We start from the raw sequence: 115,343 nt of genomic DNA, 5'->3' as shown, positions 1-115,343 counted from the left end.
TTGCAGCTACTAATAAAGATTTAAAGAAAGAGATAGCTGAGGGGCGATTTAGAGAAGATTTATATCATCGTTTGGCTGTAATTTTAATTAAAGTTCCTGCTTTAAATGATAGGAGAGATGATATACCACTATTGGTAGATTTCTTTTCAAACAAAATAGCAACTGAACAAGGAATGGTGAAAAAAGAATTTTCAAAAGAAGCAGTAAAGCTTTTACAAGAATACGATTGGACTGGAAATATTAGAGAGTTAAGAAATGTGGTTGAACGCTTAATAATATTAGGAGAGAAAACAGTTTCAGAAAATGATGTAAAACTTTTTGCTAGTAAATAGTAATCGTTTAAAAAATTAAGAATCAAAAGTGTTGATATTGTAATCAACGCTTTTTTTATGAAATATATTTAATGGATAGTCTCAAATACACTCATAAAAAGTGTTGTCGCAGTGGTACGAGACGGTATTTATTTTTTTTAAAGTGTTTTTCGCTGTAGTACGTGACGAGATTTATTGAAAATTAAAATAATAAAATGACCCACTTTAGTGAATAGTCCCACAAAAGTTTGTAAGGAATGTTGAGTAGGACTATTTTTGGCGAAATTTTTTTAAAAATGATAAGAAAAGCAATTTTAATAGTGGTGTTAACGCTATTTAATTTGGGGGGATTTGCCCAAGAACAGGAAGAAAAGAACAAGAACAAAATTTCATTTGGTTTAAGTGGAGGTGTTAACCTCGGTTTTTTAGGAAGTCCAATAGGAGAATTGGGTAATAACAAAGCATTAGATTACAATAGTTACTTTAGACTAGGAATGAATTTGAATGCTAAGGTGTATTACAGAGTTAATGATTACTTACGTTTACAGTCTGGAATAAGTTACCAAGGAAGAGGTACAGAATACAGGCGAAAAAATAATAACGTATTAATTATTAATACAGGAGGAGGCTCAGAGGGTGCCTATCATAAAACAAGGTATCGATTGGATTATGTAGATATTCCAGTGGTATTGGGAGTTAATTTGAGAAAATTATTTAAAGACCCAGATTTTGACTATAAGCCAATTCATTTTAATGTAGGTTTTTCAGCAGGTTTTTTAACAAAGTCAGATATAAAAAGCAATTATTATGCTTCTCATGGAGGAAGTTCTGGTCCTTTTGTTGAGGTTAATGAAGACTTTAGAGAAAGGGAATTTGATCATGGGAAATCGTTTGTGCCAAATATGATTTTAGGGGTTTCTTTTGTGCATTATGAACAAGAAGATTTTCAATTAACCATAGATGTAAATTATCAGCAATCTTTTGGAGGTGTTAATAAAGGGGCTATTTTAACAGAGTCAGAATATAATTATGATACTAATACTAGTGTATTGGGGATTAGTTTTGGAATAAACTTTAATTAATATAATAAACAAAGGGAGCTGAAAAGCTCCCTTGTTATTTTTAAGTTTTAAGGCTTTTTATTTCAAATCAAACCTATCAGCATTCATAACCTTAGTCCAGGCTTTAACAAAGTCGTTTACAAACTTTTCTTTGCTGTCATCTTGGGCATATACTTCAGCATAAGCTCTCAAAATAGAATTAGAGCCAAATACTAAATCTACCCTGGTAGCAGACCATTTGTATTTATCTGTTTTTCTATCACGTACTTCATATAGGTTTTTACTAATAGGTTTCCAAATGTTGGCCATATCTGTTAAATTCACAAAAAAGTCATTCGTTAAAGCTCCAATAGTATCAGTAAATACACCGTATCTTGATTCTCCATAATTAGTATCTATCATGCGTAAACCTCCAACAAGTACCGTCATTTCTTGAGCTGTTAAATCTAAAAGTTGCGCACGATCTAAAAGTAATTCTTCTGCACTTACAATATAATCTTGTTTTAACCAGTTTCTAAAACCATCAGCCAGTGGTTCAAGAGGAGCAAAAGAATCGTTGTCAGTTGCAGCATCTGTAGCATCACCTCGCCCTGGGCTAAACGGAACGGTAATATTAAATCCAGCAGCTTTTGCAGCATTTTCTACACCAACATTACCAGCTAACACAATAGTATCAGCTAAGCTGATGTTAAACTCGTTTGCAATTGGCTCTAGTATGTTAAGAACTTTAGATAATCTTTCAGGTTCATTACCTTGCCAGTCTTTTTGCGGAGCTAAACGGATTCTTGCACCATTAGCACCTCCACGTCTATCAGAATCTCTATAAGTTCTCGCGCTATCCCATGCAGTAGCAACCATTTCAGAATTACTTAAACCAGCATTGTTAATTTTTTCTTTCACAGCTTCAACGTCATAGTCTTTTTTACCTTCAGGTATTGGGTCTTGCCATACTAAATCTTCTTCAGGGACATCTGGTCCAAAGTAACAAGATTTAGGTCCCATATCTCTGTGGGTTAATTTAAACCAAGCTCTAGCAAAAGCATCTGAAAAAGCATTAAAGTCATTTTTAAATCGTAATGAAATCTCTTTATAAGCAGGATCCATCTTCATAGACATATCTGCATCAGTCATTATTGGATTATAACGTATTGAAGCATCTTCTACATCTGCAGGCTTATCATTTTCTTTAATATTGGTAGGTTCCCATTGCCAAGCACCAGCAGGGCTTTTTTGTAGTGCCCAATCATGATTAAAAAGCATTTCAAAATAACCATTATCCCATTTGGTAGGTTCTGTTGTCCATGCACCTTCAATACCGCTAGTTACAGTATATCTTCCTTTACCAGTGTTTTGATTATTGGCCCAACCAAAACCTTGTTCTTCAATAGGTGCGGCTTCAGGATCAGGGCCTAAAATACTCGCGTCTCCATTACCATGCGCTTTACCAACTGTATGTCCACCGGCAGTAAGCGCAACAGTTTCTTCATCGTTCATTGCCATTCGAGCAAAAGTTTCTCTAATGTGGTGTGCTGTTTTCAGTGGGTCAGGTTTTCCGTTAACACCTTCAGGGTTTACATATATCAATCCCATTTGTACAGCTGCTAATGGATTTTCCATGGTTTCTACGTCTTCCAAATTTCCATAACGTCCATCACTTGGAGCTAGCCATTCTTTTTCAGCACCCCAATACACATCTTTTTCTGGATGCCAAATATCTTCTCTACCAAAAGCAAAACCAAAGGTTTTTAGTCCCATACTTTCGTAAGCAATATTTCCAGCTAAAATAATAAGGTCTGCCCAGCTTATTTTATTTCCATATTTTTTCTTAATGGGCCATAATAAACGTCTGGCTTTATCTAAACTAGCATTGTCTGGCCAAGAATTTAAAGGGGCAAAACGTTGGTTTCCTGTTCTAGCACCACCTCTTCCGTCAGAAATTCTATAGGAACCTGCAGCGTGCCAAGCCATACGTATCATTAATCCACCATAATGTCCCCAATCGGCAGGCCACCAGTCTTGGCTATCTGTCATTAAATTATGTAAATCCTTTTTTAAAGCGGGTACATCTAGCTTTTTTAATTCTTCGAGGTAATCAAAGTCTTCACCAAGAGGGTTGGTTTTAGAATCATGTTGGTGTAAAATATCAAAATTTAAAGCATTAGGCCACCAATGTTTATTAGTAGTGCCAGAAGAAGTGTTTCCTCCATGCATAAACGGGCATTTACCTTGGCTTTCTGTTGGGTGTTGCTTTGTATCTTTCATATATGTTTGTTTATTATTAGGTTAGGTTAGTTCAAAGTTACGATAAAGGTTTGAATAATTTTTATCTATATTTTTTATATTAAAATAATAAATACTTATTATGTGTGGTTTGTTTAAAGTTAAAAGGTTGTTTTTGAAAAGAATAATAATAGTGATTTAAAATTCTGATAGTGTGTTTGGTATAGTATTGATTAATTCTATTGAACTATAAGAAAATATTTTATGTTTTCATGCATTATTACCAATAAACAGAATATTTTTGACACTGTTTTTAAAAAATATATTAACAATTAAAATACAAATTAAAAGATGGCTACATTAGTTGGTAAGAAATTTCCAAATTTAAACGTTGATGCAATGAACGAAATGGGAGATACGTTCAAAGTAAACGTTTTAGAAGAAGCAGTAAATAATAAAAAGAAAGTAGTTTTGTTTTGGTACCCAAAAGATTTTACTTTTGTGTGTCCTACAGAATTACATGCTTTTCAAGAAGCTTTACCAGAGTTTGAAAAAAGAAATACTATTGTAATTGGTGCTTCATGTGATACTCCAGAGGTACACTTTGCTTGGTTAAACCAATCTAAAGATAACGGAGGTATTGAAGGAATTACCTATCCTTTATTAGCAGACAGTAACCGTAACTTATCTTCAATTTTAGGAATTTTAGATATTGCTAATGAAACGTATGATGAGGCAACAGGTACTGTTCAAGTAGAAGGAGATAATGTAACGTATAGAGCTACATATATTATTGATGAAGAAGGTACAGTTGTACATGAAGGTGTTAACCATATGCCTATTGGACGTAACGTAAATGAGTACTTACGTTTAATTGATGCGTATACACATGTTCAAGAAAAAGGAGAAGTTTGTCCTGCAAACTGGGAAGAAGGTAAGGCAGCAATGCAACCAAATGCAAAAGCTACAGCTGAGTACTTAGCAGCTTCTGTAAACTAAATAAAACTAATTCGTGTTTAGTTTTTACTAAGCACGAATTTTCTTCAACTAATGCTTGTTAAAAGCATGTCTTTTTGTGTTTTACACTAAAAAATAAATTTAATTATGGTACAAGAATTAAATCAAGACAATTTAGAACAAATTGTTTCAGATAACGGAACTGTAGTGGTTCAATATTCAGCAGGGTGGTGTGGTAATTGTAGGATTATGAAACCAAAATTTAAAAAATTGGCAACTGAAAAAGAAGGAGTAGCGTTTGTAATAGCAGATGCAGAAAAGTATCCTGAAAGTAGAAAGTTAGCTAATGTTGATAATTTGCCAACCTTTGCTACGTTTGTTGATGGAAAATTTGTGAATCAGGTACAGACTAATAAGTTTGATGTATTAAAAGAATTGGTAAACGAAGTAGTATAAATATGAAATTACCAGTAATAAAGCATTTAACTTCTTTTATAGAAGAAAATGATCAAGACTATGTTTTAGAGACTATTGAAACTTTAGAAGCTTTAACGGAAGTTCCTTCTTTAAAAGATGAAGAACTTGATGTTATAGGAGAGTTAATTTCTAACATGTACGGAGCTATTGAGGTGTCTAAAATGGTAAAAGAAGGAGTTCCTAAAAAAGAAGCGTTAAATAATTTTATGCAACGTGTTTTAGGATCTATCGATAAATAACAAAAACCCCGAGCTTCTACTCGGGATTTTTGTTTAGCTAGTTTGTAGATTGATTATTTTAATTTAATAATATTGAATATTTCAGATTTTTCAGTGGTCTTAACCTTTATAAAATAACTGCCAGAAATTTCTATTTCTTCACCAATCAGAATTGTATTAGGGTTTTTTGTATACTTTTTATGTAGTAATTCTTTACCTAAAACATCATAAACACTTATACTGAATTCAGTATTACCTATAGAAGAAACGTCAATTGTGATATTTTCTTTAAAAGGATTAGGAAATAGTTGAATAGTATTTAAAGAAACTTTCTCTGTATTAAGTGTTTTAGCAGAAGTAGAAGAAGGTCTTTTGGTAACCAAACTTTCTCCTGCCTTACTATTATAAGCATAATCTTTAAAAGTAATAGAGTTACCATTGTTAGAAACTGTAGCGTATAACCAACCATAATGTGTGTTACCTCCAATTTTAAAACTAAAACCAATATAACCAGATTTATCACGCCAATTAGTATATGTACTAGAACTAATAATAAAAGAGCCTGTTTCACTTCTAAAATTACTAGATGCCCCTACGGTTATACCGTCTGTTATAAAAGAAACATTGTTAGAATTTCCTTCAGATATTACATTTTTTTCATAATTAACAAGGCGGATTGCTCCTCCAGAGTACCACGGTCCAAAATATCTTTGATCTCCGGTTTCTAGTTGGAATGGAGACCAAGTTGAAGAAGAACTTACGGTTACATCGTTCATATTTACATATACTACAGTTCCATCATTAGGATTAGTGTTTCCAGTGGTGGTAACATTAATGGTATTACTTAAAGCAGATTGATTTCCTGCTTGATCAAGTGCGCTAACAACAAAACTATAACTGGTGTTAGCGGTTAACCCAGTAACATTGAATGATGGTGAGCTTGTGGTTCCTATTTCAGAGTTATTTCTAAAGACCCTGTAACTAGTTACTCCTACATTATCAGTAGATGCATTCCAGTTTAAATTTAGAGAAGTTTGTGAAATATTAGAAGCCGTTAAACCAGAAGGGGTAGAAGGGGCTTGTGTGTCTGTTGAACCTTGGACTGTTACAGTATAATCTTCCACCTCTCCAAGGTAAGTGTCATTTCCACATGGAGTAATTTTAGTTTCAGTTCCATAACCAGCTCTTACTCTCATACGTAATTGTTTATTGGTTACAGCTCCATTAGGAGGTGTTATGCTTACGGAATACGGACCAGCAGCAAATCTTGAATATACTTTTTCACCTGTATCTGTAAAATCTCCATTGTTGTTCCAATCTATCCAAACGCCTACAGCATTAAAAGTCCAATGATTGTTGTTTAAAGTAACTGTTAATGTTGTTGCTTGTCCATTGGGTAAGTTAGTGGAAATATTTGTGTGATTTGAATATGGAGAATGTGAAGTGCTATTATTAATACTACCAAATTCAACTTTACTAATGTATAAAGTACTCTGAGTTGTAGATGCAGTACAATAAGTAGGAGTAGTATCTCCGCCATTTGTAGTGGCATTTACAGTATTACTAGCAGCAGATGTATTTCCTGCTGCGTCCTTAGCTCTTACAGAGAATGTATAACTAGTGTTTGCGGAAAGTCCGGTTACATTATATGTGGTAGCATTGATGGTTGTTAATCTACTGCTTCCTTGGTAGACTTCATATCCAGTTACGCCCACATTGTCTGTAGAAGCATTCCAGTTTAATGTTAAAGAAGTTTCAGTAATATTTGAAGTTCTTAAATTAGAAGGAGCACTAGGAGCTTGATTGTCTGAAGAGGAAGTAGTAGTTGCATTCACAGTGCTACTTGGGGTTGAGGTATTTCCAGCTGCATCTTTAGCTCTTATGAAGAAGGTATAAGATGTATTTGCAGTTAATCCATTTACATTGTATGATGTTGTATTTGTGGTAGCAATTCTTGTACTGCCTTGATATACATCATATCCAGTAACCCCTATGTTGTCAGTTGAAGCACTCCAATTTAATGTAAGTGATGTTTGTGCTATGTTAGTGACAACTAAATTAGTGGGAGCGGAAGGAGCTTGGGTGTCATCAGGTGCCGCGCCTCCTACAGTAATAGTGTAATCCTCTACCTCTCCTATGTAGGTGTCTGTGCCACATGGTTTAGGAGGGTTTGTGTAGCCTGCTCTGACTCTCATTCTTAAATTAGTATTTACTACAGCATTGGCAGGTGGAATTACACTTGCTGTGTATGGACCTTTACCAGATTTTTGCAAAACAACATCTTCAGTGTTTAAAAAATCATTATCATTATACCAGTCAATCCAAACAATAACCTGGTTTGGATCCCAATTGTTATTAAGCGTAACCGTTAATGTAGTTGCTTGTCCTTTTTGTAGGTTTGTTTTTTGCGAAGTAAAATTATTATAAGGACTATGAGTGCTTGTATTGTTGATAGTTCCAAATTTAACATTAGTTATTTGTAGGCTACTTTGGTTGGTTTGTGCATCACATATTTCAGTGTATACCTGACAAGGTTTACATGAACCACCACAGTCAATTTTTTCTTCATCGCCATTTTTAATACCATCATCACAAGATGGAATATCTTCATTGGAAATAAAGATACCATAATCTTCTACTTCGCCAGTACCTGAAGTTCCACATGGGTTATTGTTGTTGCTTCTAGAAACTCTCAGGCGAAGTCCAGAACCACCTAATCTGGCATTGGTTGGAACATTTATGTTAATTTCTCCATCTCCATTATTGTTTAAAGTAACCTGAACTCTTTCTCCAGAATCATTAAAATCTTTATCTTGATTCCAGTCGAACCAAGCATATAGTTCATTAGTACTGTTACCAGTTGTATTTACTTTTAAGGTATAGCTTTTTCCTCTAGTTAATTTTACAACAAAATCTGTTTGATTGTCATATCCATTGGTACCTCTAGAGGAGGAGTTGTCAATGTTAGAAAAAGTAATCCTACTAATATGGTCAGGGCCAAAAGTACTACCAGCATTACAGTATTCTCTAACGTCATCTGAAGTTAACTCACCAGCTCTGATACTAGCATTAGGAGTCCCGTTAAGTCCATATTCTTCAACTGTAACCTGTGTTCCATTACTACTTACTCTCATCTTAGCCCATCCATAGTGCATTCTACCAGATCTTCTAATTCGAAGTCCATAATAGGCGGTTCTACCTCTCCAGGCTCTATAAGAATCAGAATCAATCATATGCTGTCCTCTGCCTTGGTGGTATTCTCTACCATTTTTCCATGAGCTATTAGGACCAATAATAGTTCCTTTGGAAATAGGGGTTAATTCATAATTACTATTAGCAACAGCATCTTTTCGCCAAGTAATTAGTTTAACGCCAGGATACTTATTTGATGAATTAGATTTTGGGTACTCTTGTAGTTGATAAGAATCAGAAGAAAAAGAAACGTTACTATAAGCGCTTAATAAAGTAAACTGACCGGTAGGTTGTGTGGCACCAATATTAAATGTAGGCCTAGTAATATTAGTTCCTGTAAAGGATTTTCCAACTTTTTCAATACTGAAACTAAATTCTTTCATTTCAACATTTTCTCCTCCTGAAGAAAAAGCACCGTTTAAAAATTTAAAATTAATATCTCTTACGGCAAGCCAATCACTTCTATTTGAGACACCATCCATAACGCCTTCCATTTTTAGTCTTGCTTGTGTAGCGTTAACGGCAGTTACTTTTAACAATAATCCAGCAGGAACATTTTCAATCGTAAAGTGTTTTCCACGTTCTAAAGCTCCAGTTTTAGTAAATGTAGTGCTGTTTAGATTAACAGTAATTTCATTTTCAATAGTATTGTCATTAGTTGTTTTTTCTAAAAATCGATCATAAGAATAAATAAGATGTGGTCTTTCAAATCTAGAAGTAATTGATTTACCTGGATCTGGATTTAAGGCAAGATTGGTAACACTTCCTTCTTCTCCGTTTGAAGAGACCATAGCTCTTAGCCATCCGTATACATAGGTGTTTGTAGGAGTTAACATTCTAATACCAATATAACCAGTTCTATTTCTCCATGTAGTATAGTTAGCACTAGATAAAACAGGTGGTGATGCTGTAACTATTGTAGCCTTTTTTACCCAAGTTCCACTTGAACTAGAAGATATACTACTATTTTCTCCATTGTATTTTATATTGTTCGAGTTTGAGTTACATAAAACTTCAAAGCCTTGAGAGAAGTTATCTAACGTTAAAATATTTCCATCGTATACCCTTAACTTAGTTCTAAGTTGCCCACCAATTACTAAAGAGTTGAATTTAGAGTGGATTTCTCCTACAATATTTGAAGCTGAATATCCCATATGCATAAAAGGAGAATAGACTTCATAATGAACTTTGTATGGATCAAGAAAGTTTATTTTAAATGTTCCTGAGTTGGAATATAATGAAGAAGTTCCACCTGAGATTGCAGGATTTAAAAATGTAATTCTTACAGTTGTAGAGTTACTTTCTATATGGTTTGAAGCGTTTCCAGTAAATGAAACAATAGCATTATTAGTATCAGTTACATTAATAACAGGTGTAAGTCCAGAAGGAACTCCTGTAGCAGTAAAATGTGTACCAAGTTGTAAGTTTCCTGTAGTAGCAAATCTTGCTCCACCCACTGCTTTAATTCTTTTTTTGTTTTGAATTCTCCCGTTATTAGCAAAGTCTTCTAAGAATGTTAAAGATTTGTCTATGTCACTATCTTGCCAGTCTTGATAATTAAATAAAACTCTAGGTCCTAAATCAGTTTTGGTTCCAGTAGCTGTTAGGTTGTTGTCTTGCCAAATAGGTTTTCTAGCTTCGTGATCTAAGAAAGAGGTCATACGAGCTACTTGCCCTTTGGTAAACATTGATTCGCAAGGGTTATAGTCCATATGGTTTTGATGGTTTATTAATTGATTGAAGCAATTTCGAACTCCAGTTTTACATGACCTTCCTCCAGCTTCAGAAGCTAAACCTGCTGTTGTTGGTGGTGTATCGCCTACTAAATCACCTTTGTCGTCACCTTGAACACATCCACCGTTAAATGTATGATGTAAACCAAGCCAATGTCCAAACTCATGTGTTAACGAAGAGGCTGGAGGGCTGTACAGTATATATCTACCATTATGAACAACTCTGGCAAGTCCTTCGTCTGACATTCTTTTGTCAGGAAACCAAGCAATACCAGATTGTACTTTACTTCCTGATTTTATAATCAATTGTATGTGTACATTCATATATTTATAGTTGTCCCATGCATATTTAGCAATTTCAGCATCATTAGTTCCGTTTAATCCAAAACCTTCTTTAGTTTCATGAAAAATAATTCCATTAGTAGTGTTACCGTCTGGGTCAATTTGTGCAAGCTTGAATTCAATGTCCATTCCACCTTCTAAATTGGCGAAAGAAGGATCAACTGCGTCATTAAAGCCCTTGAAATTTTCATTAATGGCTTTTAGTGCTTTGGTTACCTGCTCTTCAGTTACATCTACATTTTGTCCACCTGTAATTGGCCATTCTTTTCCATATACGTGAAATACAACGGGAATGATATACTTAGTGGCTTTTTGGTTATAACCGTTTTTAAGTAATGCTTTTTGTCTTTCTTTAGACTTCCGTTCAAATTTCCGTAGTTTATCCAGTGATTCTGGATAGATGTCATAATACTCTTTTTGAGTTTGGTCAAAAGAACAATGTTGTTCTTGTGCAGTAATAGTCAAACAACTAAATACCAGTATACACAATACTGATATATAATATCTTATTGTTTTCATTAGAAAGGGTTTAATTAGTTATTAGTACAAAATTATTTGAAGTTTTTAATTGTGATTTGTACTATCTTATTATATGTGAGTATTATAGTATCTTAAATTTAATTTTTTAACATTTTTATTGTTGTTTGTTTGTTTTGTTGGGTGTTTTTTTGCGATTTTTTGTGTTTGGGGTGTTTTGAATATTTGTTAAAAGTGGGGTAGGGGGTAAGGCCTCATTAAACTATAATGAAAATTGATTAATTAACTTTAGTCAAAAAGTTATTTCCTTTGAATTTGAGGTTTTAATTTATTCTTTATTCTTTGAAGTTTCGTTAGCCTTTTTTATAATAGCTTTTAGCCGTTCTTTGGTACGTTGTTTTTCTAAACGTAGTTTATTTTCCTTTTGTTTCATTAATCGAGAATGCTTAGCTTTATTAACAGTGTTTTTTGCCTTTCCTTTTTTAGCCATTGGTAGATTTTTTTATAATTAGAAGTCCTAAAAAGGTAATAAATCCATTAAGAACTAAAACAAAAAACTCAAAATCAAAACTCAAAAAAGTATTGGTTAAATAGTTAATTCCAAAAGCAATAAAAGGAGAAAATAAGCATACAACAGGAACTAAGTAGTCTTTTACGTTCCATTTTGTAAATAAACCAAAAGCATACATTCCTAAAAGTGGTCCGTAGGTATAACCTGCAAACTGAAATATCTTAGCAATTACGCTTGCATCTGCTATGTAATATTTAAAAATTAATATAGTAGCTATTAATAATAATGAAAAAAGAACATGGATTTTTTTTCGTGTTGTTTCTTTTTCTTCTTCATTTTCTTTTTTGTCAATTTCTAAAATGTCAATACTAAATGAAGTAGTTAAAGAGGTAAGTGCGCTATCTGCACTTGAATAAGCGGCAGCAATTAATCCTAATAAAAAGAATAAAGATGTAGCTAAGCCTAAGTTTCCGCTCATGGCTATTTTAGGAAATAGTTGATCCTTATGGGCATCAATACCATTGGCAGCAGCGTAATCAGTTAGTAAAAGTCCTAAAGCTAAAAAGAAGAAGTTTACTATAACTAAAACAATGGTAAACCAAAACATATTTTTTTGCGCATCTTTTAAGGTTCTACAGGTTAAGTTTTTCTGCATCATGTCTTGATCTAGTCCTGTCATGACAATGGCTATAAAAGCTCCTGAGAAAAATCGATTCCAAAAATAACTTCCAGATTTAGCATCTTCAAAGAAGAAAATCTTAGATAGTTTATTTTCTGAAACGTATGAAAATAAACTGTCAATTTGCATGGCATCTTTTATCATAATAATACAAACACCTACTGCTATTAACATAAATAGTGTTTGTAATGTATCTGTCCAAACAATGGTTTTAATACCTCCTTTAAATGTATACAACCAAATAAGTAAAATAGTAATGGTTACAGTAATCCAAAAAGGAATTCCATAGGCATTAAATAAAATAAGTTGTAAAACATTGGCTACTAAAAATAGTCTAAAAGCTGCACCAATAGTTCTGGAAAGTAAGAAAAATGAAGCCCCTGTTTTATAGGAATACCTTCCAAAACGATCCTCTAAATAAGTATAAATAGAGGTTAGGTTTAATTTATAATATAGAGGGAGTAAAACTAAACCAATAAAAGCGTATCCTACAATATAGCCAAAGACCATCTGCATATAACTCATTTGTTGTGTTTCCACCCATCCTGGAACAGAAATAAATGTTACGCCAGATAAAGAAGCTCCAATCATACCAAAAGCAACTAAATACCATGGAGAAGCATTATCCGCTTTAAAAAAAGTAGAGTTATTAGCAGATTTTCCAGTGATGTAAGAAATAAAAATAAGTACACCAAAATAAGAGAGAATAAGTAATAGTATATGTAAGGGTTGCATTAACTTTGGTTTATGTATGTTGCTAATATAAGAATAAAAGAAATGCATCAATAATTATAGAACACTACTAGTAAATGTTTCTTTATTGTATAGGTTAATTATTAAGAATTGGTTAAGTGCAAACTAACTATATAAAAAAATCCCTCTCTGTTTTATGTAGAGAGGGAGAATATAAAAGGATTGTATCCTATTCTATTTTAATTTTACAATTCGTATAATTTTGTTCTTTTGTTTAGATTGAATTCTAACAAAATAATGTCCATCAGATTCAATTTGTTCACCAATAATTACTTTACCAGGGTTTTGTTCATAATCTTTACGAACTAACTCTTTTCCTAGAATATTATGTATACTTAATGTGAATCTATGGTTTTCTATAGATGAAACATCAATCGTAGCTTTATCTTTAAAAGGATTTGGAAATGAAATTATGGAGTTACTACCAGCAATAGCTATTTTACTTGTTAACCTGCTACTGCTAAGATTTAATGTGTAATCTTCTGTATCGCTAAAAAAGATTTCACCACAAGGAGTAGGAGCGCTTGATGAATAGGCTACTCTTACACGAAGAACAACAGATCCTGAAATTCCATTAGGTACTGATATTGTGGTAGTATATGTTTTATTAGTAGCACTTCCAGAACGATTAAGAACCTGTTCACCAGCATCATCAAAATCACCATCTTTATTCCAGTCCACCCATGCTGAAGCTCTTGTTGAAGGCCAAGTTTCTTGAGCAGTAACGGATAAGCTAGTGCTTCCACTAATATTAGTACTTTGTGAAGTGTTGTCTGTGTATCCATTGGTTCCTGCGCCAGAATTGTTATTTATACTACCAATAGTAACATTTGTGATATGTTGTCCTGTAGGATTTCCTGCTGTTGGAGTACAATAATCTGGAGTAGGTGTTGTTGTTCCAGTAGTGGTAACATTAATTGTATTACTTAAGGCAGATTGATTGCCTGCTTGATCAAGAGCGCTAACAGCAAAACTATAACTGGTGCTAGCGGTTAATCCAGTAACATTGAATGATGGTGAACTTGTGGTTCCTATTTCAGAATTATTTCTAAATATTCGATAACTAGTTACTCCTACATTATCTGTAGAGGCATTCCAATTTAAGCTTAAAGAAGTTTGTGTAATATTAGAGGCTGTTAAACCGGATGGATTAGAAGGAGCTTGCGTGTCTGAAGTTCCACCTCCAATATTTACAGTATAATCTTCTACTTCATCACCATCAGTTGAAGCAGTTCCGCAAGGATTAGGATTATTAGCCCACCTATAACGCACTCTTAATTTAGTTGCCCCTGATTGAGCATTACTAGGCACAGTTACATTGGTAGTTTGTCCTCCCGTTCCTGGGGTTTTCATTAATACTTGTTCGTTAGAGTCTTCAAAATCACCATCTCTATTCCAATCAACCCAAGCTCCGACTACGTTAGATCCCCAATTAGAAGATGTAATTGTAGGGTTTACTGTTAATGATATTGTTTGTCCAACTGTAACATTAGTACTTTGTGAAGTATAATTTGAATATGAACCGTTAGCACTAGTATTATTTATGCTGCCAAAAATAACCTCACCAATACCATTAGTTCCTTGTCTACCTGCATTACAATATCCAGTTGGTAATGTAGGATTAGGATTTGTATTGCCAGAAGTTGTGGCGCTTGCTGTATTACTAGCTACTGATACATTACCAGCTGCATCTTTAGCCCTAATAGAGAATGTGTAGGATGTGTTAGCTGTTAAATTAGTGACATTATAGGTAGTTCCAGTAACAGTTGTTATTAAAGAACTTCCTTGGTATACATCATATCCAGTTACTCCTACATTATCTGTAGATGCGTTCCAGTTTAATGTAATTGATGTTTGAGTTACATTAGAAGTGGCTAAATTGGTAGGAGTAGTTGGTGCTTGTGTATCTGGTGTTGGGTTTGTACCTCCGTTTACTACTACTGAATAATCCTCTACTTCTCCAAAAGAAGTGTCTACACCACATGGCTCATCACTATTAGTAGCTCCACCATATCCTATTCTTACTCGCATACGCAATAAAGTATTAGAAACAGCTGTATTAGGCGCTGTAACACTACCTGAATATGGACCAGCTCCATTTCGATCATATACTTTCTCTGAGTTTTCAAAAGTTCCATTATTATTCCAGTCTATCCAAACTCCTACATCATTAAGTGTCCAATGACTATTATTTAAGTCTATAGTAAGTGTTTCTGCTTGCCCTGCTGTAAGGTTAGTAGAAGTTGTTGTAAAATCATTATAAGCAGCATTTGTAGAACTATTATTTATAGAACCAAAGCTAACATTCGTAATATGTAACGTACTATTTTGTGTTGTAGAAGCAGTACAGGGTTCTGTACCTGGACTTGGACCATCTGGAGTGGTTACATTAACTGTATTACTATTCCCTGAAGTATTATCTGCAAAATCTTTAGCCCTTACATAGAATGAATACGATGTGTTTTTAGTTAAACCAGTTACATCAAAAGAAGTTCCGGTAGCGGTACCTATATTGGTATTCCCCTGGAAAACATCATAACCAGCTATTCCTATATTATCAGTAGAAGCTGTCCAGCTTAAAGTTAAAGAAGTACTTTCAAGATTAGAAAATGCTAAATTTGTTGGTGTACTTGGAGCTTGTGTGTCTGGAGTTGAGTTCCCTTTAATAAACACAAAATAATCTTCAACTTCGTCACCATTGGTTGATGCTGTTCCACAAGGTTCAGGAGCAGTATGTAATTTATAACGTACTCTTAATCTAGTTGCACCATTTTTTGCGGTATTTGGAACTACAATAGTTGTTGTTACACCACCTTCACCATTGGTTGTTGACAGGATTTCTTCACCTGCATCTTCAAAATCTCCATCTTTATTCCAGTCAATCCAAGCCCCAAAATAATTAGGGCTCCAACTATTGATTCCTGGGTTAACTGTTAAAGTAACAGGCTGACCTTTGGTAACGTTAGTTCCCAGGTTGGTGAAATCAGAATACCCACTATTTTCACTGGTATTATTGATATCTCCAAAAATAACTTCCTTTATATAGTTATTACCTTGATAACCTGCAGCACAATAATTGGTAGGCATAGGATCAGAGTTTCCGTCGGTGATGCTAAAATTAGCATTGGTAATATCATAAAAGATATTATTGGTACCTCTTACCATAATTCTATTTACACCACCTTCATTATTGGGTATGGTAACTTGATGAGAACCATCATTAGGTACTGCAGAAGCTAATGTTATTGGGTATGTATTTCCTCCATCTGTAGATAAAAGAATATCTACGTTCGCGGCATTAATCCCATTTCCTGTAGTACCTGCTACGTTCCAAGTTACTGTTTGTGTAGAACCAACAGGAGCATCAAATCTTGTATTTAGCGAAGTAATCACAAAAGGACCTGCATTTCCAGCTACTGTAATAACAGCATCTCTAGAATCTGTATTACCTCCTCCTGCATGATTGTCTCTTACGGTGAATCTAAAATTTATAGTTCTAGAAACAGAAGGTGTTACCTCCCATTCAGAAGAAGAGTTTCCAGCTTTTACTGTACCAAGATCAGGCATATATCGGATAGGAGATGTTGAAGGTGGTTTAAAACGAAATAAAGGACCTCCTGTTGATGTAGCACGCGGTGGCATAGGAGCTATTTCTTTATCCATTTGATCCCAGGTATATGTTAGTTGATCAGATGGATTAGCATCAGTAGCAGATCCTTCTAATATAAATGGAGTAGATCTTGGAATTGTATAATTACCTCCTATACTGGCTACTGGTGCGCTATTACCCACAGATTTTGTTGTGCCACAACCAGCTGTGTTTACAATATGGTTCCACATCTCATCGATTTGTTTCGCATGAAAAAAAACATGTGAAGTCCTTAAATCATAATTAGGAGCACAACCTTGATATGCCATGATACTATTACCTCCTCCTGGTTCAACAGCACCTTCGTCCAAACGATTACCACCACATGAATTATTAAAAGAGTGGTTAGCACCAAATTGATGGCCTATTTCATGAACGAACGTACGGAAGAAATAATCATTGACAGAAGTGAAAGGGTGCGCACCTGTAGACCCTTGTGCTTTTTTGTTATCAATACATACAGAATTTAAAGCTCCACGTCCAGTTCCAGCTGAATCTAAAACATGACCAATATCATAGTTAGCATTACCAATTTGAGCATCAAGAATACCTTGAGATTCATTTATAGATATTCCAGTATTACCATGTGTAATACCATCGGTTGCTGGATCAAGAAAAATGGAATTCAGAATATTAGGTACTAATTCAAAAGTAGTTCCAAGGTCTCTTTCGTAAACAGCGTTTACTCTAGTCATGAGTGCGTTTAGCTCGGCAAGTACAGCAGCTTTCCTTTGTTGAGTTGAACCATTGGTAACGTTTGCTTTATCCGTATAAATTTTAGACAATTCTCCAGTTACAGCGATGGCCATTCGGTATACTCTAACAAGCCCGTCATTAGCATCCCTTCTGGCTGTTTTTGATAATTTTTTAGCTGGCTTTGTGTTTTTTTCTGAAAAGAAATCAATTGAACTCTCAATTGTTTGACAGCTAATTGGTTCTGATCCATTTGTTTTTGAAGTAACCTTATATGTTTTACTATTAATAGTAGAAGGTTTAATATCGGTTATTGTGGCATCAGATTTCATAATCATAGCCCTAAAGTCGTTATTACTTAAACTAAAGTGTACGACTTCGTTTTCTCCGCTAACAGATGTGCCTACATAAGATTTAATATCAGGGAACTTTTTAGCTAAATCAGGGTGTAATACACTCGCTTCTTTTATGCGGTATTTTTTGAATTTTCCACTTTCAGTTGGGAGGGTTATAATTACATTAGATTTACCAAATGAGTTGAATCTATTAGGGCAACGAGCTAAAGCCTTTTTAAAGTCGTTGACACTTAAAGAGTAAGTGGTTTCATTTGAGTTTGTTAGGTTTTTCTTTGTAGAAGAAATGTTTTTGCTTTGAATGGGTTGAAGGTTTTTTTTCCAAAAGTTATTACTTTGTGAAAAACCGCAACCAAAAACGAATACTCCTAAGAGTATAGTTAATTGATTTTTCATGTAAGAAGAGTTTTATCATTAGTATTCTTTACAAAATTATTTCAACTTTTTGTTTTTGTTAGATACTATCTTAATGGAAGGGGGTATTATTTTATCGATTATTTATTTTTTTTGTTATAAATGTGTGTTTTTTTTATTTTTTTTATTGTTTGGCTATTGTATTTTTTGTTTGTTTAATGTTTTATTGTGGATTTGTTAATTGTGGGTTTTGAGTTACTTGTAAGACATATATTTATATGTATCCTTGTAACTTACTGGTATTTATGTGTTTGTGTTTTTTTGAGAAAGGAAATGTTTTCTAGTGATGTAGAAAATGGGAAGTAGTAATGTAGTTGTTGTGTAGGAAATTACGAATTATGAATTTTTACCATTTAAAGAGTAAATTCATAATTCGTAATGTGAAGATTTATAATTCTATAACGATATCTTCTGTATTTTTTCTTACTTTTTTTAAGTCTTTCATAAAATCATCTTCAGCTCTGAATCCAACGGGAAGTACTAAAACAGATTTTAAGTTATGTTTAGCAAGTTCTAAAACTTCATCATATTTTTCAGGAACAAAGCCTTCCATTGGACAAGTGTCAATTTTTTCATTAGCAGCTACGGTCATTAAATTTCCTAAAGCTATATATGCCTGACTTTTCATCCAAATATGTAGTTCTTCTTTAGATTTACTAGCAATATTATTTGTTAGCATTTCCTTAAAAGGATTTAAAATTTCATCAGGGGTGTTTCTAATTTCTTTAACTAACTTAAAATAGTTGTCAACGTCAGCAGTAGTTAATTCACTTGAAACACAAATAATCAAAACATGTGAAGCTTGGGCTACTTGTTGTTGATTCCAAGAATGAGGGACTAATTGTTCTTGTAGTTCTTTGTTTTTAACAACTACCAATTTTATAGGTTGTAATCCGTATGAAGTAGCCGTTAAATTGAAGGCTTCTTTTAAAATGTTGATTTGTTGTTCTGAAAGATGTTTTTTATCGTCAAATTTTTTAACGGCATAACGCCACTGTAAACTTTCAATACTGTTCATAATGTTTTTTTAGTTTTACTACACAAAAGTACATTAGAAAAAAGAAGTAAAAGTAGTTCTTTAATAATTTAAAATTATAAGACTATATATTAGTCTTTATAATTGTCAATAATAGAGAGAAAAGTTTCTGGTTCTGGGCGAACTCGATAATTATCTGTTAAGTCAGCAAAAATAATATTGTTGTCTTTGTTAGTAATAATAACAGTAGGCATTACTACATCAGAATCGTAACCAAAAACTTGAAAACCAGCAGGCAATCCATTTTTATGAAATATACCTAATTGTTTAGCTACTTTACTTTTAGTGTCTACTAAAAAATGAAATGGTACTTGGTGTTTTTTAGCTAAGTTTTCACTAAACTTATGCGGTTGCGGACTCACAAGGATTACATCTGTATTTCTTGATTTTAATTCTTTGTATTGCGTAACTACTTCCTTTATTTGTGCCATGCATAACGGACACCAGTTACCTCTGTAGAATAAGAATATTTTAAAGTTACCAGAAAACTGGTTGGTTGTTATTTTTTCTTTTAAGCTGTTTTCTAAGGCAAAATCGGGAAGCTTCTTTCCTATGCTAAGTGCAGGGGTTACTCTTTTTGAGAATGTAGAATACCAAGTAAGGTATGCTAACCACCCAACTGCTAATAAAACGGCTATTAATAAATTATTTTTTTCAAAGTTTATAAAGTTTAATGCTAATCCAAAGGTTATTGGGGTAGAATAAAAAAGTAAATTTTTTGAAGTTCTAGCAACAGGTTTTATAAACAGTAATGAAAAGAAAAGCACGATGCTTAAAGAAGAGATAAGAATCCCTATTTCATGAAGTGTATATGAGAAAGAGATTAAGTTGATTATAAATACGACTAATGCGAAAACAGGAAATCCGCTGATAAAAAGTGACTTAATAAAATTTTTCATACATTTATGGTCGTAAAATAATTGCTAAATTACACTATAATGAAAGAGGAATTTCTACATTTTCTATGGAAACATAAACTTTTTTTAACTAAAAAAATATATACTTCTCAAAATGAGGAGATAGTAGTTGTAAAAACTGGAAGTCATAATAAAAATTCAGGGCCTGATTTTTTGAATGCCCATTTAAAGATTAACGGTCAAGCTTGGGTAGGTAATATAGAGATACATTTAAAATCATCTGATTGGTATTTGCATTACCATGAAGTAAATACTACTTATGATGCGGTTATTTTGCATATAGTTTGGGAACATGATGTAGAGGTTTATATGAAGAATGATAAAGCTTTACCAACATTGGAATTGAAGAATTATGTGAACAACAAGCTACTTGCTAATTACAGAAATTTATTTTCAAAAGAACTTCGTTGGATACCCTGTGAGAGAAGTATGGATAAAGTAGATATTTTTTTAATACAAAATTGGTTAGAACGACTTTATTTTGAGCGTTTAGAAAATAAAGCTGTTGTGATAAAAGGATTACTCAGAGAAACTAATAATGACTATGAAGCAGTACTTTTTCAATTATTAGCTAAAAACTTTGGATTAAAAGTAAATGGGGTAGCTTTTTTTAATTTAGCTAAATCAATAGATTATACAATAATTAGAAAACTTAGATTTGATTCATTAGCATTGTCTGCTTTACTTTTTGGTCAGGCGGGTTTTTTAGAGGAAGACTGTGAAGAACCGTATTTTTTTAAACTAAAAAAAGAGTATGCATATATTAAACATAAGTATAATTTAAAAACATTATCAGGAAATCAATTTAGTTTTTTTAGAATGCGTCCCACTAATTTTCCTACGGTTAGAATAGCTCAATTAATTATGCTATTACACCAACATCAAAACTTATTTTCACAATTAATTAAATATGAAAAATTAGAAGACTTTTATAAATGTTTAAAGGTAGAGGTTGATACTTTTTGGCAAAAACATTATACTTTTCAAACAACCAGTAAAACAAGTTTAAAAAGAATAACAGAGTCATTTATAGATTTATTGTTAATTAACACCATACTACCTTTACGTTTTGTGTATTTTCAAGAAACAAAGCAGTTAGATAATGAAGCTTTTGTAGAATTAATTCAACAAATTAATTCAGAAAAAAACAGCATACTTAAAAAGTTTAACACTATAAATATAAAAGCTAAAAACGCATTGGAGTCTCAGGCTTTATTGGAGCTTAAAAATAACTATTGTAATGAAAAACGATGTACGGAGTGTGTAATAGGTACGTATTTATTAAGAAATTAAAAAAATAAAGTAAAAGAACTATTCAGGTGTAAACATACTGAAATTAACCCTTTGCTTATCGGACTTGTGATTAAAATAACAATTTCATAATTAAGATTTTAGGGATAGAAACAATAAAATAATATATTTGCGGCAAATTTAATTAAGATGAAAAAACTATTTATTGCTATTATGTCAGTAGCTGTTTTGTTTACAAGTTGTAAAGAAGGCGGAAGTTCAAAAAAACAAACAAATACAGCAGAATCATCTACAACAGCAACAAGTGTTGAGGAGGCTGAAAAGACAGTAGAAGCTATTTGCTTACTAGATAAATTATCAGTAAGAGAAACTCCAAAAGCTAAAGGAAAATGGATAACTTCTATAAGTTTAGGAGAAACAGTAGTGTATACTGGAGATGAAGTTACCGATGATACTTCAAAAAAAGAGTACTGTAAAGTAAAGTTAACAGATGGAAAAGAGGGTTGGACTAGAAAAAGTTTTTTAGCGGTTAACGGTAAAGTAGGAGTGATGCTGGGAGATGCAAGTGTGTATAAAAGACCAGATTTATTAACTAAAACTGAAAAGAAGTATAGTGTAATGGATATTATCGCTGTAACGGCAATCCAAGGAGATTGGATGCAAGTAAAAGGGAAAAGATCAGAAGGAGAGTATATTGAAGAAGGTTGGATAAAATCTTCAAATTTTTCTGCTGATCCAGTAGATATTGCTACTGCTAAATTTGCAAGTACAGCTATGTCTAAGTCTACAATGACAGAAAGAATTAAAGCGTTACAGGAAGTAATTACAAATCCAGATTTATCATCATCAAAGTTTGTTGAGGTAATTAAAAATAAAATTGCTGACTACGAGTCTAAAAATAAGGCAGTGGATGTAGAAGATGTTAAAGTAGATGAAAATTCAGAGATGAAATAAAGTTTAAAAAACATAATAAAAAAGCGATTTTTGTTAATCAAAAATCGCTTTTTTATTTATAGTAATATCATTTTTTTAATACAAGCTTTTAAATTTACTCGGATTTACTTCGTGCATAATTTCATATACTTTTTCAAAAATATCTTCTGCAGATGGTTTAGAGAAATAATCTCCGTCTGTACCATAGGCAGGTCTGTGTGCTTTTGAAGTTAGTGTAGCAGGTTTGCTATCTAAATATTTATAAGCATTTTGTGTTTCAAGAATTTCTTGTAGTAAATAAGCAGAGGCACCACCAGGAACATCTTCATCTATAACTAATAATCTATTTGTTTTTGCAACAGATTTTACAGTATCATGGTTAATGTCAAATGGTAATAAACTCTGTGCGTCTATAATTTCCACATTAATGCCTACCTGTGTTAAATCTCTAGCTGCTTCTTGAACAATTCGTAGTGTAGAACCATAAGAAACAATAGTTATATCTGTTCCTTCTTTTACTGTTTCTACGACACCAATTGGCGTTTTAAACTCGCCTAAATTGGTTGGTAATTCTTCTTTTAAACGATATCCGTTTAAACATTCTACTACCAAAGCAGGATCATCACCTTCTAATAAAGTGTTATAAAAACCAGCTGCTTTTGTCATATTTCTAGGTACTAAAACATGAATACCTCTTACATTATTTATAATTCCACCCATTGGAGAACCCGCATGCCAAATTCCTTCCAGTCTATGCCCTCTAGTACGGATAATAACTGGTGCTTTTTGCTTACCAAAAGTTCTATAACGTAGCGTTGCTAAATCGTCACTAATAATTTGTAAAGCATATAATAAGTAGTCTAGATACTGGATTTCTGCAATAGGGCGTAAACCACGCATTGCCATACCAATACCTTGTCCTAAAATAGTCGCTTCTCTAATACCAGTATCAGCTACACGCAATTCTCCAAATTTATCTTGTAAACCTTCAAGTCCTTGGTTTACATCTCCAATGAATCCAGCATCTTCACCAAAAATAACTACTTCAGGATGTTTTTTTAATATGGCTTCAAAATTATCACGCATAATAATACGGGCATCAACAACTTTTTGATCATCGCTATAAGTAGGTGCCAATTCCGTTATAGATGCAGTAGCCTCAGCAGTTTCACTTGTTAAGTGCGTTGAATACATTGAATAAGCCTCATCTATGTATGATTTAATAAAATTCTGTAAAGCTGTTTTTTCAGGTAATATCTCATCTTTTACATACCTAAGCGCTTTTCTGGCTGTAGTTATGACGTCTTTACGAATTGGTTCGTTAATAGCTTTTAAATCATTAGAAAGTTTACTAATAAAAGAGCTATTGGCGCTTTTATTAGCTAAATTATCTAATATACTAATAACTGTTTTAGCTTCTGCTTTAATTTCTCCAGTAAATGAAGCCCAAGCATCACGTTTTGCTTTACTTACTTCTTTTTTAGCTTCTTTTTCAATGTTTATTAATGTTTCCTCAGAATCTACAAATTTTAAAATCTCACCATCTTCGTCTTGTAATTCAAACTCCAAAATCCATTTACGCATTTGAGCAATACAATCAAAATCTTGCTCCCATTGCAAGCGCTCTTTAGTTTTATACCTTTCATGAGATCCAGAGGTAGAATGTCCTTGAGGTTGTGTTAACTCTTTTACATGTATTAGTACAGGAACATGTTCTTCTCTTGCTATCTTAGAAGCCTTGTTATAAGTATCCACTAGCTTTACATAATCCCATCCATTAACTACAAAAATTTCGTATCCGTTCGCTTTATTATCTCTTTTAAAACCTTTCAATACTTCAGAAATACTTTCTTTAGTAGTTTGATGTTTTGCGTGAACAGAAATTCCATATTCATCATCCCAAACACTCATTACCATAGGAACTTGTAATACTCCAGCAGCATTAATAGTTTCAAAAAATAAACCTTCACTTGTACTTGCATTACCAATAGTTCCCCAAGCTACCTCGTTTCCGTTATTAGAAAAATTAGTATGATTTTCTAATTCTTTAACGTTTTTATAAATTTTAGAAGCTTGCGCCAGCCCCAATAATCTTGGCATTTGACCAGCAGTAGGTGAAATATCGGCTGAAGAATTATATTGTTGTGTTAAGTTTTTCCAATTTCCATTTTCATCAATTGAGTGTGTTGCGAAATGACCTCCCATTTGACGACCTGCAGACATAGGTTCTAATTCAATGTCTGTATGTGCATATAATCCAGCAAAAAATTGTTGAGCAGTTAGTTCACCAATGGCCATCATAAAAGTTTGATCTCTGTAATACCCAGATCTAAAGTCACCTTTCTTAAAAGCTTTCGCCATGGCTAATTGAGGAACTTCTTTACCGCCACCAAAAATTCCGAATTTAGCTTTACCTGTTAAAACTTCTCGTCGACCTAAAAAACTACATTCTCTACTGATGCGAGCAATTTTGTAGTCATTAAGTACTTCGTTTTTAAAATCGTTGAAAGAAAGTTTTTGGGTATTTGCTATTTCCGTGTTTTGCGTCATAATCATCATGTTTTGGACGCTCACAAAGATAGTTTTTTTAATTGAATTTTAAAAATATTTGTTTTTATTGTTAATTCATCAAAAAAACGTTAAATTTTAACTAAAAACTGAGTATTTGTTAAAAAATGATTTATCTGTTTATTTACATAGGATAAAATATATTTTAACCTAAAAAAATAGACTGCTCATTTTTCTGATTTTTATTCAATCATTTTAAGTAATGTAAGTTTGTATGCTTAAAGTAACCCTCTTCTAAAAAAATTATAAACTCTATCTAAGTTGGTGGTAATTACAAATCTAATTTTTGAAGGATAAGCAGTTTTATTAAACTCCCAGCCTTTATTGGTATATATTGGAAAATAAAATTCGAATAGATTAGGTAGAAAGTTTAGTTTTATTCCATTTTCATAAAAGAATTCAGGATAACTGTTTTTGTCCTTTAACATAGCAACATCATTATAAACTTCAATCCATCTCCATATACTTACACTGGTATTGATAGCAGTTACAAATTGATTAGCAGTTTTATTGGTATCGTATTTAGATTTAAAGCCTGCATCTGATATTACAAACTGTTGACTGAATAATCCTGAGTTTTCCGAGCGACCAAATAAGTTGTGTTCAAATAAATAATCAGAACTTCTATTTAAGCCAAAGCTAAAATAATCACCTATAGAGTTATTAGTAATAAACATACCTCCAAAAAAACGTAAGTCAAAACTTCTGTGGTTGTCAAAAAACTTTCTATAGCGAATATCCGTAGAGAACTTTGTGAAGTTATTTCCAATCTCTAAATTTACAGCATACTGAAGTCTTTTAATAATATCAGGTTTGTTATATATGTATCTAAAATTTAAAACTTTGTATCTATCTTGTTCTGTAACTGGATCTCCTTTTTTAACTTCTTTTCTAATATAAAATAAGCGAGTAGTAAAAAACTTAGAGCCTACATCTCTTAATGTTTTTCGTCTAAATTCTATACTAACAGAAGGGACTAAGGTATTGTAACTTAACTCTGGGGCATAATGAAAATTACTACCTCCAATTCCATATCTAATTCTGTAAATATTTGATTTAAGAAAGAAATGGTTGTATCCAAATGAAAACGAGCCTGTAAAATTATTGCTTTTAGTACTATAGTTTGGGGTTAATGTAAATTCAAAATTATGTGGAATTAGTGGTTGGTTGTTTATTTTAACGCCTAGAATAACTCCGTCATATAAATTATATTTAACATCAGGGTAGTAAAAAAGTTGGTTATAATATGGGTTTTCAGAATCTTTAAAAAAACGAAATTGTAAAGGTTTATTTAAAAGTCTATTGTCAGTTTTTCTAAAGTTATCTAAAGAATTATATTCAGGGTAAATATTTTCATAGTTTAAAGCCAGTCGGTTAAAACCATTTTTCTCAATCTTAACAGTTTTAGTAGAATCTACCCCAGTAACCCAAGTTTTAAAGGTTATTTGCTTTTTCTTAATACCGTATAAAGAAACAGGAGCAGAGAAACTACGTTTGTTTTTTATAGTAACATATAAAGAGTCTTTATTTTTTGTTTGTTTTATTTTAGTGATTTTATAGTCTAATTTTTTATTAGTTTTTAAATAACCATTTATAAACCAGTTGATGTCTTTTGATGTATTGTTTTGTAACGTTTTTAAAAAGTTATTAGGAGAGCTTAATTTTAAATGACTTTTATATAAGTATTCTTTTAAAGATTTTTGTAAAATACTATCTCCTATAAAATCTTGTAAATATCTAAAACCTAATCCAGCTTTATATTGACTGATTATTTTTCTATTAAAGTTAGACAAAGAATCTGCCGAGATATTTAAAGCTTGGTCATAAAATTTACGAGCACTAAACTGGTACATAAAAGCAAACTTATCTTGCTGGTTTATTTTGCTGATATTATAATATTTAATAGGCCAATACTTAGAATATTTACCTAATAGTGTTACTTTAGGATAATATTTTTTTAAGTATTCCATCATTAAAAAAGTTTGTACACCTTTAGAAAACCAATAGTCTTTTCGTTGATTTTGAATTAAAACATCGTCAATGTATTTAGAACATAATGCTTTAAAGAAATTAATTTCCCACCTAAAATTTTTAGGAAAAGGTTTTAATTGTCTAGGAATACCATAGAGTTCATGAAGTGAGTTTTTACCCACAGTGTTAGCATCAACAAAAATTTCAGGGTGTGGATATTTACCAATATGTTCTTGAATAAATTGTATTTGTTGATTAATTATTAGAGAAGTTTCTTTGGTAGAAATGTGACCACTAAATGCATCCGTTTTAATTTCTTGATGTTTGGTTTTAAACGATTTGAATCTTTTTTTTGTGCTGATGTTTATAATAACATCTTTCTTTTTATGACCAACTAAATAATAGCTGTTAATACTATCTTTAGGGGTTTTATACTGGTATAAATTACTTTCTAGTGTATACTTTTTAGGAACATCAATATGAATACGGTAATTGGCAACATCTTGATAAAGGTCATCAATATCTAAGTTACTCATAGTTTGCCATTTGTTATTTTGGTATATGGCAGGAACAATTAACCAATAACGTAAATGGTAGCCATTTTTAATTTTTCCGTATCCAGTAAACTTTAAGTTAGGAGTTTTTATAGTGTAGAATAGTGAAATTTGTACACTATCTTTTGGTAATAAGGGTTTGTTAAGTTGTACCTCTACAATATCAGGAGCCGTTGCTTCCTTAAAGTTTACCTTTTTGTAATTAACAGATAAGTTTCTAATAGTAGAATATCCTCTATCTTCTTCTTTTGAGAAATAGAAATCTTTTTTATAGTCTTCTATAAATCGTTTTCCTAATGGTGTATCATTATTTTTAAAAGCATTTGCCCAGTTATGGAGCATTACTTTTTTTAAAGGAGTGTTAGAGGAGTTGTAGAAAATAATTTTTTGCTGTATATCTAATGTACTTTTGTTGTTATGTAAAAGCACATTAGCTTCAATGGTATTAGTTTGAGAAAATAGGTTGTTCCATGTAAAAAAGCTTATAAAAAATAAAAGCCAAAATTGTTTGTATAGCATACTCCAAAAAAAACTCGTTACTTTTAGTAACGAGTTCTAAATATAAATTATTTTTTTAGAAGTTAGGTTTTAATTTGTATTTAGCATAGAATTTGTTGAAATGCTCTACAGCTTCATCAGCAGTATCTACTACTCTAAATAATTTTAAGTCTTCAGGACTAATGTTTCCTTCTTCTAAAAGTGTATTTTTAATCCAGTCAATTAAACCACTCCAGAATTTTTTACCAACCAAAACAATTGGGAAACGACCAATTTTTTTAGTTTGAATAAGCGTAATAGCTTCAAAAAGTTCGTCCATAGTTCCAAAACCACCTGGCATTACTACAAACCCTTGAGAATATTTTACAAACATAACTTTACGAACAAAAAAGTAGTCAAAATCTAGACTTTTACCAGGATCAATCCAAGGATTGTCATGTTGTTCAAAAGGTAATTCTATATTTAATCCTACAGATGTTCCTTTTCCTCTATGGGCACCTTTATTACCTGCCTCCATAATACCAGGTCCACCACCGGTAATAACACCGAATCCATTTTGAGTTAATTTAAAAGCAACTTCTTCAGCTAATTTATAATAAGGATGATCTGGTTTTGTACGTGCAGAACCAAAAATAGATACACATGGGCCAATTTTGCTCAATCGTTCATAACCATCAACAAATTCAGCCATTATTTTGAAAATAGCCCAAGAGTCATTGGTTTTTATTTCATTCCATGTTTTTTGTTGTAACTTTTCTCTAATTTTTCTATCGTCATTCGGACTCATACTCATATTTTTTTAATGTATTTAACAATTGTATGGCTAAAGCTAGTTTTTTAGCAAGCCTGCTAATTTAGTGTTTTTTGGCATTTAAAAATGAATTTAAGCTAAAATTTAACGATTCAATAGTAAAAAATAATTGTTTTTTATCTTAATGGAGGGCCAGAAACCCATAATACTATAGATCTTCTTTCTCCTTTGGTAACAGGGGTTACTCTGTGCATATAATATGAAGGAAATAATAATACAGCGCCCTTGATTTTAGGGATTTTTTGTACGTCTTTACTAACAAACATTTCTAATTCACCACCTTCATATTCTTCTGGATCGGATAGTTGGAGCACAATACTGATTTTACGTTTATGAGTAGAGCCTCCTCCAACGTCCATATGCCAGTTGTAATGTCCTCCATCACTACGGTAAATACCATATTGTATATTTTCAAGCATTCCTGTTAAATCAAACTGCCAAAGTTTGTTATTGGCCTTTATAGAAATCTCTGCAAACTTTTGGTATAACCAATAAGCTCCTTCCATTTGAGAAGTTAGCCATTTTACTTCACTTTTTCTATATTCATCATTATTGTTTGATCCAGAGGCTAATACTGCTTTTTTAAAATCTAATTTGTCAGCTAGTTGGTGTATTTTTTCAATTTCCTCTTCGGAAAAAGCTTCGGGTTCAAAATGCCATCCTCCTATGGCGTTGTGTTTTTTTTCTTGTATTAAAAAGCTCATAGTATTTGTTTTTTAGTTTTTTTGATAAAGGACTATTTTAGTATATAGAAATACTTTTATATTAAAGAGCAGGGTATGGTTCCTGCTCTATATTGTTTTGTATTAAGTATAAAAAACTTTTGTTTTTCTATATACATCCCCATTGACCTGGACCTCCAGGTATACCTTGCCATACAGGAGTACAAGGATCTGAAGTATCTTCTCCACCTGGTGGAGTATGGCAGTCTTCAGGTAAACCAGGACCAGGAACTCCAATGTTGTACCATGTTTTGTTACTTACACAATACACCATTTGACCTCCATTAATGGTTTTTAGGCTTTGTTTCTTTAATTCTTTTCCTAATTTTAAAATTTGTTTTTTCATTTTTAAATGATTTAATAAAGATGGCTAACCCCTTGAACAGTTAAAGACACTCAAGGTTTGTGTCTATTCCTCGCGAAAGAATGTTTTATTTGTTTTTAATTGAAAATGATTTTATCATCAAAATAAGTTAGGTGAGATGAAGTATTTTGGTTTTCTTCATTTAATTCTTCAATGAAAAGAAATAAATCCTCAAAATGATATTCTTTAGGGTATAACTGACCGCCTATTAAAAATTCTGGGGTAAAATTAAGTAGGTTTTCTTGACACCATAAATTTTGTTTTTTCAATTGGCTTTCTCGTTCTGTTTGATTAGTAAGATTTTCCCATTTTAATAGCCATTTTTCAAGTGGAGTAGGAATATCAAATAAATCGTGTAAAGCTTGTAAATAGACTTTTTCCCCTTGTTCTTTGAAAATATTTAAAAGACTAACACATGTTTTAAAAACTTTAGGGTTTTGATTGTTTGTGTTAAAACGAACTCTTATTTTAATATTTTCGCCATATGAATTGAGTATTTTTTTTAGCTGTTTAGAAATAGACCTACACTGTTCGGATAGCGGTGTAATAATTACTGTTATTTCAATTTTAGCATTTAGATTTCCTAAAATAATATCATTGTTACCTTTAATATAAGTTTTTATTATAGGAGTTTCGTTTAATAGCATTTTAAAAACAGTAAAGTTCTGTTTAAATTTAGAGTTTACTACTTGTTCCTTTTTTAGTTTTTTGTTTTCAATTTTTATAGGTTTAATATAAAACCACATAAATAATATAGTAAGAACTATTGCGATTAGTATTGCTATAAGTTGAAAAGAAGAAGTACTTGTATAAAGGATAAAAAATAGAAGAGCTACTAATATAGTGCTAAAAAGAAATGTACTAGTATTTTTTTGAGAAGAAAGTTCACTTTTTTCTAATTCCTCAATAGCAATAATGACACCTGTAAATTTGGTTAAGAAATCATTTTCTGAAAGCGTATTTTTTGTGTTTTCAGAGGAGTATAACACACAGTTAGTTTTTTCTTTTTCTACCAAGACAAATTCCTTTACGTCACTAGAGTTTTTAAGCTCTGCTATAAAGTAATTAGGTAGTTGCTTTAATATTTCTTTGTTGGTAGGTACTTCAGCAGCTATATTTTCTATATTAAAATGATCTAAAACACTAGTAATAGCATCAATACTAGGGTAAGATGAGTGGTTTTTAATTTGAAAAATAAATTCTTTTTCATTTAGCAGGATAGAATTCTTTTGAAGTAGTTTTAATACTAGGTTGGTTGTTGAATTTGTCACAATATTTTTTATAGTTAGCAATATCTATTAATGTTAGTCTAGTTTTAGATTCTTTATGGGAAATGTTATAATTTTAAGGAGGAAATAGAAGTAATACTCTGTTTTTTGACTTTTTTTTAATCATAAGTTTTTGTTTAAAAATAGTTGTTTTTAATTTTAAAAACGTAAAATAAATAAGGATTGGTTAATATTTAATAATATGTAGTTAATTTTTAATAGTTACGCAATGAGGTGGATAGCTGGATTATTGTCCTTATAAGGTATAATTTAGAATCATTTATTTTTTGCTTTTGTGTTGTTTCACAGCCAAACCATATGTCAATTATAATGTTCTCCATTATTTCTATAAATACCATATTGTACTGGAATTAGTTTTATTGATTCTACTCCACTTAAAAATATGTAATAAAGAAAGAAATTTAGAAGATAAAACCTTTAAAGGTATTGCTCAAAGAGGATAATATTCTTTTTATGGTTTTAAGCTTATGCTATTACCAATAAAAAGGAGGGATTATTGATTTGATGGCTACAAAAAGGTAGTGTAGGTGATAAAAATCTGCTTAGATTTAAACAGTTCATAATATATAAGGTAAACTCTTTGGGGATAAAGGATACATATTTAAAGTTGTTCTATAATGGAATCCACTTGGTAACCAAACTCAGAAAGAACGTGAAAAAATATTAATTCCTTTAGAAGATCTGTATAGTAAAAATAAACAACGGAAATAAAATAATTTATATTTCTTTAATTATAAGTTTTTCAATGTTAAATAAGTGGTGTTTAGCTAATTTTAAGTTAGCTGAGTTTGCTTTTTGATAAGTTATAAGTGTTTTGTAAAAAGAAATGACCAGAAAAATCTGGTCATTGTATTGGTTGTAGTTATTTTAACCTCTTTTAGAATATAATCTGACATTGATCAAAACATTCTCCTAACTCCATTCTATCTGCTGAGTTTCTGATGCAGTAATCATAACATTCTGCTATGTTATTAAAACCTCCGAAAACGTTATTTTGTTCTTCTTTATTTAAAACTTTACCTAAGGTAGAAATTAATTTCTTCATTTTTTTATATGTTTTAATGATTATTAAATTATTATAAACAATGTCCTCCTGGACCTTGTATAATTTGTCCATTTAAACAATAACCTACAATAGTATTGTTAATACAAGTGTAATGTGGGGTGCTACCATCTGAGCAACCAAGCGTTGAGGTGTTAACTCCATCAGTGTTTAACTTGTCATTTGGGCTCTTACCTCCATTAATAAGTTTTTGTTGATTTTTATTTAAGCTTTTGCCTAGTTTCAAAATTTTGCTTTTCATTTTTAATGAGTTTTTAGTGAAAACTCCTTGAACATTTAAAGACACTCAAGGTTTGTGTCTACCTTCGCGAAAGATTGTTTCTAATTATACTTGTCCATTAAAATAGCATCCACATGCTATTAAAATATGTCTCTTGTTATCAGGATAACATTCAATTCTACAATCATAATCTGGAGCTGCTCCTGAGCCATTAATTACCTTTTGTGACTCTTTACTTAAGGTGGTTCCTAAGGTTAAAATTGATTTCTTCATTTTTTATAGTGTATTTAGTTGTTAAGTTTACTTGAACTATTATAGACACTCAAGCTGTATGTCTTGTGTTAATTTTCGTTATTAATTGGTGGGCAAATTGGTAGTTGATGAATATTACAATGGAATGGTCCAGTAAAACAATTATTAAGCGTTTGAGGAGGGCAATTGTTATCAAGCTCTCCTTTAATGTTTTTTAATTCTTTCTTATTTAAGCTTTTTCCCACTTTTAAAATTTTAGATTTCATGATAACTTAGTTTTAAATATTTATCAATTAATATTGTTCAACTAAATAAGTTATGTATACTTATTAGGTTGTAAAGAACAATGTTTTATCTAATGTTAAATAATAAGGAAGTTGTTACCCTCTTTTTTTGAGAAAAAATAGTAAAAAGCAAGAAAGAGCTAATAAAATGTAAATAAGAATGTAATTTTTATTAGAGAACTCGATTGAGTTTGAGTCTCCAATTAATATGAAAGAAGCCCAATAATAAGGCGAAGAATCGGAAAGAGAATTATTAGTTATATAAGTTCTTTTAGCATTAGTAAGAGCTGTGTTTTTATGTTGTCCTTTTTTTAAGTTTCTATAAAACTCTTCCATTATTTGTTGTGAAGCTTTGTCATTAACTTTCCAAAGTGAGGATGTGACAGATTTTGCACCAGAAAAAAAGAAGCCTCTAGCAAGGCTAAAAACCCCTTCTCCCACAATAGTTTCTCCTAAAGTGGTTTCACAAGCACTTAAAGTAACTAAATTGGCATTGATTTTATGAGTGTAGAGTTCGTGAAGAAATAAAGTGTCATTATAGAAACCAATCCAAGGTTTGTTAGATGCATTGGCATGTGTAGCTAAGTGAATTATTTTTGATTGTGATGTTTCTGAGTAAAAAGTTTCTTTGGTAGCATTTTTTTTATTGAAAGCTTTCCCTCCAATAATTTCTTTGATTGTACGGATTTCTTTTTCGGAATTTTGCAAACTATTACCAGAATTATTAAAGTTTACAGGAGCAAAACCTATAAATGAACTAGTGTGTTTACGCCTTTTTATATTATTATACTTTAAAAAAGACATGGAGTAAGTGTAACTAGTATTATTAGTGTTAATTAGGTAGTTGTTTGTGTTTTCTTTAGTGATTAATGCTTCAAATGGCATATCGTGTAATTTTCCATCAGTGACAATTAATAGATTTTTATTGAGGACTAGCTGTCTAATTTTTTCAGAGGGAAAAAGGGTTTGGTAAAGATTAAATGATGTTTTTTGAAAGCTTTTTAAATCTCTTTTTTTAATAAAAGGAGAGGAGATAAGCTTTTTGTATTTTTCTATTTTATGACCTGTAGTTAGTGCTGAATCTATTTTAAAAGAATAAGTTTTGTTTTTTAAAATTACAATACCTAGTATTTTATTGTAAATTTCATTCCAAGTATATGAAATAATAGCTGATTTATGGTTAGGTATATTTAGCTGTGCTTCTTTTAAGGAGGTTAGCTGTATATTAACTTTATTTTTAAAATAATCATTAAATAAAGGTTTAATGGAATCAATATACTTGTCGTATTCCAGTTTGGCAGAAAAAAGAGCATTTTGAATTGTTTTCTTTTTAGAGTTGTTTTTAAGATTATCTAAGGCGTCTTCATGAGCATAAATAGTTTTCATTAAATTATTTTCTCTTTCTTTTACATGAGTTGGTAAAAATGAAAGTTGCGTATTGTATACAATACTTTCAGTTAAAGAGAGTGCTTTGCTCTTTTCCATGAAATAAAAAAGCATCGAGTCGTTATGTAACAGTTTGGCTATATAGCTTCCATTAGAAAAGGTTTCGAAAGCATGGGTTCTCCAATGTAGCTTAGTTTTAGATTCAGTACTGCTTTGTTGTAAAATACCTATAAGTTTTGTGGCGTTTTTAACTGAATTTAATGCTAATTCTAAAAAAGAAGGTTCTTTGCTATTTTGGAATAGTTTAATTAAAATTTCAGTTTTTTTGTTAAAGCAATGGAGTAGGTGATATTTGAAAGGATTTTTAAATAAACTAGTTCTATTTATTTCGTTTTGATAGTTGGGGGTTGTTTTAAGATTTTCTTTAATGGATAAATCAATATGTTCTAACGCTTTGTTAAGGTTGTTTTTTATTAAATAAAACTGACTGTAATTGTCGTGAAGTCTAGCTTTAGAAATACCTTTTTTAACAAGTAATAACCCTTGATTAATAAAAAAACGAGCACTATCATTTTGTTGCTTTATATAAAGGTCAGATAAGTTGTTGTAGGTTTCAGCTAAAAGAAGAGTATCTTTATGTTTTTTGTTTAGTTCAATATTTTTTAAATAGTATTTTTTAGCTTCATAATAATCAAAACCCTCCTTCTTATTGTAATAATTAGCATATTGATTATTAAGTGTGTGTTTTACTTTGTAAGGAGTTTGTTTGGTGATTAATAAAGAGGCTTTTTTTAAGATTTTAAAGCGTTCTATGAACGATTTTTTAGACCCTACATTAAGATGAACTATAGAGTAGTTTAAATACTTTTTAAGTAGTATCTTTTTCTTATTTAGTTTCTTTAATAAATCAATCCCTTTTTTATAATAGTTAATAGATTTAAAAAAATCACCTGTTTTGTTATATGTTCTTCCTATTTCGCAATACGCTTTTGCGGTTTGAATACTATCTATATTTAGACTAATTACTTTAGAGTAAAAATTGATAGCATTATTATAAGAAGCGTTTTTGTAGTAAAAAAAACCTAGGTTATATAAACAATTAATAAACGGTTTATTTATAATATTACTCTCTTCATAAGCTTTTTTTTCTATCAAACTGTATTTAATAGCTTGAAATAGCTGCTTATGTTTGTATTTTTTTATAGATAAATCATGAGAAATATTTATTGCTTTTTCATAGCTTTTATTTTTTATTAAGGAATTTAGTAAACTATCGGTTCTTTGTATAGTATTAGGTACTTGTGAGAAAACACTATTATAGAAAGTAGTGTAAAATAACACCAAGGTTATAATAAGTCTTATCTTGGCCTTGGTGTTTCTTTTTATATGTTTTATGGTAGACCGTTTATTGAGCATGCTGTTTTGCTAGCTTTCCATTTAACATAAATATGACGAGGTTCAGATATATCATCGTCTAACTCCGTTTCACCAACAGTTCCTGGAGGTAAAATAAAAACTTTTGTAGTTTGAACTTGGTTGTCATTGTATCTTAACCAGCCATCTATAAGCCATATTTCAGTATTACCATCCTGAGGACAAGCATACCAATCTATAGATAGGTTTGAGTTTCTCATTATTTGAGCTCTAAAACTATTTTTTTCTGAGCTGCTTAGGTTGCTTAAATAAACAATATTCACTGTCTGAAAATTGTCATTATCAATTCTAATAGGCCCTCCAAATTTTTGTAACTGTTTAGTGTTTTTTTTTGTTGATTTATTGACTGTGGATAGATTGTTTGTATTTTTTATTTCTTGGATAACTTCTATACTGTCATTGTTTTGACAGCTAGATATAAATGCTAAAAAAAATAAAAAAAGAAGTTGCTTAACTTTTTTCATGATATTAAAATTTTGTTTTCTCTACGTTTCTGTTCGAGTACAACAGAAATGTTACCCCGAGGTAAATATAAAACTTTATTTTAACAGGGGTTAATATGAGGTATTAATTATAAAAAACGGTAATTTTTGAAGGTAGCTTTAATTAATTTAAAAGTTAATTTTTACATAATAAGTTGATATAGCTTAATTTCAACTAATATAAAACTCTATTTTTGTTTAGAATGAAGTGAAAAAAAATAATGAAACTAATATGTTGGCAATAATCATTTTGTATTAGATTGATTATTTTAACACCTGAGGTTACATGTGACTTTTGAAAATAATAAATATAAGCATATGAAAGGAGCTATTTTTTTAGATGCATTGATAAAAGGAAAAGAAAAAGAAATACTAACTATTTATAACAAAAACTTTCCAGTGGTTAAAAAGTTTGTTATACAGAATAAAGGATCTAAAGAAGATGCGGAGGATATTTTTCAAAGAGCTTTGTTACAATTAGCAGTTCGTTATAAAAAAGAAAAGTTTGAAATAACAACGAGTTTTGAAGCGTATTTATTTACGGTTTGTAAGAATTTATGGAGGAGAGAATTAAATAAACATAAAAAAAGGGTAACAAATAATGAAATATTTGAACAGTATGTAGATGAATATGAAGATTCATTGGCGTTAGTTGAGCAGAAGAGACAAGAGTTGTTTGTAGAAAAATTAGGTGTTTTAACGGCCAATTGTAAGAAAATATTGACATTGTTTTTTGCTAAAACATCCTATGCAGAAATAATGAAAGAAACTGAATATAATTCAGAAAGTGTAATTAGACAGCGAGTTTTTAAGTGTAAAAAAAAGTTGACTGAGCTAATAAAAAAAGATAAAAGATATACTAGCCTTAAAGATGTATGAGCTTAGAAGATGATATTTTAATTGAGAAGTTTATAAAAAATACTCTTTCGCCAGAACAAAATGAGTTGTTTTTAAATCGCTTGAAATCTGATAAAGAATTTAAGGAAAAATACAGGCTTGAAAAACAACTTTACGAGTCATTGGATGAGAATGATTGGAGTTTTGCTGAAAATAGTTCTGATGAAGTAAAGAAATGGGTAGATAATTTTAGTAGTGAAGAAAGTAGATCTATAAAGAAAACGATTGATGAAGTAGCAAACCAATACAAAAATAAGAGTAAAGTTAGGAGGCTTTGGTATTTTTCAGGAGTTGTTGCGGCGATTTTAATTTTATTTAATGTTTTAAATTTTGGCAAGAAAAAAAACTTTTCTAATGAGGGCTTGTTTTCAGAGTATATAAACTTAGAAGAATTACCCACTTTTATAAGTAGGGGAGAAGATGAAGGAGACTTGATTGATGGAGAAAAATTTTTTAAGAATAAAGAGTATAAAAAATCTTTAAAAGTATATGTGGAGTTTTTAAAATTAAAACCTAAGGAGAGTGGTACCATATATTTATACAAAGCAATAGCTCATATTGAACTAGCACAATATAAAAAAGCGGAAGAAACATTAAATACGCTAATAAAAAGTGATTTTATTGACTCAGAAAAAGGATATTGGTATAAAGCTTTATTGTATGTAAAAATGAACGAGCTAGAAAAATCGAAATCACTTCTTAAGCTTATTATTGAAAAATCATACTATAAAAATAAAGAAGCAAAAAAGCTATTGGAGGAATTGAATTAAAAGTTTAAACTAAGAAGCTATAATTTTTTCTAGTAAAACTAGAATTTAAATTATAGCTTCATCTGTTATTGTATTCTATAGTTTATAGTAGTAAGCAAAACATTTTTTAATGTTATAACTTAGGTCTGTCAGTCCAACATTCGCAATCAGATTGTTCTAAAACATACCCAAGAAAATGCCCGACACACCAACAAGCATATTGATATGATTCATTACTACCTTTAATTGATTTTAGTTCATTAGTACTTAAAAGGTTTCCTAAGGTAGAAATTTGCTTTTTCATTACTTAAAAGAATTAATATTTATGTTAATTACAGTTACAATTAGAATAATCGTAACCAAATCTTCTTAATTGGTCATTAATTATATCTTGTCTCTGTGGTTCTGGATACACACATATAGTAATGCACCCATCCGGTATTGGACCACTTCCGTTAACAGTTTTTAATTCATTTTTAGTTAAAGATTTTCCTAAGTTTAAAATTTGTTTTTTCATTGTTGTATTTTTAAAATTTTATAGTATGCTTTTTAATTAAATTGTTATGCGTAAGTAGTTTCACAACTGTTAATACATCCTGAGTATGTTTCAGGTTCACGTAGTTGATAAGTTTCTTGCTTCCAATTACAAGTGTCTATACACCATTGATATAATTCTTCTTGTGTAGCATCTCCAGGTACGCCTGGAGCACCACCTCCGTTAATTAACTTTTGTTCTACCTTGTTTAAAGACTTTCCTAGGTTTAAAATTTGTTTTTTCATTATTAAATTTTTTAAAATAAAATATACTTTGAACTTTAAAGACACTCAAAGCTTATGTCTTTTTTTCGCGAAAAAATGAAAGATTTTGTTCTAACAAAATATATTAGTGTGTGTTAGAAGTTATTCCCAAGACAAATCTAATAATGGCAAACAAGAATTTTCCCACCCAAAATGGGTAGTTTTTTTATAAAAAGTAATTTTCCCTTTTGTAAATAGAGATTAATTAAGTTCTTTCTTTAAGAATTTAGCGGTGTAACTAGTTTTATGTTTGCAAACTTCTTCAGGAGTTCCTGTGGCTAAAATTTGGCCACCACCTTTACCGCCTTCCAAACCTACATCAATAATATGGTCGGCAAGTTTTATAACATCAAGATTATGTTCTATAATTAAAACGGTATTACCTTTATTAGTTAGTTTGTTTAAAACGTCCATTAAAACACGGATGTCTTCAAAATGTAGCCCTGTGGTGGGTTCGTCTAAAATATAAAAAGTATTACCAGTATCCCTTTTAGAAAGTTCAGAAGCTAATTTAATACGTTGTGCTTCACCACCAGATAGAGTAGTAGATTGTTGTCCTAATGTAATATAGCCTAAACCTACATCTTTAATCGTTTTTAACTTTCGGAATATTTTTGGAATATGCTCAAAAAAGTCAGTAGCTTCATTAATAGTCATATTTAAAACATCAGAAATAGATTTTCCTTTATATCTAATTTCTAACGTTTCTCTATTAAAACGTTTTCCTTGACAAGTTTCACATTCAACATGTACATCTGGTAAGAAATTCATTTCAATAACACGAACACCACCACCTTGGCAGGTTTCACAACGTCCGCCTTTTACATTGAAACTAAAACGTCCAGGTTTATAACCTCTTATAGAGGCTTCAGGAGTTTTGGAAAATAGACTTCTTATTTCACTAAAGACTCCAGTATAGGTTGCTGGGTTTGATCTAGGAGTTCTTCCAATTGGAGATTGATCAATGTCAATTACTTTGTCAATATGCTCTAATCCTTCAATAGCTGTATAAGGCATTGGCTTTTTTACACCTCTATAAATATGTGCATTTAATATAGGGTAAAGTGTTTCGTTAATTAAGGTAGATTTACCACTTCCAGAAACACCAGTTACGCAAATCATTTTTCCTAAAGGGAATTCGACAGAAACATTTTTTAAGTTGTTCCCTGTTGCTCCACTTAGTTTTATACTGTTTCCATTTCCTTCTCTTCTTTTTTTAGGAACCTCAATCGTTTTTCTCTTGGCTAAATAATCAGCGGTTAACGTACTGTGTGATTTCAAATCATTAAAAGAACCTTTACTAACAATTTCTCCACCATGCCTTCCAGCACCAGGGCCAATATCTAGTACAAAATCGGCTTGTTTAATCATATCTTCATCATGTTCCACTACCAAAACAGAGTTCCCAACATCACGTAATTTTATCAAAGAATGAATTAATTTTTCATTATCGCGTTGATGGAGTCCAATACTTGGTTCATCTAAAATATAGAGTACGCCAACTAATTGTGAGCCAATTTGAGTAGCTAAACGAATTCGTTGTGCTTCTCCTCCAGACAAAGACTTGGAGGTTCTGTCTAAAGTAAGGTAGTCAAGTCCAACATCTAATAAAAATTGAATTCTAGTTCTAATTTCTTTTAAAATTTCAGAAGCAATTTTAAGTTGTTTATCAGATAGTTTTTTTTCAACATTTTTAAACCAATTTGCTAATTCAACCACGTCCATTTGCGCAAGGTCGCTAATGTTTCTATCCAAAACTTTAAAATGAAGTGCCTCCTTTTTTAATCGCTTTCCCTTGCAAGAAGAGCAAGAAACTTCATCCATAAAACCTTTAGCCCACCTTTTTATAGAGGTGCTGTCAGATTCTTTGTATTGGTTCTCTATAAAAGCAACAATACCCTCAAAATCTATTTCATAATTTCGGGTAACTCCAGCTACTTTGGATTGAATTTCAAATTTTTCATTACCTCCATGAAGAATAATCTCCATAGCATCTTTTGGAATGGTATTTACGGGGTCGCTTAGTTTAAAGTTATAACGATTGGCTATGTTTTGCAGTTGTTTAAAAATCCAACTGTTTTTTTGTTCACCAAGTGGTGCAATTCCACCATTTTTGATAGAAATTGTGTCGTCAGGAATTACTTTTTTAAGATTAATTTCATTGGTAGTTCCTAAACCATTACAAGTATTACAAGCACCTTTAGGAGAATTAAAAGAAAAAGTATTAGGTTCAGGATTAGGGTAAGCAATCCCGGTAGAAGGGCACATTAATTCTCGACTGAAATAACGAGGCTTTTCTTCCTCTACATCAATAACCATTAAAATATTATTTCCCGTATAAAGTGCTGTTTTTATAGTTTCCTCTAATCTTTTTTCAGCATTTTCGTTTACAGCTAAACGATCAATAACCACTTCAATGTCGTGCGTTTTGTATCGGTCTAGTTTCATCCCTTTTTCAATTTCACGAATTTCTCCATCTACTCTAACACGAACAAAGCCTTGTTTAGAAATTTGTTCAAAAAGCTCACGGTAATGTCCTTTTCTAGATTTGATTAAAGGAGCTAAAACAGCAATTCGTTTGTTGTTGAAATCTTTTAGGATTAAATCTTTAATTTGTTCGTCTGAATAACTGACCATTTTTTCGCCAGTATTATAAGAATAAGCTTCAGAAGCTCTAGAAAACAACAGACGTAAAAAATCATAAATCTCTGTAATCGTTCCTACGGTAGATCTAGGACTCTTATTAGTGGTTTTTTGCTCAATTGAAATCACAGGAGAAAGTCCGTCAATTTTATCAACATCAGGCCTTTCCAATCCACCTAAAAACTGTCGAGCATACGCAGAGAAAGTCTCAATATACCTTCGTTGTCCTTCCGCATAAATTGTATCAAAAGCTAAAGAAGATTTACCACTTCCACTTAATCCAGTGATAACGACTAGCTTTTCACGAGGGATTTTTATATCAATATTCTTCAAATTATGAGCTCTAGCCCCATAAACTTCAATGTACTCCTGTTCCTTCAAGTTGTTCTTTTTTAGAGAAAGAAGCAAATTTAAGCAATACTTATTTATTTTAGTTCAGTAGGTGTGAACAAAATAGTATCTTGCATGTAGTTTATGCAACAACAAAACCAAAATATAGAAATACACGAAACTGCTTTTGTTATCTCAACATTCAGGTCATTAAATGAAAACTTGAGTGGTGATATCTATGCTAAATTATGGAGCAACTCTAAAACAAATACTTGGTTAAAAGAGTATTTAGAAGAAGTTAGCTCAGAAGAAGTGTTAACCCATTGTTTACGTAATAGGTTTTTTCTGGAAGAAATAAAAAAAGCAAATCCAGAAGTACTTATAAATTTTGGGTGTGGTTTTAGCATGTATCCTTTTTTATTAAATGAAAAAATAATTAATGTTGAAATAGATAAGTTTGAAGTAATAACTTATAAGAAACAAAAGATTAAAGAGTTTCAAGAAATAGGTGAATTGCCTAAACGAGAACTACATTTTATTGGGGTAGATTTTAGAGAAAGTTATCAAGAGAAGTTACTTCTACAACTAAAGAAGATAGTTAAAAATAGATCTTGTTTTATTTTAATAGAAGGCGTTTTGTTTTTTTTGACAAGAAAAGATACTGAGAATTTATTTTATTTTTTTTCTAAATTACAAATAAAAGGAGATTGCATAGGAAGTGCTTCTTTTCAAAATAGTTTAAAACAAACAAAAGCATTTCATAAACTTTTACAATTTTTTAATAAAAAGGTATCAAAAACTAAATCATCTGATTGGCAAACTATAGAAGATGAATTTTATTTAAAAATACCTAAATATAAATTGAGTAACCATCAGGATTATTTTAGTTTGTCAGAAAAATATAAGAACAAAGTCAATTTAGATAAAGATTTAATTTTAAACGAGAACTTTTACATTTTAAAAAGAACAATATGATGAGATTTATTCATTCAGTTAGACTTTTTTTTGAAAGAAACGGATTTTATGTGTCTTCAAGACTAGCAGATAGGTTGGGAATGCGAGCAGTAAATGTTAGGCTATTTTTCATATACATATCTTTTGTAACTGTAGGTTTATCCTTTGGTTTGTATTTAACATTAGCTTTTTTATTAAGGTTAAAAGATATGATTTATACCAAACGTAGTTCTGTTTTTGATTTATAATGATGAATAGACTGTTTAAATCTCGTTTGTATAAGGCATTAATGTTAATGTTATTAGTGTTAATAATAGGGGTAATTGGTTTTATGATGATAGCTGATTACAACTTTATCGATGCTTTGTATATGACAGTGATAACAGTTACTACTGTTGGGTTTGGAGAAGTCAAGCCCTTTGATGCTTATGATAAGATGTTCTCTATTTTTCTACTCTTATCAAGTATTTCTATCTTTGGTTATGCCATTTCTATATTTTCAGAATATTTAGTAAGTGGTGAATTTTTTAAACAAATAAAACAAAAAAGAGTGCAGAAGAAAATTGAAGATTTACAAAAGCATACTATAGTCTGTGGTTTCGGGAGAAACGGTAAACAAGCCATAGTCAAGTTGAGGAATTATAAGCAAAAGTTTGTAGTGGTTGAAAAAAACAAAGAGCTTATAAAAAAAATGGACGAAGAAGGGATACTGAATATTGAAGGAGATGCAACAAGTGATGAGACTTTAATAAGAGCTGGAATATTTAATGCAAATAGCTTAATTACTGCCTTGCCTTCTGATGCAGATAACTTATTTGTGGTGTTAACAGCAAAACAGTTGAGTAATAAATGTAAAATAATAAGTAGAGCATCCAAAGAAACTACTGTAAATAAATTAAAAATAGCAGGAGCAGATAATGTAATTATGCCAGATAAGTTAGGTGGAGCGCATATGGCTACTTTAGTGGTGACACCCGATGTTATTGAATTTGTTGATCAGTTAACAATTGAAGGAGAAACGACAGCTAATTTGGAAGAAGTATCAGTGAATAATTTACCTGATATATATGTTGGTAAAACAATTTTAGATTTAGATCTTAGAAAAAAAACAGGTTGTACGGTTATTGGTTTCAAGACATTAGAACAAGAGTATGTGATCAATCCAGAAGCTTCAACTATTTTAACTAAAGATTCTAATTTAATTGTATTAGGAAAACCTGAACAAATAAACAAATTAAGACAATTGTTTTAATTTAAAAATATAAAAATTGCTAATTATAAGAAGTGAAAAATATTCATTAAAAAATAATCATGCTTGTTTTAAAAAGGACTTTTAACGTATAAAAGTTGGGAAAACTTCAATTTTTTAAGATATTGCGGGCTACTAATTCAAAAAAGACTATTAACTTATATTTATATTATGAAGAAAAAACTTCTATCACTATTAATGTTACTAATTCCAATGCTGACTTTTGCCCAAGAAAAAGGGTTAGCTGAAAAAATTAATGAGGGCTTTAAACCAGTAGCAGATGCATGGGGAGGTATTGTGTTTTATCCAATAAATCTAGGAGGTGGGGTTGAAATGCCTTTAGTAATCATTATGCTTTTATTAGCAGGGTTAATATTTACGATAATATTCAAGTTTGTAAATGTTAGATTGTTTCCTGTTTCAATAAATATTGTAAGAGGTAAATATGACGATGTAGATCATGCTACTTCTGGAGTTATGGCAGGCGATCCAACACCAGGAGGAGATGCTATTGAAACTATTAGAGTTGAAGGAGAGGAAGGAGAGGTTTCACATTTTCAAGCTTTAACAGCTGCTTTATCAGGAACGGTAGGTTTAGGTAATATTGCAGGTGTTGCTGTAGCTCTGTCATTAGGAGGGCCTGGAGCTACTTTTTGGATGATTGTGGCTGGCTTAGTAGGGATGTCTTCAAAGTTTGTGGAATGTACATTAGGTGTAAAGTATAGAGATGTTGGTGAAGATGGAACAGTTTATGGAGGGCCAATGTATTATCTTAAAAAAGGATTAACAGATGTTGGTAAAAGCGGATTAGGTAAAGTTTTAGCGGCTGTTTTTGCAGTAATGGTTGTAGGTGGTTCTTTTGGAGGAGGGAATATGTTTCAAGCAAACCAAGCAGCTCAGCAATTTACAACTATGATTGGGTCTAGTTCTTTATCTTCAGCACTTGTTTTCGGTTTAATAATGTCAGCCTTAGTTGCAGTTGTAATAATTGGAGGTATTAAAAGAATAGGTAACATAACTGAGAAAATAGTGCCTTTTATGGTTGGGATTTATTTTATAGCAGCAATGATAATATTAATAGCTAATATATCTCAAATAGGATCAGCTTTTGGACAGATAATTGATGGGGCGTTTAATGCAAAAGGAATATCTGGTGGGCTTTTAGGTGTATTGATTATTGGTTTTCAAAGAGCTGCTTTTTCAAATGAAGCAGGAGTAGGTTCAGCAGCAATAGCACATTCTGCGGTAAAAACTAAATACCCTGCATCAGAAGGGTTAGTTGCATTGTTAGAGCCTTTTATCGATACTGTTGTAGTTTGTACAATGACTGCTTTAGTTATTATAATAACAAATGGGAATGGTGATATAATGACTTATGGAGTTAAGTCTCCTGATGGAGTTTTAGCTACTTCTAAGGCATTTGCTTCAGTTTTACCTTGGTTTCCGTATGTACTGACAATTGCAGTAGTGTTATTTGCATTTTCAACAATGTTATCGTGGTCTTATTATGGTTTACAAGGATGGATGTTTTTATTTGGAAGATCTAAAGCTTCTGATTATGCATATAAAATCTTATTTTGTTTATTTGTTATAATAGGTTCAGTAGCTAGTTTAGGGGCGGTTACTGATTTTTCAGATGCAATGATTTTTGCAATGGCTGTGCCTAATGTAATAGGATTATTTTTCTTATTCCCTAAGGTAAAAGAAGAGCTGTCAAAATATTTGAAAGCAATAGGAGTTTTGAAAGTATAAAATTTTAAAAATGAAAATATTTAAACCTCATTTCTGGTATACTAAAAGCCAAAGAAATGGGGTTTTCTTTTTGGGTACGATTATTGTTTTCTTGCAAGCAATATATATGTTTGTTGATTTTTCAAATGAACCAGAAGTTGATACAGCAGAGGAGAGTCATTATATAGCAATAGTCGATAGTTTAAAAAAAAATAAAAAAAGAAGTGGTAAATTTGTAATCAAACCTTTTAACCCAAATTATATCTCAGATTTTAAAGGGTATAAATTAGGAATGAATGTTGATCAAATCGATAGGCTTCATATACATAGAAAAAGGAATAAGTATATAAATTCTGTAGAAGACTTTCAAAGAGTAACAGGGGTTTCTGATTCTTTACTGAATATTATAAGTCCTTATTTTAAGTTTCCTGATTGGGTGGTTGAAAGAAATAGAAAAAGAAATAAAGTAAGGAAAAATAAAAAGATTAAATCTATAGAATACAAAGAAGGTAAGAGAAAGGTTTTAAAAGATATTAATTCAGTTAGTTCTTATGACTTATCACAAGAGTTAGATTTGGATATCGAGTTAGCTAATCGAATAATCAAGTATAGAGAAAAAATTAAAGGGTATACGTTTGAATCGCAATTAGGTGAGGTTTTTGGAATGACAAAAAAACAAAGTAATGAAATATTAACAGTTTTTAAGATTCTTCAAAAGCCTAAAATTAATAGATTAAATGTTAATACCGTATCTTTTAAACAGCTTTTAAAAATACCTTATGTAGATTATGAATTGTGTAAGAGTATATTGGATTATAAAGAGGAAGTTGCTGAGATTCAGGATATATCAGAAATAAAAAACATAACAGGCTTCCCAATGAGTAAATACGATAGAATAGTATTATATTTGGAAGCAAAATAAACAAAACAACAACTAATTTAATAAATACCGATGAATAGTATGTACTTTACTGAAGAGCATGAGGCTTTTCGTCAAAGTTTTAAGGACTTCTTGCAAAAAGAAGTAGTTCCACACATAGAAAAATGGGAAAAGGATGGAGCAGTTGAAAGATTCATATGGAAGAAGTTTGGAGAAATGGGATATTTTGGGCTGAATCAGCCTGAAGAATATGGAGGATTAGGTTTAGATCTTTTTTATACGGTTATATTTTTGGAGGAATTGCAAAAAATAAACTCAGGTGGATTTGCTGCTAATATGTGGGCACATGCTTATTTAGCAATGACACATCTTAATAAAGAAGGAGATGATCGTATTAAAAAAGAATATTTAGCTCCGAGTATTGATGGAGAAAAGATTGGTTGTTTGTGTATTACAGAACCATTTGGAGGGAGTGATGTAGCAGGAATGAGAACAACAGCTGTCAAAGATGGGGATCATTATGTTTTAAATGGTTCTAAAACGTTTATAACTAATGGTGTGTACTCAGATTATTTGGTCGTAGCAGCAAAAACAAATTCTGAAGAGAAACATCGTGGGATGAGTATTTTTGTTATTGATAGAGATAGTAAAGGAGTGTCTTCTACAAAGCTAGATAAATTAGGTTGGAGAGCTTCAGATACTGCAGAGATAGCTTTTGATAATGTTATTGTGCCTAAAGAAAATTTAATGGGAGAAGAAGGAATGGGGTTCTCTTATATAATGCAACATTTTGCATTAGAAAGACTTGTAATGGGAATTAATGCACATGCTAGAGCTGAATATGCTGTGAATTATGCTATTCAGTACATGGGAGAGAGAGAGGCTTTTGGTCAAAATCTTAATAAGTTTCAGGCATTAAGACATAAAGTTGCCGAAATGGCTAGTAAGGTTGATATGTGTAGAGAGTATAATTATTCAATAGCTAAACGTTTAAATGATGGGCAATATGTGGTCAAAGAGGCAAGCATGAGTAAGTTGTTGTCTACAAAAATGGCTGATGAAGTTATTTATGATGCATTACAGTTATTAGGAGGTTATGGTTATATGGAAGAGTATCCAATGGCAAGACTTTTAAGGGATAGTCGTTTAGGACCTATTGGAGGTGGAACTTCAGAGATTTTGAAAGAAATAATAGCTAAAATGGTAATTGATAAAAAAGAATATAAACCAGCTACATAGTTTTAAATCTGTAAATTGGAAAGTATAAAAAGAGTGTCTATTAAATTAAACACTCTTTTTTTGTTATAACTAAAAATGAATTCTATACATAACCATGGCTAGGAATTTTTGTTGATAGTTTTTCGAAATATTTCCAGTGTTGGGGTCAAATTCTCTGGAGTAAGTATTTTTATGATTAGTAGCGTTAATAAAATCAATTCCAAGTTCTTCTGAATAATTATCTTTATTTCTTTGTAATGAAATTCTAAAATCTAATCTGAAATAATCTTCCTCTCGAGTAGTGTAAATTTTTTCATCATCATAAATAGTTCTGTTTTTTAAAATAGATTGTTTAAGGTCTATGTGTTTTTTTCTTGAGCCTCCAGAGTAATTAATGGTAGTATTAAAATTTGCAGATATATTTTTATCTATTTTATGCTGATATCCGCCTAAACCTTTAAAGGAATAGTTAGAAGCAAAGGCGGTACTTCTTTCTATCTTATCGCTGCCTCTGTACTTTGAATCAAAAATAGAAGCATTAAGCTTAGCATACCATTTTTTATATAGAAATCTCTCTATAGAAAAGTCTATACCGTAATTTTTTCCAGTTCCTTGATTAATAAGGTTTGTACGGTATACTGGAGCAAAAGCAGCTCCTGTATTGATAAGTGAAAAATTAGAAGGAGTTCTTTCTATAGGGATATTAAAAAGATAATGGTAATAGGTTTCTATATTCAAATGTAGGTTTCTGTTAAATTTATGTTTGTAGCCAATTACAAAGTGGTGGGATTTAATAAAGCTTAGATCTAAGTTAGTAAGTGCTGGTTTATCAATAATTATTTCATCAATTTGACCATTTGATAAGGCAAAATAATTAATAATTGGCGGTATTTTACTGTGTAGTCCGTAGCCTAAAGCTATCTTTTTATTTTTGGATAAATTGTAAGAGAAATTGATACGAGGTTCAATGCTAGACTGATTGTTTAATAAAATTTTCTGAAAATTAATTCCTAAGTTCATTTTAAAAGCTTTAGAAAAACGATGGTGCCACTGAGTATAAACCTTTAAATTATCCAATTTTCCATTTGTAATATCTATCGTTTTAATAAAACCAATAGTATCCACTAATGTATTAGTAGTTAAATCTAACCTTTTATAATTTATAGCCGCACTATCAATATAAGAAGCATATTGTCTTTGAAAAGTTATTCCAGATTTAAAAATGTTTCTTCTGTTTATTTTGTTATTATAACTTAATGAGAAGTTAAGCTTATCATCTTTATTTTTAGACCTAAAAAAAGGTTTAGTTTTTTTGGGTGTTGAATTAGTAGCGGTTTTAACTGAATCAATCTTTGTAATAATTTCACTTGTAGAATAAGAAATATTGTAGTTTAAATAAGAATTATCGTTTAGTAAGTGTTTGTAATTAGCACCTATAATGCCTAAATTAGATTCGTTATATAAATCTCTTTCTTTTGATAAACTATATTGCTCAGCATCATCAGGTAATTTTTCAGCTAAAAAGTTAATATTGCTTAAGCCGCCTATTCCAAAAACAGAAAGATTATTTTTCTTTAAAGGAAAATTTAATTTAAAAGTTAAATCCTGATAGTTAGGAACAGCCTCTTTAGTTTCTTCAGGGTTTATTTTATCAAGTAAACTCAATACAGAGTATCTATAGGATAAAAGAAATGAACCATCATACTTTTCATTAAAAGGACCTTCAATCATTGCTTCAACACCATTATAACCTATTTGTCCAGTTAATTCATATTTATTCTTATTACCATTTCTTAAGTTGAGGTCAAAAACGCCAGAAAAAGCATTTCCGTATTCAGCTGGAAATGCACTAATAAAAAAATCTGAGTTTTGTAATGTATTGTTATTTATAATGCTAACACTTCCTCCAGTGGTTCCTGTAGAAGCATAGTGATTAGGGTTGTTTACTTCTACACCATCTATGCGCCATAATACTCCTATAGGAGAGTTACCTCTTATGATTATATCATTTCTGGCATCACCAGCGGTTGTTATACCCGAAAAATTAAGAGCCATTCTAGCTGGGTCTCCAAAAGTGCCGGCATATTTTTCGGTTTCTTTTACAGAGAATGACTGAGCACTTAAGGAAGTGAAGTTGTTGATTGTTTTATTTTTTGAATGGGAGGTAATAACTATTTCATTTAAAATGTCAGAAGCTTCTTCCATAAGTATGTTGATGTTTAATTGTTTTCCTGATGTTAAGGTTAGTTTTTCTACAGTTACAGGAGTATAACCTATTATTGTAAAACTTAATGTGTAGTTGCCAGGAGTGAGATTATTTAGTTCAAACTCACCTTTGTTATTAGTTACTGTCCCAATCTTAGATTTCTTATTGATAACTTCTATAGCAACATTATATAATGGGATAGAGCTATATTTATCAGTTACAATTCCTTTAATTGTTTGAGTTGTTTGTGCCTGAGTAAAATTGAAAAAAAAGAAGAAAAGAAAAAACTGTATTGAAAAATACCTAGCCATAATTTAGATGTTTTATTTATGGCCAAATCTAAAAAGTCAAATTATTAAAAAAGTTACCATTTGGTAACAAATGACTAGCGTACTTTTTTTCGTATTCTGCTTAAACTTTGTGGGGTAATTCCCAAATAAGAAGCAATATGTTTTTGATGTATTCTTTTTAAAACTTCAGGATTAGTTTCAAGTAAATTCATATATTTTTCTTCAGCAGTCATCGTCATCATTTCAATTTGCTGTTGCTGTTTTTCTATATTAGAATGTAGTTCGCCAGTATGAAACAATAGAGCCCCAATCTGCATCTTTTTTAATTCATCAATATTGGATTTACTTATACGTAATAGTTTTGAGTTTTCTAGAGCAACAATTTCTACAGGGGAAGCTTTACCCGTAAATAAAGAAGAGTTGTCTCCAAAAAAACAATTTTCTAAATAAAGGTCAGTACAAACAAAGTAATTTTTTTTGAAAACAAAAAAACCGCATGCCCCTTCTAGTAAAAAATACCCAAATTTTGAAACGGTATTTACTTCTTTAATTTTTTGATTTTTTTTAAACGTAATCTCTTCACACAAATCCGAAAAATACTCCCAAATAGTTATAGGGGCATTATAATAAGGGTCAAAAGCTTTCTTTAAAATAGAGGCATACATACGCTATGATTTTGATTATATTTAAGTTAATATTAAAAAAAAAATATAATTTAAAATTGAGTTTAATAATTAATTTGTAAATTTGCAGTCCCAAAAAAACAATTAACTTTTAAAAATATAAAAAGTAAGTGAAAGGAGGTGCAAAAATATGTTAATTATTCCAGTTAAGGAAGGAGAGAATATTGATAGAGCATTAAAGCGTTATAAACGTAAATTTGATCGTACTAAAACAATGAGGCAATTGCGTGGTAGAAAGCAGTTTACTAAACCCTCTGTAGCAAAAAGAGCTCAAAAAATTAAAGCAGCTTATGTACAAAGATTAAGAACTCAAGAAGAAGTAGGATAGAGAATTTTTAGTCTTTATTAAGATAATTAGGTCTCGCATTGTATATACAATGCGAGATTTTTTTTGTAAAATGGGGTAATTTTAAATTAGATAGAATGCTAATAGAAGCGTTTTTAGAATATTTAGAGGTTGAAAAAAAATATTCAAAACATACAGTTACAGCTTATAAAAAAGATTTAGAGTCTTTTGAAGAGTTTTGTGTGAAAACTTTTGATGAAGAAAGTTTAGTTGGAGTGCATTATAACCAAATAAGAACATGGATTGTTAATTTAGTAGAGAAAGGAGTAACAAACAGAACTATAAATAGAAAAATTAGCTCTTTGAAAACATTTTATAATTTTTTACAAAAAATTGAAGAAATAAAAATGAATCCTTTAGCAAAACATAAATCTTTAAAAGTTCAAAAAAAAGTTAGTGTGCCTTTTACAAAAGAAGAAGTAAAGGCAGTTATTGATTTATTAAATGAAGGAGTTGGTTTTGAGTTTGTTAGGGATAGGTTAATAGTGGAATTGTTGTATGCAACAGGGATAAGAAGGGCGGAGTTAATAGCTATAAGAGAAAAGGATATTGATTTGGCGAGAGGAGTTATTAAGGTTTTGGGGAAAAGAAATAAAGAACGATTAATTGTTTTATTACCTCTGGTACAAAAATCTTTAGAGCGTTATTTGATAGAGAAAAAAAACTTAAAAGAAGCAGATAGAGAATACCTGTTAGTATCTAAAAAGGGAGTTAAAATATATGAAACACTTGTTTATCGGATAATAAATTCGTATTTTAGTAGAGTGTCAACAAAGGCGAAAAAAAGTCCTCATATACTAAGACACGCGTTTGCGACGCATATGTTAAATAATGGAGCGTCGCTAAATTCGGTTAAAGAATTGCTAGGGCATTCAAGTTTAGCCTCTACCCAAGTCTATACTCATAATAGCTTGGAGGAAATCAAAAGAGTGTTTAATAAGACTCACCCTAGGGAGTCAGACTAAAAATTGGAAGATTATGAAGGTATTTACACAATCTATTAACTTCAATGCAGATCAAAAATTGATAAATTATATTGAAAAGAAGGTTGGAAACTTGGAAAAGTTTCATGACAAGATTGTTGATGTGGAAGTTTTTTTAAAAGTGCAAAAAACAAGTGAAAAAGAAAATAAAGTTACTGAAGTTAAAATTAATATACCTGGAAATGAATTAATGGTAAAAAAACAGTGCAAAACCTTTGAAGAGGGTGTGAGTATCAGTGTGGAATCACTAAAAAGGCAGTTGCGTAAATCGAAAGAAAAATCAAGAACAATATTAGCTTTGTAAAAAATAATTAGAAAAAGTTTTAAAAATCAAAAATTACTTTTTACATTTGCAGTCCGTTAGAAATAGCGGGCTGTTTTTTATAGCAGTAAAAAGCCGATATAGCTCAGCTGGCTAGAGCAGCTGATTTGTAATCAGCAGGTCGTGGGTTCGAGTCCCTCTATCGGCTCAAGTTCATTAAAATATTTAAAAGTTTTTCGGGGAGATTCCAGAGCGGCCAAATGGGACGGACTGTAACTCCGTTGTCTTTCGACTTCGCAGGTTCGAATCCTGCTCTCCCCACTAATAACTTTTTTAAATTTAAAAGCGGGAGTAGCTCAGTTGGTAGAGCGTCAGCCTTCCAAGCTGAATGTCGCCGGTTCGAACCCGGTCTCCCGCTCTAAAAATTTCCAAGCCGGTGTAGCTCAGTTGGTAGAGCGCATCCTTGGTAGGGATGAGGTCACGGGTTCAAATCCCGTCATTGGCTCTTTTTAGAGTTTTTTTAAAAAGTTTTAAAGTAACACTAAATATATTTAACTAAGAATTAAAATTAATAATCATGGCAAAAGGAACTTATGATCGTTCGAAACCACACTTAAATGTAGGTACTATCGGTCACGTAGATCACGGTAAAACTACTTTAACTGCAGCAATCACTAAAGTTTTAGCTGATGCAGGATATTCTGAGCAAAGAGCTTTTGATCAAATTGATAATGCTCCAGAAGAAAAAGAAAGAGGTATCACAATTAACTCTTCTCACGTAGAGTATGCAACAGCAAACCGTCACTATGCACACGTTGACTGTCCTGGTCACGCGGATTATGTAAAGAACATGGTAACTGGAGCTGCGCAAATGGATGGTGCTATCTTAGTAGTTGCTGCTACTGATGGTCCAATGCCTCAAACTCGTGAGCACATCTTATTAGGTCGTCAGGTAGGTATTCCTCGTATCGTTGTTTTCTTAAACAAAGTTGATATGGTTGATGATGAGGAGTTATTAGAGTTAGTAGAAATGGAAGTAAGAGATTTATTATCTTTCTATGAGTATGATGGAGATAATGGTCCTGTTGTAATGGGTTCTGCTTTAGGTGCTTTAAATGGTGAGCAAAAGTGGGTTGATACAGTTTTAGAATTAATGGAAGCTGTTGATACTTGGATTGAAGAGCCACCAAGAGATACTGAAAAGGATTTCTTAATGCCAATTGAGGATGTATTCTCTATTACAGGTCGTGGTACTGTAGCAACTGGACGTATCGAAACTGGTATTATTAACTCTGGAGATCCTGTAGATATTATTGGTATGGGAACTGAGAAGTTAACTTCTACAGTAACTGGTATCGAGATGTTCCGTCAAATTTTAGATAGAGGAGAAGCTGGAGATAATGCAGGTATCTTATTAAGAGGTATTGATAAAACTGATATCAAGAGAGGAATGGTAATCTGTAAGCCAGGTTCTGTAACTCCACACGCTAAGTTTAAAGCTGAGGTATATATCTTGAAGAAAGAAGAAGGTGGTCGTCACACTCCTTTCCACAATAACTACCGTCCACAGTTTTACGTACGTACAACTGATGTAACTGGTAACATTGGTTTACCTGATGGTGTAGAAATGGTTATGCCAGGTGATAACTTAACAATTACTGTTGATTTAATCCAGCCAATCGCATTAAACGTAGGTTTACAGTTCGCTATCCGTGAAGGAGGTAGAACAGTTGGAGCTGGTCAGGTAACTGAAATTTTAGACTAATTACAAGTTTAATATAAAGCATATGGAGTCTCTTTTATAGAGAGACTCCATTAAAATGAAAAACGGGTTTAGCTCAGTTGGTAGAGCACTGGTCTCCAAAACCAGGTGTCGGGAGTTCGAGTCTCTCAACCCGTGCAAATTTAAAGCGAGTTGTAGTTGTTTTACTGCAACTCGTTAAAAGGATAAAAACACATGAATAACTTTATACAATACATCAAGGATTCTTTTGAAGAATTAAACACAAATATGACTTGGGTGTCTCGTGAAGAAGCTCAAAAGTCAACAGTAGTAGTAGCAGCTTTTACTATTGCTTTTGCATTAGTTGTAGCAGCTATTGATAAAGTTTTTCAAACAGGATTAGATAACTTCTTTAAAATGTTTTAATGATGGCTGATTCGGTGATGAAGTGGTACGTAGTTAGGGCTATCGGTGGACAAGAAAATAAAGTAAAAACTTATATCGAGACTGAAATAGCTCGTCATGGTTTATCTGATTTTGTTAACCAAGTTATTGTTCCTACAGAAAAAGTTATTCAGGTAAGAAATGGGAAAAAAATAAACAGAGAACGCGTTTATTTTCCAGGATATGTCATGGTAGAAGCTAATTTAGCAGGGGAAGTACCACACGTAATAAAGGCTGTAACTGGGGTTATTGGTTTTTTAGGTGAGACTAAAGGAGGAGACCCGGTACCAATGAGAAAGTCTGAGGTTAATAGAATGTTAGGTAAGGTTGATGAATTATCTGTAAAAGATGAGAATGTAGTTATACCTTACAGTGTTGGAGAGACAGTTAAGGTTATTGATGGGCCATTTAATGGTTTTGACGGAACTGTTGAGAATGTAAATGAAGAAAAACGTAAATTAGAAGTAATGGTGAAGATATTCGGAAGGAAGACACCGTTAGAGTTAAATTACATGCAAGTAGAGAAAATATAATTGTTACATCTATATTTTAATGTGTTTGAGCTTCCAAATTAAACACATTTTTAAATCTTAAACAATGGCAAAAGAAGTTAGTAAATTAGTAAAACTACAAGTTAGGGGAGGTGCTGCGAATCCATCGCCACCAGTTGGACCCGCTTTAGGTGCTGCCGGTGTTAATATCATGGAGTTCTGTAAGCAGTTTAATGCTCGTACACAGGACAAGCAAGGTAAAGTATTACCTGTTGTGATAACAGTTTATAAAGACAAATCGTTTGAATTTGTTGTAAAAACACCACCAGCTGCGGTGCAATTATTAGAAGCGGCCAAAATTAAGAAAGGTTCAGGAGAACCTAATAGAAAAAAAGTAGCAAGTGTTACTTGGGATCAGGTAAGAACTATTGCAGAGGACAAAATGGCGGATTTAAACGCTTTTAAAGTGGAGTCTGCAATGAGAATGATTGCTGGTACTGCTCGCTCAATGGGATTAACAGTTACAGGTGATGCTCCTGAATAAACTTAAAAGCAATTTAGAACATGGCAAGATTGACTAAAAAACAAAAAGAAGCTCGTGCTAAAATTGATAGCTCTAAAGTTTATAATTTAAGTGAAGCATCAGCTTTAGTAAAGGAAATTACAAACGTAAAATTTGATGCATCGGTAGATTTAGCTATCCGTTTAGGAGTAGATCCTCGTAAAGCTAATCAAATGGTACGTGGAGTAGTAACTTTACCACACGGAACTGGTAAGGATGTAAAAGTATTAGCATTAGTTACTCCAGATAAAGAGGCAGAAGCTCAAGCAGCAGGTGCTGATTATGTAGGGTTAGATGAATACCTTCAAAAAATCAAAGGAGGATGGACTGATGTTGATGTTATAATTACTATGCCAAGTGTTATGGGTAAATTAGGACCTTTAGGACGTATTTTAGGACCAAGAGGATTAATGCCTAACCCAAAAACAGGTACGGTAACTATGGATGTTGCAAAAGCAGTAAAAGAAGTAAAGGCTGGTAAGATTGACTTTAAAGTTGATAAAACTGGTATTGTACACGCTGCTATAGCTAAGGCATCTTTTGACGCTGATAAAATTGCAGAAAATGCAAATGAGTTAGTACAAACAATTTTAAAATTAAAGCCAACAGCAGCTAAAGGTACTTATATTAAGAGTATATTTATGTCTTCAACTATGAGTCCTAGTGTTGCAGTAGATGTTAAAACAGTATCATAAGGCAGTTAAAACTTTTTAATTATGACTAGAGAGGAAAAATCACAAGTAATACAAGATTTAACAGCACAGTTAGCAGATACTAATACAATCTATTTAGCAGATATATCTGGGTTAGATGCTATAACTACATCTAACTTACGTAGAGCTTGTTTTAAAGCTAACGTACAATTGGCTGTTGTGAAGAATACATTGTTAGCAAAAGCAATGGAAGCTTCTGATAAAGATTTTGCTGAATTAGCAGATGTATTAAAAGGTAATACATCAATGTTAATTGCTGAAGCATCAAATGCACCAGCAAAAGTTATTAAAGAGTTCAGAAAAAAATCTGATAAACCTTTATTAAAAGGTGCTTATGTTGAAGAAGCGGTTTATGTTGGAGATGACCAATTAGACGCTCTTGTTAACATTAAGTCTAGAGAAGAACTTATTGGAGATATTATTGGATTATTACAATCACCTGCTAAGAATGTTGTTTCAGCACTTCAGTCTGGTGGAGGTAAGTTATCAGGTATCTTAAAAACATTATCAGAAAAATAATTAAGCGCACTAATAAACTAAATAATAAAATTTTCAAAAAACAATTAAAATGGCAGATTTAAAAGATTTCGCAGAACAATTAGTTAACTTAACAGTAAAAGAAGTTAATGAATTAGCTGATATTTTAAAAGATGAATATGGTATTGAGCCAGCAGCAGCTGCAGTAGCAGTAGCAGGACCAGCAGGTGGAGCTGGAGGAGATGCAGCAGAAGAGAAAACTGAATTTGACGTTATCTTAAAAGCAGCAGGAGGTTCTAAATTAGCAGTTGTTAAATTAGTTAAAGAATTAACTGGTTTAGGATTAAAAGATGCTAAAGCAATCGTAGATAGCGCTCCAGCACCAGTTAAGGAAGGAGTTGCTAAAGATGAGGCTGAAGGTCTTAAAAAGTCTTTAGAAGAGGCTGGAGCTGAAGTAGAGCTTAAGTAATAATTATTCCCGATTAATCGGGAATAAACAATAAAGGTTTAGGTACTAGGAACTAAAGTTCTTAGTCCTAAACCATTTTGTGTATATATTCGTTCTTTTTATAATATCGCGTTTTGTGATATTTACGACAATAATTAACTGATGAATAAACGTCAGTTGTTGCAATAAAATTGCATTGCTGAAACATAAAGTTTCATTTTAAAATATTTTTAATTTAAAAATAGTATCTCTTTTGGCAACGATAAACACTACTGAAAGAATTAACTTCGCATCATCTAAATTAGGAGCTGACTATCCAGATTTCTTAGATATTCAGGTGAAATCTTTCCAGGATTTCTTCCAACTTCAAACTAAGGCTGATCAGCGAGGTAATGAAGGTTTGTATAAAACTTTCATGGACAACTTTCCGATTACAGACACACGTAATCAATTTGTATTAGAATTTTTAGACTATTTTGTAGATCCACCAAGATACAGCATCCAAGAATGTATTGAAAGAGGGTTAACTTATAGTGTACCTCTAAAAGCGCGTTTAAAATTATACTGTACAGACCCAGAACATGAAGATTTTGAGACTATAGTACAGGATGTTTATTTAGGTACAATTCCTTATATGACCAACTCTGGTACCTTTATTATTAATGGAGCGGAGCGTGTTGTGGTATCACAATTACACCGTTCACCAGGGGTGTTCTTTGGTCAATCTTTCCATGCTAATGGAACTAAGTTATACTCAGCTAGAGTTATTCCTTTTAAAGGGTCGTGGATAGAATTTGCCACAGATATCAATCAGGTAATGTATGCCTATATTGATAGAAAGAAAAAATTACCAGTAACTACGTTATTCAGAGCCATAGGTTTTGAAAGAGATAAAGATATTTTAGAGATTTTTGATTTAGCTGAAGAAGTAAAAGTTTCTAAGGCTGGATTAAAAAAAGTATTAGGTAGAAAATTAGCGGCAAGAGTTTTAAAAACATGGCATGAAGATTTCGTTGATGAAGATACAGGAGAAGTTGTATCTATTGAGCGTAATGAAATTATTTTCGACCGTGATACTATTTTAGAAAAAGAGCATATTGATGAAATAATTGAAGCTGGAGCTAAGACTATCTTACTACATAAGGAAGATAATCTTCAAGCTGATTACGCAATTATTCATAATACATTACAGAAAGATCCTACAAACTCAGAAAAAGAGGCTGTAGAACATATATATAGACAATTACGTAATGCTGAACCGCCAGATGAGGAAACTGCAAGAGGAATTATTGAAAAATTATTCTTTTCAGAGCAGCGCTATAGTTTAGGTGAAGTTGGACGTTTTAGAATGAATACAAAACTTGGTTTAGATGAAGATTTAGATCAAAAAGTATTAACTAAAACAGATATTATTACGATAATTAAGTACCTTATTGAGTTAATAAACTCTAAGGCTGAAGTAGATGATATTGATCACTTATCTAACCGTCGTGTTAGAACAGTTGGTGAGCAATTAGCAGGACAATTTGGTGTAGGTTTAGCTCGTATGGCTCGTACTATTCGTGAAAGAATGAATGTGCGTGACAATGAGGTTTTTACGCCTATTGACTTAATTAACGCTAAGACTTTATCGTCTGTTATTAATTCATTTTTCGGTACAAACCAGTTGTCTCAGTTTATGGATCAAACCAATCCATTAGCAGAGATAACCCATAAACGTCGTTTATCAGCTTTAGGACCTGGAGGTTTATCTCGTGAAAGAGCTGGTTTCGAGGTTCGTGATGTTCACTATACTCACTATGGACGTTTATGTCCTATTGAAACACCTGAAGGACCAAACATTGGATTAATTTCTTCTTTAGCAGTATTTGCTAAGGTTAATAATCTAGGTTTTATAGAAACTCCATATAAAAAAGTAGATGGTGGAGTTGTTTCAATAGAAGAGCCAATTTATCTTTCTGCTGAAGAAGAAGAAGGAATGAAAATAGCTCAATCTAACTTACCAGTTAATGAAGATGGTACTTTTGGAACAGATAGAGTTATTGCTCGTGAAGAAGGTGATTTTCCAGTTGAAACACCAGAGGCTATCAATTATATGGACGTTGCTCCAAACCAGATAGCTTCAATCTCAGCATCGTTAATTCCTTTCTTAGAGCATGATGACGCAAACCGTGCCTTAATGGGATCAAACATGATGCGTCAAGCTGTACCATTATTACGTCCTGAATCTCCAATTGTAGGAACTGGATTAGAAAGAAGAGTAGCTAAAGATTCTCGTATTTTAATAAATGCAGAAGGTAATGGAGTTGTTGAATATGTAGATGCAAATAAAATAATAATTAAGTATGATAGAACTGAAGAAGAGCGAATGGTAAGCTTTGATCCAGATGAAAAATCATACGACTTAATTAAGTTTAGAAAAACTAACCAAGGTACTAACATTAACTTAAAGCCAATTGTAAGAAGAGGTGATAGAGTTGAAGAAGGACAAGTACTTTGTGAAGGATATGCTACTCAACAAGGAGAACTTGCTTTAGGAAGAAATATGAAAGTTGCTTTCATGCCTTGGAAAGGATATAACTTCGAGGATGCAATTGTAATTTCTGAAAAAGTAGTTCGGGAAGATATCTTTACTTCTATACATATAGATGAATATTCATTAGATGTTAGAGATACTAAGTTAGGAGCTGAAGAATTAACAAATGACATTCCAAATGTTTCTGAAGAGGCAACTAAAGACCTTGATGAAAATGGAATGATTCGTATTGGAGCTGAAGTAAAACCTGGAGATATTTTAATAGGTAAAATAACCCCAAAAGGAGAGTCAGATCCAACACCAGAAGAGAAATTATTACGTGCTATCTTTGGAGATAAAGCAGGAGATGTAAAAGACGCATCATTAAAAGCTTCTCCTTCATTAAGAGGTGTGGTAATAGATAAAAAGTTATTTAAACGTGCAGTTAAAGATAAAAACAAGAGAGCTCGTGACAAAGAAGCAATTGCTACTTTAGAAGCATCTTACGTTTCTAGATTTGATGGTTTAAAAGATAACTTAGTTGATAAATTATTTAATTTAGTAACAGGTAAAACTTCACAAGGAGTTTATAACGATTTAGGAGAAGAAGTATTGCCTAAAGGTAAGAAGTTTACTCAAAAAATGTTAAACTCTGTTGAAGATTTCACACACTTAAGTGGAACTTGGACAACTGATAAAGAGTTAAATGCTTTAGTAGTTGAACTTGTACATAACTATAAAATTAAGGTTAATGACCTTCAAGGTAGTTTACGTCGTGAAAAGTTTACTATTTCTGTTGGTGATGAATTACCAGCAGGAATCTTAAAATTAGCTAAAATATACGTAGCTAAGAAACGTAAATTAAAGGTAGGTGATAAAATGGCTGGACGTCATGGTAACAAAGGTATTGTTGCAAGAATCGTACGTCAAGAAGATATGCCATTCTTAGAAGATGGAACACCAGTTGATATTGTATTAAATCCATTAGGGGTACCATCACGTATGAACATTGGTCAGATTTATGAAACTGTTCTTGGATGGGCAGGTCAAAAATTACACCAAAAATATGCAACTCCTATTTTTGATGGAGCGAATATTAATGAGATAAACGCTTTAACAGATGAAGCAGGAATCCCTCGCTATGGCCATACTTATTTATATGATGGAGGAACAGGAAAACGATTTGATCAACCTGCAACAGTTGGAGTAATTTATATGATTAAGTTAGGTCACATGATTGAAGATAAGATGCATGCTCGTTCAATTGGTCCTTACTCATTAATTACACAACAACCATTAGGAGGTAAAGCTCAATTTGGAGGTCAGCGTTTCGGAGAAATGGAAGTTTGGGCACTTGAAGCATATGGTGCTTCAAGTATCTTAAGAGAAATTCTAACTGTAAAATCCGATGATGTATTAGGTAGAGCAAAAACTTACGAGTCAATCGTTAAGGGTGAAGCAATGCCAGAACCAGGTTTACCAGAATCATTTAACGTATTAATGCACGAACTTAAAGGTTTAGGATTAGACGTTAGATTAGAAGAATAATCACAGTGAAATGTCTCAGAGTTTATACTCTGAGGCAAATCATTTTTTCAATAGCGGTCTTTTAAAGGCTATTTTCAATTATAATTCGAATCCATTATTATGGCAAGAAAAAACGAAAAATACACTGTTAAGAAGTTTAACAAAATAACAATTGGTTTATCTTCTCCAGAAGCAATCTTAGAAGCTTCTAAAGGAGAGGTGTTAAAGCCAGAAACTATTAACTATCGTACACATAAACCAGAGCGTGACGGATTATTCTGTGAGCGTATCTTTGGACCTGTAAAAGATTACGAGTGTGCGTGTGGTAAATATAAAAGAATCCGATATAAAGGAATCGTTTGTGACCGATGTGGTGTTGAAGTTACTGAGAAAAAAGTACGTAGAGATAGAGTAGGTCATATTAACTTAGTAGTACCAGTTGCTCATATTTGGTACTTTAGATCATTACCTAACAAAATGGGATACCTTTTAGGGTTACCATCTAAGAAGTTAGATATGATAATTTACTATGAGCGTTATGTAGTAATTCAACCAGGTATTGCTAAAAACTCAGAAGGAGAACCATTGCAAAAAATGGACTTTTTAACTGAGGAAGAATACTTGGATATAGCAGATGAACTTCCACAAGACAATCAATACTTAGAGGATACAGACCCTAATAAGTTTATTGCTAAAATGGGAGCTGAGTGTTTAATTGATTTATTAGAAAGAATTGATTTAGACTCTTTGTCATATGAACTACGTCACAAGGCCAACACTGAAACTTCTAAACAACGTAAGAATGAAGCATTAAAGCGCTTAAATGTTGTTGAAGCATTCAGAGAATCTCAAAAAAATAGAGAGAATAAACCAGAGTGGATGATAATGAAAGTGGTACCGGTAATTCCACCAGAATTACGTCCATTAGTACCATTAGATGGAGGTCGTTTTGCTACTTCAGATTTAAATGATCTTTATCGTCGTGTAATTATCCGTAACAATCGTTTAAAGCGATTAATGGAAATAAAGGCCCCTGAAGTAATTTTACGTAATGAAAAGCGTATGTTACAAGAGTCGGTAGATTCATTATTTGATAATACACGTAAGGCATCTGCAGTAAAAACGGAATCTAATAGACCATTAAAATCATTATCTGATAGTTTAAAAGGTAAGCAAGGACGCTTCCGTCAAAACTTACTAGGTAAGCGTGTTGATTATTCTGCTCGTTCTGTAATTGTTGTAGGACCTGAGTTAAAATTATACGAATGTGGATTGCCAAAAGATATGGCAGCTGAATTATACAAGCCTTTTGTTATTCGTAAGTTAATAGAAAGAGGAATTGTTAAAACAGTAAAATCTGCAAAGAAAATTATAGATAGAAAAGAGCCTGTTGTTTGGGATATTTTAGAAAACGTAATTAAAGGACATCCAGTTTTATTAAACCGTGCTCCTACGTTACACCGTTTAGGTATCCAAGCTTTCCAGCCTAAATTAATTGAAGGAAAAGCAATTCGTTTACACCCATTAGTATGTACGGCATTTAACGCCGATTTTGATGGGGATCAAATGGCGGTTCACTTACCTTTAGGTCCAGAGGCAATTTTAGAAGCTCAATTATTAATGTTAGCTTCTCACAATATCTTAAACCCTGCAAATGGTGCGCCAATTACAGTACCATCTCAGGATATGGTATTAGGTTTATACTATATGACTAAGGAGCGTAAGTCTACGCCTGAAGTGCCTATTAAAGGAGAAGGATTAACGTTCTATTCACCAGAAGAGGTTACGATAGCTTATAATGAAGAAAGAGTAGACTTAAATGCTGGAATTAAAGTAAGAACTAAAGATTTAAACGAAAATAAAGAGTTAGTAACTAAAGTTATTGAAACTACTGTTGGTAGAGTATTATTTAATGAAGTAGTACCTGAACAAGCTGGTTACATTAATGAGGTATTAACTAAAAAATCGTTAAGAGGTATTATTGGTGGAATTCTTAAAGTAACTGACATACCTGCGGTAGGTAAGTTCTTAGATTCTATCAAGGATATGGGATATAAGTTTGCATTCCAAGGAGGTTTATCATTCTCATTAGGAGATATTATTATTCCTGCTGAAAAACATGATATGATTGCTGAAGCTAATAAAGAGGTTGATGGAATTATCATGAACTATAACATGGGTATGTTAACGCAAAAAGAACGTTATAATCAGGTAATTGATATTTGGGGTAGAACCAACAATCAATTAACTGAACTATCTATGAAACGTTTACGTGAAGACCAGCAAGGATTTAATTCAGTATTTATGATGTTAGATTCTGGAGCACGTGGATCTAAAGAACAGATTCGTCAGTTAACTGGTATGCGTGGTCTGATGGCAAAACCAAAGAAATCTACAGCTGGAGGTGGAGAAATTATTGAAAACCCAATTCTTTCTAACTTTAAGGAAGGGTTATCAATTTTAGAATACTTTATCTCAACACACGGTGCACGTAAAGGATTAGCGGATACGGCATTAAAAACGGCTGATGCTGGATACTTAACACGTCGTTTAGTTGATGTTTCTCAGGATGTAATTGTAAATGAAGATGACTGTGGAACATTAAGAGGTTTAGAAATTACTCCATTAAAGAAAAATGATGAAATAGTAGAACCTATTAGTGAAAGAATTGCTGGACGTACTGCTTTATACGATGTATATGCTCCAGGTACTGACGATATTCTTGTAGCAGCAGGTGGGTTAATAACACCTAAATTAGCGGATGTTATTGAAGAAGCTGGTTTAGATAGAGTAGAAGTTCGTTCTCCATTAACATGTGAATCTAATAGAGGTATTTGTGCTAAGTGTTACGGACAAAGTTTATCTACTGGTAAAAAAGTTCAAATTGGTGAAGCAGTAGGAGTAATTGCAGCACAATCAATTGGAGAGCCAGGTACACAGTTAACATTACGTACATTCCACGTTGGAGGGGTTGCAGGGAACATCTCTGAGGAAAATAAATTAATAACTAAGTTTGAAGGTAATGTTACTTTTGATGATTTAAGAACCGTTAAAGGTAAAGATAATTCAGGTGAAGAAGTTGATATTGTAATTTCTCGTACAGCTGAATTAAAGATTACTGATAAGAAAACTGGTATTACTTTAAGTACAAATAACATCCCTTATGGATCAATTATTTTTGATAAAGAACGTTCTGAAATTAAAAAAGGAGATGTAGTTTGTCAGTGGGATCCATTTAATGGAGTTATTGTTTCTGAATTTGGAGGAAAAGTTAAGTTTGATAACTTAGAGCAAGGAATTAACTACTCTGTAGAAATTGATGAACAAACAGGTTTCCAAGAAAAAGTAATTACAGATTCTAAGAATAAAAAGATTATTGCCTCATTAATTATTGAAGATGCTGATGGTAATGCTTTGCGTTCATATAGTTTACCAGTAGGTGCACATTTAATGGTGAGTGATGGAGATAAAGTTGAGTCTGGTCATACGCTAGTAAAGATTCCTCGTAAGTCTGGTAAAGCAGGGGATATTACAGGAGGTTTACCACGTGTAACGGAATTATTTGAAGCACGTAATCCTTCTAACCCAGCGGTTGTAGCTCAAATAGATGGAGTTGTTTCATTTGGTAAAATAAAGAGAGGTAACCGTGAAATTATTATTGAGTCTAAAACAGGTGAGATTAAGAAATACTTAATTAAGTTATCGAATCAAATCTTAGTTCAAGAAAATGACTTTATTAAAGCAGGTATGCCTTTATCTGATGGAGCAATTACTCCAGTAGATATTTTAAATATTAAAGGACCTTCAGCTGTTCAAGAATACTTAGTAAATGAAATTCAAGAAGTATATCGTTTACAAGGGGTAAAAATTAACGATAAGCATTTTGAGGTAGTAGTACGTCAAATGATGCGTAAAGTTAGAATTATAGACTCAGGTGATACATTATTCTTAGAGAATCAATTAGTTCATAAAAACGATTTCATCAAACAAAACGATGATATTTTTGGAATGAAAATAGTTGAAAATTCAGGAGATTCTGATAACTTAAAAGAAGGACAAATGATTTCTGCTCGTCAATTAAGAGATGAAAATTCTATTTTAAGAAGAGCAGATAAGGAGTTAGTAATTGCGCGTGATGCAGAACCAGCAACAGCTGAGCAAGTGTTGCAAGGAATTACTAGAGCATCTTTACAGACTAAGTCATTTATTTCTGCAGCATCGTTCCAGGAAACTACTAAGGTATTAAATGAAGCTGCCGTAAATGGTAAGATTGATACTTTAGAAGGATTAAAAGAAAATGTAATTGTTGGTAAGAGAATTCCAGCAGGAACAGGAATGAGATTCTATGAGAAACAAATTGTAGGACCTAAAGATGAAATAGAAAGTAGTTTATAAAAATTACGACTAATAATATAAAAGGCCTCTAGTTTTAGAGGTCTTTTTTTAACTAATAATTAAAATTATGGAAGATAATAATAACAATAACGAACCTCAATTAAATATAGAATTAGATCAAGAAGTAGCTGAAGGAACTTATAGTAATTTAGCTATTATTAATCATTCTGTATCTGAGTTTATAGTAGATTTTATTAATATTATGCCAGGAGTGCCAAAAGCTAAAGTAAAATCAAGAATTATTTTAACGCCTCAACATGCTAAAAGATTAACAAAAGCTTTAGCAGATAATATTAGAAAGTTTGAGCAAGCTCATGGTGAAATTAAAGATTATGAGCAACCACCAATACCAATGAATTTTGGAGGAACAACTGGAGAAGCCTAATCATAAAAAAATGGAAACGTATTAAAGTTTCCATTTTTTTTATTTGTAAATTGTATTAACAAAAAATATCATTTAAAAGTTTAGCTAAACGTAAACCACCTTTTTGTAGTTGTTTTCTAACTATAGGGAAGTAAATATAAGAGTAAGGGTAACGTAAGTTTTCACCTATTTCAGCAGAAGCATATACTTCTTTAGTTAGTTTATGAGTGTCATACATCCAATCAATCACATTTCCTTTTTGTATTATTTTTATTTGTTCTTTAGATAAACGTTTGGCATTATTAGCTAATTCAAGGTAACTCATATCCCATTTGTTAAGAATATCTTCATCCCAAACTCTATGTAAATTTGAACCTTTGCCATGCCATTGAACTTGTATCGTATTTCCTCCTTTATCTTCTTTTTGACCAATATGCATAGGTTGGTGTAGATCTCCCATAAAGTGTACTAGCATTTTTAAATAAAAACGTTTTTCCTCAATAGAACTATTTTTATCTTTCAAAATAGCAATACAATGATTAATTCCAGTAACTAAATCTCCTTTCGGGTTTTTCTTACTGGTTTCGTATTTGCCATCTAAAGGCATATTCACATAATGCCAAGAATAAAACTTTCTATAGTTTTTATCTGATTTTATCTCATCTGCATAAGTAGAAACAAAAGCTAAACTTTCACCTTGTAACAATTGGTCTATTTTTCTTTTAGCCTTTTTAGTTAAGTGTTTTTCAGCAATTTTTCCAGTGGCTCTATGTCCAGTTGGTCCCCAAACAATATCATTAGAGAATACATTTAAGCATGTTAAAAAGCCGATAGTTAACAGTAAATTTCGTAGGGTCATTTTGAATATTTTTTGACAAAGTTAAAAAATAGTATGCATAAAAATTTTGATATATTTAAAAATATTACATATCTTTATGATATCAAAATAATATCAAATAAAATTATATTAATATGAAGTCAGAAAAGATTATCAAACCAGCAAATGGATATTTATTATTCTTCATTGTACTAGTTCTTTTTATAGGAGGAATTGTTATGGCTATTAAAACTGAAAGCCCAATTTATATTTTAGCGACTGTAATTGGTTTAATATTGTCATTTGGGTTTATACTCGTAAATCCAAATTCATCAAAAGTTATATTACTATTTGGAAAATACGTAGGAACTATTAAGCAAAATGGATTGTATTGGGCAAACCCGTTGTATAAGAAAAAAACAATATCATTAAGAGCAAGTAACTTTGATAGTGAACGATTAAAAGTGAACGATAAATTAGGAAATCCAGTAATGATAAGTACTATTTTAGTTTGGAGAGTTACAGAAACTTACAAGGCAGCTTTTGATGTAGATAATTATGAGAATTTTGTTAGAGTACAAACTGATGCAGCCGTTAGAAAGTTAGCAAGCATGTACCCTTATGATAATTTTGCTGATGAAGGACATGAAGAAGATATTACTTTAAGATCTAGTGTTAATGAAGTAAGCGATGCTTTAGAAAAAGAGTTGGAAGAACGTTTAGCAATCGCAGGAATAGAAGTATTAGAAGCTAGGATAGGATACTTAGCGTATGCTCAGGAAATAGCAAGTGCTATGTTAAAACGTCAACAAGCAACAGCAATTGTAGCTGCAAGACATAAAATAGTTGAAGGTGCAGTAAGTATGGTAGAAATGGCTTTGGAAGAATTGAATAAAAAAGAAATTGTAGAATTAGATGAAGAGAGAAAAGCTGCAATGGTTAGTAATTTAATGGTGATTTTATGTGGAGATAAAGAAGCGTCACCAGTATTAAATACGGGAACTTTAAATCATTAATACTTATGAAAAAAAGTACTTTTATATTAACTAATGGAGAAGTTAGTGTTTCAAATACCGATCTTAAAATAGACGTTAAAACAGGTTTTAATGTTCAACAATTTATAATAAACATATCATTATATCTATTGTTTAGTTGGAGTATTATAATTGATTATATAGATAAAGGCTATACGGCTAGTGTGTTTGGTTATGTAAAGTTAGTTTTAGTAGTTGTTGTTTTTGCAGCTTTAGTTTTTGCTTGTTTTTATAAATTATTTAAAACTAATTTTAAAAGTAAAATAGATATTCTTGAAATAAAAAAAATAGAAGTTGAAGAAATTTTTCTAGAACCTAATATAAATCATTTGAAAATATATGATAATAAAAATAGAGTGAAGGTATTATCCTTTAGAGTTCTTGAAAACCAAGTTAAACCATTTTTAGAGTTTATAAATAATAAGAATTCTCGAATTGAAATAAAATACATATAAATTATGAAAGAATATAAGGTAGTAAATTGGAAAATGGGACTTACTGGAAATAACCAGAAATTAGAAGATACTTTAAACAGTTATGCAAAACAAGGTTGGAGGGTAATTAGCATAGCTGAACATTCAGCTAGAATTGTGTTTGAAAGAGATAAAAACAGATAAGAAATAAAATGAAAGTTTTTAAAGAGGAACAAAAGTTTACACAATCATGGTTCATAATATTTTTAATATTGGGAGCTATTGTACCAATGATTCTTGTTGTTAAAAAATATTTTAACGGAGAAATGACTGTAACTGGAGTCCTTACTTTTATTTTAACGTTAATGTTTTGTTTGGGTATCTTTTGGGCTATTAAACTTAGAACTAAAATAGATGAAAAAGGTATTCACTATCAGTTTTTTCCGTTTCATATAAAAACTAAAACCATACAATGGTCTCAAGTACAAGAAGTATACGTTAGAAAGTATGATGCAATATCTGAATATGGAGGTTGGGGATTAAGAGTAGGTACTTTATGGAAAGGGAAAAAAGGAATAGCTGTTAGTGTAAGAGGAGATTTAGGATTGCAAATACAATTAAAAAATTCAAAAAAAATATTAATAGGAACACAAAAAGAAACAGCTATTAATAGAGTTCTAAAAACTTATGAATCTAAAATAAACTGAAAAAATTATAATTTGATTATATATAATATAAATCATGTTTTGAGGTAATAGAAAAAGAATTGATTTAAAACAATAGTTACATTCATTAGAAAATAACCATGGCAAAAAAGAAAGCATTTGCATTACGCTTAAATGAAGATATGCTCAAAGAAATTGAAAAATGGGCATCCGATGAGTTCCGTTCAACAAACGGACAAATAGAATGGATGTTAATGCAAGTATTAAAGCAAGCTAAAAGAGAACCTAAAAAGAAAGAAGAATAAAAGTATACTTTTATTAGATGATATAAAACTCCTTATTGATTAAAAATAGGGAGTTTTATAGTATACAAGGGTTTGTTAGTTGTTTATTTTGAAAAACATAAACTTAACATTTTTTTGGAGTTTAATTGATACCTTTACTACTCAAACTTACTAATGAAACACAAACTCCATGAAAAAACTATTAATACTACTATTAATTTTCTCTAACTTTTTTCTAAATGCGCAAGAGTTCACTATGGACTTGGTTAAAAATATGAAACCAAGAAATATTGGGCCTGGAGGAATGAGTGGAAGAGTAACAGCTATAGATGTTGTAGAATCAAATACTGATGTTATGTATGTAGGAACAGCATCAGGAGGTGTATGGAAATCTACTTCGGCAGGCATTAAATGGAAACCAATTTTTGAAAAAGAAGTAACAGCCTCAATAGGCGCTTTAGCCATACAACAATCTAATCCAAGTGTTATTTGGGTAGGAACTGGAGAAGGAAACCCAAGAAATAGTTTAAATGGAGGATACGGAATCTATAAATCACTAGACGCGGGAAGAACATGGAAATCTATGGGATTACAAAAAACACGTCATATACATAGAATAGTTATAGATCCATCCAATCCAGATATAGTATATGCAGCTGCTATTGGATCACCATGGGGAGAACACAAAGAAAGAGGTGTTTATAAAACAACTGATGGCGGTAAAACATGGAAACAAATATTATTCACCAACATAAAATCAGGAGCAGCAGATTTAGTAATGGATCCTTCCAATCCAAATAAATTAATTGCTACCATGTGGGAACATAAAAGAGAACCATGGTTTTTTAATTCTGGAGGAACAGGAAGCGGTTTGTTTATTACGCATGACGGTGGAGAAAATTGGAAAAAAATAACTCATAAAGAAGGTTTACCAGAAGGGAAGTTAGGTAGAATTGGAATAGCCATTGCACGTTCTAATCCAGAAATTATCTATGCTTTAGTAGAAGCTAATAAAAATGCCTTGTATAAAAGCGAAGATGGTGGATTCACTTGGAAAAATATAAATAGTGGAAGCGGTATTGGAAATAGACCATTTTATTATTCCGAAATATATGTTGATCCTCAGAATGAAAATAGATTGTATACCATTTTTACCTATGTAAATGTTTCTGAAGATGGCGGAAAAAGTTTTAAAAGATTAATGCCAGCTTATAGAGTATCTAATGGAGTACATCCTGATCATCATGCTTGGTGGATTCATCCCAAAGACGGCTCTTTTATGATAGATGGAAATGATGGAGGTTTAAACATAACTTTTGATAGAGGAAAGTCTTGGCGATTTATAGGAAATTTACCTGTAGCACAATTTTATCATATAAATGTAGATAATGAATACCCATACAACGTTTATGGAGGAATGCAAGATAATGGCTCTTGGCGCGGACCAGCTTATGTATGGAAAGCACAAGGTATTAGAAATGCCTACTGGCAAGAAATTAGTTTTGGTGATGGTTTTGATGTGGTTCCTGATAAAGATGATGCTCGTTATGGTTGGACTATGAGTCAACAAGGATATGTTTCTAGGTATGATTATGTAACGGGGAATAATTATACAGTTAGACCTACACATCCTGATCCAAAAGTAAAACTTCGGTTTAACTGGAATTCAGCTATAAATATTGACCCATTTAATAATTCAACCATCTATTTTGGAAGTCAATTTGTTCATAAATCAACAGATAAAGGATTAACATGGGAAGTTATTTCACCAGATTTAACAACAAATGATAAAAACAAACAAAAACAATCAGAAAGTGGAGGATTAACCATGGATGCTACAGGAGCAGAAAACCACTGTACTATTTTAGTTGTAGAACCTTCGCCTTTGGAAAAAGGAATGCTTTGGGTAGCTACTGACGATGGTCAAGTACAAATTACTAGAGATGGTGGACAAAATTGGAAAAATATATCAGCCAATTTAAAGGGACTGCCAGCAAATAGTTGGATAACACAAATAAAAGCATCTAATAAACATAAAGGAGAAGCTTTATTGGTAGCTAATGATTACCGCAGATTTAATTACAAACCATATGCCTACCGTACCAAAGATTATGGTACAACTTGGGAACGAATTGTAGATGAAAATGATGTTGAAAGTTATACATTATGTATTGTTGAAGATCCAGAGAATAAAAACCTACTGTTTTTAGGAACCGATGACGGTTTGTATGTTTCTATAAATGCAGGTAAAAAATGGACAAAGTGGACAAATGGTTTTCCAACGGTACCTGTAAAGGATTTGGTAATTCACCCAAGAGAACACGATTTGGTTATTGGAACTTTTGGAAGAGCAGCATGGATTTTAGATGATATTAGACCACTAAGAGCTATGGCAAGGAATGCACAAATTTTAACTAATGCGGTTAATTTATTTGAGCCACCAATAGGATATCAAGCTTCATATCAGCAACCTTTAGGAAGTCGTTTTGGAGCAGATGCACTATACAATGGAGAGAACCGTAAAAAAGGAGCGATACTATCATACTCTATAAATAAACCTAAAAAGAGTACCATAAAAAAAGATACTACTTCTGTTAAGTATGACTCTATAAAATTTGAGTTTTTTGATAAAAATAGATTAATAAGAACCATTAAAAGAAAAGCACCAAAAGAAAACGGAATTCATAGGTTAGTATGGAATATGACTGAAAAAGGAATTGTTAAGCCTTCAAGAAATATTAGAAAACCTAAAGCTGAACCATCAGGAGTTAAAGTAAAACCAGGTATTTATAAAGTAAAACTAACTTATGGAAATCAATCTTCGGAACAAAATATTAAAATAGTTTTTGATCCAAGATTAAAATTATCTGATAATGCCATCAATCAAAAATATGAATCCGCTAAAAAACTAGAAAGCTACCAAGAAATTATGGTGAATGTTTTGAGACAGTTACAAGAAAGTAAAAAAATAGCCAGTAACTATAAGTCAAAATTAGCAAAGTCAGACAAGAAAAAATATAAGGAAAGTATTGAGGCATCCAAAGCAATAATTAAACAAATAGATACTTTAGTCGCTACTTTTTTAGGAAAAGTAGATAAAAGACAGGGAATAACAAGGAATCCAGAGGTAACCATAAATCAAAGACTAAATACCGCTAGGTGGTATGTTAACAGTCGTTTTGGTAATCAAACAGCTACAGAAGAAAGGCTGATACAACAATTTACAGAAGTATTTGAAAAAGCGATAAATAAAACGAACACTTTTTTTACAAACGATTGGAATAGGTATAAAGATAAAGTAGAGAAAATAACGATTTCACCTTTTAAAGAAACTAAAAGGTTTAGTATAAATTAAAAAAAGAAAGCTTGTGTAACAAAAAGTTAAGATTACGGTCTAATTCAATAATAACCAAAACTAAATCAAATAATGAAAAAACTATATTCACTTATTGTTATTATGGCAATAACAATACTATCTTGTAAAAAGGAAGGGCAAAAAACTTCTGAAGAAGTTAAGAAAGAACCTAAAAAATATACCATTAAGCAAATGATGGATAATGAAGCGGTTAGAGGCGGAAGTTTTTCATCAGATAATTCAAAGTTATTAGTAACAAGTAACCGCTCAGGAGTATATAATATTTATGAAGTAAACACCAGTAATGGAGCGTTTACACCAATTACAAAATCAGATAGTTCATCGGTATATGCTACTTCATATTTTCCAAATGATGACAGAATGTTGTTTAGAATGGATAACAATGGAGATGAAATCTATCATATTTTTAAAAGAGATTTGGATGGAACCGTTAAAGAGTTAACTCCAGAAAAAGGAGCAAGAGCATTGTTTTCTGGATGGGCAAGAGATAAAAAGAGTTTCTTCTTTTCATCTAATAAAAGAGACAAACGATTTATGGATGTATATGAAATGGAAATTGAAAATTTCACTTCTAAAATGATCTATGAAAATAAAGAAGGATACAATGTAGTAGCTAAATCAAATAATAAAAACATTTTAGCATTAAGTAAAGCGGTAAATACTAATGACAGAGATTTGTTTTTATATAATAGAACAACCAAAGAAACTACTAAAATTAATACAACTTTAAGTGGAAATAGTGCTGAAGACTTTTCTTTAGATGATAAATATTTTTACTACACAACAGATGCTAATGGAGAATTTGCAGTTTTAATGCGATATGATATTGAAGCTAAAAAGTCAGAAGAAGTCTTGAAGAAAAATTGGGATATTATGGGAAGTTATTTTACCTATAATGGAAAATACAGAGTAACCTATATTAATGAAGATGGAAAAAATGCAATAGAGATTTTTGACATAGCAAACGGGAAAAATATCGAATTACCTAATGTAAATGGACAAAGTGTTACTAGTGTTGGTTTTTCAAAAGACGAATCTAAAATGCGCTTTTACTCAGGAGGATCAAATACGCCTTCTAACTTGTATATATATGACTTAACAACAAAAGAACAAAAGAAGTTGACAGATGTTTTAAACAAAGACATTAATCCAGCAGATTTAGTAAAGGCTAAAGTAATTAGATATCCATCTTTTGATGGAGTAACCATACCAGCTATTTACTATTTACCTCACCAAGCTTCTACTAAAAGTAAAGTGCCAGCTTTAGTTTGGGTTCACGGAGGTCCTGGCGGACAATCACGTCAAGGGTTTAGTTCAAGAATTCAATATTTAGTAAATCATGGTTATGCAGTATTAGCAGTTAATAACCGAGGAAGTAGTGGTTATGGAAAAACATTCTATACCATGGATGATAAAAACCACGGAGAAAAAGATTTACAAGATTGTGTAGAAGGTAAAAACTGGTTAGCAAAACAACCAGAAATAGATGCTGATAAAATAGGAATTATAGGAGGTTCTTACGGAGGGTATATGACGATGGCAGCATTAACTTACACGCCAGAAGAATTTAAAGTAGGTGTAAATATTTTTGGAGTAACTAATTGGTTAAGAACTTTAAAAAGTATTCCATCATGGTGGGAATCATATAGAGAAGCGTTATATAAAGAATTAGGAAATCCAAATACGGCAGATTCAGTGAGGTTAAGAAGAATTTCTCCATTATTCCATGCCAATAAAGTAACCAAGCCATTAATGGTTTTACAAGGTGCAAAAGACCCAAGAGTATTGCAAGTAGAATCAGATGAAATTGTAGCAGAAGTAAAAAAGAACGGTGTACCAGTAGAATATGTGTTATTTGATGATGAAGGGCATGGGTTTAGAAAAAAAGAAAACCAAATAGAATCAAATAGTAGAATTTTAAAATTTTTAGATAAACACCTTAAAAAAGAAGGAGAAACTGAAAAAATAAAAGAATAAAGGTCAGTAATATACTGTTAGAAATTCAATAAAAATCACCCATTACGGGTGATTTTTCTACGTTTTAAGTAGGTAGTTTTGAAGCTTAATTTAAAAGATAACCTATTATGAAACACAAATTAATTTTGCTATGTTTATTGAGCTTTTTTATAAAAAGTAATGCTCAAAATATCAATTTTAAAGATATTAAGTTTAAAGAAGCCCTATTAAACAGTAAAAAACATAGAGTTGATACAAACTCTGATGGAGAAATTAGTTTTCAGGAAGCAGAAACACTGAAAGCTTTTACCTTTGAAAATGTATCATTAACTGAAATGACAGATATTAAATACTTCAAAAACTTAGAAGTATTAAAATCTAACAATGTTGTATTTCCTTCACTTGACTTGAGTAATAATACACATATTAAAGAGCTTGAGTTATGGGGATCTACTATTTCAAGCATAGACGTAAGTATGCTATCAAACCTTAAAAAATTAATTCTATCTGCAGTACATTTGAATCAATTAGATTTAGGTAATAATTCAAAACTAGAGCACTTAGAGTTAATTAATACCAAAATACCTACGTTAGATTTAAGTAATAAAACCCAATTAGAGCTAGTTAAAATTAGAAGTAATAACAGAGCACTTTCTGACATAGACTTTAGTAATGCTAACAAACTAAAAACATTAGAAATTCACTATGGAAGTTTAACAAATATAGACTTAAAAGATAGCCCTTTATTACAAATATTAAAGTTATCAAATAACGCTATCACAGCTCTTGACTTGAGTAAAAATACTGAATTACTTGTGGTAGATATTACCAATACAAATTTAACGGCTCTAGATTTAAGTAAAAATAATGAACTAAGGCAGTTAACACTTGCGTTTAACAAATTAGCAAGTATAAATGTTACCAATTGTAAAAAGTTAAGTACAATAAGTATATCAAACAATCAACTTACTACAATAGATTTAACAACTAATACAGACCTGCAACAACTGCTTATAGATAGTAATGAATTAACCAATGTAGACTTTAGTAAGAACACGAAGTTACAATTTCTTCGTATTATGAATAACAAGTTAACTGCATTAGATGTTAGAAATTGTAAATTAGATTTTCTATACTTTGCAGGAAATCCTGACTTAAAGAAAGCATACCTTACAGGACAACCTTTTGGAGGAGATTTTGAAAATGCATACTATGAGCACTGCCTTAATTTAGAATACATGTGTGTTGATTCAAAGTTTGTAAAGTCAGCAAAAGAAAGAAAAAAATCTACAAATCATTCTAATTATGTTGTTTCCAATGATTGCTCAAAAAGTAACATTCTTAAAGGAATCGTAAATTTTGATTTAGATAAGAATGGATGTGATGCTAATGATAGAGGTTTTTCATCAGGATTAAAATTTGGAATTTCAGCTTTAACTGGAGGCTACGAAGAAGTATTTCCAGACGAAGATGGAGTTTATCAAATAGCTTTAGCAGATGGAGATTACTATATGTTCCCTGTTTTTGCAAAACCAACTAACTTTGATATAAGTCCTGCTCCTTCATTTCCACCAACACCTATTAGTTTTCCTACAGAAGGACCAATAAAAATTAAAGATTTTTGTGTAACTAGCTTGGTTGATTTTAATGATCTTGAAGTAACTATAATACCAGATGGAGCACCAGCAAGACCAGGATTTAACGCATCCTATAGTATTACGTATAAGAATAGAGGGACTACTACTCAGTCAGGAAATATTACATTAGATTATACAGAAAATATATTGAGTTTGGTATCTGCAACACCAGCAGTAGAAGCTACAACTACCAATCAGTTTTCGTGGAGTTTTACCAATTTAAAACCGTATGAAGCAAGAGAAATTAAGTTAATATTAAACGTTAATAAACCAACGGATAGTCCAGCAGTAAATGATGGAGATATTTTAAAATATACAGTAAAAGTTAACGGTGCTACAGATGAAGCACCAGAAGACAATACTATGGTGTTAAACCAAACAGTTGTAAATTCTTACGATCCGAATGATAAAACATGTTTAGAAGGAACTATTTTAGAACCAAAAGAAGTAGGGAACTATTTACATTATTTAATTCGCTTTGAAAATAAAGGAACAGCAGATGCTGTTAATATAACAGTTGTAGATGAAATAGACACCACAAAGTTAGATATTGAAACATTTGAACCGTTATATGCAAGTCATAAGTATAGAACCACTGTAAAAGATAAAAAAGAAATAACCTTTACTTTTGAAGATATAAACTTACCATTTGATGATGCAAATAATGATGGCTATGTTTTATTCAGAATTAAAACAAAAGATGATTTGGTGGTTGGAGATGTAATTGATAACAAATCAGCTATTTATTTTGATTTCAATCCTCCAATAATTACTAATGTAGAAAGCGTTGAAGTAAAAGAGAAAAAGGTTGAAGAGCCAACATTTGATGATTACTTTACATTATCTCCAAATCCAACAACAGGAATTTTAAACTTAACTCAAAAGAAAACAGCTATTCAAATTCAGTATATAAGTATCCATGATTTATCAGGTAGAATAGTAGGTTTCTTTCCAGGGCAAATGAGCGTTTTTAATGTAGGCTATTTATTCCCTAATTTATATGTATTAAAAGTACATACTAGTGATAAAGGAATATTAACAACTAAATTTATGAAAGTAGTTAATTAATACTAAAAAAAGAATAACAAAAATCACCCGAAAAGGGTGATTTTTATTTTGTTTCAGAGCGGTAATTTTGGAGTTTAATTTAAAAATCTAACCTACCATGAAACACAAATTAATTTTGCTATGTATTTTGACCTGTTTATTTAAAGTTCAGGCTCAAAATATCAACTTTAAGGACAATCTATTTAAGCAATATATGGTCCAAGTCACAAGTGCTGATAGTAACAAAGACGGAGAAATAACAGTAGAAGAAGCAAAGAATCTAACAGGACGAATAGCTTTATTATCTGCTGATTTTAAAGATGTATCAGATATTAAATATTTTGAAAACATCGAATCTTTTAGAATGGTTTTAACAGGAGTATCTAGTCTAGACTTATCTCATAATAAAGCCTTAAAGCAATTAATTATATCGGAAAACCAAGATTTAACAAGTATTCATTTAGGCTCAAATACAAATTTAAATCAAGTACACATAAGATATAGTTATAATTTAACAACATTCTCTATTGGGGCTACACCAGCTTTAAAAGAATTTACATTAACTGAAAGTCAACTTACTACATTAAACCTTGAAGATAAAATAACCTTAGAAAGCGTAAATGTAAGTAGTAATAAATTAACGAATTTAAAATTACCCAATACACCAACTCTTACAAATATTGAGGCTTATAACAATCAGTTAACCACTTTAAGTGTTACCAATATTCCCAACCTAGAAAAATTAATACTAAGAAACAATCAAATTACGTCTATAGACATTGCCCAGAATACAGCTATCAATCATTTAGATATTAGCAATAACAGTTTAACAACCATAGACGTTCGCAACAATACGTTAAACAGATTAGACTTTAGTAGTAATCCTAATTTAGAAACTGCTTTTATAGCAGGGAACCATACATTTAAACCATCAAATGGAAGTTTAGGATATACTAACTGTTTAAACTTAAAAAACATTTGTGCATCACCAGATATTTTTCAAGAAATAAAAGCCAAGAAAGGCACAGATGGGTACTCAAATTATGAAATCAGTTTGAATTGTGGCGTTGGGAATAACATCAATTTTAAAGATTTCTATTTTGAAAGTGCGGTATTACTACCAGCAAATAATGTAGATACTGATGGAGATGGTGAAGTTAGCTTTGCAGAAGCAGAAGCTGTAACCAGTTTGTTAATTCCTGAAAGCACAGCAACCCCAGGAAAAAATGGATATTATTTAGATATAAAAGATATTACGGAGCTAAAATTCTTTAAAAATTTAAGAGAATTAAGTTTTCATCAACGAAAAAGAGATGAAGAACCTATTAAAACAATTAACTTAGGAAATCACCCACTTATAGAACGATTAACTATTGATTCACCTAATATTGATGTTTTAGACATAAGTGTGTTGCCTAACTTAACGTATTTAAATATTGATAAAAATACACTGTCTACTATTGATGTAACTAGTAATACAGCATTAAAAGAATTAAAAGTAAAGAGTACTATACTTACGAGTATAGATTTAAGGGAAAATACATTGTTAGAAAGTTTACATGTTAGCATGTATAAATTACAAGAATTAAACCTAGAAAAGAATACACAAATACAAAATTTGATTGTAATAGGAGGTTCATTTTCTTCTTTAGACCTAAGTAAACAAGCTGCATTAAAAAATGTAATGATAGTAGCTACTGCTGTAACAGGTTTAGACTTTAGTAACAATCCAGCATTAGAAACAGTTGAGGTACGTATTTTTACTGCTTTAAAAAATGTAAACGTAACTCAAAACACCAAATTAAGAAGTTTAAGAGTAGAAAATTTTGAAAATCAAAATGAAGCGTTCAATGTAGCCACCATAGATGTAAGTAAGAATACTAATTTAACTAGCCTTTTTATAAGAAACACCAAATTAGCCGCTATTGATTTATCTAAAAATATAGCTTTAGATACTATTGATGTTAGTGGAAATGTATTAACAGCACTAAACCTTGATACTAATACAAAGGCAAAAAATATTAACGCAGCTAATAATAAATTAGTAACTATTGATATTAGTAAAAATGACGCATTAGAAACTTTACAACTACAAAACAATGAGTTAACGGATATTACTTTTGGAGATAATAACAGTAAGCTTAGCAGCTTAAATGTTGCAGGCAATCAATTTTTAACATTTGACGCCAGAAAGTTTACGTTAGATTATTTGAATGTAGAAAACAATTCAGATCTTAAAACAGTATTCCTTACCGGACAACCTTTTAAAGGAACTTTAGATAATTTTGAGTTTAAAAATACACCTAGCTTAGCTTTTATGTGTGTAGATGAAAACTATGTAGAGTCTGCTATTTATAGAAGAAGTTATATCCAAAATACAGGAAATTATAAAGTAAGTACGGATTGCGGAAAAAGTAACTTTTTAAGAGGTCGTGTTAAATTTGATATTAACAATGATGGCTGTGATGTAAATGATAGAGGTTTTTCAGCAGGATTGAGTCTTAACATTTTCCCAGTAGCAGGAGGATTCCCAATAACTGTTTTTCCTGATAAAGACGGATTTTATGAAGCCAATGTTGAAGCAGGAAGCTATTATATGTTTTCAAACTTTGCAAAACCAACCAACTTTGCGATTTCTCCAGCACCAACGTTTCCACCTACAATTATCAACTTCCCGGCAGAAGGACCAATAAAAACACAAGATTTTTGTGTAACTAGTTTGGTTGATTTTAACGATTTAGAAATTACCATTGTACCTGAAGGAATACCAGCTAGACCAGGGTTTGATACTTCTTATAATATTACGTATAAAAACAGAGGAACTACTACACAGTCTGGAACCATTGCGTTAGAATATATGGAGGATATTTTAACCTTGGTTTCAGCAAATCCAGCAGTAGCAACAACAACTTCTAATCAGTTTTCGTGGAATTTTACAGATTTAAAACCGTATGAAGCAAGAGAAATCAAATTAACATTAAACGTTAATAAACCAACGGATAGTCCAGCAGTAAATAATGGTGATATTTTAACATACACGGTAAAAGTTAACGGAGCTACGGATGAAGCACCAGAAGACAATACCATGGTGTTGAATCAAACAGTTGTAAATTCGTATGATCCGAATGATAAAACATGTTTAGAAGGAAATATTCTAGAACCAAAAGAAGTAGGGAAGTATTTACATTATTTAATCCGATTTGAAAATAAAGGAACTGCAGATGCTATAAATATTAGTATTGTAGATGAGATAGATACTACAAAACTAGATATTAAAACCTTTGAACCTTTGTATGCAAGTCATAAATACACTACCACTATAAAGGATGAAAAAGAAGTAACCTTTACATTTGAGGAAATCAACTTACCATTTGACGATGCTACTAATGACGGCTATGTTTTATTCAGAATTAAAACAAAAGATGATTTAGTATTAGGAGATGTAATAGATAATAAAGCAGCAATCTATTTTGATTTTAATCCACCAATTATAACCAATACAGAACGTGTTGAGGTAAAAGAAAAGAAAGTAGGCCCACCAACATTTGAGGACTACTTTACGCTATCACCCAACCCAACCACAGGAATAATGAATTTAACGGAGAAGAATTCAGATATTCAAATACAATACATTACCATTCATGATCTTTCTGATAGAATGGTAGGATTTTTCTCAGGGCAATTAAGAACATTTAATGTAAGTTACTTATTTCCTAATTTATACTTTATGAAAATACATAGTGATAAAGGCATATTAGTTCATAAATTCATGAAAGTAAATAATTAATAGAGTGAAGGGGTATTAATTTTTTTACTTTTTGTTAGAGCCCGTTTCAGAATTTTTTCTGAGCGGGTTCTTTTTTTAGAGCAGTAGCTATTATTTTCAGTCGGTTCGCTGACATTTGCATTTGGTTCGCTGATACTTTCCTATAGTCCGTTGCTATGTTTCCATAGCTCATTGATACATTTTCACAAGGTTATTTTGTTGAAGTATATGCTAAATGAATATTATAGTTTATTCTAATTTTTATTTTATGAAATATAGGTTTACCATAGCTGTATTTATTGACTTAGTAGTAAAGTGTTTTGATGTTAAGGTGTTTATAGTTAGTTGTTTGTCGGTTTAAATTGATGTTGAACTACTTTATGGTTTTTAATTAGTAAAAAATCTAGTAGCATTGTAAATGTAATGGGGATAACACCATTGTATTTACCTCTGCGTTATATGCAATTAGTCTAAAAATGAAAAAGTTCAAAATTTTAATAATAGGAATTACGATATTAATTCTCCTTCACAACTTCGGTTTTTTTCCAATTCATTTTAAATATTATAAAATGACTCAACAAAATTCAGGTTCTTTCTGTGAAATACAAAATGGAATATTAGCAGGAGAAGATAAAGTATCATATAAATTCTTACTAAAAAATGGAAATATAATAATTCAAGGAACTGGAAATAGAATTATCGAATTAAGAGAAAAAAAAGAGTTAACTATCGGAATAGGTAGCTTTATCCCTTTATATAAAACTTGTAATCCATCAACTCAATTTGAATGTTTTGAAGCTAAAAACAATAAATATCTAGGTTTAATTGGAATAGAAAATAGATTTACTGTTAAAGGCTTTCTTAGTAATCCTGACTTCTCTAGTTATATTTATGAAACATATATACAACAAATATATTCTGAGTTAAAAAAGAAAGAAAAATATATTGATTATATTCTTTATGAAGATGGAGTGTTTACATCAAGTTTTTGGGATCCACATCAATTAATCACATTATATCTAAATGAAATAGATTCAATAGCTCCTATGCGTAAGGTTGGACTTAAAAGGAGCCTAAACTATTCCAGAGATTCTATTCCTTTTTCAACTTATTTAGGCGCTCCAAATCATTATCACCATGAAATTGTAATTTCAGACAGAGAAAAAAACGAAGTTATACTTCAACGTTTTTTAAACAATGGAAAACTTGCTCTAGAAGTTAAATTCAAAGGAAAAAACTCTTTATTTCAACCTAATGACAAAAACTACAGAAGCTTTTTTTCATTAGATCCAATAGAGTATAATAAGCCCAATAAAGAAAAAACTATAGTAAAAAAAGCATATAACAAAACCTAAAAAACACTGCTTACGCATTTTCCCGTTGGGAAAATACTCGGACAACTCAAATCTTTAGGTATATTTATAACGTAAAAGTAAAACTAACGCAACGATTCCTTAGCTGGGTCGTTGTGCTTCATTAAAACATTTTTTTTATGAAAAGGATAATTTTAGTCGTATTTATAGTTACTTCTTGTAAGAACAATATAAAACATTCAAATGCGATAAAGAACGGAATCTTTAATGATAACATTGAACTAAGTCAAATTCATTATAATGATCAAAAGGACCGCCAAAAAGATTATTTTGAAACAGACTGGGATGAAGTTTCAAAAAATGATAGCTTGAGACGTTTAAGAGTAATGGAATTAATAAAACTTAAGAAGTTACATACATCAAAAGATTATAGACATGCAGCTATGATATTTCAACACGGAGGTGATTCAACTAGTTATAAAATGGCTATGAATCTTATGAAAAAAAGCATTGAGTTAAATCCTAATGCTGATAAGTGGCTTTTAGCTGCAGCTACAGATAGGTATTTATTAAGTATTGGAAAACCTCAGATTTACGGGACTCAATATCATAAAAATGGAGATGAACCATGGAAACTAGCCGACATTGATACAACGAAAATTACAAATAAAGAGCGAAGAGATTTTGGAGTGGAAACATTGATAGAGCAAAGAGAAAAGGTTGAAAGAATGAATTTTGAAGAAGGATTATAGATTCTAAAATAACCCCGCTCCCGCACGAATCCTTTCGTGTGACGAGTATGAGTAAGTATTAACAGCTAAAGTTATTAATAAATGTCCCGTCCTAAAATAGCGTTACAACTAAAAGTTATTTTATGGATTCTAGGAAATCAGATTATGTAAAGCGAACCCAAAAGGATTATAGTTTGTCCTTTAAACTACAAGTTGTTCAAGAGATTGAGCAAGGATTATTAACCAGAACTCAAGCGATTGATAAATATGGTATTCAAGCAAGATCTACGATTCGTACTTGGTTAAAAAAATATGGTAAATTTGATTACGATTTTAGTATAAATCAAACCATGTCAAAAACACCTGAACAGCGTATTTTAGAATTAGAGCAACAAGTCAAGCTTTTAGAAAAGCAAAAAGCACGTGCTGAATATTTAGCAGAGCTTGCTGATAAAAAAGTCATCATTTTTGATATGATGATTGATATTGCTGAAGAAGAATTTAATATTCCAATCAGAAAAAGCACGTACCCGAGTTATCAAAAAATATAGTCAAGAAGCCAAAGAAAGCATAACAGCTACCTGTGATTTACTCGGGGTGAATAGGCAGGTATATTATAGAGCTATTCATTCATATAAAGAGAAACAAAAGCTTAGTAAAAAGGTTATTGATTTAGTAAATACTATCCGTATATCAATGCCGAGAATAGGTACAAGGAAATTATTTTATCTTTTAAAATCTGAATTAAAAGCAATTGGTGTTGGTCGTGATAAGTTGTTTAAAATATTAAAAGCTAATAATTTATTAATTCTACCAAGAAAAAATATCATATAACTACAAATTCTCATCATAGATTTAGAAAACATGTAAATCAACTTAAAAATATAGAATTTGTAAGACCTGAACAAGTATGGGTGAGTGATATTACTTACATTGGAAAGAGAGAAAACCCATGTTATTTAGCGCTAATTACTGATGCTTACTCTAAAAAAATAATGGGGTATGATGTCTCTAATAGTTTAAATGTAGCAGGTTCTTTAAGAGCCCTAGATATGGCAATCTCTAATAGAAATTATAATAAAGAACCTATTATTCATCATTCAGATAGAGGGTTACAATATTGCTCTAATGAATATCAAAAAATGTTAAGTATCAATAATATCAAACCTAGCATGACTGAAAAATATGATCCTTATGAAAATGCTATAGCTGAAAGAATCAATGGGATTCTTAAACAAGAATTTGCAATTGATAAATACGACGTTTCTATACAAATTAAAAAGAAGTTAATTAAAAATGCAATCAATATTTACAATCAAATAAGACCTCATTTATCAAATTCAATGTTAACTCCTAATCAAATGCACCAACAAAAAAAAGTCAAAAGAAAAAGCTACAAAAAACTAAAGGTAGCAATTTAAAAATTACTACCTTTAATATATTAATTATTGTAACGAGTATTCAGGACGTCACAAAATAAAAATAGAAAACTACTGTACAGTAAAATGTAAGGTAGTTTTTTGTATTTTAGCTGTGCTATGAGTAGAAACTATAAATTCCATAATCCAGACGGCATCTATTTTGTAAGCTTTGCAGTAGTAAAGTGGTTAGATGTTTTTACCAGAAATGAGTACAAAGATATTTTATTGAAAAGCCTATCATTTTGTCAAGAAAATAAAGGAATGGAAATTTTTTCTTGGTGTATTATGACTAATCATATTCATTTAATATTTAGAAGTACCCAAGGACAACCACCACAGTTGTTATTAGGAGATTTTAAATGATTTACAAGTAAAGCAATCGTAAAAGCGATTCAGGAAAACCTTAGAGAAAGCAGGAAAGAATTACTATTAGCGGAATTTCAAAAAGTAGCCAATAAATCTTCAAATGTAAAGAAATATCAATTTTGGAGGCATGATAATAAACCAATAGAATTGTGGAGTACTAAGGTAATCAATGAAAAAATTAACTATATCCATAATAACCCAGTAAAAGCAGGTTGGGTTTTTAAACCAGAAGATTATAGATATAGTAGTGCTATTGACTATGCTGGAGAAACAGGTTTGTTAGATAATATCATTATTTTTAGAAAATTAATTTAAACTAAGAATAGTCACCACCACGATGCCTTTCTAGAGTTACAACGAAGAAGCTTTAGATACCCAACTTTATCAGTTCTTTACTGAGTGAATACTCATCAAAGACAACCGATAACAATAGGCAAAAGACAATGGTTTACAGCTCATGCCTACAGCGTTAGCTATAACCCAAAGATTTGTGTTTAATACCATAAATTGGTATATTTGTAAAAAACAATAATTATGGCAAAAAATACATCAATATTGTTGGGTGATTACTTTAATGAATTTATAAGTGAACAAATAACCTCAGGACGATTTTCGTCTGCAAGCGAAGTCGTTAGAACTGCGCTAAGATTATTTGAACAAGAGGAGAATAAGAAAAAAGAACTAATTAGAGAATTAAAAAAAGGAGAAAACTCAGGATTTGTAGAGAACTTTAGTAAGAGTGATTTTTTAAGTTCAATGCATAAAAAATATTCGAGTGGCGAAATATAAAATTAGTGTTGAAGCGGAAAAAGACCTTAAAAAAATATGGGCATATACTTTTGAAACTTGGTCTATTGAAAAAGCTGACAGATATCTAAATCAAATTTTTGAGGAGATTGAGTATATCTCGACAAAACCGGAAGAAGGAAAAGACTTTAGTTATGTTAGAAAAGGATATTTAAGAACTAAAGTTAAACTTCATTATTTATTCTATAAAATAGACAAGAAAACTCAAATAGTAGAAATAATTCGAATTCTACATCAAAGAATGGATATTGAGAATAGATTATAATAGGCAGTAGCTAACAATCTATAAGAAAAACTCGCTCTTGCACGAATCCTTTTGTATGGTGCAATTATATGGTAGTGTAGGTTGTTAACATAAAAAAATGATTGGAGGAACAGGTTCATATACGGAACTATTATTGATAATGATTTGTTGGGTAATTCTCAACCCTATATTTATAACAATATATTTTAGAGAAAGAATTATTAAAAGATTTAACTCTAGAATTAAAAAGAGAATTGTTTTGTTTTTATTCTATTTTTTAATAGTTTTTATTGCAGGACTTTCTGTTAGATTAATTGATGTAATAAAATTAATTCCATTTTTAATTACCTCTCTAATTAGTACTATTATATTAGTTTTTATGGTAGATCATAAAGAGATAAATAAATAGTTCCATAGAGTACTTATACGAACTTTTTCGTGTTGCGAGCAAGAAATAACATGACATTTTAGAATTATTATTTTTTTTGAAAATTAATTTAAACTATGAATTGTAACCACAGAATGCAATCGTGTGGAGTAAATAAAATATAATCGTGAAAGAATTAGCTATAAAATATATTAAGGGGTTGAGTATTCCAGAAATGAAACTAAGAGAAATTGAAAATACTCCTGATTATTATTGTTTTAGTTATTTTCATCCGACAGAAATTTACGTTGGTCAAGGATTGATATTTATTAATAAGCCAGATGAAAGATTTTTTATTTATGGTTCTGGAGATAATAACCCAAAAGCTGATTTTCTAGAGAAAATTAAACATGAAAAAATAGCTCGAAAAACATTTCCAGAGTTTGATATTCGAAAGTCTTATAACATAAAAATAAATCGAATTCTACGAAAAATGAGTTTGATTGAAAAGTTATTAAACTTAGATTTTGTTTACACTATTCCAGAGATTGTTGGAAGTGATGTTTTTAGAATATCTAAACCTTATAATCAAAAATTATTCGAAAAACGTTTGAGTCAATTGCCATGTGAATTCAATAATATAAATGCTGAAAAAGTTTGGGATATTTTATCTCTTAATAAGGAGAAAAAAGTGGTGGAGTTTACAATAGCTGAGTATATTGATATTAAAAAAGAAAATCGCGTAGAAAAGGCAACAGAAACGGATTTAGAAACTGTTTGGTAAATATCTAACCACACGATGCAATCGTGTGAGCATCCTTACCCGAATTTGATAAATGAAAAAAATAATTTTTAGACAAACATTACCTTTGACGTTAATTTCATTTGGAATTATAACCAAATGGTGGTTTGGAATTGCGATAGATGCAAAAGATGTTTTTTTCTATGGCTTTCCTTTAATCTACAAGTGCGAAGGGTTTCATACATCATTGTCAACTCAATACTTTTTGACTGAAATGACAATTAATTTTCTGACTTATTTTGCCTTTTGGTTAATAGTAACGTTGATTATAAACCGATTATGGGAAGTAAACATACCTAAACTGATTTGTAAAATATTTTGGGTTGGATTTGGAGTTTTTTTTCTAGGGTTTATATATTTATCAAAGGATTTGGATGACAGATATAAAATAAAGCGTGATTTTGATATTAAAATCTTTGATAGTGGAATTACAATGTTCGGAATTCACTCAACAGATAGGGAAAAATATAGGGGTGAAATAGAAAATTAGAATGAAAAAAAAGAATTACATTTTTTATAGTTGGATTATTGGAAATTTACTGTTAATTGGGCGATTTTTAATTGACTCTTTTTTCATATCATGCGAACCCTGTATTCCTGATTACCCTTGCCCTCCTTGTTTAACGGAATTCAAAAAAGATATTTGGATTTATTTCATAATTTGGAATGTGCTAAGTGGAATATTGTTTTTATTAAAAAGATATTTAAAACAGAGAAGTGGTTGGTTTAAAAACAATTGCGCCTCATAAATGAAATAAATAAATTGCATTTCAGGCAAAATATATTGTAATTAAAAGTATCTTTGCCGCACTATGAGAAATATCACTTATCACTTATTAGCATTACTACTATTTTCATCAACACTCTTTGCACAAAGAGACAAGCCAACAGAGGAGGCTGTAAAACTAGCACAATCCTTAAAAGAAAAGTATGAGGAAGAAGATGTAGTTATTTCCGATTATTCAATTGAAATAAACTTTGAACTCAATAGAAAAACCAACAAAGTTGAGGTAATTGAATCGAAGTCTATTACTTTTTTAGCCATTTCAAAAAGAGCAGATTTATGGTACAGTACAGGGTACGACAAACAATCTGAAATTAAAAAATTAAAATTATATGGTAGAAGAGGTAGAGAGAAGTTTTGGAACTATAGAGACGAAGCGTATTCTGACGAATCTATTTTTCATAACGATTATAGAATTAGATACGGTGAAATAAATCTTCCACTTCAAGGTTATGTTAGAAAAGTAAAAGAAGTAAAACGTTATAAAGATATCAAATACTTTACTGTAGAGTATTTGAAAAAACCTCACAGAATTATAAAAGGTAACCTTGTTATTAATATTCCAGAATGGTTAAGTTTTTCTACTAAAGATTTTCATTTTAAAGGTTTTGAAATCAATAAAACAGAAAGTAAAACTGAAAAACATAATGTGTTAAGTTATACCTTTAAAAACATAGCTGGGATTAAGAAAGAAGTAGCTAAGCCTGGTAATTCATATTTGCATCCGCATATTGTATACCTTTCAAAAGCATTTACTGATAAAGAGGGGAATTCACATACACTTTTTAAAAATACCGCAGATTTATATACTTGGTATAAAAAGCTAGTAGATGATGTAGCTATTAAAACGGATGATATTAAAGCAAAAGTAGAAGAAATTATAAAAGGCATTGAAAATGATGAAGATAAAATAAAAGCAATTTATTATTGGGTACAAGACTCTATAAAATACATTGCTTTTGAAGACGGAATTGCTGGTTTTAAACCAGATGCTCCGCAAAATGTTTACAATAAAAAGTATGGAGACTGTAAAGGAATGGCAATTTTACTTAAAACCATGCTTGTTGAAGCTGGATTTGATGCTAGATTGGTTTGGATAGGTACAGATGCCATAGCCTATGATTATTCGTTACCATCTTTAATTGTAGACAATCACATGATTTCTGGCGTGATGCTAAATGATAAATTTATTTTTCTAGATGGAACGGAAAAATACAATGCATACGGTACCTATGCTTCCAGAATACAAGGAAAAGAAGCCTTAATTGAAAACAAAGATAATTTTATATTAAAGCGAGTACCAGAAGCCCAACCAGAATACAATAAGGAAATTTACAAGGGAAAATTAACTATTGTAGATAACAACATTACAGGAACTATAAATAGAAGTTTGGCAGGTGAACATGTAAGTGAGTTTTTGTATGGGTTTACTGGAACACCAAAAGATAAAAGAGAAGAAGTCATGTGTGATGTATTAGCAGACGGTAACGATAATGCCAAGGTGTCCGATGTAAAAGGTTTTGACTTTTCAGATAGAGATAAGGAAATTAATTTAGACTATAAACTAGAAATAAACAACGTTGTAAGTGGGTTTGGTAATAATCTTTATTTAGAATTAGATCCCGTTCGTTACCTAAGTAATTGGGAGTTAAAAGAGGATAGAGAAGCCCCATTATTGCTTCGTATGAAACGAAGAAAAATAAAAGAACTTAGTTTAGAGTTACCTACAGGCTATAAAGTAGAATCCTTACCAGAATCCGTTAAAATTGAGAATGATTTTATGACTTTTGAAGCTAGTTATGTTGAAAATGCAGGAAAGGTAGTATACAGTTCTAACATTATTCTTAAAAAAAGATTGATACCAAAAGACAAACTAGCACTTTGGAATACATCTATTAATAAAATAAAAAATTTCTACGACGAACAAATTACCCTTGTTAAAAATTAAAAAAGATGAAAAAACTACTCTTTGTTTTTGCCTTAATTACAAGTACATTTAGCATTGCACAAACAAAATTAGAACTTGAATTAAGAGAACAATTCTGGAAAACACCAGCTAAAGAAATTGTAAACACAACGATTCCCGAAAAATGGTCAAATGAAAGTGCGGTGATTTTAAAAGATCACAGGTATGTCATGTATTTTAATCGAGGAAAGAATATTCTGTCAAAGAAAAACAAACATCAAATTATAAAAATACAAGATCAATCTTCTCTTGAAACTTTTTCTGAGATAGAGTTAAAAAAAGATTTTAAGTTACCATGGATAATGGGAACTTATTCTAGAAGAGAAACTACTATAGGTATAAGAGTTATTAAGCCAGATGCAAAGGAAATAATTATTGACATTGAAGCTGTAGAGGTTAAAGAAGATAATATAAAAAAGATAGCAATACCAAGTTTAGAAATTGGAGATATATTAGATGTTTTTATCCAGACAGATTCGAAGAAAAAAGAGTTGGATGGAGTAAACATATTCCCAGCTAATGAATCAACATTAAAAGATAATTATCCTATTCTAGATTACAGATTAGCTGTTGAAGTAGAAAACGACTTCTTTTTAAATATGAACACCTACAATGGTGCTCCAGCATTAAAGGAAGAACCAACAGACAGAAATGCTACACAAAAATATGTGGTAGAAGCAAAGAACATAGACAAACTAAAAACAAAAAGATGGTATTTCCCGCTAGTTGAACAACCTTCTGTAAAATACCAAATTGCTTTTGCGAGAAAAAGAAAGAACGAAAAATATGTAGATATTTTTACAGGAGAAGATGGTGAAGTAAAATCTAAAGTAACAGAAGAAGATGTATTTGATTATTTTGATAGAAAGTTTAATAAATCAAGTACAAAATACGCATCAGATATATTGAAATATATAAAAGAGAAAGGACTGACTAATAAAACAGAAGTATTAAAAGCTGCTCTTGATTATATTCGATTTCACAAATTCACAAGCTATTTTGAGCCAAGAATAGCCTACGAAGCTAAGATTATTGAAAGGTTTTTTGTGCCAAGAAATAAGTGTAGTAAAAATTATTTTGGAATGTATGATAGTGACATTACGGTAATGTCTAGGCTAAGAGCAGTTTGTAAAAAGTATGATATAGATTATGATGTTGTTCTTGTACAGCCAAGATATGATGGTAAACTAAAAGATTTATTAATTAAGTCGAACGCTAGAGTTGGATTAAAGTTTAAAACTGAGCCTAACTTGTATTTCTTTGACTTTAATGAAAACATGACATTTGAACGTTTTCCTCATGCGCTAGAAGGTTCAGAAGCGTACCAAGGTGCTGTAGTTAAAGGTAAAAGAATTGAAAAATTAGAAAAAGTTTTCTTAGGTACATCATCAGCAGAGCAAAATCATTATAAAGAAAATATAAACCTTAAACTAAATGAAGACAAAAAAGGGTTTACGGTAAATAGAGAGTTGATTGCTAGAGGTCATTTTGAGGATCAATATATTAAGAACTGGATTCATTTTACAGATTTCTTGGCAGAAGATTATAAAAAGTTTCCTGAAAAAGGACACTTCTATGAATGTGGTTCTAAAAAAACAAAAAAAAGATTCAGTACTCAATTCAAAGCTTTTGAAGATAAAAAACGTGAAGAGTTTATAAAAAATAGAGAAGAGTATGTTGATAGTGAATGGAGTGAAGGTAAAGTAACAGAATTTAATACTAGTGTAATAGAAACTGGAAGATACGGAGATAAAACACCTTTAAAAATAAAGGAAGACTTTTTATTGAAAGATGGTTATATCAAAAAGGCAGGAAAGAATATAATTATTGAAATAGGAAAATTTATAGGCGGGCAGGTAAAAATAGAGGATGATGAAAAAAACAGAAAAGCCAATGTTTATATTGATTTTGCTAAAACTTACAACTATGAAATTACATTAGAACTTCCTGAAGGATATTCTGTACAAGGTATAGAGAGTCTTAATACTTCAATAGAAAATGAAACAGGTGCTTTTATAGCTAAGGCTTACGTAAAAGAAGGGAAATTAATTATAGAAACCACCAAAAAGTATAAAGCTAACTTTATAGAAAATGCACAATGGAGTATTATGGTAACTTGGTTAGATGAAGCATTTAAATTTACACAAGCAAAAATTTTATTAAAAAAAGGATAAACCATATAAACGTAAGTATTTAAATAACTTATAAAAGTTAAAGAACTACCGCTTTTGATTAAGTTTAAATCAAAAGCGGTAGTTCTTTTTTTGAGTAAATATTATTTCAATAAAGCTATGATTTCCTCATTTCCTTGCATTTTAGCATGATCTAATGCCGTATTCCCTCTGTTATCTTTTAAACTAACATCAGCTCCGTTTTTAAGTAATGCTTTCACAATATTGGCATGCCCAAAAGTAGCAGCAAAAGTTAAAGCAGTAGCATTGTTATAATTCTTTTTATTTACATCAACCTTATGGTCTAATAATAATTGAGCAATCGTTGCATATCCTCTAAAACAAGCACCCATTAAGGCTGTATTTCCGTAGTTGTCTTGTATTTCTGTGTTCGCTTTATGCGTTAGTAAAAAACGTACAGTTTCTGTTTGATTGTTATACACAGCTAGTATTAAAGGACTAAATCCCTTGTTGTTAACACTGTTTATTATTTTAGAATCTTCTTTATATAATGCTTTTATAGCTTCTGTATTACCTTCTCTACTATAGTCAAAAATAGGCTCTTGTGCATAAAAAAGAGTACTAGATAATAACAGCAGAAGTAAAAAAATAGTTTTTTTCATGGTTAAAATATTAAAGAAATATACCCAACACTCAAAACTAATAGCAGAATTATGTTAGTATCAAGTGTTGCGTATAAAAAAGTTTTAGTGTTGACCTCTATGTTGCATAAAGTCATTTTGAGAAAAACCTAAGGCTCTTGCAACTCTCATCCCATAGTTTCTATCAGCTCTATAAAAATGAATAATCATTTTTTTCTGAATTCTTCTATCTGTTACCTGACCTAAGTCGCCAGTTAAGTTTCTTATTAAGTTATCTTTATCCTTAGCAGATAATGATCTGTAAAAATCACCAGCTTGCCCAAAATTATTCGTTTTAGTAATACTTCCTTGAGTGATTCTGGTGTATTTAATTTTTCTTTGAGAAAACTTAAAAGAAGCATCGTCAGAAAGATTTACTTTATTACTTGGTTCATAATTTACATCTGGATTAGGAAACTTAGAATTGTCAGCACTAGAAAAACTGTCAGAATTGTAATTTACTACTTGAATTTTAGGTCTGTTTACAGCTATTTGTTGATTGTTTGGTCCTAATCTATGACGTTGTGTATCAAAATAAGAGAACAAACGACCTTGTAATAATTTATCTTCAGATGGTTCAATACCAGGAACTAAGTTTCCAGGAGCCATTGCTATTGATTCTACTTGTTCAAAAAAGTTAATAGGATTTTTATTCAAAATCATCGTACCTATTTTAATTTTTTGAATTTGGTCAGCAGGCCAATCTTTTGTTGCATCTAAAGGCCAGAAATCAAAACTATGTAAATCTCTTGGCTTAATTAATTGTACAAATAAATCCCATTGTGGAAACTTATTGTTAGCAATATCGTCTCTTAAACTAACCGTAGCATGTTGCCAATCTTTAGATTGTTGTTCAGCTGCCTGGTCAATATCTAAATTTATTTCACCTTGTTTACTAACCCATGAATATTTTACATAAGTTACTTCACCTCTATCATTCACCCATTTAAATCCATGTACACTACTTCCGTTCATAAATTGATATCCTTTAGGAATCCCTAAATCTGTATATAAACGAGTAATCATATGAGTAGATTCAGGAACATTACTAAAAAAGTCAAAAAATCTATTTGGATCTTGCTTGTTAGTAACAGGAGATGGCTTTAAAGAATGCACCATATCAGGAAACTTAATCGCATCTCTAATAAAAAATACAGGTAAGTTATTCCCTACAATATCATAATTCCCTTGATCGGTATAAAACTTCACCGCGAAACCTCTAGGATCTCTAGCAGTTTCAGGAGATCCTTTTCCATGTATAACAGTAGAAAAGCGTACTGCTACATCCGTTTTTTTACCATTTCCTTGAAATAAAGAAGCTTTTGTAAACCTAGACATATCTTTGGTGCTAATAAAATGCCCAAAAGCACCAGCACCTCTAGCATGAACAACACGTTCTGGTATACGTTCACGATCAAAAGCGGCAAGCTTTTCAATAAGATGAATATCTTCTAAAAGTACTTCTCCGTACCTACCTACTGTTTTAGAATTTTGATTGTCTCCAACAGGAACACCTCCATTTGTTGTAATTACTTGTCCGTAAGCAATACAACAAGCAAAAAATGCGATAAAAATTGCTGTTTTTTTCATTTTTAAAAATAATTTATAGTTTGATTTAGCTAAAGGTATAACCAAAAAGAGTATAAATAATATTGATACTTTTAATGTTAGTATTTATAAAATTAATAATGTTTACATCTTGCTTATTTAGAGAAAATAGAAGTACGCTATGGGAGTTATGAGTCATGATATTAATACTTTAAATAATCATATTTATAAAATTAATAAGGATGTTGACTCACTTATTTTGAGAAAAAAGAAGTGTTGTTGATATTTGTGTTAGAGTCATCTTGACTTAGCGGCTACAAAAACTGTTTGTTATCAAGTATTTATTTAAATGGATGAAACCAATTTAAATGTATTTAAAATAAATATTACAATTGTTTGTAAGGATATTTATAATTGGTAGACTTCTTTATTCAAAACAGAAAGCTTTTGTCCCTTAGAGCTTAAAATTTATAACTTATAATCCTACATACCAATTAAAGGAGAAAAGTTATTACTTTGAAGAGATACTCTCTAGATTAGAGTCATGCAATTGAATTTATAAATGTATTAGCAGATTGTTTATAGCCTTATAAAGGGCTTTATGTTGTTATTAGTACGTTAGAAGTTTTAGTTTCTGACGGATGTGATAACTATATAAAAAAGTAAAACTTTAAATGTTAAAAAGACTTTATAAAACAATATTGATATGACTATACAACAACTTAAATATATTGTTGCATTAAATAATAAAAGACATTATGTAAAAGCTGCAGAAGCATGTTTTGTTACGCAACCAACTTTAACTTTACAGGTAAAAAAGCTAGAAGAAGAAATTGGTACAACTATTTTTAATAGAAATAAATCTCCACTTACACCTACGCCTGTAGGTGAAGTATTAATAGCAAAAGCTAAATTAATTTTACGTGAGGTAGGTGAGTTTAATAAGTTTGCTTACGGAGATAAAACAGATCTTACAGGTGAATTTACTTTAGGAATTATACCTACCATCGCACCCTATTTATTACCGCTTTTTTTGGAAGATTTTGTAAGAGAACATCCTGATTTAAAATTAACAATTAAGGAAATGCAAACAAACCAAATTATTGAAGCGCTTAATAATGGAACGTTAGATTTGAGCATTTTGTCTACTCCTTTAGAAGATTCAAGATTACGTGAAATAAATCTTTACCAAGAACCTTTCTTTCTTTATTGCAAAAATGCAGAACTTTTTGAAGAAGCAGAGAAGGTAGATGAAAAAGATTTAACACCTGAAAATCTGTTGTTGTTAGAAGAGGGGCACTGTTTTAGGAATCAAGTATTAAACATTTGTAAGGAGAAGAATACCGATATAAACCATGATTTTATATTTGAAAGTGGTTCTATTCAAACTATTAAAAATTTAGTACAAGCAGGTTTAGGATATAGTTTAGTACCACAGCTTTCCATTCAAAATACAGAAGAAAGACAGTTTATAAAACAATTTAAAGATCCAATTCCTACAAGAGAAGTAAGTATTGTGGTTAATAAAAACTTTACTAAAGAAAAGTTATTAGAAAATTTATTGATGATTATAAAACAAAACTTACCTAAAGATCTCAAGAAAATAGATAATTATATGAGAGTAAGATGGAAAGAACCTGTTTTTTAAACAAATTTACCGTACGTTTAATTGCTATGAGATAGTCAATTTGTATAATATCTAGATGTTTTACATCTTGGTAGTTTATTAACCCGCAATACACCTTAATAGTTATAATTTAAAAACCAAGAACTGAATGGATAAATTACTCAATAAGATAAAGTGGTGTTTAAATTTAGTTTTAAGAATAAAGCATAACAAAAAGCTTTTATTAAAAGTTTTTATTGTTTCAATGCTATTTAAGGTAGATAACTCTCAAGCAAACTTGTTTCCTTATGAGTGTATAAGTTCTACTAAGAAAACACCATTAAATGAAGAAGAAAAAGTACGATATTTTTATGTAACATTTCATGAGGCTTCAGGTATTCCAAAATTAAATTATGGAGGTTTCTATTTAAAAAATGAATTGTATAAAACTGTAACTAAAGATGGAAATTGGAAACCAACTCAAACTGATTTAAGAGATCATACTACAGCTGAATTTAAAAATAAAAAAGGCCAAGTTATTTTAAAAAGAAATTATAATTCTGAACAGAATGATGACAGCAATCATGATACTTATTATGTTTATGACGATTATGGTAATTTAAATTATGTTTTATCACCTGAAGGCTCTTCAAAAATTTTAAATGAAAGAGAAGAAATAGAAACATCAATATTGGATAATCTATGTTATCAGTACAGATATGACACTAGAAATAGATTGATAGAAAAGAAAATACCAGGAAAAGGAAAAGAAAATATTGTTTATGATAAATTAGATCGTCCAGTTTTAACTCAAGATGCTAATCAAAGAGCAAAAACTCCAAAAGAATGGTTGTTTACCAAATACGATTTTGATGGTAGAATAGCTTATACAGGTTTGTATATAGATAATGAAGAGAGAGAAAAACTTCAAAATAGGGTAACTACACACACTAATAAAAATTCTGAATTACTTTACGAGGAAAGAATAAGAACAGGAAATAAATTGGTAGATATGAGTACAGAACTCTATTATACTTCCAGAACTTTTCCAACAAAGCAGTTAAAGATATTTACTATTAATTATTATGATGATTATAATTGGAAAAAGGATAATAAATTGAAGATTTCGTATGGTTTTAATAGGGAAGAAAACACTCAAAAATATATATCTACAGAAGTTATAGAACATGATGGATATATCCAATTTACAGTTCCAGAACTAAATAAAAATAGAGAAGTAGGTTTTACAATTCTTGAAAAGAATAATCGTACGTCTTTACCTATAGATTATAAAATAAGTTTGAATGAGAAAGGGAAAATAAATGTTTATGAGAAAGATGTATTATCCATAGCATTAGAAGGTAATTATCAAGTAGGAGATATTTTTAAAGTAGAACGTTCAGGAGAATACATTTTGTATAAAAAAAATGATAAAATATTTCATAAAGGTTTGATTGATATTCAGAGTTCTTTACGAGGATTCAGTACATTTTATGAGGTAAATAATAAACAGAATACCGTATATATAGGGTATTCTCACGGAGGACAATTATTTACTAATGGTACAGAAAGTTTAAAAACAGGTATAAAAGCCCGTGTTTTAGGAACCTCAAAATGGATTACAACATCTATTTATTATGATGCTCAAAAAAGACCAATCTATAGAATAACTGAAAATAATTATTTAAAAGCTAAAAATGAAACAGGAAAAGAGCTAGATTCAGAAGGTAGGACATTAAAAGAATTATGGGTACATAAAAGAGAAAATAAAGCACCTGTAATTACAGAAAACTATTACACCTATAATACTGTCAATCGTTTGATTCGTCAAGAACAACGAATTAACAATCAAGTTAAAGAGCTTATTTTACAAAATACCTATGATAGTTATGGAAAGCTTATTAAGAAAGTAGTAGGAGGACGCTTACCAAATACAAGTAGTTATATCAACATAAGCAAAGATGTTTCAATAAAAGAAAACGTAATTGTTAAAAATTCAGAAACTAATAATAATTCAGAATTAGCTACGTCAAATAAAATTTCAGAAGATGGTTATGTAAGTTATTCAGTAACTAATGGAAAGAAAAAAGTAATGGTAGGATTGTCTACTGTAGATAACAATATAATATCCCAAGATATGGCTTATGCAATCCAAAATAAAGAAGGAAAAGCATATGTTTACGAATCAGGGAGAAACATAGGGATAAAAACAACATATGTAGCTAATGATTATTTTACTATTGAACGTAGAAATGGTAAAGTTTACTATTTAAAAAACAATAAAGTATTTTATACATCAGAATTTTTAAGTGAGGCTAAAGCTATGGTTGGTATTGTTTTTTTATATGAAAAGAATGCAAGTATCAGAAATTTGGTCTTTGTAGATTTAAATAAAGGCTTGCAAATAATTAACTACCAGTATAATAACAAAGGACAGTTAAAACAACTAAACAATATAGATAACCTAGCAGATGATCTGTTTTCTTTTAAGTTGAGTTATAATGATGTTTCTCAAAATAGAGATAGAGAAGAGCAATCTACTAGTAATATTAAAGAATTTTTGTGGAGAACTAATAACATTTCAAATGATATTAGAGGGTATACATATAAGTATGATGCTTTGAATAGAATGGTAGCTGCAAAAGGGTATAATAACGATAAGTATGATGTTGCTAATATTGTTTATGATAAAAACGGAAATATTAAAAAACTACAAAGAAGAGGACACAAAGATATTAGGGTTAGTCATTTTGGACTAATGGATAATTTGAAATATATATACTCAGGCAATAAGTTAATTAAAGTAGAAGAGTTGTCTGGAGGAAGTATAAATACTGGATTTATAGACAACGTAAATTCTAATGTTGAATATATTTATGATGCTAATGGAAATATGCTAACAAACTTAAATAAAAACATAGGCACATATACAAGTGCTGGAATAGTATATAACCATTTAAATTTACCAACAGAAGTTAAAGTAGGAAATACTAATCATAAAACAGTAAAGTATGTTTATGACGCCACAGGTGTTAAGCAAAGAAAAATAACCATAGATAATCAAAATACAACTATCACAGACTATATCGGTAATTATATTTATGAAAAAAATAGATTACAATTCTTTCGTCACCCAGAAGGCTATGTAACTCCTGTAATTACAAACGGTAGTGAAGTAATCTCCTCTTATAAGTATGTATATCAATACAAAGATTATTTCGGAAACATAAGGCTATCGTATACAGATAATAATAATGATGGTACCATACAAACAAGAGGAAATAAATCAGAAATTATAGAAGAACTGAATTATTATCCCTTGGGTTTGCAACATAAGGGGTACAATAACATTGTTTCTTCAGATGGTAATAGTATAGCTCAGAAGTTTAGGTTTAATGGAAAAGAACTGAAAGATGAACTAGGTTTGTATTGGTATGATTTTGGAACTAGGAACTATGATATTTCTACAGGAAGATGGTTAAATATGGAAAGAAGAAATGTTAATCAAGAATATATAAACCCTTATAATTCAAGAATATTTATGCATGCTAAGTTGGAGTATTATAATAACTTTAAAAAAAATAAAGAAGAAGATTATAAGTAGTAACTATTCTTTCAATAGTTTTTACGATGTTTTTATAATGGTTGTTTAGAAAAAACAACCCTTTTAGGGTGTTTTTTCCTATTAAAATAGAAACTACTATTGTAGTAACAATTTTAAAACAAAACAATTATGAACCAAACATTAATTAAAGACTTATTAAAAGTACAAGGAGTTGAAGAATTATCAAAATCTGAAAAGATGGAAATAGGAGGCGGACGATCTTGGGATTGTAAATATGAAAATCCAGATGGCTCACTTCATACCGTAACCTATTCTTCAACCGCTAATGCTATAGCAAATTGTGATAACCATAGAAATTGTAGAGGATGTTCTTAAGCCACTATAATAAATAGAAGGTTATTAAAGTTAACAAGGTTGTCTTAAATAAAAAGGCAACCTTTTTATACTTAAATTACTACATTTACAGCTAATAAACACAGAAAAAAGAATACAATGAAAAAAGTTTATTTAGCTATCATTATAACTATGAGTGCTTTATCTGGAATAGCGCAAACCAATCCAGAAAATACATTTGGAGCTTGGTATATGTATAATGGTTCTCATACACTTTCAAATAAGTTTAGTCTAAAATCAATGGCACATTTTCGTTTTTTTGAAATAGGAGATGATATGCAACAATTTATAGGACGTTTAGGAGCAAATTATAAAATCAATACTACCTTAAGTGCTACTTTAGGATATGCTTATTTAAGTACAGACACTACATATGAGTTAGATAAAGGAGACTTTAACGAACACAGAGTGTATGAAGATTTAAACATTAAACATAAGATTGCTGAGTTAGGACTAGACCATAGATTAAGAGCTGAACAACGCTTTTTTAATAGTACTACAGGACATTTTATACGATACCAACTAGCTTTTAACTATCCTATATGTGATAAATGGTCTACTTATTTATATGACGAAATATTTTTTGATTTTGAAGGAGAAGCATTCAACCAAAATTGGATGGGAATTGGTGTAAAGTATAAAGTATCTAAAGGTGTTAAGTTACAGTTAGGATATATGAAGATTATAAATGATAATCACCAAGGTTTTGATAGGGTTCAAATAGGCGTAGCTATTAACACTAATCATCAAAAAAAGAAGTAAACATATTTTCAATACCTTAGCAGAAATTAACTACAATTTATGAACAATCAACCTTTATTTACCAATGACGCCATTGTTTTTGGTATTTTAATGATTTCTTTAGGCTTCGTTTTTTATACAGAAAATCAAAAATCAGGATTTTGGCACAAGTTTTATAAAATAGTACCAGGCTTATTTATGGCCTATTTTATCCCAGCTATTTTTACCACATTAGGCGTTATAGCTCCAGAGTGGGAAAGCTTAGATAAAGCAGGAGAAGTAGTAGTAAAAAACAAGTCGCAATTATACTATGTAGCAAGTCGTTTCTTATTACCAGCAGCGTTGGTACTAATGACGTTAAGTATTGATTTAAAAGCTATTTTTAATTTAGGTTCTAAAGCATTAATTATGTTTTTTACAGGAACCGTGGGTATTATTATTGGAGGTCCTATAGCCATTTTATTAATCTCTATTTTTTCTCCTGAAACCGTTGGAGGCGCTGATTTTGATGCTGTATGGAGAGGACTGTCTACATTAGCAGGAAGTTGGATTGGAGGAGGCGCTAATCAAACAGCCATGTTAGAAATTTATCAATACAATCCTTCAAAATACGGAGGAATGGTATTTGTTGATATCGTTGTAGCCAATATATGGATGGCCATTTTATTAATAGGAATTGGTAAAAAAGATAAAATAGATGCTTGGTTAAAAGCAGATACTTCAGCTATTGAAGAATTAAAAGAAAAAGTAGTAAACTTTACCCAAAGTGTAAAAAGAAATCCAACATTAACTGACATCATGATTATGTTAGCCATTGCATTTGGAACCGTTGGATTTGGACATTTTGCTTCAAAATATTTAAGTACATTTTTTGCAGATATAACCAAAGGCATAACTTCACCAACATGGCGAAATATATTCTCTTTCTTAGGCTCAGGTTTCTTTTGGTTAATCAGTATTTCAACTATAGTAGCTATAGCATTATCTTTTACCAAAGCTAAAAACTATGAAGGAGCAGGAGCTAGTAAATTGGGTAGTGTATTTATTTACATATTAGTAGCTACTATTGGAATGAAAATGGACTTAACCATGATTTTTGATAATGTAGGCTTAATAGCTATAGGGTTGGTTTGGATGTCTATACATGCAGGGTTGTTAATCTTAGTAGCCAAATTAATTAAAGCACCTTATTTCTTTTTAGCAGTAGGAAGTCAAGCAAATGTAGGAGGTGCAGCTTCGGCACCTATAGTAGCTTCAGCGTTTCACCCATCGTTAGCAACAGTAGGTGTTTTACTAGCCGTTTTTGGGTATGCTATTGGTACCATTGGAGCTATTCTGTGTACAATTTTAATGGAATTATCAGCCACAATTTAACAGAATTACGCATATTTGCAATCCTAAGGAGATAATACAAAATGATCAGAATGAAAAAAACAATACTTACACTTATCATCACTTCATTAATCATTGCATGTTCCTCTAAAAAAGAAGGAAACATGGTGGTTAAAGGTCAAATAAAAGGACTTAAAAAAGGAACTTTATACCTTCAAAAAATGAAGGATACAGTTTTAGTAACTGTAGACTCTGTGGCGTTATTAGGAAATGATATGTTTGTGTTAACAGATAATGTGGACAATCCAGAAATGTACTATTTAACATTTAATGGAAATACCAATGACAAACGACTGTTGTTTTTTGGAGAAAAAGGAGAAATTACAATCAATGACAAAGTAGAGGAGTTTGGGTTTAAGCCAGAGATTACAGGCTCTAAAAACCAAGAAGTAATCAAAAAATTTCAAGAAATAAACAAAAGATTCACAGATCAACGTTTAGACTTTATTAAAAAAGATGTAGAAGCAAGACAAGCGAAAGATGAAGAGGCAATAAAGCAATTAGAACTTGATTATAAAAAAATGGTAAGACGCAGATTTTTATTTACAACCAATTTTGCCATTGCCAACGCAGATAGTGAAGCTTCACCATATCTTGCATTAACTGAATTATTTGATGCCAACATACAATTGTTAGATACTATTAATAATAGTTTAACAGATAGAGTAAAAGGCTCAAAATATGGAAAGCAATTACAAAAGTTTGTAACCAATATAAAAGCAAAAGAACAAAAGTAATTGGGATTACTTTTGTTTAATAATACAACGACCATTCTTTTTAGAATGGTCGTTTTGGATTAATATTATTTTATATGGTTTACGAATAAGTTTTCCATATATGTAGGATCTGTAAAGGTTGACTATTTCGTGTTCTAAACTTGATATATGTTCTATATGTCAGATTGAGCGCAGTCGAAATCTTATTAAATTAAGGTGAGTTAGACTATAATTTTGTGTTATAAGTTTAATAAAATCATGCTTTCACTGCTTTGAGAAACTATTTATTCATCTCTTTTAAAATGCTATTATATAACTTTTGAATAGTTGTTGTAGAAGGCTGTTCCCTCATGTTTTTATAACGATCTTTTTCAGCAATTTCCCATCTGTATAACCAAGAAACACCCCATTTTTGATAATAATTTGTTTTTTGTTGGTAAATTGTATCAGTTAAAGCATTGTCTAAACTAATAAAAGAATATCCTTTCTGTTTTAAAGCAGTGATTAGTTGAGGTAAATAATCGGCATTCAAAGTATTATCATGACAAAGATAAATTTGCTTTATAGGACGCTGGTAATCCTTTTGTGCTAAGGCTTCAAAAAAATCAAAATACGCTAAGGTTTTATTTATATAAGCCTCTCCAATTTCTTTGGCTTTTTGTAGGTTGTTTTTAGTTAAGTAATACTCATAAACAAAATTATACATCCAATCAGAACTCTCAATAGTAAAAGGTGTAATATGATAGCCTTTTTTAGTTAAATAATTTTTTATTTGAGTTTGCTGAATAGAGTCTTTTCCTAAATCATTATACGGAAACCTAAAATGTGTAAGTGATTTATTATATTTTTTAGCAAGCTGTTTAGAAATGGCTTCTCCCTTTATAATTTCATCTTTATAAGCTTCAAGCCCTAAATCAGAATACCTAGCATGATTAAAGGTATGATTTCCTAAGGTTATATAATCTCTTTGAGCCCATTGATCCAAAAGATCAAAGTTTTTGGTAGTTGTTTCCGTACTATAGATAAGCACTTCATTTACAAAAACAGCAATGGGTATTTTCAAAGCATCCAGTTTGTTTAAAAGGAGTGATTGATACTTGTTCTTTTTAAAGTTGATAGCATTAGGTATATCGTCAATGGTAATAGATACCATTTTTTGCGAATTAACCAATTGAGATATTATTAGAAAGCCGATTAAGAAAAAGTGTTTTAAATACAAGGTGTTGGTGGTTTAGTTAGTTTGTGTAATTGAAAAGGGAATTTAAGAAAACTAAAGAAGAAAGTGTAATATAACAAGTAATAAGATTGAATCTATTTTAGGTAGCTAGTAATTTAAGCGTAGTTTAAAGTGGATGTATATCATCCACTTTATGGGGTGTTGTTTGTTTCCACCTTCGGGTGTTGTTTGTTTCCACCTTCGGGTGTTGTTTGTTTCCACCTTCGGGTGTTGTTTGTTTCCACCTTCGGGTGTTGTTTGTTTCCACCTTCGGGTGTTGTTTGTTTGCTCTCTCAGGTGTTGGTGTTTTACAACTAGTTATGTGCATTAAAATGTATAACCTTAAACGAATATTCAACTACTTTATAGTTTTTAATTAGTTAAAAATCTATTAGATTTGTAAGTATAATGGGAATAAACACTTTTGTGTTTGGCTCTACATTATCAGTAATTAGATGACAAACGAAAATCAAATATTAAATTGGTTAATGATTGGAATATCTCAATCACCCTTTAGTTTAAATGAAGTCTTTTATTTAGACAAAAACAACAATGAGTTTTTTTCTATTTTGGCTACTGATTATTTTATGCTTGACGAAAATTTAGAAATAGCTAAAAACACCACGACATCATATTCTAATCAAAATGAAAATAGTATAGTTAATAGAATTCAAAGAATCGAAAATGATGATGAAGAAATAATTGAAATACCAAGATTGTCATTTAATGAAAGAAAGAAAATATTAATTGAATTCCTTGATTCTATTAATGATAATAAAGAAAAAGAAAGAATTACAAGCCTGTATATTAATATTGATTCAGAAACCCCAGATGTGAGAAATCTTTTTAATCGAAGATTTGAAATTGAAAGTGATAAAAATATAGTTGAAAAGTGGAATACTTTAAAAAATGAAATTTTACTGATAAAGGCTGAATCTTTTGTTAATTTAAATAACATCAATTTATCGAATACAAAAATATGTGAATTTGAAGAGAAAGGAATCATAAGTATTGATCTCACAAAAAATGATAAAGGAAAAATTTTAAAACAGAAGAATAATAAATGGTGGGAATTCTGGAAGTAAAAACTACTGGTAGCAACGTTTATAATTAATTGCTAGGTTCTGGCTACTTTAGAAAGTATTCGTTGAAACCATAAAGTAATAATCTTTAGTTACATTTGGATAAAAATCGTAACTAATCATACACAAAACGTTAGTAAACATTAAAGATCTACAAAAATTTCTATAACTATGAATACAAAATTATTAACACCATTTTTACCCGTTGGCGGAAATGTTAAAGAGGGGCTAAAAATATTAAATTCTTTCTCGAAAGAAATAGATATAGAAAAAGATGGGGAAGTAACGAATTATCGAATTGAAGGCGATGATTTTGATTTGGCTTTATACGTAAATGATTCAAAAATAATTGCGGTATGGTATAATGACCCTATGGGAAGAGAAAGTGAAGAAGGAATGAAAAGGAAATTAGATTTATATATGGAGCGCTACGGAAAAAGAGAAGATTGGGAATTAATACTTAATAATGGTTGGATGGAATTTTATTATAATGATGTAGAAAAATTACAGATTGTTTATGGTTTGCATCAAGATGTGATTAGAGTTAACCTCATGTCTAATTAGGAATAGTCGTAACAGTAATAAATTAGAGGTTTGTAGCCCGCTTCATCTTTCTTGCAAAAGAAAAGGTAAGTGCAACGTAGTCGGCTACTATTCTTATACTAACCGTTAAACAAAAATAAATTGATGATTAAAAAAATTATTATATTAATAATAGTCTCTTTAACTACATTCCCCGCATTTTGTCAAAGCATAAAGAATACTAATGGTGTTCAGAATAAATTTTCTGATGGCCCTTATATATTTATTGAAAAAAATAAATTGATTGAAAAATCAGTAATAAAGGGGCAAGTTTTTTCAAAGACTTTAGAAGCCAATGTCTATAATACAATATTTCATCCTGAAAAAGCTGTTTATAACAAAATAAAGAAAATAGCCGCTCTAAGTGATATTCATGGACAATATGACTTAGCAGTAGAAATATTAAAAAACAACAAAATAATAGATAAGAAACTAAATTGGAATTTTGGTAAAGGACATTTAGTAATTGTTGGAGATATTTTTGACAGGGGTGATAAGGTTAATGAAATGCTTTGGTTAATTTATAAGCTTGAAAAACAGGCAAAAATAAAAGGTGGTCGAGTGCATTTTTTATTAGGGAATCACGAGTATATGATTCTTCATGAAGATTTAAGGTATATAAATGAAAAATATCAATCAACTTCTAAGTTATTGAATGTAGAGTATAATGAATTATACGGAAAAAATACACTTATTGGTAGGTGGTTACGTTCAAAATCTACAATTTTAAAAATAAATAACAATGTGTTTGTACATGGTGGAATTTCAAAAGATTTCTTAGCTATAAACGATTTTAATATCAAAAACATAAATGATATTATGAGGAAATCTATAGATCGTAGCAAGAAAGAAATGAAAGCTACAGATTTTTATAAAAACTATTATGGAGCATCAAGCTTGATATGGTATCGAGGGTATTTTCTTGATAAAAATTTGAAAGATAAAGATGTTTGCGAGATCTTACATGATATAAACTCAGAACATATTGTGGTAGGGCACTGTTCAAATGAAGAAGTGGTTAGTTTGTTTGATAACAAAATTTTTGGGGTAGATTCCAGTATAAAAAAAGGGAAATATGGAGAGTTATTACTCATTATAAATGGAAAATATTTCCGAGGAACCTTAGAAGGAAAGAAAATACGATTTTAACTGTAATTAAGGTAGATTAGACTTATGCTACATAAAAAAACTACTCTACATTTTACTGTAAAGTAGTTTTAATATTTATCATATTGCCTACTGACACATGATTCGAAAAACATTACTGTGTTAACAATCCATATTTTTTATATTAGAGTTATCTAGTTTTAGTTTAATATGTAAAATAGTTTAAAGCTTCTTTTCTAGCTTTATTATGTGCGCTGTTAATTGAATCTCTTATATAGTTTAGTTGTTTCTTTGAACCATGAAGCCAAATAGTAGTTTGAGTAGAATCTATAGTCCTAGTATCTAATCTAACAATAAACTCTTTTGTTATGAATGCAGCGTTAAATTCATAAGGTGCTAGTTTTGTTTTAATAGTATCATAATGACCTTGAGCACCTAATCCAGTTTGTATTCCTTGGATTCCTCTTTTTATTAATGAATATGTACTACCATTCCCAAGAACTCTGAAGCTACCTCCTCCACCTCCAGGGATTAATAATTCATCAGTATATATAGGATCGTATAGCTCACCATTTGGTCCTAGTTTTCTTCCCATTTCATCAGTTCCACCTCCAGTTCCCCAAACTGGGTGACCAGAAGTTGGAGTAAACGTATATTGTATTTGAGCAATACTAGTAGGTGGAGTAGTTCCGAAACTTATAAAAGGAGCATGCTTCCATGCTTTGAAGTCTGAATTAGGAGTTTTATTGGTTATAAAAACCTCATCTAGAAAATAATCAGAATGTAAAAAACCTCCTTCACCATAAATAAAAGCAGCGTCTCCTATTGCTTGAAGTGTATTAAAATTAAAACAAGAAGTGCATCCGCCATTTGGATCTGTTGCGGTAATTGGATTGTTTGCCATTCCCAGATACGGAGATGAAAATTCTCCATAAGGATCCGTAGTTAACCATCGACCAATTCTACCGTCCCATAAACGTAATTGAAAAGCTTCTTTACCAGTTTTAGGGTCTTTTTCTTGTCCTTGGTAGGTGTATCTGTATTTTTCTGCACCATTCACAGTACGCTTCGGCATCGCCATTCCAAAAGGATAGTAATCGGTAGCGCTAGATAAGCCAATAGCTTGCCCAGAGCTAGTTTTTCCCACTACAGCACGTACATTTCCTAAATGATCAGTTAATTGGTATAGGTTAATGTCTTCTCCATTTGTATTACGTTTGTAAACTCCTAAACGACTTGCTCCGTATATAGTGTTTTCGACTAAAGTTGGAGGAGCACCTCTTTCTCCGGAAACTTCCGAATTAAGGTAATTATAAATTCCCATAGGCGTTCCAGAAGCATCTCTAACATAATACGTAATGGTACTATTTCCACTTTGACTATAAGCTTCTTTACGTACACGATGTCCTCTATCATCATAAAAGAATTTTACCAGTGGTTGGTTTTTACGAGTGACTTCAGATACTAAACCACTAGCTGTATACGAATAACGGATAATATCATCAGGATTTTCTGGAGTTACATGTTCATGGTCTTCTATGAGTTGCCCAATAGCATTATACTTATAGTTTTCTCCATGCTGATCTTTAATGTCATTAGCATTGGTATTTTCAGTAACAGCATCATCAACACGTAATAATTGATTGGGTTGATCGGTTTTGTAGGCATAGGATAATTGATCCATAGCATTGCTACCGTTTTCTTTATTTTTATTACGTCGTAAACTTTGAATATTTCCATTGGCGTCGTAGGTAATGTTAGAAACATCGTAATCGGCTTTTCCAGTATCGCTATCTACAATTTTAGCATTTACATAACTACCTTCTACGGCTTTAAAACCAGGCAGCCACTTGATCTTTTTGGTAGCTCTATGATTTTCAGAATTCCCTGTATCAATAATTGTTGCATAGTTTTCAATAGCATTGTAGTTACTCTCAAAATTACCTTGATAGTTATAACGAGCGTCAGTTAGCCAATTGTTTCGATTGTATTTATATACATAGGTGTTTGGTTGACTGACTTCATTAGGTCTATTAGTATTACTAGTAATGGCTTTAATGTTTCCATTATATTGATCAATACCATTACTTATATTTGGAATAGGTTTAGGGGTATTACGTAAATAATCACCATTATAATAATGGATGTTCATTCCAAAAAGATCATTAGCATCACCACCAGGGTCTTTATCTTTACTCAAACTTGGATGATTGATACTTTTTAAGGCGCCGTTTAAATTGTATACATAGTCAATACCTTGTAAGCCTTCTGCTAAATCAATACTCTTTAAAGCACCCGTTTCATAGTATTCATAATTAGCATGTTCAGTATAGGTTTTATTGTCTAAAGAAGTTTCTACTTTAACCAGTTTGTAATTATCAGGATCATAGGTGTAACGATGTACAAATTGTTCTGATAAAAACATTTTTTGATAGATAACTTTGTTTACCAAACCAGTAATTGCATCGTATTCATAATCAATAGTTTTCACTCCCTCTAATCCTTCTATCTTTTGAGCTATCCATACTACACGTCCATAAATATCATAATTATACCAAGTTGTAGTAGTTTTTGGGTTTTCCGTGTAGGTTTTAGCCACATTACCAGCTAGAAACTGTTGCGCATTGTAAATATTTCTTCTAAAGTCATCCCCAAAAGCAGCAACCAAACCTTGATTATCAGCTTTGTCATATACGGTAATATGTTTTTCAGAACGAAAACCAGCAGGAACCAGTCCATCAGGATTCAATTGTGAAAAATTTAAAGGTTTTGGCGAGGTGTAAACACCACTTTCAATAGGTCTTCCTCTTTGATCGTAACTGGTATAAGACATTTGATTTTGTTCCTTTTGCTTGCTGTTTTGTGAAAAACGTATTTGCCCATCTTTACGGTATTTAAACCAAGCATCTCCTTCATCAGGGCTTTTAGTGTATTCTAGCTGCCCTAAAGAGTTGTAACGAAATTCGCTTTTTAATTTGTTTTGATTTCCGTCTCGTAAAGGTTGGTAAGAAGCAACTAAACGTCCAGTAGTATCATATTCATTTAAACTATAATCATAATAGTTTTCAGGATAGGTTACGGAAATATTTCCTGCTGTGTAGGTATCAGGATTACTTACGGCAATTCGATAAAAACCAGGAGGTAAAAAGTATTCCTCTTTAATACCAACTCTTTTTTCTGTAATCAAATCATAAATTTCTATAATGTTTCCTTGATTCCCTGAAAAAGAAATACCTTTTCTCCCCACAGGAATATGAATATCAACAAATCCTTGTGTGCCAATAGAAATGGTTGAGGTACGCGTATTATTTGGATTGCCTTCTTCATTTCCGCTTCTTGCAGTTGCTAAAGTGTTTCCATCTGTATCTGTAAAGACTACATTTTCTATTCCGTGTACATCTCTAGTAACAGTTTTAACAATTTTCTGTGTATTGTATTTGGGATCATTAAAAGCAACATGTTGTGAAAGTTCTTGACCAGCAGGCATGGAAAAAGAATACCCATTTTTCCACTCGCCATTTATTTGATTACCACCAATTGTTTTTAAAATAGCACCAGGGTTTAACTCACTATAAATAGTACGTGAATATGGTCGGGTGGTTTTATCTTGGTAGGGCTCGGTATTGTTACTTTCACTATAATACCAGCCAACAGAATTGTCAAAACTACCAACTTCGGAAGGATTTTCAGGATTATTTTCAAAATTGTATTTAGTAAAATAAGCACCACCTTCATTTCTAATAAAACCATTTACATATTGAAAACCATTACTGGTACAAGCCGCAGAGGGAGCGCTTAAACTTTGGAGAGCAGGTCTTCCGTGAGAATCATACATGGTTTGTGAAACCCAAGTTTTTCCCGTTTTAATATCTACACTTTGAGATTGAGTACTTTTTCCTAGTACATTGAAATAATTACGAGCTTTGGCAATTACTTTTCCATTAATGTCTCGTTGCTCACTTTGAATCCAGTTTAAGTTTTCTTCTCCTGAAGTAGTTTGTATAACTCTAATACTTCCTCTTGGAGAAGGAGGAATATGTGGGTTATCCGTACCATCATTAAAAAATACTTCAGCGGTTCTACAAGTTCCTGAAGTATTAGGCACGCAACTAACATCAATATAGTCTTCATGTTGCTGAATGCTAAGCCATGAAGGGTGTCTACCAATGCCTAATGAACTACCAACACAATTTTCAGGATTTTTGTTAATAACTACTCGTAATGTTTGATGATTAGTACCATCAAAATTTAGGGTTCCATTAACTACTTTTATACAACCGTGTTGTGCTAACAAGGGAGTGAGCAAAGTATTGAGAAATACTATAAAAAAAATAGATATAAAATTCTTTTTCATGATTATTGTGTTTTATAGTGATAGGTGTTTTTGCTAACTTCTTTAAATCCTCCAGTTATAGTTGGAGTATCTATCACTTCGTTATAAGTTTTAAATAACCTACCAGCAGCGTCATATTCATATTTAGTAGCTAAGTTATTGGCGCCAATAATATAGGAAAGCTCTCCCCATTCATTGTACACGTAACTGGTCATAGAAGCTTCTAGAGGATGAATTCTAAAGTCGTCTGCGTATAAAGTACTACCTGTAAGAGCCGTTACATAAATTTCTTCATATTCAGCAGATAATGATTCATAATGATTTAACTGTATCCAGTTACCAGAGGTGATACTCTCACCATTAAATGATTTTAATTCATCATTAATAAATATTCTAGCTTTATCTGCATTAGCTTTATTAATCCATACAGAAATTTTGTAATCCCCAGCGCGGTGGGAATCTCCTATATGCATTGCCATATGATACCCTTTATCCCCTGAACTTAGTTTTAGAGAATATTGTCCTGTGTGAGCCAACGAATTGTCTCTGTAATTAGCTCCTTGAATTTCTTTACCTAAAAAGTTAGAGTTATTTATTCTATTTTCAGCTCCACTGTAAAATATTTCTGTATATCCTGCATTAGCAACGGCTTCAACTTTAGTATTATCTCCATTCATTACAGAAGCCATTTTGTTACCATTAATATCAATAGTTTCTAATGGAGATGAAAAATGGTTATATAAATTAATAGTGGAAGTTGCTGTCCAATTTAAATTTGTTTGTTCGTTAGGGTAGATCCAATTGAAGTTATCAAAATCTCCAAGATAACCTGCATAAGCACCATCATTTTCAATAGGCCCTTTCCAAACATAATTTTTATGTTTTCTCCATATTTTAGCGGCATTACTTCTAGGTTTGAATAAACTACCATCATAGTTACGATATAACCAATTCTTGTTCCATGTAGTAATATTTGCACTAGTTGTTTTCCATTGATTCCTACTTCCTTTTATTTGAGTTAAATTAATGGCTTGTTGTGTTAGCATGTTTTTATTGGTGGGGTTATCTACTTTAGATCCCATTCCAAAACCATCAGGAACCCCATCTTCATTTTTATCTAATTCACCAGAGTATTCGGGTATTGTATACGCAGGAATATTTCGTGTTTTAAAAGTAGTGCCATTGCTTAATGTGGTTATTATATCCAGAGGCTCTCCTGTGTTAAAATCAAAAGAATTATAGTCTTTAAAAAATGAATATCCATTTTCAAAAGTTGTTGTACTTCTTAAAACAGAAGGGATTTTTTTAATAGAAGCAACTGAAATGTTGTAGTTTATCTTTTGCTCATCCTTATTATCAATGTATTTATATGAATTAAAGGACTCTTCTACCACACCTTGCTTTTGTGCATTAAAATCGGTTTTATAAGAATTTACAACTTTTCTTAGTAATTGATCATTTGAATTATAAGAAGCTACTTTTATTAGCCTACCAATGCTTCCAAAGTTTTTAGTTTCTTCATATTTTTTTATATTGATCTTCGAAATTGTTGTTGTAGATTTTATGTGTTTAGATGTATAATCTGCATTTTGAGCTACTTTAATTTTTAAGATATCTCCCATACTAAAGTTATCGTTAGTTCCTACTGCTTTATCAAGTCCTTTAAAATCATATAAATTATAAGTTCCATCACTATTGAGAACTTTTACATTTTTATATACAATTCCAGGACTAGGTAATTCATTTAAATAAAGTATATCTTTATCATGCTTTGAAGGTGCATACGAGGTAGTTCCTGAAGATTTATATCCTGTACTTGTAGGGTTTTGATCGAAATTAGGAATGTTATAATAGTATGTTTTAGAAGAAACTTCAGTATCATTTTCAAAAACACCTATTTTTTTTACTCTTAGGCCCCCACCGGCTAGGTTTTTTTGAGAGTTTTGAGCGATTAATTTATATTGAAATGTTACCCGTGTTCTATTTGAGCAACCACCACTCAAATCTGGGCATGCTCCTCTTCTTGTGTTTTGCATAATATGTCTTGAAAAATCATTACCCATTGGTCCAGCATCATAAAGCCAATTAAGACCATCTCTATGATTACTTGTATAGGAAAGACTAGTTTCAAATGTAACTTTGTTATCCGAAACTGTGACTACATCAATCTCCTTAAGAGGAATGTTGATACTACCACTTCTAGATTTACATCCCCAATCATTATATTCATGTGCTAAACAAGCCCATATGTCTGCAATTATTGGAGTTCCTATATTAAAATAATCAGAAAAATTACCTTGAACCTCACTTTCAGGAGCTTTTTCAACATCAAAACGTAGTTTGTTGTTGTAATTGTAAAATTTGAACTGTAACCCATTTTCATAAACTCTTTTTGAAATAGAAGCTTCTTCGTAATAATCATCTGTTTCATATTCAATATTTATTTTACCTCCTAATGGATTAGTTATTGATTTAAGACTGCTTGACGCTGGATTGTTTTTCGTATACCCCCAATCATCTCTGTTTTTTGGATTGTAATTTTCACTGTTATAATAATCAAACTTATATGGAGGAGTAATGTTATTTCCAGCTTTACCCTTTATATTTAATTCCGTTAACGTTAATCTTCCCTTAGATGTAGCTTCTGAATTAGGTGTGTTTTTTAATAAAGAATAGTCGTGTTTAAAATCTATAACTTGAATGGCTTTTTCTCTTAAGTTAAAAGATGAGGTTTCTACATCACTTTCATCCATTATTTGCTGATAATAGTGGCCTTTCCACTTTTTATTTGCTTTTTGAACTACTTTATCACCACTATCATAAATAAGGGTGTGACCTTCTCCTTTACAACATGTTACTCTTTGTCTTTCAGTAAAAAACATTTCTCCAATTTCAATAGGTTTTTCTCCATTGGCTTTTGAAAAATTAATAGGAATATCACTATTGTTTAAAAGTAATATTTCTTTTAATCTTAACGTTTTTTGTTCTTTTGAATTATAATAAAAACTATTGTCTGCTCTAATAGATTGATTATTTGCGTCAAAGTAAGAGTTGAAAGCGTAATTTTCATATAGACCTGGTTTATAGATTTTATTGTCTGTTCCTTTAAACATATTATAATCTGAGAAGCCGAGTAGTATTTCGGTATACCATTTTCTATCTGTTTTACTATTGCCTATTTTAATTTTACTAGATTTATTATCTTTTCTTGCTTCCTTTACAAAGAGAGCTGTATGAGTTCTTGTTTTTATTCTATCTAGGTAATAAATTTCTTTGCTTCCCCATCCATAACTTTTAGACTTTTCATTAAACTCATAACCTTCAAGAGGAGTTCTCCATGTATATCCATCTGTCCATTTTCCGTAATCAAAATTAACCCAATATCCATAGTCATTTTTATCTATAATATAATTTCCATTCGTATCTATATAATCGGGGCCAACAATGGCGGTTAAAAGCCAATGAGTAGCATAACTATCTAAAGAATGTTGTTCAAAAAATTTATCTTCTATATCGTGTTTTAAAGAAGAGCTTCTGTCAAACTTTTCTTTTTGATAAACAGGTATTGTATAAAAATATGTTTTACCATCTGAAGTTGTAATTTTAAATCCGCCAATACCATCTTCATTGTAATCATCACGGTTAGTAAGAGAGTTGGTAAAACCTAGAATATTTGAATTTAGAATTTGTTTATTGGTAAAAGTTTCAATGTAAGACCCTTTAGTTATTCTCTTAGAGTTTTCATTATAATTATTAAATGTTATTCCATTATTAGTAAAGGAAGTATTTAAAGAACTGTTTTCAGCCTCGAATCCATCGAAAAGCTCAGAAGGTCTTGTATGTTCGGCTGGTGGTGGAATATTTAACAAGTTTGAAGATAGAGATAAGTATGATGAATATTCATTATCCATGTAAAAGTGAATGGTGTTATTGGTTCCAATACTTTTAGAAAAAGATCTTTTCCTATAGGGCATAATTGTATTATGTTCTCCATCAATAGTATGAGTGTTAATATCCCTTCTCATTTGGTGAATAGTACCAGAATTACTAATTACTGGAGACATTGTAGCAGATAAACCTTGCGCAGCAATACTATAATGATCGAAGGCTAAGTTTGTTAAATTATTGTCGTAATTTGCTTTAGACCTATCAGTATTGTTCTTTACCTCATACGCATCAAAATCTTGTAAATATGGTAGCTTTGTGTTTTGAGAAGATAATACTTCATTTAATTGGCCAGAGTATAAAGTACCCGTAGCAGTATATGTTTTTTTATCATGGTTCCAGTATCTAAGCTTTGGAGACTTTGAATAATTCAAGTTTATTTTTAAAGCTTTAAAATAAAGACTAAAATCTACCATTATGGCACTTCCTGATTGTGAATAAGAAGTAGCTGAAGATGCTGAGTTGTTATTTTTAGATGTTCCTACATTTGCTATATTAAAGTTTCCTCCACTAGTTGATGTTAACGATATACCTAGTCCATTTTTTGTGGAGTTTA

90 protein-coding genes and 5 tRNA genes (2 of these 95 running past the window's edge) are annotated in these 115,343 nt (G+C 31.0%); 64 read left to right on the top strand and 31 right to left on the bottom strand.

All coding sequences use genetic code 11. The features are described from left to right. Positions 1-332: the final stretch of a sigma-54 dependent transcriptional regulator gene (locus ABNT65_RS10965; protein WP_348702351.1), read on the top strand. The gene continues 832 nt to the left of window position 1, outside the view; only the last 332 of its 1,164 coding nucleotides appear in the window; its start codon lies beyond the left edge, outside the window; the stop codon is at positions 330-332. Positions 333-607: 275 nt separating this feature from the next. Further along, entirely contained in the window at positions 608-1,393 is a 786-nt protein-coding gene (locus tag ABNT65_RS10960) for an outer membrane beta-barrel protein (protein WP_348745852.1), read from the top strand. A 57-nt stretch (positions 1,394-1,450) separates the two neighbouring features. Here ABNT65_RS10960 and katG read toward each other — a convergent pair whose 3' ends face one another. Continuing rightward, positions 1,451-3,634, bottom strand: coding sequence for a catalase/peroxidase HPI (katG, locus tag ABNT65_RS10955; RefSeq protein ID WP_348745851.1), 2,184 nt, complete (start codon positions 3,632-3,634; stop codon positions 1,451-1,453). A gap of 309 nt (positions 3,635-3,943) precedes the next feature. On the opposite strand from katG, the gene ABNT65_RS10950 reads away from it, so the two are divergent. From ABNT65_RS10950 to ABNT65_RS10940, 3 genes are all read left to right on the top strand, one after another. After that, positions 3,944-4,591, top strand: coding sequence for a peroxiredoxin (locus ABNT65_RS10950; RefSeq protein WP_348702354.1), 648 nt, complete (start codon positions 3,944-3,946; stop codon positions 4,589-4,591). 105 nt (positions 4,592-4,696) lie between these two features. After that, the gene (locus ABNT65_RS10945) at positions 4,697-5,005 is read left to right on the top strand and encodes a thioredoxin family protein (RefSeq protein WP_348702356.1); all 309 of its coding nucleotides are present in this window, start codon (positions 4,697-4,699) and stop codon (positions 5,003-5,005) included. A 2-nt stretch (positions 5,006-5,007) separates the two neighbouring features. After that, positions 5,008-5,265 (top strand): DUF6952 family protein, encoded by a 258-nt coding sequence (locus ABNT65_RS10940; protein WP_348702357.1) that lies wholly within the window; start codon positions 5,008-5,010, stop codon positions 5,263-5,265. 53 nt (positions 5,266-5,318) lie between these two features. Here ABNT65_RS10940 and ABNT65_RS10935 read toward each other — a convergent pair whose 3' ends face one another. The 6 genes from ABNT65_RS10935 to ABNT65_RS10910 all read right to left on the bottom strand — a co-directional run bounded on the left by ABNT65_RS10935 (position 5,319) and on the right by ABNT65_RS10910 (position 19,975). Then, on the bottom strand, positions 5,319-11,030 hold the full coding sequence (locus tag ABNT65_RS10935; protein WP_348745850.1) for a M43 family zinc metalloprotease: 5,712 nt from the start codon (positions 11,028-11,030) through the stop codon (positions 5,319-5,321). 286 nt (positions 11,031-11,316) lie between these two features. Then, a complete protein-coding gene (locus ABNT65_RS10930; protein ID WP_348702359.1) occupies positions 11,317-11,478 on the bottom strand; it encodes a hypothetical protein in 162 nt (53 codons plus the stop codon). Continuing rightward, positions 11,471-12,913, bottom strand: a complete 1,443-nt coding sequence (locus ABNT65_RS10925) for a sodium:solute symporter (protein WP_348702360.1) — start codon at positions 12,911-12,913, stop codon at positions 11,471-11,473. The genes ABNT65_RS10930 and ABNT65_RS10925 overlap by 8 nt, the downstream gene beginning before the upstream one ends. Before the next feature lie 192 nt (positions 12,914-13,105). After that, positions 13,106-18,022: a GEVED domain-containing protein gene (locus ABNT65_RS10920; protein ID WP_348745849.1), complete on the bottom strand. Its 4,917-nt coding sequence runs from the start codon at positions 18,020-18,022 to the stop codon at positions 13,106-13,108. 406 nt (positions 18,023-18,428) lie between these two features. Further along, complete coding sequence (locus ABNT65_RS10915; RefSeq protein WP_348745848.1) at positions 18,429-19,058, bottom strand: NAD(P)H-dependent oxidoreductase; 630 nt, start codon at positions 19,056-19,058, stop codon at positions 18,429-18,431. A gap of 89 nt (positions 19,059-19,147) precedes the next feature. Beyond that, positions 19,148-19,975 carry a peroxiredoxin family protein gene (locus ABNT65_RS10910; protein ID WP_348745847.1) on the bottom strand — a complete coding sequence of 276 codons (828 nt, stop codon included), beginning with the start codon at positions 19,973-19,975 and terminating at the stop codon, positions 19,148-19,150. Between the two features lie 39 nt (positions 19,976-20,014). On the opposite strand from ABNT65_RS10910, the gene ABNT65_RS10905 reads away from it, so the two are divergent. Both ABNT65_RS10905 and ABNT65_RS10900 read left to right on the top strand, forming a co-directional pair. Then, the gene (locus ABNT65_RS10905) at positions 20,015-21,286 is read left to right on the top strand and encodes a DUF2851 family protein (RefSeq protein ID WP_348745846.1); all 1,272 of its coding nucleotides are present in this window, start codon (positions 20,015-20,017) and stop codon (positions 21,284-21,286) included. 147 nt (positions 21,287-21,433) lie between these two features. After that, on the top strand, positions 21,434-22,198 hold the full coding sequence (locus ABNT65_RS10900; protein ID WP_348745845.1) for an SH3 domain-containing protein: 765 nt from the start codon (positions 21,434-21,436) through the stop codon (positions 22,196-22,198). Between the two features lie 75 nt (positions 22,199-22,273). On the opposite strand, the gene ABNT65_RS10895 is transcribed toward ABNT65_RS10900, so the two are convergent. The 12 genes from ABNT65_RS10895 to ABNT65_RS10840 all read right to left on the bottom strand — a co-directional run bounded on the left by ABNT65_RS10895 (position 22,274) and on the right by ABNT65_RS10840 (position 36,057). After that, entirely contained in the window at positions 22,274-24,727 is a 2,454-nt protein-coding gene (locus tag ABNT65_RS10895; RefSeq protein WP_348702366.1) for a thiamine pyrophosphate-dependent enzyme, read from the bottom strand. Between the two features lie 236 nt (positions 24,728-24,963). After that, positions 24,964-27,789: an aminopeptidase gene (locus tag ABNT65_RS10890; RefSeq protein ID WP_348745844.1), complete on the bottom strand. Its 2,826-nt coding sequence runs from the start codon at positions 27,787-27,789 to the stop codon at positions 24,964-24,966. A gap of 55 nt (positions 27,790-27,844) precedes the next feature. Then, positions 27,845-28,555, bottom strand: a complete 711-nt coding sequence (locus ABNT65_RS10885) for a TIGR00730 family Rossman fold protein (protein ID WP_348702369.1) — start codon at positions 28,553-28,555, stop codon at positions 27,845-27,847. A gap of 140 nt (positions 28,556-28,695) precedes the next feature. After that, positions 28,696-29,283 carry a 2OG-Fe(II) oxygenase gene (locus ABNT65_RS10880; protein WP_348745843.1) on the bottom strand — a complete coding sequence of 196 codons (588 nt, stop codon included), beginning with the start codon at positions 29,281-29,283 and terminating at the stop codon, positions 28,696-28,698. Positions 29,284-29,410: 127 nt separating this feature from the next. Next, a complete protein-coding gene (locus ABNT65_RS10875) occupies positions 29,411-29,647 on the bottom strand; it encodes a hypothetical protein (RefSeq protein ID WP_348702372.1) in 237 nt (78 codons plus the stop codon). A gap of 95 nt (positions 29,648-29,742) precedes the next feature. Further along, entirely contained in the window at positions 29,743-30,936 is a 1,194-nt protein-coding gene (locus tag ABNT65_RS10870) for a cysteine peptidase family C39 domain-containing protein (protein ID WP_348745842.1), read from the bottom strand. 895 nt (positions 30,937-31,831) lie between these two features. Then, positions 31,832-31,999 carry a hypothetical protein gene (locus tag ABNT65_RS10865; protein WP_348737830.1) on the bottom strand — a complete coding sequence of 56 codons (168 nt, stop codon included), beginning with the start codon at positions 31,997-31,999 and terminating at the stop codon, positions 31,832-31,834. A 31-nt stretch (positions 32,000-32,030) separates the two neighbouring features. Then, positions 32,031-32,258, bottom strand: coding sequence for a hypothetical protein (locus tag ABNT65_RS10860; RefSeq protein ID WP_348745841.1), 228 nt, complete (start codon positions 32,256-32,258; stop codon positions 32,031-32,033). Between the two features lie 84 nt (positions 32,259-32,342). Continuing rightward, complete coding sequence (locus ABNT65_RS10855) at positions 32,343-32,510, bottom strand: hypothetical protein (protein ID WP_348737832.1); 168 nt, start codon at positions 32,508-32,510, stop codon at positions 32,343-32,345. 68 nt (positions 32,511-32,578) lie between these two features. After that, positions 32,579-32,755 carry a hypothetical protein gene (locus ABNT65_RS10850; RefSeq protein ID WP_348745840.1) on the bottom strand — a complete coding sequence of 59 codons (177 nt, stop codon included), beginning with the start codon at positions 32,753-32,755 and terminating at the stop codon, positions 32,579-32,581. A 114-nt stretch (positions 32,756-32,869) separates the two neighbouring features. Beyond that, on the bottom strand, positions 32,870-35,575 hold the full coding sequence (locus ABNT65_RS10845; RefSeq protein ID WP_348745839.1) for a CHAT domain-containing tetratricopeptide repeat protein: 2,706 nt from the start codon (positions 35,573-35,575) through the stop codon (positions 32,870-32,872). Then, positions 35,551-36,057: a hypothetical protein gene (locus ABNT65_RS10840; RefSeq protein WP_348737836.1), complete on the bottom strand. Its 507-nt coding sequence runs from the start codon at positions 36,055-36,057 to the stop codon at positions 35,551-35,553. The genes ABNT65_RS10845 and ABNT65_RS10840 overlap by 25 nt, the downstream gene beginning before the upstream one ends. A 336-nt stretch (positions 36,058-36,393) precedes the next feature. Here ABNT65_RS10840 and ABNT65_RS10835 point away from each other — a divergent pair, with 336 nt between their 5' ends. Continuing rightward, positions 36,394-36,954 carry a sigma-70 family RNA polymerase sigma factor gene (locus tag ABNT65_RS10835; protein ID WP_348737838.1) on the top strand — a complete coding sequence of 187 codons (561 nt, stop codon included), beginning with the start codon at positions 36,394-36,396 and terminating at the stop codon, positions 36,952-36,954. Continuing rightward, positions 36,951-37,742, top strand: coding sequence for a hypothetical protein (locus ABNT65_RS10830; RefSeq protein ID WP_348737840.1), 792 nt, complete (start codon positions 36,951-36,953; stop codon positions 37,740-37,742). Before ABNT65_RS10835 ends, ABNT65_RS10830 begins: the two co-directional genes overlap by 4 nt. 112 nt (positions 37,743-37,854) lie before the next feature. Here the strand turns inward: ABNT65_RS10830 and ABNT65_RS10825 are convergent, their stop codons facing one another. The 4 genes from ABNT65_RS10825 to uvrA all read right to left on the bottom strand — a co-directional run bounded on the left by ABNT65_RS10825 (position 37,855) and on the right by uvrA (position 41,543). Then, positions 37,855-38,025 (bottom strand): hypothetical protein, encoded by a 171-nt coding sequence (locus tag ABNT65_RS10825; protein WP_348745838.1) that lies wholly within the window; start codon positions 38,023-38,025, stop codon positions 37,855-37,857. Positions 38,026-38,049: 24 nt separating this feature from the next. Further along, positions 38,050-38,238, bottom strand: a complete 189-nt coding sequence (locus tag ABNT65_RS10820; protein WP_348737842.1) for a hypothetical protein — start codon at positions 38,236-38,238, stop codon at positions 38,050-38,052. Between the two features lie 44 nt (positions 38,239-38,282). Continuing rightward, the gene (locus tag ABNT65_RS10815) at positions 38,283-38,501 is read right to left on the bottom strand and encodes a hypothetical protein (protein WP_348737843.1); all 219 of its coding nucleotides are present in this window, start codon (positions 38,499-38,501) and stop codon (positions 38,283-38,285) included. 219 nt (positions 38,502-38,720) lie between these two features. Further along, positions 38,721-41,543, bottom strand: a complete 2,823-nt coding sequence (uvrA, locus tag ABNT65_RS10810) for an excinuclease ABC subunit UvrA (RefSeq protein WP_348745837.1) — start codon at positions 41,541-41,543, stop codon at positions 38,721-38,723. Between the two features lie 93 nt (positions 41,544-41,636). On the opposite strand from uvrA, the gene ABNT65_RS10805 reads away from it, so the two are divergent. From ABNT65_RS10805 to ABNT65_RS10780, 6 genes are all read left to right on the top strand, one after another. Further along, positions 41,637-42,467: a class I SAM-dependent methyltransferase gene (locus ABNT65_RS10805; RefSeq protein WP_348702401.1), complete on the top strand. Its 831-nt coding sequence runs from the start codon at positions 41,637-41,639 to the stop codon at positions 42,465-42,467. Continuing rightward, entirely contained in the window at positions 42,464-42,694 is a 231-nt protein-coding gene (locus ABNT65_RS10800; protein ID WP_348702403.1) for a PspC domain-containing protein, read from the top strand. The genes ABNT65_RS10805 and ABNT65_RS10800 overlap by 4 nt, the downstream gene beginning before the upstream one ends. Before the next feature lie 2 nt (positions 42,695-42,696). Then, the gene (locus ABNT65_RS10795) at positions 42,697-43,698 is read left to right on the top strand and encodes a potassium channel protein (protein ID WP_348747827.1); all 1,002 of its coding nucleotides are present in this window, start codon (positions 42,697-42,699) and stop codon (positions 43,696-43,698) included. A gap of 168 nt (positions 43,699-43,866) precedes the next feature. Next, on the top strand, positions 43,867-45,447 hold the full coding sequence (locus tag ABNT65_RS10790; RefSeq protein ID WP_348745836.1) for an alanine/glycine:cation symporter family protein: 1,581 nt from the start codon (positions 43,867-43,869) through the stop codon (positions 45,445-45,447). A 10-nt stretch (positions 45,448-45,457) separates the two neighbouring features. Beyond that, positions 45,458-46,348 carry a helix-hairpin-helix domain-containing protein gene (locus ABNT65_RS10785; RefSeq protein WP_348745835.1) on the top strand — a complete coding sequence of 297 codons (891 nt, stop codon included), beginning with the start codon at positions 45,458-45,460 and terminating at the stop codon, positions 46,346-46,348. Positions 46,349-46,378: 30 nt separating this feature from the next. After that, on the top strand, positions 46,379-47,545 hold the full coding sequence (locus ABNT65_RS10780; RefSeq protein ID WP_348702407.1) for an acyl-CoA dehydrogenase family protein: 1,167 nt from the start codon (positions 46,379-46,381) through the stop codon (positions 47,543-47,545). A 69-nt stretch (positions 47,546-47,614) separates the two neighbouring features. On the opposite strand, the gene ABNT65_RS10775 is transcribed toward ABNT65_RS10780, so the two are convergent. Together ABNT65_RS10775 and ABNT65_RS10770 are read right to left on the bottom strand one after the other, a co-directional pair. Beyond that, positions 47,615-50,041 carry a TonB-dependent receptor gene (locus ABNT65_RS10775; protein ID WP_348745834.1) on the bottom strand — a complete coding sequence of 809 codons (2,427 nt, stop codon included), beginning with the start codon at positions 50,039-50,041 and terminating at the stop codon, positions 47,615-47,617. Positions 50,042-50,115: 74 nt separating this feature from the next. Beyond that, positions 50,116-50,685: a Crp/Fnr family transcriptional regulator gene (locus ABNT65_RS10770; RefSeq protein WP_348702410.1), complete on the bottom strand. Its 570-nt coding sequence runs from the start codon at positions 50,683-50,685 to the stop codon at positions 50,116-50,118. A gap of 148 nt (positions 50,686-50,833) precedes the next feature. Here ABNT65_RS10770 and rpsU point away from each other — a divergent pair, with 148 nt between their 5' ends. The 18 genes from rpsU (at position 50,834) to ABNT65_RS10680 (ending at position 65,974) form a co-directional block, all read left to right on the top strand. After that, on the top strand, positions 50,834-51,031 hold the full coding sequence (gene rpsU, locus ABNT65_RS10765; RefSeq protein WP_348702411.1) for a 30S ribosomal protein S21: 198 nt from the start codon (positions 50,834-50,836) through the stop codon (positions 51,029-51,031). A 95-nt stretch (positions 51,032-51,126) separates the two neighbouring features. Beyond that, a complete protein-coding gene (locus ABNT65_RS10760; RefSeq protein WP_348745833.1) occupies positions 51,127-52,014 on the top strand; it encodes a tyrosine-type recombinase/integrase in 888 nt (295 codons plus the stop codon). 13 nt (positions 52,015-52,027) lie between these two features. Next, a complete protein-coding gene (gene hpf / locus ABNT65_RS10755; protein WP_348702415.1) occupies positions 52,028-52,336 on the top strand; it encodes a ribosome hibernation-promoting factor, HPF/YfiA family in 309 nt (102 codons plus the stop codon). A 92-nt stretch (positions 52,337-52,428) separates the two neighbouring features. Further along, positions 52,429-52,502, top strand: a tRNA-Thr gene (locus ABNT65_RS10750). A gap of 30 nt (positions 52,503-52,532) precedes the next feature. Continuing rightward, a tRNA-Tyr gene (locus ABNT65_RS10745) sits at positions 52,533-52,615 on the top strand. A gap of 24 nt (positions 52,616-52,639) precedes the next feature. Beyond that, positions 52,640-52,712 (top strand) — tRNA-Gly (locus ABNT65_RS10740). A gap of 14 nt (positions 52,713-52,726) precedes the next feature. After that, positions 52,727-52,799: transfer RNA gene (locus tag ABNT65_RS10735), tRNA-Thr, on the top strand. A gap of 72 nt (positions 52,800-52,871) precedes the next feature. Further along, on the top strand, positions 52,872-54,059 hold the full coding sequence (gene tuf, locus ABNT65_RS10730) for an elongation factor Tu (protein ID WP_348702416.1): 1,188 nt from the start codon (positions 52,872-52,874) through the stop codon (positions 54,057-54,059). 62 nt (positions 54,060-54,121) lie between these two features. Then, positions 54,122-54,194, top strand: a tRNA-Trp gene (locus ABNT65_RS10725). 57 nt (positions 54,195-54,251) lie between these two features. Continuing rightward, complete coding sequence (gene secE / locus ABNT65_RS10720; RefSeq protein WP_348702418.1) at positions 54,252-54,443, top strand: preprotein translocase subunit SecE; 192 nt, start codon at positions 54,252-54,254, stop codon at positions 54,441-54,443. A gap of 2 nt (positions 54,444-54,445) precedes the next feature. Next, positions 54,446-54,994, top strand: coding sequence for a transcription termination/antitermination protein NusG (nusG, locus tag ABNT65_RS10715; protein WP_348702466.1), 549 nt, complete (start codon positions 54,446-54,448; stop codon positions 54,992-54,994). Between the two features lie 64 nt (positions 54,995-55,058). Then, positions 55,059-55,496: a 50S ribosomal protein L11 gene (rplK, locus tag ABNT65_RS10710; RefSeq protein WP_348702419.1), complete on the top strand. Its 438-nt coding sequence runs from the start codon at positions 55,059-55,061 to the stop codon at positions 55,494-55,496. A gap of 20 nt (positions 55,497-55,516) precedes the next feature. After that, positions 55,517-56,209, top strand: coding sequence for a 50S ribosomal protein L1 (rplA, locus tag ABNT65_RS10705; RefSeq protein WP_348702420.1), 693 nt, complete (start codon positions 55,517-55,519; stop codon positions 56,207-56,209). A gap of 21 nt (positions 56,210-56,230) precedes the next feature. After that, positions 56,231-56,746, top strand: a complete 516-nt coding sequence (gene rplJ / locus ABNT65_RS10700) for a 50S ribosomal protein L10 (protein WP_348702422.1) — start codon at positions 56,231-56,233, stop codon at positions 56,744-56,746. 49 nt (positions 56,747-56,795) lie between these two features. Further along, the gene (rplL, locus tag ABNT65_RS10695) at positions 56,796-57,173 is read left to right on the top strand and encodes a 50S ribosomal protein L7/L12 (RefSeq protein ID WP_348702424.1); all 378 of its coding nucleotides are present in this window, start codon (positions 56,796-56,798) and stop codon (positions 57,171-57,173) included. 232 nt (positions 57,174-57,405) lie between these two features. Continuing rightward, a complete protein-coding gene (gene rpoB, locus ABNT65_RS10690; protein WP_348745832.1) occupies positions 57,406-61,215 on the top strand; it encodes a DNA-directed RNA polymerase subunit beta in 3,810 nt (1,269 codons plus the stop codon). A 99-nt stretch (positions 61,216-61,314) separates the two neighbouring features. After that, positions 61,315-65,589 (top strand): DNA-directed RNA polymerase subunit beta', encoded by a 4,275-nt coding sequence (gene rpoC, locus ABNT65_RS10685; RefSeq protein WP_348737850.1) that lies wholly within the window; start codon positions 61,315-61,317, stop codon positions 65,587-65,589. Positions 65,590-65,656: 67 nt separating this feature from the next. After that, entirely contained in the window at positions 65,657-65,974 is a 318-nt protein-coding gene (locus ABNT65_RS10680; RefSeq protein WP_348702428.1) for a DUF3467 domain-containing protein, read from the top strand. Positions 65,975-66,029: 55 nt separating this feature from the next. Here the strand turns inward: ABNT65_RS10680 and ABNT65_RS10675 are convergent, their stop codons facing one another. After that, positions 66,030-66,812: a S1/P1 nuclease gene (locus tag ABNT65_RS10675; RefSeq protein ID WP_348745831.1), complete on the bottom strand. Its 783-nt coding sequence runs from the start codon at positions 66,810-66,812 to the stop codon at positions 66,030-66,032. A gap of 113 nt (positions 66,813-66,925) precedes the next feature. Here ABNT65_RS10675 and ABNT65_RS10670 point away from each other — a divergent pair, with 113 nt between their 5' ends. From ABNT65_RS10670 to ABNT65_RS10565, 22 genes are all read left to right on the top strand, one after another. Continuing rightward, on the top strand, positions 66,926-67,786 hold the full coding sequence (locus tag ABNT65_RS10670) for an SPFH domain-containing protein (RefSeq protein WP_348745830.1): 861 nt from the start codon (positions 66,926-66,928) through the stop codon (positions 67,784-67,786). Positions 67,787-67,791: 5 nt separating this feature from the next. After that, positions 67,792-68,259 carry a hypothetical protein gene (locus ABNT65_RS10665; protein ID WP_348702432.1) on the top strand — a complete coding sequence of 156 codons (468 nt, stop codon included), beginning with the start codon at positions 67,792-67,794 and terminating at the stop codon, positions 68,257-68,259. Between the two features lie 3 nt (positions 68,260-68,262). Next, positions 68,263-68,421, top strand: a complete 159-nt coding sequence (locus tag ABNT65_RS10660; RefSeq protein WP_348702433.1) for a DUF4177 domain-containing protein — start codon at positions 68,263-68,265, stop codon at positions 68,419-68,421. An 8-nt stretch (positions 68,422-68,429) separates the two neighbouring features. Beyond that, positions 68,430-68,924: a hypothetical protein gene (locus ABNT65_RS10655; RefSeq protein WP_348702435.1), complete on the top strand. Its 495-nt coding sequence runs from the start codon at positions 68,430-68,432 to the stop codon at positions 68,922-68,924. A 98-nt stretch (positions 68,925-69,022) separates the two neighbouring features. Beyond that, positions 69,023-69,187, top strand: a complete 165-nt coding sequence (locus tag ABNT65_RS10650; RefSeq protein WP_348702437.1) for an Arc family DNA-binding protein — start codon at positions 69,023-69,025, stop codon at positions 69,185-69,187. 169 nt (positions 69,188-69,356) lie between these two features. Further along, entirely contained in the window at positions 69,357-72,521 is a 3,165-nt protein-coding gene (locus ABNT65_RS10645) for a VPS10 domain-containing protein (protein ID WP_348745829.1), read from the top strand. Between the two features lie 72 nt (positions 72,522-72,593). Further along, positions 72,594-74,519, top strand: coding sequence for a S9 family peptidase (locus ABNT65_RS10640; RefSeq protein WP_348737856.1), 1,926 nt, complete (start codon positions 72,594-72,596; stop codon positions 74,517-74,519). Positions 74,520-74,626: 107 nt separating this feature from the next. Next, positions 74,627-77,203, top strand: a complete 2,577-nt coding sequence (locus ABNT65_RS10635) for a T9SS type A sorting domain-containing protein (protein ID WP_348745828.1) — start codon at positions 74,627-74,629, stop codon at positions 77,201-77,203. 193 nt (positions 77,204-77,396) lie between these two features. Beyond that, complete coding sequence (locus ABNT65_RS10630; protein ID WP_348745827.1) at positions 77,397-80,969, top strand: hypothetical protein; 3,573 nt, start codon at positions 77,397-77,399, stop codon at positions 80,967-80,969. A 548-nt stretch (positions 80,970-81,517) separates the two neighbouring features. Continuing rightward, the gene (locus ABNT65_RS10625; RefSeq protein ID WP_348745826.1) at positions 81,518-82,303 is read left to right on the top strand and encodes a hypothetical protein; all 786 of its coding nucleotides are present in this window, start codon (positions 81,518-81,520) and stop codon (positions 82,301-82,303) included. A 137-nt stretch (positions 82,304-82,440) separates the two neighbouring features. Then, the gene (locus ABNT65_RS10620; protein WP_348745825.1) at positions 82,441-83,013 is read left to right on the top strand and encodes a hypothetical protein; all 573 of its coding nucleotides are present in this window, start codon (positions 82,441-82,443) and stop codon (positions 83,011-83,013) included. Positions 83,014-83,135: 122 nt separating this feature from the next. Then, positions 83,136-83,543: a helix-turn-helix domain-containing protein gene (locus ABNT65_RS10615; protein ID WP_348745824.1), complete on the top strand. Its 408-nt coding sequence runs from the start codon at positions 83,136-83,138 to the stop codon at positions 83,541-83,543. Next, a complete protein-coding gene (locus ABNT65_RS10610) occupies positions 83,479-83,826 on the top strand; it encodes a helix-turn-helix domain-containing protein (RefSeq protein WP_348747840.1) in 348 nt (115 codons plus the stop codon). Before ABNT65_RS10615 ends, ABNT65_RS10610 begins: the two co-directional genes overlap by 65 nt. Further along, positions 83,796-84,413, top strand: coding sequence for an IS3 family transposase (locus tag ABNT65_RS10605; protein WP_348747826.1), 618 nt, complete (start codon positions 83,796-83,798; stop codon positions 84,411-84,413). The genes ABNT65_RS10610 and ABNT65_RS10605 overlap by 31 nt, the downstream gene beginning before the upstream one ends. A gap of 117 nt (positions 84,414-84,530) precedes the next feature. Then, entirely contained in the window at positions 84,531-84,776 is a 246-nt protein-coding gene (locus ABNT65_RS10600; protein WP_348745823.1) for a transposase, read from the top strand. A gap of 150 nt (positions 84,777-84,926) precedes the next feature. Then, positions 84,927-85,094, top strand: a complete 168-nt coding sequence (locus tag ABNT65_RS10595) for a hypothetical protein (RefSeq protein ID WP_348745822.1) — start codon at positions 84,927-84,929, stop codon at positions 85,092-85,094. Between the two features lie 219 nt (positions 85,095-85,313). After that, positions 85,314-85,568, top strand: a complete 255-nt coding sequence (locus tag ABNT65_RS10590) for a type II toxin-antitoxin system ParD family antitoxin (protein ID WP_348745821.1) — start codon at positions 85,314-85,316, stop codon at positions 85,566-85,568. After that, a complete protein-coding gene (locus ABNT65_RS10585; protein WP_348745820.1) occupies positions 85,555-85,851 on the top strand; it encodes a type II toxin-antitoxin system RelE/ParE family toxin in 297 nt (98 codons plus the stop codon). The genes ABNT65_RS10590 and ABNT65_RS10585 overlap by 14 nt, the downstream gene beginning before the upstream one ends. Before the next feature lie 533 nt (positions 85,852-86,384). Next, complete coding sequence (locus ABNT65_RS10580; RefSeq protein ID WP_348745819.1) at positions 86,385-86,981, top strand: hypothetical protein; 597 nt, start codon at positions 86,385-86,387, stop codon at positions 86,979-86,981. A gap of 52 nt (positions 86,982-87,033) precedes the next feature. Beyond that, positions 87,034-87,489, top strand: coding sequence for a hypothetical protein (locus ABNT65_RS10575; RefSeq protein WP_348745818.1), 456 nt, complete (start codon positions 87,034-87,036; stop codon positions 87,487-87,489). Between the two features lie 322 nt (positions 87,490-87,811). Further along, positions 87,812-89,731: a transglutaminase domain-containing protein gene (locus tag ABNT65_RS10570; protein WP_348745817.1), complete on the top strand. Its 1,920-nt coding sequence runs from the start codon at positions 87,812-87,814 to the stop codon at positions 89,729-89,731. A gap of 5 nt (positions 89,732-89,736) precedes the next feature. Continuing rightward, the gene (locus tag ABNT65_RS10565) at positions 89,737-91,923 is read left to right on the top strand and encodes a DUF3857 domain-containing protein (protein ID WP_348745816.1); all 2,187 of its coding nucleotides are present in this window, start codon (positions 89,737-89,739) and stop codon (positions 91,921-91,923) included. A gap of 101 nt (positions 91,924-92,024) precedes the next feature. Here the strand turns inward: ABNT65_RS10565 and ABNT65_RS10560 are convergent, their stop codons facing one another. Both ABNT65_RS10560 and ABNT65_RS10555 read right to left on the bottom strand, forming a co-directional pair. Beyond that, positions 92,025-92,543, bottom strand: a complete 519-nt coding sequence (locus tag ABNT65_RS10560) for an ankyrin repeat domain-containing protein (RefSeq protein WP_348745815.1) — start codon at positions 92,541-92,543, stop codon at positions 92,025-92,027. Between the two features lie 84 nt (positions 92,544-92,627). Then, positions 92,628-94,151 carry a catalase gene (locus tag ABNT65_RS10555; RefSeq protein WP_348702457.1) on the bottom strand — a complete coding sequence of 508 codons (1,524 nt, stop codon included), beginning with the start codon at positions 94,149-94,151 and terminating at the stop codon, positions 92,628-92,630. Between the two features lie 664 nt (positions 94,152-94,815). Between ABNT65_RS10555 and ABNT65_RS10550 the strand changes: the two genes are divergently transcribed. From ABNT65_RS10550 to ABNT65_RS10525, 6 genes are all read left to right on the top strand, one after another. After that, positions 94,816-95,757, top strand: coding sequence for a hydrogen peroxide-inducible genes activator (locus tag ABNT65_RS10550; RefSeq protein WP_348745814.1), 942 nt, complete (start codon positions 94,816-94,818; stop codon positions 95,755-95,757). 127 nt (positions 95,758-95,884) lie between these two features. After that, positions 95,885-99,319: a hypothetical protein gene (locus tag ABNT65_RS10545; RefSeq protein ID WP_348745813.1), complete on the top strand. Its 3,435-nt coding sequence runs from the start codon at positions 95,885-95,887 to the stop codon at positions 99,317-99,319. A 129-nt stretch (positions 99,320-99,448) separates the two neighbouring features. Continuing rightward, positions 99,449-99,655 carry a hypothetical protein gene (locus ABNT65_RS10540; RefSeq protein ID WP_348702460.1) on the top strand — a complete coding sequence of 69 codons (207 nt, stop codon included), beginning with the start codon at positions 99,449-99,451 and terminating at the stop codon, positions 99,653-99,655. Between the two features lie 117 nt (positions 99,656-99,772). Further along, the gene (locus ABNT65_RS10535) at positions 99,773-100,435 is read left to right on the top strand and encodes a DUF2490 domain-containing protein (protein ID WP_348737874.1); all 663 of its coding nucleotides are present in this window, start codon (positions 99,773-99,775) and stop codon (positions 100,433-100,435) included. A 39-nt stretch (positions 100,436-100,474) separates the two neighbouring features. After that, the gene (locus ABNT65_RS10530) at positions 100,475-101,788 is read left to right on the top strand and encodes a DUF819 domain-containing protein (RefSeq protein WP_348737875.1); all 1,314 of its coding nucleotides are present in this window, start codon (positions 100,475-100,477) and stop codon (positions 101,786-101,788) included. 50 nt (positions 101,789-101,838) lie between these two features. Further along, the gene (locus ABNT65_RS10525; RefSeq protein WP_348702463.1) at positions 101,839-102,543 is read left to right on the top strand and encodes a DUF4369 domain-containing protein; all 705 of its coding nucleotides are present in this window, start codon (positions 101,839-101,841) and stop codon (positions 102,541-102,543) included. Between the two features lie 259 nt (positions 102,544-102,802). Here ABNT65_RS10525 and ABNT65_RS10520 read toward each other — a convergent pair whose 3' ends face one another. Beyond that, complete coding sequence (locus tag ABNT65_RS10520) at positions 102,803-103,675, bottom strand: polysaccharide deacetylase family protein (RefSeq protein ID WP_348745812.1); 873 nt, start codon at positions 103,673-103,675, stop codon at positions 102,803-102,805. A 518-nt stretch (positions 103,676-104,193) separates the two neighbouring features. Between ABNT65_RS10520 and ABNT65_RS10515 the strand changes: the two genes are divergently transcribed. From ABNT65_RS10515 to ABNT65_RS10505, 3 genes are all read left to right on the top strand, one after another. Further along, positions 104,194-104,823, top strand: coding sequence for a hypothetical protein (locus ABNT65_RS10515; RefSeq protein ID WP_348745811.1), 630 nt, complete (start codon positions 104,194-104,196; stop codon positions 104,821-104,823). Positions 104,824-104,991: 168 nt separating this feature from the next. After that, positions 104,992-105,384: a hypothetical protein gene (locus ABNT65_RS10510; protein WP_348745810.1), complete on the top strand. Its 393-nt coding sequence runs from the start codon at positions 104,992-104,994 to the stop codon at positions 105,382-105,384. 123 nt (positions 105,385-105,507) lie between these two features. Further along, the gene (locus tag ABNT65_RS10505) at positions 105,508-106,551 is read left to right on the top strand and encodes a metallophosphoesterase (RefSeq protein WP_348745809.1); all 1,044 of its coding nucleotides are present in this window, start codon (positions 105,508-105,510) and stop codon (positions 106,549-106,551) included. Positions 106,552-106,714: 163 nt separating this feature from the next. Here the strand turns inward: ABNT65_RS10505 and ABNT65_RS10500 are convergent, their stop codons facing one another. Then, on the bottom strand, positions 106,715-110,863 hold the full coding sequence (locus tag ABNT65_RS10500) for an RHS repeat-associated core domain-containing protein (protein ID WP_348745808.1): 4,149 nt from the start codon (positions 110,861-110,863) through the stop codon (positions 106,715-106,717). Positions 110,864-110,865: 2 nt separating this feature from the next. After that, positions 110,866-115,343, bottom strand: partial view of a hypothetical protein gene (locus tag ABNT65_RS10495; RefSeq protein WP_348737885.1) — the 3' portion only. Its footprint extends 670 nt past the window's final position; 4,478 of the gene's 5,148 nt are visible here — the last part of the coding sequence; its start codon lies beyond the right edge, outside the window; it ends in the stop codon at positions 110,866-110,868.

It is taken from the genome of Tenacibaculum sp. 190524A02b, from assembly GCF_964036645.1.
GTDB lineage: Bacteria > Bacteroidota > Bacteroidia > Flavobacteriales > Flavobacteriaceae > Polaribacter > Polaribacter vairaonense.
The sequence above is the reverse complement of the archived record's forward strand: the minus strand, read 5'-3'. Positions and strand labels throughout refer to the sequence as shown.

Excerpts from the sequence above, each read along its gene's own strand:
- ABNT65_RS10865 (WP_348737830.1), bottom strand. The coding sequence starts at position 31,999 with ATGAAGAAATTAATTTCTACCTTAGGTAAAGTTTTAAATAAAGAAGAA.
- rpsU (WP_348702411.1), top strand. The coding sequence starts at position 50,834 with ATGTTAATTATTCCAGTTAAGGAAGGAGAGAATATTGATAGAGCATTA.
- ABNT65_RS10635 (WP_348745828.1), top strand. The coding sequence starts at position 74,627 with ATGAAACACAAATTAATTTTGCTATGTTTATTGAGCTTTTTTATAAAA.
- ABNT65_RS10555 (WP_348702457.1), bottom strand. The coding sequence starts at position 94,151 with ATGAAAAAAACAGCAATTTTTATCGCATTTTTTGCTTGTTGTATTGCT.
- ABNT65_RS10855 (WP_348737832.1), bottom strand. The coding sequence starts at position 32,510 with ATGAAGAAATCAATTTTAACCTTAGGAACCACCTTAAGTAAAGAGTCA.
- ABNT65_RS10575 (WP_348745818.1), top strand. The coding sequence starts at position 87,034 with ATGAAAAAAATAATTTTTAGACAAACATTACCTTTGACGTTAATTTCA.
- ABNT65_RS10905 (WP_348745846.1), top strand. The coding sequence starts at position 20,015 with ATGAAAGAGGAATTTCTACATTTTCTATGGAAACATAAACTTTTTTTA.
- ABNT65_RS10515 (WP_348745811.1), top strand. The coding sequence starts at position 104,194 with ATGACAAACGAAAATCAAATATTAAATTGGTTAATGATTGGAATATCT.
- ABNT65_RS10830 (WP_348737840.1), top strand. The coding sequence starts at position 36,951 with ATGAGCTTAGAAGATGATATTTTAATTGAGAAGTTTATAAAAAATACT.
- ABNT65_RS10795 (WP_348747827.1), top strand. The coding sequence starts at position 42,697 with ATGAATAGACTGTTTAAATCTCGTTTGTATAAGGCATTAATGTTAATG.
- ABNT65_RS10835 (WP_348737838.1), top strand. The coding sequence starts at position 36,394 with ATGAAAGGAGCTATTTTTTTAGATGCATTGATAAAAGGAAAAGAAAAA.
- ABNT65_RS10510 (WP_348745810.1), top strand. The coding sequence starts at position 104,992 with ATGAATACAAAATTATTAACACCATTTTTACCCGTTGGCGGAAATGTT.
- rplJ (WP_348702422.1), top strand. The coding sequence starts at position 56,231 with ATGACTAGAGAGGAAAAATCACAAGTAATACAAGATTTAACAGCACAG.
- ABNT65_RS10960 (WP_348745852.1), top strand. The coding sequence starts at position 608 with ATGATAAGAAAAGCAATTTTAATAGTGGTGTTAACGCTATTTAATTTG.
- ABNT65_RS10670 (WP_348745830.1), top strand. The coding sequence starts at position 66,926 with ATGAAGTCAGAAAAGATTATCAAACCAGCAAATGGATATTTATTATTC.
- ABNT65_RS10850 (WP_348745840.1), bottom strand. The coding sequence starts at position 32,755 with ATGAAATCTAAAATTTTAAAAGTGGGAAAAAGCTTAAATAAGAAAGAA.
- katG (WP_348745851.1), bottom strand. The coding sequence starts at position 3,634 with ATGAAAGATACAAAGCAACACCCAACAGAAAGCCAAGGTAAATGCCCG.
- ABNT65_RS10790 (WP_348745836.1), top strand. The coding sequence starts at position 43,867 with ATGAAGAAAAAACTTCTATCACTATTAATGTTACTAATTCCAATGCTG.
- ABNT65_RS10775 (WP_348745834.1), bottom strand. The coding sequence starts at position 50,041 with ATGGCTAGGTATTTTTCAATACAGTTTTTTCTTTTCTTCTTTTTTTTC.
- hpf (WP_348702415.1), top strand. The coding sequence starts at position 52,028 with ATGAAGGTATTTACACAATCTATTAACTTCAATGCAGATCAAAAATTG.
- ABNT65_RS10815 (WP_348737843.1), bottom strand. The coding sequence starts at position 38,501 with ATGAAAAAACAAATTTTAAACCTAGGAAAGTCTTTAAACAAGGTAGAA.
- ABNT65_RS10760 (WP_348745833.1), top strand. The coding sequence starts at position 51,127 with ATGCTAATAGAAGCGTTTTTAGAATATTTAGAGGTTGAAAAAAAATAT.
- ABNT65_RS10890 (WP_348745844.1), bottom strand. The coding sequence starts at position 27,789 with ATGCTATACAAACAATTTTGGCTTTTATTTTTTATAAGCTTTTTTACA.
- ABNT65_RS10615 (WP_348745824.1), top strand. The coding sequence starts at position 83,136 with ATGGATTCTAGGAAATCAGATTATGTAAAGCGAACCCAAAAGGATTAT.
- ABNT65_RS10885 (WP_348702369.1), bottom strand. The coding sequence starts at position 28,555 with ATGAGTCCGAATGACGATAGAAAAATTAGAGAAAAGTTACAACAAAAA.
- ABNT65_RS10780 (WP_348702407.1), top strand. The coding sequence starts at position 46,379 with ATGAATAGTATGTACTTTACTGAAGAGCATGAGGCTTTTCGTCAAAGT.
- ABNT65_RS10875 (WP_348702372.1), bottom strand. The coding sequence starts at position 29,647 with ATGAAAAAACAAATTTTAAAATTAGGAAAAGAATTAAAGAAACAAAGC.
- ABNT65_RS10560 (WP_348745815.1), bottom strand. The coding sequence starts at position 92,543 with ATGAAAAAAACTATTTTTTTACTTCTGCTGTTATTATCTAGTACTCTT.
- ABNT65_RS10520 (WP_348745812.1), bottom strand. The coding sequence starts at position 103,675 with ATGGTATCTATTACCATTGACGATATACCTAATGCTATCAACTTTAAA.
- ABNT65_RS10650 (WP_348702437.1), top strand. The coding sequence starts at position 69,023 with ATGGCAAAAAAGAAAGCATTTGCATTACGCTTAAATGAAGATATGCTC.
- ABNT65_RS10920 (WP_348745849.1), bottom strand. The coding sequence starts at position 18,022 with ATGAAAAATCAATTAACTATACTCTTAGGAGTATTCGTTTTTGGTTGC.
- ABNT65_RS10530 (WP_348737875.1), top strand. The coding sequence starts at position 100,475 with ATGAACAATCAACCTTTATTTACCAATGACGCCATTGTTTTTGGTATT.
- ABNT65_RS10570 (WP_348745817.1), top strand. The coding sequence starts at position 87,812 with ATGAGAAATATCACTTATCACTTATTAGCATTACTACTATTTTCATCA.
- ABNT65_RS10630 (WP_348745827.1), top strand. The coding sequence starts at position 77,397 with ATGGTCCAAGTCACAAGTGCTGATAGTAACAAAGACGGAGAAATAACA.
- ABNT65_RS10655 (WP_348702435.1), top strand. The coding sequence starts at position 68,430 with ATGAAAGTTTTTAAAGAGGAACAAAAGTTTACACAATCATGGTTCATA.
- ABNT65_RS10840 (WP_348737836.1), bottom strand. The coding sequence starts at position 36,057 with ATGAAAAAAGTTAAGCAACTTCTTTTTTTATTTTTTTTAGCATTTATA.
- ABNT65_RS10880 (WP_348745843.1), bottom strand. The coding sequence starts at position 29,283 with ATGAGCTTTTTAATACAAGAAAAAAAACACAACGCCATAGGAGGATGG.
- ABNT65_RS10930 (WP_348702359.1), bottom strand. The coding sequence starts at position 11,478 with ATGGCTAAAAAAGGAAAGGCAAAAAACACTGTTAATAAAGCTAAGCAT.
- ABNT65_RS10770 (WP_348702410.1), bottom strand. The coding sequence starts at position 50,685 with ATGTATGCCTCTATTTTAAAGAAAGCTTTTGACCCTTATTATAATGCC.
- ABNT65_RS10620 (WP_348745825.1), top strand. The coding sequence starts at position 82,441 with ATGAAAAGGATAATTTTAGTCGTATTTATAGTTACTTCTTGTAAGAAC.
- ABNT65_RS10680 (WP_348702428.1), top strand. The coding sequence starts at position 65,657 with ATGGAAGATAATAATAACAATAACGAACCTCAATTAAATATAGAATTA.
- ABNT65_RS10945 (WP_348702356.1), top strand. The coding sequence starts at position 4,697 with ATGGTACAAGAATTAAATCAAGACAATTTAGAACAAATTGTTTCAGAT.
- ABNT65_RS10845 (WP_348745839.1), bottom strand. The coding sequence starts at position 35,575 with ATGCTCAATAAACGGTCTACCATAAAACATATAAAAAGAAACACCAAG.
- ABNT65_RS10545 (WP_348745813.1), top strand. The coding sequence starts at position 95,885 with ATGGATAAATTACTCAATAAGATAAAGTGGTGTTTAAATTTAGTTTTA.
- ABNT65_RS10820 (WP_348737842.1), bottom strand. The coding sequence starts at position 38,238 with ATGAAAAAACAAATTTTAAACTTAGGAAAATCTTTAACTAAAAATGAA.
- ABNT65_RS10805 (WP_348702401.1), top strand. The coding sequence starts at position 41,637 with ATGCAACAACAAAACCAAAATATAGAAATACACGAAACTGCTTTTGTT.
- ABNT65_RS10915 (WP_348745848.1), bottom strand. The coding sequence starts at position 19,058 with ATGAACAGTATTGAAAGTTTACAGTGGCGTTATGCCGTTAAAAAATTT.
- ABNT65_RS10910 (WP_348745847.1), bottom strand. The coding sequence starts at position 19,975 with ATGAAAAATTTTATTAAGTCACTTTTTATCAGCGGATTTCCTGTTTTC.
- ABNT65_RS10500 (WP_348745808.1), bottom strand. The coding sequence starts at position 110,863 with ATGAAAAAGAATTTTATATCTATTTTTTTTATAGTATTTCTCAATACT.
- ABNT65_RS10675 (WP_348745831.1), bottom strand. The coding sequence starts at position 66,812 with ATGACCCTACGAAATTTACTGTTAACTATCGGCTTTTTAACATGCTTA.
- ABNT65_RS10645 (WP_348745829.1), top strand. The coding sequence starts at position 69,357 with ATGAAAAAACTATTAATACTACTATTAATTTTCTCTAACTTTTTTCTA.
- ABNT65_RS10540 (WP_348702460.1), top strand. The coding sequence starts at position 99,449 with ATGAACCAAACATTAATTAAAGACTTATTAAAAGTACAAGGAGTTGAA.
- ABNT65_RS10895 (WP_348702366.1), bottom strand. The coding sequence starts at position 24,727 with ATGACGCAAAACACGGAAATAGCAAATACCCAAAAACTTTCTTTCAAC.
- ABNT65_RS10525 (WP_348702463.1), top strand. The coding sequence starts at position 101,839 with ATGAAAAAAACAATACTTACACTTATCATCACTTCATTAATCATTGCA.
- ABNT65_RS10640 (WP_348737856.1), top strand. The coding sequence starts at position 72,594 with ATGAAAAAACTATATTCACTTATTGTTATTATGGCAATAACAATACTA.
- tuf (WP_348702416.1), top strand. The coding sequence starts at position 52,872 with ATGGCAAAAGGAACTTATGATCGTTCGAAACCACACTTAAATGTAGGT.
- ABNT65_RS10600 (WP_348745823.1), top strand. The coding sequence starts at position 84,531 with ATGAGTAGAAACTATAAATTCCATAATCCAGACGGCATCTATTTTGTA.
- ABNT65_RS10665 (WP_348702432.1), top strand. The coding sequence starts at position 67,792 with ATGAAAAAAAGTACTTTTATATTAACTAATGGAGAAGTTAGTGTTTCA.
- ABNT65_RS10565 (WP_348745816.1), top strand. The coding sequence starts at position 89,737 with ATGAAAAAACTACTCTTTGTTTTTGCCTTAATTACAAGTACATTTAGC.
- nusG (WP_348702466.1), top strand. The coding sequence starts at position 54,446 with ATGGCTGATTCGGTGATGAAGTGGTACGTAGTTAGGGCTATCGGTGGA.
- ABNT65_RS10825 (WP_348745838.1), bottom strand. The coding sequence starts at position 38,025 with ATGAAAAAGCAAATTTCTACCTTAGGAAACCTTTTAAGTACTAATGAA.
- ABNT65_RS10950 (WP_348702354.1), top strand. The coding sequence starts at position 3,944 with ATGGCTACATTAGTTGGTAAGAAATTTCCAAATTTAAACGTTGATGCA.
- ABNT65_RS10660 (WP_348702433.1), top strand. The coding sequence starts at position 68,263 with ATGAAAGAATATAAGGTAGTAAATTGGAAAATGGGACTTACTGGAAAT.
- ABNT65_RS10535 (WP_348737874.1), top strand. The coding sequence starts at position 99,773 with ATGAAAAAAGTTTATTTAGCTATCATTATAACTATGAGTGCTTTATCT.
- ABNT65_RS10935 (WP_348745850.1), bottom strand. The coding sequence starts at position 11,030 with ATGAAAACAATAAGATATTATATATCAGTATTGTGTATACTGGTATTT.
- ABNT65_RS10505 (WP_348745809.1), top strand. The coding sequence starts at position 105,508 with ATGATTAAAAAAATTATTATATTAATAATAGTCTCTTTAACTACATTC.
- ABNT65_RS10900 (WP_348745845.1), top strand. The coding sequence starts at position 21,434 with ATGAAAAAACTATTTATTGCTATTATGTCAGTAGCTGTTTTGTTTACA.
- rplK (WP_348702419.1), top strand. The coding sequence starts at position 55,059 with ATGGCAAAAGAAGTTAGTAAATTAGTAAAACTACAAGTTAGGGGAGGT.
- rpoC (WP_348737850.1), top strand. The coding sequence starts at position 61,315 with ATGGCAAGAAAAAACGAAAAATACACTGTTAAGAAGTTTAACAAAATA.
- ABNT65_RS10860 (WP_348745841.1), bottom strand. The coding sequence starts at position 32,258 with ATGAAAAGCAAAATTTTGAAACTAGGCAAAAGCTTAAATAAAAATCAA.
- rplL (WP_348702424.1), top strand. The coding sequence starts at position 56,796 with ATGGCAGATTTAAAAGATTTCGCAGAACAATTAGTTAACTTAACAGTA.
- ABNT65_RS10550 (WP_348745814.1), top strand. The coding sequence starts at position 94,816 with ATGACTATACAACAACTTAAATATATTGTTGCATTAAATAATAAAAGA.
- ABNT65_RS10925 (WP_348702360.1), bottom strand. The coding sequence starts at position 12,913 with ATGCAACCCTTACATATACTATTACTTATTCTCTCTTATTTTGGTGTA.
- secE (WP_348702418.1), top strand. The coding sequence starts at position 54,252 with ATGAATAACTTTATACAATACATCAAGGATTCTTTTGAAGAATTAAAC.
- rplA (WP_348702420.1), top strand. The coding sequence starts at position 55,517 with ATGGCAAGATTGACTAAAAAACAAAAAGAAGCTCGTGCTAAAATTGAT.
- ABNT65_RS10940 (WP_348702357.1), top strand. The coding sequence starts at position 5,008 with ATGAAATTACCAGTAATAAAGCATTTAACTTCTTTTATAGAAGAAAAT.
- ABNT65_RS10800 (WP_348702403.1), top strand. The coding sequence starts at position 42,464 with ATGATGAGATTTATTCATTCAGTTAGACTTTTTTTTGAAAGAAACGGA.
- ABNT65_RS10590 (WP_348745821.1), top strand. The coding sequence starts at position 85,314 with ATGGCAAAAAATACATCAATATTGTTGGGTGATTACTTTAATGAATTT.
- ABNT65_RS10625 (WP_348745826.1), top strand. The coding sequence starts at position 81,518 with ATGACTCAACAAAATTCAGGTTCTTTCTGTGAAATACAAAATGGAATA.
- ABNT65_RS10785 (WP_348745835.1), top strand. The coding sequence starts at position 45,458 with ATGAAAATATTTAAACCTCATTTCTGGTATACTAAAAGCCAAAGAAAT.